General features: G+C 67.6%; 109 protein-coding genes, 1 tRNA gene and 1 pseudogene (2 of these 111 running past the window's edge). 51 read left to right on the top strand and 60 right to left on the bottom strand.

The features are described 5' to 3' along the window. Positions 1-1,267: the 5' portion of a glutamate--cysteine ligase gene (locus tag IEX50_RS01305; RefSeq protein ID WP_157177157.1), read on the bottom strand. It extends 104 nt beyond the left edge of the window; the window shows 1,267 of its 1,371 coding nt (coding positions 1-1,267); it begins with the start codon at positions 1,265-1,267; its stop codon lies off the left edge, out of view. A gap of 55 nt (positions 1,268-1,322) precedes the next feature. Beyond that, positions 1,323-2,060, bottom strand: coding sequence for a 16S rRNA (uracil(1498)-N(3))-methyltransferase (locus tag IEX50_RS01300; RefSeq protein ID WP_157177156.1), 738 nt, complete (start codon positions 2,058-2,060; stop codon positions 1,323-1,325). A gap of 201 nt (positions 2,061-2,261) precedes the next feature. Here IEX50_RS01300 and ubiA point away from each other — a divergent pair, with 201 nt between their 5' ends. Genes ubiA through IEX50_RS01285 form a run of 3 tightly spaced genes read left to right on the top strand, consistent with a single transcriptional unit; the run spans position 2,262 to position 5,336 of the window. Continuing rightward, positions 2,262-3,170, top strand: a complete 909-nt coding sequence (gene ubiA, locus IEX50_RS01295) for a 4-hydroxybenzoate octaprenyltransferase (protein WP_157177651.1) — start codon at positions 2,262-2,264, stop codon at positions 3,168-3,170. Positions 3,171-3,217: 47 nt separating this feature from the next. Further along, positions 3,218-4,564, top strand: a complete 1,347-nt coding sequence (locus tag IEX50_RS01290) for a TldD/PmbA family protein (RefSeq protein ID WP_157177650.1) — start codon at positions 3,218-3,220, stop codon at positions 4,562-4,564. Then, complete coding sequence (locus IEX50_RS01285) at positions 4,557-5,336, top strand: 3'(2'),5'-bisphosphate nucleotidase CysQ (protein ID WP_157177649.1); 780 nt, start codon at positions 4,557-4,559, stop codon at positions 5,334-5,336. Before IEX50_RS01290 ends, IEX50_RS01285 begins: the two co-directional genes overlap by 8 nt. 144 nt (positions 5,337-5,480) lie before the next feature. Here the strand turns inward: IEX50_RS01285 and IEX50_RS01280 are convergent, their stop codons facing one another. The 3 genes from IEX50_RS01280 to IEX50_RS01270 all read right to left on the bottom strand — a co-directional run bounded on the left by IEX50_RS01280 (position 5,481) and on the right by IEX50_RS01270 (position 7,547). Then, positions 5,481-5,969 carry a DUF4142 domain-containing protein gene (locus IEX50_RS01280; protein ID WP_157177648.1) on the bottom strand — a complete coding sequence of 163 codons (489 nt, stop codon included), beginning with the start codon at positions 5,967-5,969 and terminating at the stop codon, positions 5,481-5,483. Between the two features lie 106 nt (positions 5,970-6,075). Beyond that, a complete protein-coding gene (locus IEX50_RS01275; protein ID WP_157177647.1) occupies positions 6,076-6,510 on the bottom strand; it encodes a CoA-binding protein in 435 nt (144 codons plus the stop codon). An 11-nt stretch (positions 6,511-6,521) separates the two neighbouring features. Next, complete coding sequence (locus IEX50_RS01270; RefSeq protein ID WP_157177646.1) at positions 6,522-7,547, bottom strand: Mrp/NBP35 family ATP-binding protein; 1,026 nt, start codon at positions 7,545-7,547, stop codon at positions 6,522-6,524. A gap of 69 nt (positions 7,548-7,616) precedes the next feature. Here IEX50_RS01270 and hflK point away from each other — a divergent pair, with 69 nt between their 5' ends. The 5 genes from hflK (at position 7,617) to IEX50_RS01245 (ending at position 14,134) form a co-directional block, all read left to right on the top strand. After that, positions 7,617-8,828, top strand: coding sequence for an FtsH protease activity modulator HflK (gene hflK, locus IEX50_RS01265; RefSeq protein WP_157177645.1), 1,212 nt, complete (start codon positions 7,617-7,619; stop codon positions 8,826-8,828). A gap of 5 nt (positions 8,829-8,833) precedes the next feature. Then, positions 8,834-9,697 carry a protease modulator HflC gene (hflC, locus tag IEX50_RS01260; protein WP_157177685.1) on the top strand — a complete coding sequence of 288 codons (864 nt, stop codon included), beginning with the start codon at positions 8,834-8,836 and terminating at the stop codon, positions 9,695-9,697. Between the two features lie 122 nt (positions 9,698-9,819). After that, a complete protein-coding gene (locus tag IEX50_RS01255; protein ID WP_157177644.1) occupies positions 9,820-11,397 on the top strand; it encodes a Do family serine endopeptidase in 1,578 nt (525 codons plus the stop codon). A 78-nt stretch (positions 11,398-11,475) separates the two neighbouring features. After that, on the top strand, positions 11,476-13,104 hold the full coding sequence (locus IEX50_RS01250) for a helicase HerA-like domain-containing protein (RefSeq protein WP_157177643.1): 1,629 nt from the start codon (positions 11,476-11,478) through the stop codon (positions 13,102-13,104). A gap of 67 nt (positions 13,105-13,171) precedes the next feature. Further along, a complete protein-coding gene (locus IEX50_RS01245; RefSeq protein WP_229673752.1) occupies positions 13,172-14,134 on the top strand; it encodes an isopenicillin N synthase family dioxygenase in 963 nt (320 codons plus the stop codon). A gap of 15 nt (positions 14,135-14,149) precedes the next feature. On the opposite strand, the gene queF is transcribed toward IEX50_RS01245, so the two are convergent. Then, positions 14,150-14,596, bottom strand: a complete 447-nt coding sequence (gene queF / locus IEX50_RS01240; RefSeq protein WP_157177641.1) for a preQ(1) synthase — start codon at positions 14,594-14,596, stop codon at positions 14,150-14,152. Between the two features lie 107 nt (positions 14,597-14,703). Here queF and sseA point away from each other — a divergent pair, with 107 nt between their 5' ends. From sseA to IEX50_RS01225, 3 genes are all read left to right on the top strand, one after another. Further along, positions 14,704-15,540 carry a 3-mercaptopyruvate sulfurtransferase gene (gene sseA, locus IEX50_RS01235; protein WP_157177640.1) on the top strand — a complete coding sequence of 279 codons (837 nt, stop codon included), beginning with the start codon at positions 14,704-14,706 and terminating at the stop codon, positions 15,538-15,540. Then, positions 15,501-16,745, top strand: a complete 1,245-nt coding sequence (gene metC / locus IEX50_RS01230) for a cystathionine beta-lyase (RefSeq protein WP_157177639.1) — start codon at positions 15,501-15,503, stop codon at positions 16,743-16,745. Before sseA ends, metC begins: the two co-directional genes overlap by 40 nt. 254 nt (positions 16,746-16,999) lie before the next feature. Beyond that, a complete protein-coding gene (locus IEX50_RS01225; protein WP_157177638.1) occupies positions 17,000-17,845 on the top strand; it encodes a TorF family putative porin in 846 nt (281 codons plus the stop codon). Between the two features lie 178 nt (positions 17,846-18,023). Here IEX50_RS01225 and IEX50_RS01220 read toward each other — a convergent pair whose 3' ends face one another. The 5 genes from IEX50_RS01220 to IEX50_RS01200 form a co-directional block, all read right to left on the bottom strand. Beyond that, positions 18,024-18,482: a DUF3035 domain-containing protein gene (locus IEX50_RS01220; RefSeq protein ID WP_157177637.1), complete on the bottom strand. Its 459-nt coding sequence runs from the start codon at positions 18,480-18,482 to the stop codon at positions 18,024-18,026. Further along, positions 18,475-18,978 carry a signal peptidase II gene (gene lspA / locus IEX50_RS01215; RefSeq protein WP_157177636.1) on the bottom strand — a complete coding sequence of 168 codons (504 nt, stop codon included), beginning with the start codon at positions 18,976-18,978 and terminating at the stop codon, positions 18,475-18,477. The genes IEX50_RS01220 and lspA overlap by 8 nt, the downstream gene beginning before the upstream one ends. 151 nt (positions 18,979-19,129) lie before the next feature. Next, on the bottom strand, positions 19,130-21,997 hold the full coding sequence (gene ileS / locus IEX50_RS01210; protein WP_157177635.1) for an isoleucine--tRNA ligase: 2,868 nt from the start codon (positions 21,995-21,997) through the stop codon (positions 19,130-19,132). A 100-nt stretch (positions 21,998-22,097) separates the two neighbouring features. After that, the gene (locus IEX50_RS01205; RefSeq protein WP_157177634.1) at positions 22,098-23,027 is read right to left on the bottom strand and encodes a bifunctional riboflavin kinase/FAD synthetase; all 930 of its coding nucleotides are present in this window, start codon (positions 23,025-23,027) and stop codon (positions 22,098-22,100) included. 55 nt (positions 23,028-23,082) lie between these two features. Continuing rightward, positions 23,083-23,586 carry a dihydrofolate reductase gene (locus IEX50_RS01200; protein WP_157177633.1) on the bottom strand — a complete coding sequence of 168 codons (504 nt, stop codon included), beginning with the start codon at positions 23,584-23,586 and terminating at the stop codon, positions 23,083-23,085. Between the two features lie 77 nt (positions 23,587-23,663). Here IEX50_RS01200 and IEX50_RS01195 point away from each other — a divergent pair, with 77 nt between their 5' ends. From IEX50_RS01195 to IEX50_RS01180, 4 genes are all read left to right on the top strand, one after another. Next, positions 23,664-23,912: an exodeoxyribonuclease VII small subunit gene (locus tag IEX50_RS01195; RefSeq protein WP_157177632.1), complete on the top strand. Its 249-nt coding sequence runs from the start codon at positions 23,664-23,666 to the stop codon at positions 23,910-23,912. After that, complete coding sequence (locus tag IEX50_RS01190; protein ID WP_157177631.1) at positions 23,902-24,819, top strand: polyprenyl synthetase family protein; 918 nt, start codon at positions 23,902-23,904, stop codon at positions 24,817-24,819. Before IEX50_RS01195 ends, IEX50_RS01190 begins: the two co-directional genes overlap by 11 nt. Continuing rightward, on the top strand, positions 24,816-25,325 hold the full coding sequence (coaD, locus tag IEX50_RS01185; protein ID WP_157177630.1) for a pantetheine-phosphate adenylyltransferase: 510 nt from the start codon (positions 24,816-24,818) through the stop codon (positions 25,323-25,325). The genes IEX50_RS01190 and coaD overlap by 4 nt, the downstream gene beginning before the upstream one ends. 67 nt (positions 25,326-25,392) lie before the next feature. Next, complete coding sequence (locus IEX50_RS01180; RefSeq protein ID WP_157177684.1) at positions 25,393-26,136, top strand: peptidylprolyl isomerase; 744 nt, start codon at positions 25,393-25,395, stop codon at positions 26,134-26,136. 72 nt (positions 26,137-26,208) lie between these two features. Here IEX50_RS01180 and IEX50_RS01175 read toward each other — a convergent pair whose 3' ends face one another. The 6 genes from IEX50_RS01175 to IEX50_RS01150 form a co-directional block, all read right to left on the bottom strand. Beyond that, positions 26,209-27,183, bottom strand: coding sequence for an FAD:protein FMN transferase (locus tag IEX50_RS01175; protein WP_229673567.1), 975 nt, complete (start codon positions 27,181-27,183; stop codon positions 26,209-26,211). A 5-nt stretch (positions 27,184-27,188) separates the two neighbouring features. Further along, entirely contained in the window at positions 27,189-28,025 is an 837-nt protein-coding gene (locus tag IEX50_RS01170) for a DUF4198 domain-containing protein (RefSeq protein WP_373285261.1), read from the bottom strand. Positions 28,026-28,036: 11 nt separating this feature from the next. Continuing rightward, positions 28,037-28,513 (bottom strand): DUF2271 domain-containing protein, encoded by a 477-nt coding sequence (locus IEX50_RS01165; protein WP_157177628.1) that lies wholly within the window; start codon positions 28,511-28,513, stop codon positions 28,037-28,039. 14 nt (positions 28,514-28,527) lie between these two features. Beyond that, positions 28,528-29,157 (bottom strand): PepSY-associated TM helix domain-containing protein, encoded by a 630-nt coding sequence (locus tag IEX50_RS01160; protein WP_229673750.1) that lies wholly within the window; start codon positions 29,155-29,157, stop codon positions 28,528-28,530. 74 nt (positions 29,158-29,231) lie between these two features. Continuing rightward, complete coding sequence (locus IEX50_RS01155; RefSeq protein WP_157177627.1) at positions 29,232-30,011, bottom strand: SDR family NAD(P)-dependent oxidoreductase; 780 nt, start codon at positions 30,009-30,011, stop codon at positions 29,232-29,234. A 75-nt stretch (positions 30,012-30,086) separates the two neighbouring features. Further along, complete coding sequence (locus IEX50_RS01150) at positions 30,087-30,944, bottom strand: LysR family transcriptional regulator (RefSeq protein WP_157177626.1); 858 nt, start codon at positions 30,942-30,944, stop codon at positions 30,087-30,089. Positions 30,945-31,038: 94 nt separating this feature from the next. Here IEX50_RS01150 and IEX50_RS01145 point away from each other — a divergent pair, with 94 nt between their 5' ends. From IEX50_RS01145 to IEX50_RS01115, 7 genes are read left to right on the top strand one after another with little or no spacing between them, the layout of a single operon-like run. Beyond that, positions 31,039-32,205 carry an acyl-CoA dehydrogenase family protein gene (locus IEX50_RS01145; protein WP_157177625.1) on the top strand — a complete coding sequence of 389 codons (1,167 nt, stop codon included), beginning with the start codon at positions 31,039-31,041 and terminating at the stop codon, positions 32,203-32,205. Next, a complete protein-coding gene (locus tag IEX50_RS01140; RefSeq protein ID WP_157177624.1) occupies positions 32,202-33,803 on the top strand; it encodes a carboxyl transferase domain-containing protein in 1,602 nt (533 codons plus the stop codon). The genes IEX50_RS01145 and IEX50_RS01140 overlap by 4 nt, the downstream gene beginning before the upstream one ends. A gap of 4 nt (positions 33,804-33,807) precedes the next feature. Next, the gene (locus IEX50_RS01135) at positions 33,808-35,709 is read left to right on the top strand and encodes an acetyl/propionyl/methylcrotonyl-CoA carboxylase subunit alpha (RefSeq protein WP_157177623.1); all 1,902 of its coding nucleotides are present in this window, start codon (positions 33,808-33,810) and stop codon (positions 35,707-35,709) included. Continuing rightward, positions 35,709-36,161, top strand: a complete 453-nt coding sequence (locus IEX50_RS01130; protein WP_157177622.1) for a MaoC family dehydratase — start codon at positions 35,709-35,711, stop codon at positions 36,159-36,161. The genes IEX50_RS01135 and IEX50_RS01130 overlap by 1 nt, the downstream gene beginning before the upstream one ends. After that, positions 36,158-36,997 carry an HpcH/HpaI aldolase/citrate lyase family protein gene (locus IEX50_RS01125; RefSeq protein WP_157177621.1) on the top strand — a complete coding sequence of 280 codons (840 nt, stop codon included), beginning with the start codon at positions 36,158-36,160 and terminating at the stop codon, positions 36,995-36,997. Before IEX50_RS01130 ends, IEX50_RS01125 begins: the two co-directional genes overlap by 4 nt. Before the next feature lie 53 nt (positions 36,998-37,050). After that, positions 37,051-37,422, top strand: a complete 372-nt coding sequence (locus tag IEX50_RS01120) for a hypothetical protein (RefSeq protein ID WP_157177620.1) — start codon at positions 37,051-37,053, stop codon at positions 37,420-37,422. A gap of 38 nt (positions 37,423-37,460) precedes the next feature. Beyond that, on the top strand, positions 37,461-37,832 hold the full coding sequence (locus IEX50_RS01115) for a VOC family protein (RefSeq protein ID WP_229673565.1): 372 nt from the start codon (positions 37,461-37,463) through the stop codon (positions 37,830-37,832). A 9-nt stretch (positions 37,833-37,841) separates the two neighbouring features. Here IEX50_RS01115 and IEX50_RS01110 read toward each other — a convergent pair whose 3' ends face one another. Then, complete coding sequence (locus IEX50_RS01110; RefSeq protein WP_229673563.1) at positions 37,842-38,285, bottom strand: GFA family protein; 444 nt, start codon at positions 38,283-38,285, stop codon at positions 37,842-37,844. 135 nt (positions 38,286-38,420) lie between these two features. Here IEX50_RS01110 and IEX50_RS01105 point away from each other — a divergent pair, with 135 nt between their 5' ends. From IEX50_RS01105 to IEX50_RS01095, 3 genes are read left to right on the top strand one after another with little or no spacing between them, the layout of a single operon-like run. Further along, positions 38,421-38,801 (top strand): hypothetical protein, encoded by a 381-nt coding sequence (locus IEX50_RS01105; RefSeq protein ID WP_157177618.1) that lies wholly within the window; start codon positions 38,421-38,423, stop codon positions 38,799-38,801. Beyond that, a complete protein-coding gene (locus IEX50_RS01100) occupies positions 38,798-38,986 on the top strand; it encodes a helix-turn-helix transcriptional regulator (RefSeq protein ID WP_157177617.1) in 189 nt (62 codons plus the stop codon). Before IEX50_RS01105 ends, IEX50_RS01100 begins: the two co-directional genes overlap by 4 nt. A gap of 22 nt (positions 38,987-39,008) precedes the next feature. Continuing rightward, complete coding sequence (locus IEX50_RS01095; RefSeq protein ID WP_157177616.1) at positions 39,009-39,911, top strand: alpha/beta fold hydrolase; 903 nt, start codon at positions 39,009-39,011, stop codon at positions 39,909-39,911. On the opposite strand, the gene IEX50_RS01090 is transcribed toward IEX50_RS01095, so the two are convergent. The 4 genes from IEX50_RS01090 to IEX50_RS01075 all read right to left on the bottom strand — a co-directional run bounded on the left by IEX50_RS01090 (position 39,908) and on the right by IEX50_RS01075 (position 43,753). After that, positions 39,908-40,297: a lysozyme inhibitor LprI family protein gene (locus tag IEX50_RS01090; protein WP_157177615.1), complete on the bottom strand. Its 390-nt coding sequence runs from the start codon at positions 40,295-40,297 to the stop codon at positions 39,908-39,910. The genes IEX50_RS01095 and IEX50_RS01090 overlap by 4 nt on opposite strands. 102 nt (positions 40,298-40,399) lie before the next feature. Continuing rightward, the gene (locus IEX50_RS01085; RefSeq protein WP_157177614.1) at positions 40,400-41,773 is read right to left on the bottom strand and encodes a class II 3-deoxy-7-phosphoheptulonate synthase; all 1,374 of its coding nucleotides are present in this window, start codon (positions 41,771-41,773) and stop codon (positions 40,400-40,402) included. 73 nt (positions 41,774-41,846) lie between these two features. Beyond that, positions 41,847-43,370, bottom strand: coding sequence for a cysteine--tRNA ligase (cysS, locus tag IEX50_RS01080; protein ID WP_157177613.1), 1,524 nt, complete (start codon positions 43,368-43,370; stop codon positions 41,847-41,849). A gap of 113 nt (positions 43,371-43,483) precedes the next feature. Next, a complete protein-coding gene (locus tag IEX50_RS01075; protein ID WP_157177612.1) occupies positions 43,484-43,753 on the bottom strand; it encodes a hypothetical protein in 270 nt (89 codons plus the stop codon). A 236-nt stretch (positions 43,754-43,989) separates the two neighbouring features. Here IEX50_RS01075 and IEX50_RS01070 point away from each other — a divergent pair, with 236 nt between their 5' ends. Both IEX50_RS01070 and IEX50_RS01065 read left to right on the top strand, forming a co-directional pair. Then, positions 43,990-46,278, top strand: coding sequence for a glycosyltransferase family 4 protein (locus IEX50_RS01070; protein ID WP_157177611.1), 2,289 nt, complete (start codon positions 43,990-43,992; stop codon positions 46,276-46,278). Positions 46,279-46,316: 38 nt separating this feature from the next. Continuing rightward, complete coding sequence (locus IEX50_RS01065) at positions 46,317-47,600, top strand: glycoside hydrolase family 130 protein (RefSeq protein WP_184075086.1); 1,284 nt, start codon at positions 46,317-46,319, stop codon at positions 47,598-47,600. A gap of 15 nt (positions 47,601-47,615) precedes the next feature. Here IEX50_RS01065 and IEX50_RS01060 read toward each other — a convergent pair whose 3' ends face one another. Continuing rightward, positions 47,616-48,125 (bottom strand): GNAT family N-acetyltransferase, encoded by a 510-nt coding sequence (locus tag IEX50_RS01060; protein ID WP_157177610.1) that lies wholly within the window; start codon positions 48,123-48,125, stop codon positions 47,616-47,618. A gap of 8 nt (positions 48,126-48,133) precedes the next feature. Beyond that, on the bottom strand, positions 48,134-49,522 hold the full coding sequence (locus IEX50_RS01055) for a M20/M25/M40 family metallo-hydrolase (protein WP_157177609.1): 1,389 nt from the start codon (positions 49,520-49,522) through the stop codon (positions 48,134-48,136). A 102-nt stretch (positions 49,523-49,624) separates the two neighbouring features. Between IEX50_RS01055 and ettA the strand changes: the two genes are divergently transcribed. Beyond that, positions 49,625-51,304, top strand: a complete 1,680-nt coding sequence (ettA, locus tag IEX50_RS01050; protein WP_157177608.1) for an energy-dependent translational throttle protein EttA — start codon at positions 49,625-49,627, stop codon at positions 51,302-51,304. Between the two features lie 143 nt (positions 51,305-51,447). Here ettA and IEX50_RS01045 read toward each other — a convergent pair whose 3' ends face one another. Then, the gene (locus IEX50_RS01045) at positions 51,448-52,335 is read right to left on the bottom strand and encodes a DMT family transporter (RefSeq protein WP_157177607.1); all 888 of its coding nucleotides are present in this window, start codon (positions 52,333-52,335) and stop codon (positions 51,448-51,450) included. Then, on the bottom strand, positions 52,332-52,970 hold the full coding sequence (locus tag IEX50_RS01040; protein ID WP_157177606.1) for a carbonic anhydrase: 639 nt from the start codon (positions 52,968-52,970) through the stop codon (positions 52,332-52,334). The genes IEX50_RS01045 and IEX50_RS01040 overlap by 4 nt, the downstream gene beginning before the upstream one ends. Positions 52,971-53,034: 64 nt before the next feature. Here IEX50_RS01040 and lipA point away from each other — a divergent pair, with 64 nt between their 5' ends. Then, positions 53,035-53,967: a lipoyl synthase gene (lipA, locus tag IEX50_RS01035; protein ID WP_184075088.1), complete on the top strand. Its 933-nt coding sequence runs from the start codon at positions 53,035-53,037 to the stop codon at positions 53,965-53,967. After that, positions 53,967-54,446 (top strand): type II toxin-antitoxin system RatA family toxin, encoded by a 480-nt coding sequence (locus tag IEX50_RS01030; protein WP_157177605.1) that lies wholly within the window; start codon positions 53,967-53,969, stop codon positions 54,444-54,446. Before lipA ends, IEX50_RS01030 begins: the two co-directional genes overlap by 1 nt. Here the strand turns inward: IEX50_RS01030 and IEX50_RS01025 are convergent. The 3 genes from IEX50_RS01025 to IEX50_RS01015 are packed head-to-tail and all read right to left on the bottom strand — an operon-like array spanning position 54,389 to position 56,576. Further along, the gene (locus IEX50_RS01025; protein WP_157177604.1) at positions 54,389-54,910 is read right to left on the bottom strand and encodes a CinA family protein; all 522 of its coding nucleotides are present in this window, start codon (positions 54,908-54,910) and stop codon (positions 54,389-54,391) included. The genes IEX50_RS01030 and IEX50_RS01025 overlap by 58 nt on opposite strands. A gap of 1 nt (position 54,911) precedes the next feature. Continuing rightward, positions 54,912-55,433 (bottom strand): hypothetical protein, encoded by a 522-nt coding sequence (locus IEX50_RS01020; RefSeq protein ID WP_157177603.1) that lies wholly within the window; start codon positions 55,431-55,433, stop codon positions 54,912-54,914. Next, a complete protein-coding gene (locus IEX50_RS01015; RefSeq protein WP_157177602.1) occupies positions 55,434-56,576 on the bottom strand; it encodes a bifunctional 2-C-methyl-D-erythritol 4-phosphate cytidylyltransferase/2-C-methyl-D-erythritol 2,4-cyclodiphosphate synthase in 1,143 nt (380 codons plus the stop codon). It abuts the gene before it with no gap. Positions 56,577-56,651: 75 nt separating this feature from the next. Here IEX50_RS01015 and dusB point away from each other — a divergent pair, with 75 nt between their 5' ends. The 7 genes from dusB (at position 56,652) to hflX (ending at position 65,811) form a co-directional block, all read left to right on the top strand. Next, a complete protein-coding gene (gene dusB / locus IEX50_RS01010) occupies positions 56,652-57,662 on the top strand; it encodes a tRNA dihydrouridine synthase DusB (RefSeq protein ID WP_157177678.1) in 1,011 nt (336 codons plus the stop codon). After that, positions 57,659-58,705, top strand: coding sequence for a two-component system sensor histidine kinase NtrB (locus IEX50_RS01005; RefSeq protein WP_229673561.1), 1,047 nt, complete (start codon positions 57,659-57,661; stop codon positions 58,703-58,705). The genes dusB and IEX50_RS01005 overlap by 4 nt, the downstream gene beginning before the upstream one ends. Next, positions 58,702-60,159, top strand: a complete 1,458-nt coding sequence (ntrC, locus tag IEX50_RS01000) for a nitrogen regulation protein NR(I) (RefSeq protein WP_157177601.1) — start codon at positions 58,702-58,704, stop codon at positions 60,157-60,159. The genes IEX50_RS01005 and ntrC overlap by 4 nt, the downstream gene beginning before the upstream one ends. Before the next feature lie 59 nt (positions 60,160-60,218). Continuing rightward, entirely contained in the window at positions 60,219-62,501 is a 2,283-nt protein-coding gene (locus IEX50_RS00995) for a sensor histidine kinase (RefSeq protein ID WP_157177600.1), read from the top strand. A 3-nt stretch (positions 62,502-62,504) separates the two neighbouring features. Then, positions 62,505-63,893 (top strand): nitrogen assimilation response regulator NtrX, encoded by a 1,389-nt coding sequence (gene ntrX, locus IEX50_RS00990; protein WP_157177599.1) that lies wholly within the window; start codon positions 62,505-62,507, stop codon positions 63,891-63,893. A gap of 80 nt (positions 63,894-63,973) precedes the next feature. Next, the gene (gene hfq, locus IEX50_RS00985) at positions 63,974-64,516 is read left to right on the top strand and encodes an RNA chaperone Hfq (RefSeq protein WP_260160542.1); all 543 of its coding nucleotides are present in this window, start codon (positions 63,974-63,976) and stop codon (positions 64,514-64,516) included. After that, on the top strand, positions 64,513-65,811 hold the full coding sequence (gene hflX, locus IEX50_RS00980) for a GTPase HflX (RefSeq protein WP_157177597.1): 1,299 nt from the start codon (positions 64,513-64,515) through the stop codon (positions 65,809-65,811). The genes hfq and hflX overlap by 4 nt, the downstream gene beginning before the upstream one ends. Here the strand turns inward: hflX and mazG are convergent. Genes mazG through IEX50_RS00930 form a run of 10 tightly spaced genes read right to left on the bottom strand, consistent with a single transcriptional unit; the run spans position 65,802 to position 74,943 of the window. Continuing rightward, positions 65,802-66,542 carry a nucleoside triphosphate pyrophosphohydrolase gene (gene mazG / locus IEX50_RS00975; RefSeq protein WP_195826163.1) on the bottom strand — a complete coding sequence of 247 codons (741 nt, stop codon included), beginning with the start codon at positions 66,540-66,542 and terminating at the stop codon, positions 65,802-65,804. The two genes, hflX and mazG, sit on opposite strands and share 10 nt — an antisense overlap. 38 nt (positions 66,543-66,580) lie before the next feature. Continuing rightward, positions 66,581-67,186, bottom strand: coding sequence for a retropepsin-like aspartic protease family protein (locus tag IEX50_RS00970; protein ID WP_157177595.1), 606 nt, complete (start codon positions 67,184-67,186; stop codon positions 66,581-66,583). Then, a complete protein-coding gene (locus IEX50_RS00965) occupies positions 67,183-67,950 on the bottom strand; it encodes an MBL fold metallo-hydrolase (protein ID WP_157177594.1) in 768 nt (255 codons plus the stop codon). The genes IEX50_RS00970 and IEX50_RS00965 overlap by 4 nt, the downstream gene beginning before the upstream one ends. After that, a complete protein-coding gene (locus tag IEX50_RS00960; protein ID WP_157177593.1) occupies positions 67,947-68,723 on the bottom strand; it encodes a TatD family hydrolase in 777 nt (258 codons plus the stop codon). The genes IEX50_RS00965 and IEX50_RS00960 overlap by 4 nt, the downstream gene beginning before the upstream one ends. 31 nt (positions 68,724-68,754) lie before the next feature. Further along, a complete protein-coding gene (metG, locus tag IEX50_RS00955; protein ID WP_157177592.1) occupies positions 68,755-70,287 on the bottom strand; it encodes a methionine--tRNA ligase in 1,533 nt (510 codons plus the stop codon). Next, positions 70,284-71,279, bottom strand: coding sequence for a DNA polymerase III delta subunit-related protein (locus IEX50_RS00950; protein WP_157177591.1), 996 nt, complete (start codon positions 71,277-71,279; stop codon positions 70,284-70,286). Before IEX50_RS00950 ends, metG begins: the two co-directional genes overlap by 4 nt. Continuing rightward, on the bottom strand, positions 71,276-71,911 hold the full coding sequence (gene tmk / locus IEX50_RS00945) for a dTMP kinase (protein ID WP_157177590.1): 636 nt from the start codon (positions 71,909-71,911) through the stop codon (positions 71,276-71,278). Before tmk ends, IEX50_RS00950 begins: the two co-directional genes overlap by 4 nt. Further along, positions 71,908-73,071, bottom strand: coding sequence for a D-alanyl-D-alanine carboxypeptidase family protein (locus IEX50_RS00940; protein WP_157177589.1), 1,164 nt, complete (start codon positions 73,069-73,071; stop codon positions 71,908-71,910). The genes tmk and IEX50_RS00940 overlap by 4 nt, the downstream gene beginning before the upstream one ends. After that, complete coding sequence (locus IEX50_RS17715; protein ID WP_157177588.1) at positions 73,068-73,886, bottom strand: septal ring lytic transglycosylase RlpA family protein; 819 nt, start codon at positions 73,884-73,886, stop codon at positions 73,068-73,070. Before IEX50_RS17715 ends, IEX50_RS00940 begins: the two co-directional genes overlap by 4 nt. Beyond that, positions 73,870-74,943 carry a lytic murein transglycosylase gene (locus tag IEX50_RS00930; protein ID WP_157177587.1) on the bottom strand — a complete coding sequence of 358 codons (1,074 nt, stop codon included), beginning with the start codon at positions 74,941-74,943 and terminating at the stop codon, positions 73,870-73,872. The genes IEX50_RS17715 and IEX50_RS00930 overlap by 17 nt, the downstream gene beginning before the upstream one ends. A 131-nt stretch (positions 74,944-75,074) precedes the next feature. Here IEX50_RS00930 and IEX50_RS00925 point away from each other — a divergent pair. Continuing rightward, positions 75,075-75,164 (top strand) — tRNA-Ser (locus IEX50_RS00925). 18 nt (positions 75,165-75,182) lie between these two features. Then, complete coding sequence (locus IEX50_RS00920) at positions 75,183-76,109, top strand: XdhC family protein (RefSeq protein WP_157177586.1); 927 nt, start codon at positions 75,183-75,185, stop codon at positions 76,107-76,109. A 63-nt stretch (positions 76,110-76,172) separates the two neighbouring features. Here the strand turns inward: IEX50_RS00920 and rpmE are convergent, their stop codons facing one another. Beyond that, on the bottom strand, positions 76,173-76,403 hold the full coding sequence (gene rpmE / locus IEX50_RS00915) for a 50S ribosomal protein L31 (protein WP_157177585.1): 231 nt from the start codon (positions 76,401-76,403) through the stop codon (positions 76,173-76,175). A 198-nt stretch (positions 76,404-76,601) separates the two neighbouring features. Here rpmE and mobA point away from each other — a divergent pair, with 198 nt between their 5' ends. Further along, the gene (mobA, locus tag IEX50_RS00910; RefSeq protein ID WP_157177584.1) at positions 76,602-77,150 is read left to right on the top strand and encodes a molybdenum cofactor guanylyltransferase; all 549 of its coding nucleotides are present in this window, start codon (positions 76,602-76,604) and stop codon (positions 77,148-77,150) included. Positions 77,151-77,267: 117 nt separating this feature from the next. Here the strand turns inward: mobA and fabZ are convergent, their stop codons facing one another. The 11 genes from fabZ to rpsB all read right to left on the bottom strand — a co-directional run bounded on the left by fabZ (position 77,268) and on the right by rpsB (position 88,283). Next, positions 77,268-77,738: a 3-hydroxyacyl-ACP dehydratase FabZ gene (gene fabZ, locus IEX50_RS00905; RefSeq protein ID WP_157177676.1), complete on the bottom strand. Its 471-nt coding sequence runs from the start codon at positions 77,736-77,738 to the stop codon at positions 77,268-77,270. Between the two features lie 11 nt (positions 77,739-77,749). Further along, positions 77,750-78,406: an OmpH family outer membrane protein gene (locus tag IEX50_RS00900; RefSeq protein ID WP_157177583.1), complete on the bottom strand. Its 657-nt coding sequence runs from the start codon at positions 78,404-78,406 to the stop codon at positions 77,750-77,752. Then, positions 78,406-81,018, bottom strand: a complete 2,613-nt coding sequence (gene bamA / locus IEX50_RS00895) for an outer membrane protein assembly factor BamA (RefSeq protein WP_157177675.1) — start codon at positions 81,016-81,018, stop codon at positions 78,406-78,408. The genes IEX50_RS00900 and bamA overlap by 1 nt, the downstream gene beginning before the upstream one ends. A 158-nt stretch (positions 81,019-81,176) precedes the next feature. After that, positions 81,177-82,310: an RIP metalloprotease RseP gene (gene rseP, locus IEX50_RS00890; protein WP_157177582.1), complete on the bottom strand. Its 1,134-nt coding sequence runs from the start codon at positions 82,308-82,310 to the stop codon at positions 81,177-81,179. Continuing rightward, on the bottom strand, positions 82,307-83,470 hold the full coding sequence (locus IEX50_RS00885) for a 1-deoxy-D-xylulose-5-phosphate reductoisomerase (protein WP_157177581.1): 1,164 nt from the start codon (positions 83,468-83,470) through the stop codon (positions 82,307-82,309). The genes rseP and IEX50_RS00885 overlap by 4 nt, the downstream gene beginning before the upstream one ends. Continuing rightward, a complete protein-coding gene (locus tag IEX50_RS00880; protein ID WP_229673559.1) occupies positions 83,467-84,264 on the bottom strand; it encodes a phosphatidate cytidylyltransferase in 798 nt (265 codons plus the stop codon). Before IEX50_RS00880 ends, IEX50_RS00885 begins: the two co-directional genes overlap by 4 nt. Beyond that, complete coding sequence (locus IEX50_RS00875) at positions 84,261-85,001, bottom strand: isoprenyl transferase (RefSeq protein ID WP_268237734.1); 741 nt, start codon at positions 84,999-85,001, stop codon at positions 84,261-84,263. Before IEX50_RS00875 ends, IEX50_RS00880 begins: the two co-directional genes overlap by 4 nt. Next, on the bottom strand, positions 84,998-85,555 hold the full coding sequence (gene frr, locus IEX50_RS00870) for a ribosome recycling factor (RefSeq protein WP_157177579.1): 558 nt from the start codon (positions 85,553-85,555) through the stop codon (positions 84,998-85,000). Before frr ends, IEX50_RS00875 begins: the two co-directional genes overlap by 4 nt. Next, positions 85,542-86,279: a UMP kinase gene (pyrH, locus tag IEX50_RS00865; RefSeq protein WP_157177578.1), complete on the bottom strand. Its 738-nt coding sequence runs from the start codon at positions 86,277-86,279 to the stop codon at positions 85,542-85,544. The genes frr and pyrH overlap by 14 nt, the downstream gene beginning before the upstream one ends. Before the next feature lie 171 nt (positions 86,280-86,450). Then, positions 86,451-87,386, bottom strand: a complete 936-nt coding sequence (tsf, locus tag IEX50_RS00860; protein WP_157177577.1) for a translation elongation factor Ts — start codon at positions 87,384-87,386, stop codon at positions 86,451-86,453. 138 nt (positions 87,387-87,524) lie between these two features. Beyond that, positions 87,525-88,283, bottom strand: coding sequence for a 30S ribosomal protein S2 (gene rpsB, locus IEX50_RS00855; RefSeq protein WP_157177576.1), 759 nt, complete (start codon positions 88,281-88,283; stop codon positions 87,525-87,527). A 237-nt stretch (positions 88,284-88,520) separates the two neighbouring features. Between rpsB and IEX50_RS00850 the strand changes: the two genes are divergently transcribed. Continuing rightward, positions 88,521-88,745: a hypothetical protein gene (locus IEX50_RS00850; RefSeq protein WP_157177575.1), complete on the top strand. Its 225-nt coding sequence runs from the start codon at positions 88,521-88,523 to the stop codon at positions 88,743-88,745. Here the strand turns inward: IEX50_RS00850 and IEX50_RS00845 are convergent. Further along, entirely contained in the window at positions 88,717-89,514 is a 798-nt protein-coding gene (locus IEX50_RS00845) for a CDP-alcohol phosphatidyltransferase family protein (RefSeq protein ID WP_229673557.1), read from the bottom strand. The two genes, IEX50_RS00850 and IEX50_RS00845, sit on opposite strands and share 29 nt — an antisense overlap. Continuing rightward, positions 89,511-90,245, bottom strand: coding sequence for a phosphatidylserine decarboxylase (locus tag IEX50_RS00840; protein ID WP_157177574.1), 735 nt, complete (start codon positions 90,243-90,245; stop codon positions 89,511-89,513). The genes IEX50_RS00845 and IEX50_RS00840 overlap by 4 nt, the downstream gene beginning before the upstream one ends. A 157-nt stretch (positions 90,246-90,402) precedes the next feature. Between IEX50_RS00840 and IEX50_RS00835 the strand changes: the two genes are divergently transcribed. The 3 genes from IEX50_RS00835 to IEX50_RS00825 are packed head-to-tail and all read left to right on the top strand — an operon-like array spanning position 90,403 to position 95,125. After that, positions 90,403-91,623: an NADP-dependent isocitrate dehydrogenase gene (locus IEX50_RS00835; protein WP_157177573.1), complete on the top strand. Its 1,221-nt coding sequence runs from the start codon at positions 90,403-90,405 to the stop codon at positions 91,621-91,623. A gap of 50 nt (positions 91,624-91,673) precedes the next feature. After that, positions 91,674-93,281, top strand: a complete 1,608-nt coding sequence (locus IEX50_RS00830) for a bifunctional GNAT family N-acetyltransferase/carbon-nitrogen hydrolase family protein (protein WP_157177572.1) — start codon at positions 91,674-91,676, stop codon at positions 93,279-93,281. A 56-nt stretch (positions 93,282-93,337) separates the two neighbouring features. After that, entirely contained in the window at positions 93,338-95,125 is a 1,788-nt protein-coding gene (locus IEX50_RS00825; protein WP_157177571.1) for a cation:proton antiporter domain-containing protein, read from the top strand. 127 nt (positions 95,126-95,252) lie between these two features. Here IEX50_RS00825 and IEX50_RS00820 read toward each other — a convergent pair whose 3' ends face one another. From IEX50_RS00820 to IEX50_RS00805, 4 genes are read right to left on the bottom strand one after another with little or no spacing between them, the layout of a single operon-like run. Next, positions 95,253-96,746, bottom strand: a complete 1,494-nt coding sequence (locus tag IEX50_RS00820; protein ID WP_157177570.1) for a Ppx/GppA family phosphatase — start codon at positions 96,744-96,746, stop codon at positions 95,253-95,255. A gap of 46 nt (positions 96,747-96,792) precedes the next feature. Beyond that, positions 96,793-98,982, bottom strand: a complete 2,190-nt coding sequence (locus IEX50_RS00815) for an RNA degradosome polyphosphate kinase (protein ID WP_157177569.1) — start codon at positions 98,980-98,982, stop codon at positions 96,793-96,795. Positions 98,983-98,992: 10 nt separating this feature from the next. Next, positions 98,993-99,613, bottom strand: a complete 621-nt coding sequence (locus IEX50_RS00810; protein ID WP_157177568.1) for an HdaA/DnaA family protein — start codon at positions 99,611-99,613, stop codon at positions 98,993-98,995. Then, positions 99,610-100,878 carry a heavy-metal-associated domain-containing protein gene (locus IEX50_RS00805; RefSeq protein ID WP_184075090.1) on the bottom strand — a complete coding sequence of 423 codons (1,269 nt, stop codon included), beginning with the start codon at positions 100,876-100,878 and terminating at the stop codon, positions 99,610-99,612. Before IEX50_RS00805 ends, IEX50_RS00810 begins: the two co-directional genes overlap by 4 nt. A gap of 61 nt (positions 100,879-100,939) precedes the next feature. Here IEX50_RS00805 and purM point away from each other — a divergent pair, with 61 nt between their 5' ends. The 3 genes and pseudogenes from purM to IEX50_RS00790 all read left to right on the top strand — a co-directional run bounded on the left by purM (position 100,940) and on the right by IEX50_RS00790 (position 103,222). After that, on the top strand, positions 100,940-102,037 hold the full coding sequence (purM, locus tag IEX50_RS00800) for a phosphoribosylformylglycinamidine cyclo-ligase (RefSeq protein ID WP_157177567.1): 1,098 nt from the start codon (positions 100,940-100,942) through the stop codon (positions 102,035-102,037). Further along, a pseudogene (purN, locus tag IEX50_RS00795) lies at positions 102,030-102,602 on the top strand (phosphoribosylglycinamide formyltransferase); the annotation flags it as partial. The gene purM and the pseudogene purN, both read left to right, overlap by 8 nt. Next, on the top strand, positions 102,602-103,222 hold the full coding sequence (locus IEX50_RS00790) for a hypothetical protein (protein ID WP_157177565.1): 621 nt from the start codon (positions 102,602-102,604) through the stop codon (positions 103,220-103,222). The pseudogene purN and the gene IEX50_RS00790, both read left to right, overlap by 1 nt. Positions 103,223-103,404: 182 nt before the next feature. Here IEX50_RS00790 and ndk read toward each other — a convergent pair whose 3' ends face one another. The 3 genes from ndk to IEX50_RS00775 all read right to left on the bottom strand — a co-directional run bounded on the left by ndk (position 103,405) and on the right by IEX50_RS00775 (position 105,906). Continuing rightward, positions 103,405-103,827, bottom strand: a complete 423-nt coding sequence (gene ndk / locus IEX50_RS00785; RefSeq protein ID WP_157177564.1) for a nucleoside-diphosphate kinase — start codon at positions 103,825-103,827, stop codon at positions 103,405-103,407. A gap of 87 nt (positions 103,828-103,914) precedes the next feature. Continuing rightward, on the bottom strand, positions 103,915-104,355 hold the full coding sequence (locus tag IEX50_RS00780) for a DNA polymerase III subunit chi (protein WP_157177563.1): 441 nt from the start codon (positions 104,353-104,355) through the stop codon (positions 103,915-103,917). An 81-nt stretch (positions 104,356-104,436) separates the two neighbouring features. Continuing rightward, positions 104,437-105,906, bottom strand: coding sequence for a leucyl aminopeptidase (locus IEX50_RS00775; RefSeq protein ID WP_157177562.1), 1,470 nt, complete (start codon positions 105,904-105,906; stop codon positions 104,437-104,439). Between the two features lie 241 nt (positions 105,907-106,147). On the opposite strand from IEX50_RS00775, the gene IEX50_RS00770 reads away from it, so the two are divergent. From IEX50_RS00770 to rsmA, 4 genes are all read left to right on the top strand, one after another. Beyond that, positions 106,148-108,430 (top strand): LPS-assembly protein LptD, encoded by a 2,283-nt coding sequence (locus tag IEX50_RS00770; RefSeq protein WP_157177671.1) that lies wholly within the window; start codon positions 106,148-106,150, stop codon positions 108,428-108,430. Between the two features lie 63 nt (positions 108,431-108,493). Beyond that, positions 108,494-109,858, top strand: coding sequence for a peptidylprolyl isomerase (locus tag IEX50_RS00765; RefSeq protein ID WP_373285258.1), 1,365 nt, complete (start codon positions 108,494-108,496; stop codon positions 109,856-109,858). Next, positions 109,851-110,855 carry a 4-hydroxythreonine-4-phosphate dehydrogenase PdxA gene (pdxA, locus tag IEX50_RS00760; RefSeq protein WP_157177669.1) on the top strand — a complete coding sequence of 335 codons (1,005 nt, stop codon included), beginning with the start codon at positions 109,851-109,853 and terminating at the stop codon, positions 110,853-110,855. Before IEX50_RS00765 ends, pdxA begins: the two co-directional genes overlap by 8 nt. Then, on the top strand, positions 110,852-111,509 hold the 5' portion of the coding sequence (gene rsmA, locus IEX50_RS00755; RefSeq protein WP_157177561.1) for a 16S rRNA (adenine(1518)-N(6)/adenine(1519)-N(6))-dimethyltransferase RsmA. The gene runs 191 nt beyond the window's last position; the window shows 658 of its 849 coding nt (coding positions 1-658); it begins with the start codon at positions 110,852-110,854; its stop codon lies beyond the right edge, outside the window. The genes pdxA and rsmA overlap by 4 nt, the downstream gene beginning before the upstream one ends.

Below are 111,509 nucleotides of genomic sequence, written 5' to 3'. Positions count from 1 at the left end.
CGCGGAGCGGGCTGAGATAGCCGGTTTCGTCATCGCCGATCGCGTTCAGCCGGGCGCGGGCCTTGAGGCCGGCATGGGCGATGTCGAGCACCTGCGCGCCGAGCTGCTGGAACGTGCGGCCGCGCGGGCCGACCGTTTTCAGGCCGAGCCGCGGCACGTCGGCGCGGATGCGGGTGTGGTCGGCGATCGTCCAGTGCTTGACGAGGTCCCACGCCGCATCGAGCGATGCATCGTCGTAGAGCAGCCCGACCCAGAAGGCGGGGAGCGCGCAGATCGTGCCGTGCGGGCCGCCGTCCGCGCCGCGCATTTCGAGGAAGCTCTTCAGTCGCACTTCGGGGAAGGCGGTGGAGAGGTGATCCGACCAGTCGGTGCGGGTCGGCTTGTGCCCCGGATAGACCGGCAGTTCGCCGCGCAGGAACGCCTTGAAGTCGTGGCCCGCGGCGTCGATGTACTGGCCGTCGCGGTACACGAAGTACATCGGCACGTTCAGCATGTAGTCGGCGTAGCGTTCGTAGCCGAACCCATCCTCGAACACGAACGGCAGCATGCCGGTGCGCGCCGGATCGGTATCGGTCCAGATGTGGCTGCGGTAGCTCAAGTAACCGTTCGGCTTGCCTTCGGTGAAGGGCGAGTTGGCGAACAGCGCGGTGGCGAGTGGCTGCAACGCGAGGCTGACGCGGAACTTCTTCACCATGTCGGCTTCGCTGCCATAGTCCAGGTTCGTCTGGATCGTGCAGGTGCGGAGCATCATGTCGAGCCCCATGCTGCCGACGCGGGGCATGTGATCGAGCATGATCCGGTAGCGGCCCTTGGGCATGATCGGCAGTTCGGCGCGGGTCTTGTCGGGCCACATGCCCATGCCGAGGAAGCCGAGGCCGAGCTTGTCGCCGATCGCCTTCACCTGTTCCAGGTGGCGGCCGGTTTCGGCGCAGGTCTGGTGCAGATTGTCGAGCGGGGCGCCGGACAGTTCGAACTGGCCCGCTGGTTCCAGGCTGACATTCCCGTCGCTGCCGGCCAGCGCGATGACGTTGCCGCCCTCCTCGATCCCGGTCCAGCCATAGTCGCCCATGCCGGCCAGCAGATCGCGGATGCCGCCCGTCTCGGTGTAGGACGGCGCGCGGCGATCGGCGGTGCGGAACACGAATTTCTCGTGCTCCGTGCCGATCCGCCAGCGGTCCTTCGGTTTTTCACCGTCGGCGAACAGGCCGATCAGGTCGGCGCGATCGGTGATGGCCGCGGTGCTGAGGGTGTCGATCATGCTGCTCATGAACGCGCCCTTACGCGTGGGCGGGGATGCGCGCCAGCGAGCATTTTAATGTCGGTCACCAGTCCCCGGCGTGCGCCATCCAGAGCGCGACTGCGGCCGCCATCGCGGTATCGGCGCGCAGGATTCTGGGGCCGAGCGTAACGCCCGTGGCTTTTGGGATTGCACGGATCGAGTCGCGTTCCTCGGGGGTGAAACCACCCTCCGGTCCGATCAGGATCGCGGCCGGGCCGGGGCGGACGGCCTGCCCGAACGACTGCCCGCCGGTTTCGTCGGCGAACAGCAGCTGGCGGTCGTCGGGCCAGGCCTTGAGCAGCGTGTCGAGCGGAGTGAGGTCGGCGAGATCGGGCAGCGCGGTGCGGCCGCATTGCTCTGCCGCCTCGATCAGGTGGGCGCGGAGCCGGTCGTGGTTGAGGCGGTCGACGATCGTGCGGCGGGTGAGCACGGGCACGATCCGCGCGACGCCGAGTTCACAGGCCTTCTCCATCAGCCAGTCGATGCGGCCCTTCTTGATTGGCGCGGCGAGCAGCCAAAGGTCGGGGACGGGCTCGCGATCGCGCAGGTGGCGGGTGACGGCGAGCGTGACGGCGCGACGTTCGGCGGTAACGATCTCCGCGAGCCATTCGCCGGTGCGGTCGTCGAACAGCTTCACCTGTGCGCCGGGTTTCAGGCGGAGGACGGCGCCGAGATAGTTGGCTGCCGGGCCGTCCAGGGTGAGGTGGGCGTCCTGGGCAAGAGGTTGATCGAGGAAGAGGCGGGGGAGGGTGTTGGGGGGCCAGGCTGGGGTGGCGGGCATTTGCGTGGGGCTTTCGGTTTCTGGCGAGTCGCCTGTGACCATAGAGCCCTCCTCCCACCGGGGGGAGGGTACGGTGGGGGGCTTAGGCTGGACGGGACTTATCCCACATGCGTTTCACCCAGTGACGCCCCCCACCGTACCCTCCCCCCGGTGGGGGGGAGGGGGCTTTGTTCGGCTCTTCCGGACAGGTAAGGCCTCCTAATGACGACAGACATTACCCCCGATAGCGAGCAGCGTGGTTTCGTGCGGTTGCTGCCTGCTGCGATCCGGCCGTTCTGGTTGCTGGCGCGGTTCGATCGGCCGATCGGGGGGTGGTTGCTGTTCTGGCCGGGGGCGTGGGCGATCGCGCTGGCGGGGGCGGGGTGGGCGCGGGTCGACCTGATCCTGTGGTTCCTGCTCGGTGCGTTCGCGATGCGCGGGGCGGGGTGCGTCTATAACGATATCGTCGACCGCGACCTGGATGCGCAGGTCGAGCGGACGCGCAACCGGCCATTGCCGAGCGGGCAGGTTTCGGTGCGGGCGGCGTGGATCTGGCTGGTGCTGCTGTGTGCGGTCGGGCTGGTCGTGCTGATGCAGCTGAACCTAACCGCGGCGATCACCGCGGTGGCGAGCCTGGGGGCGGTGGCAGCCTATCCGTTCATGAAGCGGATTACGTGGTGGCCGCAGGCGTGGCTGGGGATCGTGTTCAGCTGGGCCGCGCTGGTGGGGTGGCCCGCGGCGACGGGGACGTTCGCGCCGGCGCTGGTATGGCTTTATGCCGGGTCGATCGCGTGGGTAATCGGGTACGACACAATCTATGCGTTGCAGGATATCGAGGACGACCAGATTGCAGGCGTAAGGTCCAGCGCGCGGGCGCTCGGCGGCCACGCGCGGGCGGGGATCGCGATCTTCTATGCCGTCGCGGTGGCGGCATGGTGCGTGGCGATCTGGCAGGTCCGGCCGCAGGGGCTGGCGTTGCTCGCGCTGGCGCCGGTCGCGCTGCATCTGATGGCGCAGGTCGTGTCGCTGAAACCCGCGGACGGTGGCGATGCGCTGGCGAAGTTCCGGTCGAACCGCTTTGCCGGGCTGCTGATGTTCCTGGCCTGCCTGGTGGTGGGCAGCGCGCGCTAGCCGGGACGGCCCTTTCGCCGGGGCCGCCGCAGCCCTAGATGTCAATCATGCTGACATCCTCTTCCGCCGCGGCGCGTGCCGCCGATCTCGTTGCCGATGCCGTTGCGGCCGGTGCCGACAGTGCCGACGTCCTCTATGTGCGCGATGCCTCGACGCAGGTGTCGGTGCGGCTCGGCAAACTCGACGATGTGCAGCGGTCGGACGGCGAGGAGATCGGGTTGCGGCTGTTCGTCGGGCGGCGGTCGGCGAGCGTGTCGTCATCCGACCTGTCGGCCGATGCGATGCGTGCGCTGGTCGAGCGGGCGGTTGCGATGGCGCGGGAGGCCCCGGAGGACCCCAACGCTGGGCTGGCGCCGGCCGAGTTGCTCGCAACCGGGACGGTGCCCGATGTCGATATCGACGATGGCGGCGGGGCCGGCCCGGCCGAGCTGAAGGCACGCGCGCTGGAGGCCGAGGAGATCGCGCGGGCGCTGCCGGGCGTCACGAACAGCGAGGGCGCGGGGGCGAGTGCCAGCCGGGCGACGATCGCGCTGGCGACCTCGACCGGGTTCGCGCGCGAATACACTACGACGGCCTATGGCTGTTCGGCCAGCGTGATTGCGGGGGCGGGCGGCGCGATGCAGCGCGACTATGCCAGCCACAGCGCGCGGCATCTGGCGGACCTGGAGGCGGCCGACACGATCGGACGGCGCGCGGGCGAGCGGGCGACGGCGCGGCTGAACCCGGTGCAGCTGCCGTCGGGGCGGATGCCGGTGGTGTTCGATCCGCGGGTCAGCGCCGGGCTGCTCGGTCCGCTGATCGGCGCGATCACCGGGTCGGCGATCGCGCGGCGGACGAGTTTCCTGCTGGACGCGATGGGGACGCAGCTGTTCGCGCCGGGGATCAGCGTGATCGACGATCCGCACCGAGTGCGCGGGCTGCGGTCGCGGCCGTTCGATGGCGAGGGGCTGCCGACTGCGCGGAGCGAGATCGTGGCGGACGGGCGGCTGACCGGGTGGATCGCCGACTCCGCGTCCGCGCGGCAGCTCGGGATCCAGCCGACCGGCCATGCGAGCCGCGGGATCGGCGGGTCGCCGGGGGCGGGGACAACGAATTTGCATCTGGCGGCGGGGACGTTGTCGGTCGAGGAACTGATCGCGGACATCGCGCTGGGTGTGTGGGTGATCGAGCTGATCGGGAGCGGGGTCAACGGGTTGACCGGTGATTACAGCCGGGGTGCGGCGGGCTTCGCGATCCGCGACGGCAAGCTGGCGGAGCCGGTGGCGGAGATCACGATCGCGGGCAATCTCAAGACGATGTACCGCGAACTTGTGCCGGCGTCCGACCTGGTGTTCCGCGGCGGAAGCAACGCGCCGACGGTGCGGATCGAGGGCATGACGGTGGCGGGTGCCTGACCGGCTGATCGACGCGGTCGCCAAGGTCGCGGCGGAGGCCGGGCGGATCGCCATGGCGAGCTTCGGCGGCGGGTACAACCGGTGGGAGAAGGAGCCCGGCCACCCGGTGTGCGACGTCGATCTGGCCGTCGATGCGATGGTGCGCGCGCGACTGCGCGAGATCGACCCGGAGGCGGGCTGGCTTTCCGAGGAAACGGTCGACAATGCCGAGCGGTTGATGGGGGTCCGGACGTGGGTGGTCGATCCGATCGACGGGACGCGCGACTATCTGCGCGGGCGGCCGGGCTGGGCTGTGTCGATCGCGCTGGTCGAGGGCGGGAATGTCGTGTTGGGCGTGCTCGATGCGCCGGTGCGGGGCGAGCGCTGGTCGGCGGTGCGCGGGCACGGGGCGACGCGGAACGGTGTGGCGTTGCGGGCCGGTGGGCGGACAGAGCTGGTGGGTGCGCGGACGCCGGCGGAGGCCTTGCCGCGGGCGGACCGCGAGCTGACGATGGTGGAGCGGCCGAATTCGATCGCGCTCCGGATCGCGATGGTGGCGGCGGACGAGGCGGACCTGGTCGCGACGCTGCGCTGGGGACATGAATGGGACATCGCGGCCGCCGCGCTGATCGCGCAGGAGGCGGGGGCGGTGGTGACCGACGGGTTCGGTGATCCGCTGCGCTATAACTCGACCAAGGGCGAGGCGTTCGGGTGTATCGCGGCGGTGCCGGGGATCCATGCCGCGGCGGTGGCACATCTGGGGCCGCGCGCGACTGCGGCGGTAGCTCGGTAGCTCGGTAGCTCGGTAGGATCAGCGTCCGGCGACGAACTGGTCCGTCGATACGGCCTTCGACTTCGCTCAGTCCCTACTCAGGACCAACGGTCTGTAAGTTGAAACGCCGGGTCGTTGTGCGACCCGGCGTTTCTTGTGGGAAGATCAGCTCGGCTTGATGGCCGAAATCATTTCGATGTGGTGCTGGACGATCGGCACGGCCTTGGTGGCGGCGGCCTTCAGCGCGGGCTGCGTGCCGGACGTGCTGTAACCCTGATGCAGCGCGAGTGCTTCCTGATGCGCGGTCGCCTGCTGCTGCAGATACATTGCATCGCGGGCCGGGCCGGTGGCACCGTTCAGGTCGGCGATTATCTGCGCCTTCGGGGCGTCGAGCTTCGGCGGGGCGGGGCGGATGCCGGCGGTCTTGGCGGCGGCCATGACGGTCGCGGTCGTCTTGCCGTGGTCGGTGATCATCATCTGCGCGAACTTGCGCACACCGGCATTCTTCGTCGATTTCAGGACGATCTGGCTGGACTGCTTTTCGTACAGATCGCCGGCGCCGGCCTTCATGACGAAGGTGGCGGGAGTCTCTGGTGCCTGGGCAAGGGCGGGAGTCGCGACGAGCGCGGCGAGGATCAGTGCGGGCTTGAACATGGTTCGTCTCCATCCGATGCGGCGTTTCACCACAAGAGATGCCCCAACGGGCCATATTGACGAAGTGTTCACCAATATCGCCAAGTAACAACCTATATCAGGACGATTATGTCTCGGACACCGGTGGCAGTCCGAGCCGCGCGATTTCGATCTTCGGGCAGCGATCGACGACGACCTTCAGCCCAGCCGCTTCGGCACGGGCAACGCCGGCATCGTCTTGCACGCCGAGTTGCAGCCAGACCGATTTCGCACCGGCGGCGATCGCCTGGTCGATCGCGGCGCCGGCGTCCGCCGACTTGCGGAAGATGTCGACCATGTCGATCGGCTCGCCGATCTGCGCCAGTTCGCGCCAGACATATTCGCCGTGGACATGTTCGCCGGTGATCTGCGGATTGACGGGGATCACGCGGTAGCCGTGGTGGGTCAGGAACTGCCCCACGCCGTAGCTCGGCCGATCCGGGCGGTCGGATGCGCCGATCATCGCGATGGTGCGGGTTTCGCGCAGGAGAGCCGCGATGTCGTCGTTGGATGTCAGGGGCATGCCGGTCTCCGTCAGATAGTGGGCGCGAGCGCCGCCGGTTGGGTCAGCCAGTCGGCGATGCGGTCCGCGATGGCCAGGAATGCGGCGGCCTCGGGTCCGTCGCCGGCGGCCGGCGGGGTGCCCGCATCGGACGCGGTGCGGATCGCGATGTCGAGCGGCACGCGGCCAAGGAACGGCAGCGCCAATGAGGCGGCGGCCGCCTCCGCACCGCCGCGACCGAACGGGTCGGAACCTTCGCCGCAATGCGGGCAGATGTAGCCGGACATGTTTTCGACGAGACCGATGAGCGGCACCGACGCCTGACGGAACAGGTCGATCGCCCGGGTGGCGTCGATCAGCGCCAGGTCCTGCGGCGTCGAGACGATGACCGCGCCGGCCGGTTTGTGCTTCGAGATCATGCTGAGCTGCACGTCGCCGGTGCCGGGCGGCAGATCGAGGATCAGGACGTCGATATCGCCCCAGTCGGCATCGACGAGCTGGCCGAGCGCACCGCCGACCATCGGCCCGCGCCAGGCGATCGCGCGGCCGGGTTCGACGAGCTGGCCCATCGACAGCATCGGGACGCCGTATTCGGTGGGCACCGGGTTGAGCCACTTGTCGAGTGCGGTGGCCTTCCGGTCTGCGGCGTTCATCAGTTGCGGCTGCGACGGGCCGTAAATGTCCGCATCGACCAGCCCGACCTTCACGCCGCGCCGGGCAAGTGCCACCGCGACGTTGGCGGACAAAGTGGACTTGCCGACGCCGCCCTTGCCGCTGCCGATCGCGATGATGCGGCGGGTCTTCTTCTCCGCGGTCATGGCGACACGGACGGTCGCGACGCCGGGGACCGCGAGCAGGGCAGCGCGGATGTGATCTTCGACGGCGGTGCGGTCCGCGTCGCTGTAGCCGGTGACGTCGAGGATCACGCTGGCGGTCGTGCCGGTCATGCGCGGTGCGGCCGCACGGGCGGCGGCGATGAGGCCGCGGCCGGACGCCGGGTCGACGACCAGATCCAAGGCGTGGGCGAGACGGTCGGTGGGATCGGCGGGAGACTGCATATGATGGACATAAGGCCCATAGGCAGCGTTGCCACTGTTTTTCCCCGGGCGGACACCTATAAAGAATGGATGAGCGACACAGCAGGCGGACAAATACCGGGGCGCAGCCTTTTGAACGAGGCGGGCGGCGGCCCATGGGGCGGTGGAGCCCCGGGTGGCGGCTCCGGCGGCGGCAAGGGCGACGGCGGCAAGGGTGGTGATGGCGGCAAGGGTGGTGATGGCGGCAAGGGCGGCGACGGCGGCCTTGGCCCGCGCAACCCGTGGGACCAGCCACCGCGCAAGCGCCCGTCCGGCGGCGGGAATGGCGGCAAGGGGCCGAACGGGCCGACCGCGCTCGACGAACTGCTCCGTCGCGGACGGCAGGGATTCAACAATGGCCTGCCGACGCCGCAGGGGCGCAAGGTCTGGACTTTGGTGGCGGCGGCCATCGTGCTGCTGTGGATCGTGACGACGTCGTTTCACCAGGTCGGCGCGCAGCAGCGCGGCGTGGTGACGCGGTTCGGCAAATATGTGACGACGATGTCGCCGGGTGTCGGCTTCACGCTGCCCGCGCCGATCGATCGCGTGACGAAGGTTTCGGTCGACGAAATCCGCGAGATCAACATCGACGCGTCGGACACGAGCGGTGCCGCCGCGGGCGGTGCGCAGAACCTGATGGTAACCGGCGACCAGAACATCATTGACCTGGCCTATTCGGTGCGCTGGAACATCCGCGATCCGGAACTTTACCTGTTCGAGCTGGCCGATCCGGACGACACGATCCGCGAAGTTGCCGAGAGCGCGATGCGGGCCGAGATCGCACGCGTGACGCTGAACGACGCGATCGGGCCGCAGCGCAGCCAGATCGAGGGCCGTGTGCAGCAGCGTGTCCAGGCGATCCTCGACGGGTACAAGGCCGGCGTGCTGATCCAGGGCGTCGCGATCAAGCAGGCCGATCCGCCCGCCGCCGTCGTGGCCGCGTTCAAGGACGTGTCGGCTGCCCAGCAGGAGGTGCAGAGCTACCTCAACAATGCGCGCGCCTATGCGCTTCAGCTGACCGCGAAGGCGCAGGGCGAGGCGGGTGCGTTCGACAAGGTGTACGACCAGTATCGCCTGGCTCCTGAAGTGACGCGCAAGCGCATGTATTACGAGACGATGGAGGATGTGTTGGCCAAGACCGACAAGACCGTGGTGGAGACGCCGGGTGTCACGTCCTACCTGCCGCTGAACCAGTTGCCGCGCCCGGCAACGACGCCCACGGCGCCCGCCGCGCCCGCGATTCAGGAAGGGCCTGCGCAGTGAACCCCGTGACCAACCTGTTCCGCAATCCGATCAGCTGGGCGATCGCACTGGTTTTGGCACTGATCGTCGCTGCTTCGGTATTCGCAGTGGTGCCGGAGACACGGCAGGGCCTCGTCGTGCGGCTCGGCAAACCCAACCGGGTGATCAACGGCTATGTGCCGGGCCGTCCGTTCGGGCAGACAGGAGCGGGCCTCGTCGCACGCTGGCCGTTCCTCGAGCAGATCGTCTGGATCGACAAGCGCGTGCTCGATTTCGACATGCCGCGTCAGTCGGTCCTGTCGACTGACCAGTTGCGGTTGGAGGTCGATGCGTTCGCGCGGTACCGGATCGTCGATCCGCTGCGCATGTATCTGCGCGCACGTGGCGACGAGAAGCGAGTTTCGGATGCGTTGCGTCCGATCCTAGCGTCTTCGCTGCGCAACGAGCTCGGGCGGCGGTCGTTCGTGGCGTTGCTCAGCCCGGAGCGTGGCCAGCTGATGGACAATATCCAGGCGCGGCTGAACATCGTCGCGGCGCAATATGGTGCCGAGATCGTCGATGTGCGGATCAAGCGCGCCGACCTGCCCGACGGTACGCCGCTGGAGAGCGCGTATCAGCGGATGCGGTCGGCGCGTGAGCAGGAGGCGCGGTCGATCCGGGCCGAGGGCCAGAAGCAGGCGCAGTTGATTACGGCGCAAGCCGACGCCGATGCGTCTCGGGTCTATGCCAACTCATTCAACCGCGACCCGGATTTTTACGATTTCTACCGCGCCATGCAGTCCTATCGCCACACCTTCGGGACGGACGGCAGCGGCGCGACCGGTGGAACGTCGATGGTGCTGTCGCCCGAAAACGAGTATCTTCGTCAGTTCCGGGGCCGGCGCCCCTGATCCGTCGGGCGGGCCGTCCATCGGCCCGTCGTTCAAACACCGTTCATCCGGGAAACGGCAGCGACACGCTGTCCGCCCGGTGCCACAAGGCGGAAACTGACTCCCTGAGGAGGATTGCGATCGTGCGTTACGCCTATGCCATCACTGCCGCCATGCTTGCCGGCGGTGCGACGGCCACACTCGTCGTAAACCAGCCGCTCGGCGCGCAGGTCGCGCAGAACGCACCGGGCACCGTGCCCGCCGTGGCGCCGCGACCCGGCGCGCCGATGAGCTTCGCTGATCTGGCCGCCAAGTTGCAGCCCGCGGTGGTCAACATCTCCACCACGCAGCAGGTCTCGCTGCGCGGGAACCAGTCGAACCCGTTCGCCGGCAGCCCTTTCGAGGATTTCTTTAAGCAGTTCGGCGGCCAGGGCGGCGCGCCGGGCGACGGTGGCCGTCCGCAGACGCGCGAGGCGACTTCGCTGGGCTCCGGCTTCATCGTATCGGACGACGGTTATATCGTGACCAACAACCATGTAATTTCGGGCGGGCGCGATGCGGCCGGCCAGGGCACGACGTCGGTCGTGTCGTCGATCACCGTCACGCTGCCGGATCGCAAGGAATATGTCGCCAAGGTCGTTGGCCGCGACGTCAATTCCGACCTGGCGGTGCTGAAGATCGAGGCGCGCGGCCTGCCGTTCGTGCAGTTCGGTGATTCGAAGCGGGCGCGGATCGGCGACTGGGTCGTGGCGATCGGCAACCCGTTCGGGCTCGGTTCGACCGTGACCGCGGGCATCGTCTCGGCACTGCACCGCGGGATCGGCACGGGCAGCGCCAATGATCGGTACATCCAGACCGACGCGTCGATCAACCAGGGCAATTCCGGCGGCCCGATGTTCGACCTTAACGGCAACGTGATCGGCATCAACACCGCGATCTATTCACCGACCGGCGGCAATGTCGGCATCGGCTTCGCGATCCCAGCTGAGGAAGCCAAGCCGATCGTCGATGCGCTGCGCGCCGGCAAGCGGGTGCGCCGCGGCTATCTGGGCGTGGGCATCCAGCCGATCGACGACAACATCGCCGAGTCGCTCGGTCTGCCGAAGAATGTCGGCGAGCTGATCCGTTCGGTCGAGCCGGGCTATGCCGCCGCTCGTGCCGGCATCCGTCAGGGTGACGTGGTCGTGAAGATCGGTGGCACCGAGATCACGCCGGACAGCACGCTGAGCTACACCGTCGCGAACCTGCCGATCGGCAGCCGCGTGCCGATCGAACTGATCCGCAATGGCCAGCGCACGACCGTGACCGCGGTGATCGGCGAGCGTCCGCCCGAGGACCAGCTGGCCTCGGCTGGTTCGGGCCAGGGGCTGAACGACGATGATGATTCCGATCCTTCGACGCCGCAGGCCCAGCCGACGCGTGCGTCGCTCGGCCTCAGTCTGCAGGCGCTGACGCCGGAGATCGGGCGCTCGATCGGTCTGCCAACCGGGGTGCGTGGTGTGGTGATCTCCGCGGTCGATCCGTCGAGCAACGCGGCATCGCAGGGTCTTGCCCGCGGCGACGTGATCCTGTCGATCAACCAGAAGCCGACGACGACCATCCAGGAGGTGATCGCTGCGGTAAACGCCGCCAAGGCCGCCGGCCGGCCGAGCGTGTTGATGCTGGTCCAGCGTCAGGCGACGCCGCCGCGCTACCTAGGCGTGGAACTCGCGAAGAAATAAACCGGTCCTAGAACCGGACAAAAGATGAGCACCCCCTTTCCACGCGGAGAGGGGGTGTTTGCATGAGGAGGGCAAGCGATGGCGGACGGCGAGATCCTGATCGGGGCATCGGCAGACGGGGTGCGGCAGGTGATGAACCTCAAGCGCGCGAACCGGCACGGGCTGATCGCCGGTGCGACGGGCACGGGCAAGACCGTGACGCTGCAAACGATCGCGGAGCAATTCTCGCAGGCCGGCGTGCCGGTGTTCGTGTCCGACGTGAAGGGCGACCTGAGCGGGATCGCGATGGCCGGGTCCGCCGCGACGCCGATGCATGCGACGCTGGCAGCGCGGGCGGCCGAGATCGGGCTGACCGACTGGGCCTATGCCCCAAATCCAGTCGTGTTCTGGGACCTGTTCGGGAAGCAGGGGCACCCGATCCGCACCACGGTGTCGGAAATGGGGCCGATCCTGCTCGCGCGGCTGATGGACCTGAATGCGGTGCAGGAGGGTGTGCTGGCGATCGCATTCCGCGTGGCGGATGAGGGCGGGATGCTGCTGCTCGACCTGGCGGACCTGCAGGCGATGCTGGCGCATATCGCCGAGAATGCGGCGGAACTGACCGCGAAATATGGGAATGTCACGCGGCAGAGCGTGGGCGCGATCCAGCGGCAGTTGTTGCAGCTGGAGTCGCAGGGTGGCGACGCGTTCTTCGGCGAGCCCGCGCTCGACATTCACGACTTCATTGCGGTGGACGAGAATGGCCGCGGCAATATCAATGTGCTCGCCGCCGACAGCCTGATGGCGAGCCCGCGGCTGTACGCGACGTTCCTGCTGTGGCTGCTGTCCGAACTGTTCGAGACGCTGCCGGAGATCGGCGATCCGGACAAGCCGGTGCTCGTGTTCTTTTTCGACGAGGCGCATCTGCTGTTCGATGCCGCCCCGCCCGCGCTGATCGATACGATCGAACAGGTCGTGCGACTGGTGCGGTCGAAGGGGGTGGGCGTCTATTTCGTGACGCAGAACCCGATCGACGTGCCGGACGACGTCGCCGGGCAGCTGGGCAACCGTATGCAGCATGCGTTGCGCGCGTTCACGGCGCGGGACCAGAAGGCGGTGCGCGCCGCGGCGGAGACGTTCCGGGCAAGCCCTGGCGTCGATGTCGCGACCGCGATCACCGAGCTGAAGGTCGGCGAGGCACTGGTGTCGATGTTGCTGCCGGACGGATCGCCGAGCCCGGTGGCACGGACGCTGGTCGCGCCGCCGGGGTCGCGGCTTGGGCCGGTGACCGACAAGGAACGCGCGCTGCTGGTGTCGGTGTCGCCCTATGCGGGCAAGTATGACGAGGCGATCGACCGCGAAAGTGCGGCCGAGATGCTGGCGGCCAAGGCGGGCGATGCAGAGGCGGCGGTCGAGCGGGCGGCGGCCGATGCCGCGGCCGCGCGCGAGCAGGCGGCGCAGGCGAAGCTGGATGCGGCGCGCGAGAAGGACGACGCGCGGCTGGCGCAGGTCGCCGATCGGGCGGCGGCCCGTGCGGAGGCGGCACAGGCGAAGGCCGAGGAACGCGCGCGGATTGCGGCGGAACGCGAAGCGGCGCGGCCGACGATGGTGGACAAGATGGTGCAGTCCGCGGCGCGGTCCGCCGCGTCGTCGGTCGGGCGGCAGGTGGCCGGGCGGTTCGGCGCGCAGCTGTTCCGCGGACTGCTGGGCGGATTGTTCAAGGGATGAGGCATCACGCCCGGTTGGTGGTTCGGGCGGGATGGCTTATCTGGAAGGAAAGCAGGACAGGACCGCGATGATTACCGAAATCGAACCGACGACCACCACCGACGCGATCGCATCGCTTTCGCTGACCGACAGCAGCACCGATCCGCAGCGTTTCGCCGATGCGCTGGGGCGGTCGTTCGAGACCTATGGCTTCGCGGTCGTGCGCGATCACGGGATCGATGCGGCGATCATCGCGCGTGCGGAGACGGCGGCGAAGGCGTTCTTTGCGCTGCCCGAGAATGTGAAGCGGCAGTATCATATTCCCGGCACCGGCGGGGCGCGCGGGCTGACGCCGTTCGGGATCGAGACGGCGAAGGATGCGACTGCGGTCGACCTGAAAGAATTCTGGCATGTCGGGCGCGAGCTGGTCGCGGGGCATCCGTTCAGCGCGCAGATGCCGCCGAACGTCTGGCCGGTCGAGGTCAGCGACTTCCGCGACGCGATGCTGGCGATCTTCGCCGCGTTCGATGCGGCCGGGGCGCGGATCCTTTCCGCGATCGCGTTGTATCTGAAGCTCGATCCGGACTTCTTCGTCGATACGGTGCGCGACGGCAATTCGGTGCTGCGCCTGCTGCACTATCCGCCGATCGGCGCGGACAGCCCGAGCATCCGGGCGGGCGCGCATGAGGACATCAACACGATCACGCTGCTGCTGGGCGCCGAGGAGGCCGGGCTGCAGTTGCAGAAGAAGGACGGCGACTGGATGTCGGTTGCGATCGGCGCGGGGGAGTTGGTCGTCAATGTCGGTGACATGCTGCAGCGGCTGACCAACAACGTGCTGCGATCGACGACGCACCGCGTGATGAACCCGCCGCCGGAACGCCGCGGCGTCGCGCGTTACTCGATGCCGTTCTTCCTGCATTTCCGGCCGGACTACATGATCCGCACGCTGCCCGGTACGATCAGTGCGGAGCGGCCGGACCAGTATCCGGAGGGCATCACCGCGCATGATTACCTCATGCAGCGGCTCCGCGAAATCAAGCTGATCTGACCGGCGACAGGGGCGTCAGCCGCGGCCGCGATAGCCCGGGACGCCCTGATCCGGCAGCCAGAGGCCTTCGGGCACGGCACCCGATTGCCAGAACACGTCGATCGGGATGCCGCCGCGCGGGTACCAGTAGCCGCCGATCCGCAGGAAGCGCGGATGCATCTCGTCGAACAGCCGCTGGCCGATGCCGACCGTCACGTCCTCGTGGAAGCCGGCGTGATTGCGGAAGCTGCCGAGGAAGAGCTTGAGCGATTTCGATTCGACGATCGTGTCGCCGGGCGCATAGTCGATGACGAGATGCGCGAAGTCGGGCTGTCCGGTGACCGGGCAGAGCGAGGTGAACTCGGGCACCGCGAACCGGACGAGATAGAGCGATCCGACGCGCGGGTTCGGAACATAGTCGAGAGCGGCCTCCTCCGGCGATGCAGGGAGCGTGCTGGCCTGGCCAAGATGAAGCGGTGTCATGCGTGCGGCCTTAGCGGTTTTCGGAGCCCAACTATACCATTGTCGTCGCGCGATTGAACGGGTGGCGGGCGGGGGTTAGGGTGGCCGCGAACCGAGGGAAGACGCAGATGGACGCGCTGGTATCGACCGAGTGGCTGGCGGACGCGATGGGGGCGGACGATCTGCGGATCGTAGATGCGACCTATTTCGCGACCGATCCTGCGCGTGATCCGGCTGCGGAGTATGCGGCCGGACATATTCCGGGGGCGGTGTTCATGGATCTCGGCGGGCTGGCCGATCCGGACAGCGCGCTGCCGGGCATGGTGCCGCCCGCGGCGATGTTTGCGGAGCGGATGGGGTCGCTTGGGATCGGCGATGGGGTGCGGGTGGTGCTGTACGATGCGGCGCCGCACCGGACGTCGGCGCGGGCGTGGTGGATGCTGCGGATGTTCGGGGTGCGCGACGTGGCGATCCTGGACGGTGGACTGGCGACGTGGGTTGCCGAGGGGCACCCGTTGGCGACCGGGGGCGAGGAGGCGGAGCCGGGGCGGTTGAGCGTCCGGCAAGATGAGACGGCGGTGCGCGATCTCGGGCAGATGAAGGACAATCTGGCGTCGGGAGCGGAGCAGGTGGTCGATGCACGCTCCGCCGCACGGTTCAGCGGGGCGGAGGCGGATCCGCGGCCGAGCGTGGCGTCTGGGCATATTCCGGGGAGCGTCAACATTCCCTACGACCGGCTGTTCGAGGCGGACGGGACGTGGAAGCGCGGTGACGCGCTGAAGGCGGTGTTCGACGAGGCGGGGGTCGATCTGGCGCGGCCGATCGTGACGACCTGCGGGTCGGGCGTGACCGCGGCGGTACTGCTGTTCGGCGCGCATCTGCTCGGCGCGCGGCAGGTGGCGTTGTACGACGGGAGTTGGAGCGAATGGGGCGCGGACTCGACGACGCCGAAGGCCGTGTCCTGAGCGCCCCCGTGGATCCCGCGCGGCCGATCGGCGCGCAGACGCAGCTCGTCGAGGGCGGGCGATGTAAGGAATGGACGCAGGGGATCGTCAACCCGGCGGTGTGGCGCGCGTCGACCGTGCTGTTCGACAGCGTGGCCGATCTGCGCGCGGCGTCTGCGCGGCCGAATGACGGGCTGTATTACGGACGGCGGGGCACGCCGACGCAGTGGGCGCTGGCCGAGGCGCTGACCGCGCTGGAGCCGGGGGCGGAAGGGACGATGCTGTACCCGTCCGGCGTGGCGGCGGTGGCGGGGGCGCTCCTGTCGGTGCTGAAGCCGGGCGACGAGTTGCTGGTGGTGGACAGCGCCTATGAGCCGACGCGGTCGTTCTGCCGGACGGTGCTGGCCCCGATGGGGATCACGACGCGGTTCTACGATCCGATGGTCGGCGCGGGGATCGCGGAGCTGATCGGCGAGCGGACTGCGGCGATTTTGATGGAAAGCCCGGGAAGTCTCACGTTCGAGGTGCAGGACGTGCCGGCGATCTGCGCGGTGGCGCGGGCGCGGGGGGTGGCGACGGTGTTGGACAATACCTGGGCGACGCCTTTGCTGTTCCGGGCGATCGAGCACGGGGTCGACCTGGCCGTGCTGGCCTGTACCAAATATGTCGTCGGGCATTCGGATGCGATGCTGGGGTCGGTGACGGCGGGGCCGGGGCGGTTCAAGCGGTTGCGCGATCTGGTCCATGCGTACGGCATCCATGTCGCGCCGGACGATGCGTTCCTGGGCAGCCGGGGGCTTCGCACACTAGCGGTGCGGATGCGGCAGCATGAGGCGGGCGGGCTGGCGGTCGCACGCTGGTTGGCGGAGCAGCCGCAGGTCGCGCGGGTGATCCATCCGGCGTTGCCGGGGTGTCCGGGCCATGACGTGTGGAAGCGCGATTTCAGCGGGGCGTCGGGGCTGTTCGGGTTCGTGCTGGCGGGCGGCGACGATGCGGCGCGGACAGCGCTGATCGACGGGCTGGTGCATTTCGGGATCGGGTATAGCTGGGGCGGGTATGAGAGCTTGGCGATCCCGGTCGATCCGGTGGGGTTGCGGACCGCGACTGCGTGGAATGCGGCGGGGCCGATGGTGCGGTTGCATATTGGGCTGGAGGATCCGGATGATTTGATTGCGGACCTCGCAGCCGGGCTGCGGCGGTTCGATGCGGTTGTTGGGTCGCGGTAAGGCGAGGGCTTGCCTAAACCCTGTCTGCGCCGGGGAACCGACGGTCTTGGGGAAGCACGATAATATCAAGTGGCGTGATTTATGTGCAACAATCAGCCCCCGAACTTACCCGCTGTCGCAAATTCGTCATTGTGCGGTGCGGCGATATCGCGGACATACATTGCATCGCCGGCCCGTCGCCCCCCGCAAGGAGAGAGGATCGACGCTGCGATACGCAGTGGAACGAGCTATTTTCCGCATAAGGGGCTTTCGCCATGCAACCGTTCCATATCCTGCTGCCGGCCGCGCTTCTGGCCGTTGCCACCCCTGCGTTTGCGCAGGATGCGGCGCCCAGCCCAATCACGATCAGCGGATCGGCAGGTCTGGTGTCCGACTACCGGTTCCGAGGTGTCTCGCAATCCGACGAAGACATCGCGGTGCAGGCCGGCCTGACCGTTACGCATGAGAGCGGCTTCTACGTCGGCACCTGGGGGTCGAACCTGTCCGGCTGGGGCACGTTCGGTGGGTCCAACATGGAACTCGACCTGTATGGCGGTTACAAAGCGAAGGTCGGCTCGGGCACGCTCGACGTCGGGCTGTTGTGGTATATGTACCCGGGCGGCGCGAGCAAGACGGACTTCGCCGAACCCTATGTGAAGCTGTCGGGCGTGGTCGGGCCGGTCACGCTGACCGCGGGCGTCGCCTATGCCCCGAAGCAGGAAGCGCTGGGGCGCTGGTACAGCACCGGCGAACTCTATGTCGCCGGCACGCCGGATCGGCCGGGTAAGAAGAACGACAATCTCTATCTGTCGGGCGACGCGCTGGCCGCGCTGCCCGGCACGCCGGTAAGCCTGAAAACACATATCGGTTATTCCGACGGCAATCCAGGACTTGGGCCGAACGGGACGAGCGTTGCCCCAACCGGGACCTACTGGGATTGGATGATCGGTGCGGACACCACGTACAAGAACCTGACGTTCGGGGTATCCTATGTCGATACCGACATCAGCTTCGGATCGTTTGGGGCGCAGCGGATCCAGCCGAGCTTTTCCGAAGGGCAGGACGGGACCGGGTCGATCGCTAACGGCAAGGTGGTGTTTGCGGTGACCGCTGCGTTCTGAGTGTGATGGCGTCGCCCTCCGGGTTGGGGCGGCGCTTGCGCTTGGTGACTTGAGGGTCCTCGACTGACGGAATATCCCGCTTTCGCCGGGGTAACGTTCGGGGCGTGTCTGCAGCCAACAAACGAAAAACCCCCGCGGCGATAAGCCACGGGGGTTTTTTGTTCGCGATCGACGAGGATCAGTTGGGGGTCGGGGTGGCCGGTGTGGGGGTGGCGGCCGGCGTGCCGCTGGTCGCGGCGGCGTCCGCGCCCGCACCGACGGGGGCGGCGAGGATGTCGCGGGTGACGGCGCCCTTGTCGACGACGGTGGTGTTGCCGTCGGTCTCCGAACGGATGCCGGCTTCGCCCGAGCGACCGGCGGACCCGATCAGGCCGGCTTCACCGGCGCTGCGCGCAGCCTGGCCACCGAACATCGCGGTCAGTGCCTGCGTGCTGCTGTCCGCTTCCTGTGGGCGGGGGGCACCGGGCTTGGGCGGGGTGAGCGCGAAATCGGGCGGAACGACGAGCGGCGCGCGGCGGGCGACGGCGAATTCGTCGGGGCCGGAGCGGCCGGCGAACACGCCGCCCTTGTTGTTGCCACCGCAGGCCGAGAGGGCCAGCAGGGCGAGCGCGGAGCCCGCAACGATCGACTTACGCATGCACATTCTCCGAACGATCGGCCCCGTCGCGCGTCAGGAAGGCGCGGAGCAGCAGCAACAGGACGCCGATGGTAATGGCGGCGTCGGCGACATTGAAGACCAGAAAGGGATGCCAGTCCCCGAAATGCAGGTCCAGAAAATCCGCGACATAGCCCAGCCGCACCCGATCGAGGATGTTGCCGAGCGCGCCACCCAGGACCAGACCAAGCGCCACCATATCCGGCGTCTTGCGTTCGCGCCAGAGCCAGACCGCGACACCGGTGGCGATCACGCCGGTCAGCCCGACAAGGAGCCAACGCGAGGTGTCGGTGCTGGCGGTGAGCAGGCCCATCGACACGCCGAAGTTGCGGACCCAAGTCAGGTCGAAGAACGGCAGGAGACGGATCTGGAGCTGCTCGGGCAGGCGGAGCGTGTCGACGACGTACCATTTCGACAGCTGGTCGATGGCGAACACGGCGATTGCGATCGCGTAGCCGAGCGGGCGGGGGCGGGTCACTGGACCAGCTCCGAACCCATGAATCCGTTTGGTTCGAGCCTGTCGAGAACTTCGCGCAGGGTTCTCGACTCCGCGTCTCGGCTACGCTCGACACTTGCTCGAACCAAGCGGGGTTGGGGGGTTTGGCACCCCCCATAAACGGAAGAAGCCATCACGCGCGGACCACTTCGGTACAGCGATCGCAGAGGTCGCCGTCCGTGGTGACCTCCGGTAGCAGGCGCCAGCAGCGGCCGCATTTGGCGTCTTCGCTGCGGTGGACGATGACCGTCGGGCCGTGGAGCGTATGTTCGAAGCCGACGTCGGACACGATCAGCAGCTCGGCCAGTTCGGCCGTCGTCGCGCGCGGGCGGTCGAGTTCGTCGGGGTAGCCGATCGTGACGCGCGCTTCGTTGCTGGATCCCAGCTCCTTGGCGCGGCGCTTGGGCTCGATCTCGGCGTTGACGACGAGGCGGAGCGCCATGACCTTGTCCCACTCGGCGCGGTCGACGCCTTCACCCCAGACGGGGTCGAGGATCGGCCAGGTGAGCAGATGGACCGACCCACCGTCCGGGTAGCGCGTGCCCCACACCTCCTCCGCCGTGAAGCAGAGGATGGGTGCGGCGTAGCGGACAAGCGCGTGGAACAGGATGTCGAGCACGGTGCGGTAGGCGCGCCGCTTCGGACTGTCGGCGGCGTCGCAGTACAGGCTGTCCTTGCGGATATCGAAGAACAGCTGCGACAGGTCGTTGTTCGCGAAATCGGTCAGCGTGCGGGCGTAGCGATTATATTCGAACGCATCGGTCGCGGCGCGGAGCGTGCGGTCGACGTCGAGCAGCCGGTCGAGGATGTAGCGTTCAAGGTCCGGCATGTCCTCCGGCGCGACGCGTTCCTCCTCGGTGAAGCCTTCGAGCGCACCGAGCAGGTAGCGGAACGTGTTGCGCAGCTTGCGATAGGCGTCGGACGTGCCGGACAGCACTTCCTTGCCGATCCGGACGTCCTCAAAATAGTCGGTGCTGGCGACCCAGAGCCGCAGGATGTCGGCACCGGATTCGCCGATGATCTTGAGCGGATCGACGACGTTGCCGTCCGACTTGGACATCTTGCGCCCCTGTCCGTCGAGCGCGAAACCGTGGGTCAGGACCGCGTCATAGGGCGCGCGGCCACGGGTGCCGCACGATTCGAGCAGCGAGGACTGGAACCAGCCGCGATGCTGGTCGGACCCCTCGACATAGAGGTTGGCGCGTGTGCCGAGCCCGTAGCGCGCCTCGATCACGAAGGCGTGCGTGCTGCCGCTGTCGAACCAGACGTCGAGGATGTCCTTGACCGGTTCATAGTTCGCCGCGTCGTACGCGTCGCCGAGCAGAGCTTGATGGTCGGTGGTGTACCATGCGTCAGCGCCGCGCTCCGTCACGGCGGTGACGATGCGCGCATTGACGGCGGGGTCGCGGAGATAGTCGCCGGTCCTGCGGTCGACATAGAGCGCGATCGGGACGCCCCAGGCACGCTGGCGGCTGATGACCCAGTCGGGCCGGCCGGCGACCATCGCGTGGATGCGGTTGCGCGACTTTTCCGGCACCCAGCGCGTGCGTTCGATCGCGTCGAGCGCGGTTTCGCGGAGGGTGGCGCCGTTGGTCGCGGACGCGCCCTCCTCCCCGGTGGTGGGAGGGCTCTGCTGCGTTCCGGTCGCGGCATCCATCGGGATGAACCACTGGGGGGTGGCGCGGAAGATCAGTTTGGCCTTGCTGCGCCAGCTGTGCGGGTAGCTGTGCTTATAGTCCGCGGAGGCGGCGAGGAGCGCGCCGGCTTCGCGCAGCGCGGTGCAGATCGGGCCGTCGGGGGCGTTGAACTTCGGGTTGATGACCGAGCCTTCGCCGCCCAGCCAGCCCCAGTCGGCGCGATACTTGCCGTCGCCTTCGACCGCGAACACCGGATCAATGCCGTGCGCCTTGCACAGCTCGAAATCGTCCTCGCCGTGATCGGGCGACATGTGGACGAGGCCGGTGCCGGCGTCGGTCGTGACGAAATCGCCGGGCAGCATCGGGCGCGGCTTGGCGAAGAACCCGCCGAGCGCGTGCATCGGGTGGCGGACGGTGGTGCCGGCGAGGTCTGAGCCGTCGCCAGACCAGACAATCGTCCAGCCATCGCCATCTGACAGCCAAGGCGAGCTTGTGATACCAAAACGCCCCATCGACTCTACTAGCAAGTCGCTGGCGAGTAGGAAGATCCGCTTGTTTGTCCTGACAGCGGTGTACTCAACCTCCGGCCCGTAAGCCAAAGCCTGGTTGACCGGGATCGTCCACGGCGTGGTCGTCCAGATGACCGCGTGCGCACCGATCAGTTCCTTGATCGGGCTGTCGACGATCTCGAACGCGACGTCGATCTGGGTGGAGACGATGTCCTCATATTCGACCTCGGCCTCCGCCAGGGCGGTCTTTTCGACGGGGCTCCACATGACCGGTTTGGCGCCGCGGTAAAGCTGACCCGTCTCGGCGAACTTCAGCAGTTCGGCGACGATCGTGGCCTCGGCCTCGTACTTCATGGTGAGGTACGGGTCGGCCCAGTCGCCCATGACGCCGAGCCGCTGGAACTGCGTGCGCTGCACATCGACCCAGGTTTCGGCATAGGCGCGGCATTCGGCGCGGAACAGGACGGGGTCGACCTCGTCCTTGTTCAGCTTCTTCTTGCGATACTGTTCCTCGACCTTCCATTCGATCGGCAGGCCGTGGCAGTCCCAGCCCGGCACGTAAGGCGCGTCCTTGCCGAGCAGCGATTGCGACCGGACGATGATGTCCTTCAGGATCTTGTTCATCGCATGGCCCATGTGGATGTCGCCATTGGCGTAGGGCGGGCCGTCATGCAGGATGAAGCGCTCGGCGCCTTCGCGCGCCTTGCGGAGCTGTCCGTAGAGATCGGCATCGGCCCAGCGTTGCAGGATCGCCGGCTCCTTGGCGGCAAGGCCGGCCTTCATCGGAAAATCGGTCTTCGGCAGGAAGACGGTGGAGCGCCAGTCCTGCGCGGGCGTATCTTGGGTGTCGGTCATCGCCTGCGGCCTTAGCGCAGGGTGGGGCGGGGGGGAACAGGCGTGTTTCGCTGCGCTCGCTCGTTTCGTGCATCGGTATCCCCGCGGGGGCGGGGGTACGTCAGGTGGAGGCGAGGATCGTTTTCGCCTTCGCGCTGTCCCGGTCCATCTGGGCGATCAGCGTGGGGAGGTCGTCGAACTTCGCTTCCGGGCGGAGGTGGGCGATCAGGTCGATCTCGATCGTCTGGCCGTAGAGGTCGCCGTCGAAATCGAAGAAATGCGGTTCGAGCAGTTCCTTGGGCGGCGTGAACTGCGGCCGGATGCCGAGGTTGGCGACGCCGTCGAGCGTGCGACCGTCGGGCAGGTGGCCGCGGACCGCGTAGATGCCGTAGGCGGGGCGGAGATACTTGCCCATGTCGAGATTGGCGGTGGGGTAGCCGATCGTGCGGCCGACCTTGTCGCCGTGCTGGACGACGCCCTGGATCGCGTAGGGGCGGGTGAGCAGTCGCGCGGCCTCTTCCGGACGGCCGGCGCGGAGCGCGTCGCGGATGCGGCTGGACGAGATCGGGCCATCGGCGTCGGCGATCGGGCCGACCGCTTCGCTGCGCAGGCCGGCGGCGGTGGCGCGTTCGGCGAGGATGGTTGCATCGCCCGACCGACCGGCGCCGAAGGTGAAGTCGGCCCCGGTGACGATGCACGCCGCGCCGACGCGGTCGCGCAGCCAGTCGGCGATGAAGTCCTGCGCCGTGACGGCGGCGAGCGCGGCGTCGAACCCGAACACCAACATTGCGTCGGCCCCGGCCGACGCGAACAGGCGCTGGCGCTGATCCAGCGTGGTCAGGCGGAACGGTTCGGCGTCAGGGCGGAAATAGCGGACCGGGTGCGGATCGAAGGTAGCGACGATCAGCGGGCGGCCCTCCGCCGTGGCGATGGCACGCGCCCGGGCGACAACCGCCTGGTGGCCGAGATGGAACCCGTCGAAATTGCCGAGCGCAACGACGCCGCCGCGATAGGGGGCGGGGATAGGTTCGTTGGTGGTCAGCCTCTGCATGACCGCGGGCTATAGGTAGCGCGGGCGGCGGCGACAATGGTGCGGCGCGTGGCGCCTACCCGCGGCGCAGGTAGCGGGCGAAACTGTAGGCGGGGCGGGTGCCGTCCGCGGGGTGGTCGGTTCGCGTCGCTTCGTGCCAAGTGGCGGGGTCTGGGAGCGGCAGGACGGTGTCGCCCGACGGTTCGGCGTGGACGTGGGTCAGCTCGATCCGGTCGGCGAGCGGCTCGAACAGCGTGTAGACCTCTGCGCCGCCGATGACGGAGAGCGTGTCGCCCGCGGTGGCGAGCGCTTCTTCGACGGTCGCGACAGGTTCGGCGCCGGGGGCGGACCAGTTGCGGTCGCGGGTCAGGACGATGTGGCGGCGGCCGGGGAGCAGGCCGGGCAGGCTGTCGAACGTACGGCGGCCCATGATCATCGGTGCGCCGGCGGTGATGGCCTTGAAATGGGCGAGGTCGGCGGGCAGGCGCCAGGGCAACCCGCCGTCGCGACCGATCACGCCGTTGGTGGCGCGCGCGACGACCAGCGTGATGCGGGGGCGGGGGGCGGCGGGATCGGACATGGTCTGCGCCCTATGCCCGGCAGGTTGGCGGAGCAAGCCCGCTTGACCCCGTGCCGCCCATCGCCAATACGACCGGGATGGCGGAACAGACGGACAGCATCGGCGACCTTTCGTTCGAGGACGCATTGAAGCGGCTGGAAGCGATCGTGCAGCGTCTGGAGGGCGGCGAGGCGTCCCTGGACGAATCGATCAAGCTTTACGGCGAAGGCGACGCGTTGAAGCAGCAGTGCGAAGCGCGGCTGCAATCGGCGCAGGCCCGGATCGAGCGGATCGTGGCCGGCGCGGACGGCAAGGCGACGGGGACGGCGCCGTTCGATGGCGACTGAGACCATGAGCGACGGCGCGATCCTGCCGGCCGCGTTCGCGCGGGTCTCGGGTGAGATCGACGCGTTCTTCGATACGCTGCTCGCGGTGCCGGACGACGGGCGGGCGCAGCTGTATCGGGCGATGCGGCATGCGGCGATCGGCGGCGGCAAACGGTTGCGGCCGTTGCTGGTGTCTGCGGCCTGTGCGCTGTTCAATTTCGATCGGGATCGCGCGATCCGGGTCGGCGCGGCGATTGAGTGCATCCACGTCTATTCGCTGATCCACGATGACATGCCGTGCATGGACGATGACGACATGCGGCGTGGCAAGCCCACGGTGCACCGCGCGTTCGACGAGGCGACCGCGGTGCTGGCGGGCGATTCGCTCCATGCGCTGGCGTTCGAGGTGCTGGCCGATCCGGCGACGCATCCCGACCCCTATGTGCAGGTCGAGCTGATCGCCGAACTGGCGCGGGCGAGTGGGCCGGTCGGCATGGCGGGCGGGCAGATGATGGACCTGGCGGCGGAGACCGCGGGCGACACATTCGACCTGGCCGCGGTGACGCGGTTGCAGCAGTTGAAGACCGGCGCGCTGATCGGGTTCTGCCTGGAGGCGGGCGCGATCATGGGGCGGGTGCGGCCGGAGGGTCGGACCGGCCTGCGCGGTTATGCGCACGACATCGGGCTGGCGTTCCAGATCGTCGACGACCTGCTCGATGCGGAAGGCGATGCGGCGGCGGTCGGCAAGGCCGTCGGCAAGGATGCGGGCGCGGGCAAGGCGACGTTCGTGTCGCTGATGGGCGTGTCGCGCGCGCGGGCACAGGCGGCGATGTTGGTCGACCAGGCGGTGCAGCATCTGCATGCGTTCGGGGCGGAGGCGGACCTGCTGCGCGCGATCGCGCGGTTCGTGCTGGAGCGTGACCGGTGAGCGGCCCGCGCATCGGCGTGTATCCGGGGACGTTCGACCCGATCACGCTCGGTCATATGGACATCATCCGGCGTGGTGCGAAGCTGGTCGACCGGTTCGTGGTGGGAGTGACGACCAACCCGTCCAAATCGCCGATGTTCACGGTCGAGGAACGGTTGGCGACGGTCCGGCGCGAAGTGGCATCAATCGGCGGCGACATCGACGTCGTGGCATTCGATTCGCTGCTGATGGATTTCGCGGAATCGATGGGCGCGAGCATCATCGTGCGCGGGCTGCGCGCGGTCGCGGATTTCGAGTATGAGTATCAAATGGCTGGCATGAACCAGCAGCTGAACAACCGCGTCGAAACCGTTTTCCTGATGGCCGACGTGGCGTTGCAGCCGATCGCGTCGCGGCTGGTGAAGGAAATCGCGCTCTACGGCGGCGACGTCACCAAGTTCGTGCCGCGTGCGGTGATCGGCGAGATCCGCGACCGGGTCGAGACGATCGGCCGCAAGGGCAGCTGACATTCAGGCTTTGGACAGCCGCGCGCGGGTAGCGCACGGCCGAATTTTTTCGGGATACGGAATGACGATGCGCAACAGCTTCCTTCTCGCCGCCATGGCCGGCCTGCTGTGTTCGACCGGCGTGCTCGCGCAGGCGCGGCCCGAACCGACCGAGGCGACCGAGCCCAAGCCGTTGCCCAAGACGCTGCAGGCGACGCCGGTCGAGGCGTTCCTGCCGCCGGCGCTGACCGCGGAGAACACGCTGAACTTGGACCTGTCGACCGGCGGGCGCGTCGTGATCCAACTGCGACCGGACAAGGCGCCGGAGAATGTCGCGCGGGTCAAAACGCTAGCGCAGCAGGGTTTCTACAACGGGCTGCCGTTCCACCGCGTGATCGACGGGTTCATGGCGCAGGGCGGCGATCCGAAGGGCGATGGCACGGGCGGTTCGCCGCTGCCGGACCTGAAGGCGGAATTCAACGACATGCCGCACGTCCGCGGCGAAGTGTCGATGGCGCGCAGCCAGCAGCCGAACAGCGCGAACAGCCAGTTCTTCATCATGCTGGCCCCGAACCTGGGCCTCGATGGCAACTATACCGCGATCGGGCGGGTGGTGTCGGGGATGGAGTATGTCGACCGGATCGAAAAGGGCGAGCCGCCGGCGAACCCGTCGAAGATCGTGAGGGCCACGCTGGGCGCGCCGTTCGTGGCGTCGGCGGTGCCGCCGGTTGCGGCGGTGCCTGCTGCTGCGCCTGCCGTGCCCGCGACGGAGCCGGCACCGGCCGCAACGCGCGTGCCCGATGCGGCGCCGGCGCCTACGCCGCCGCAGTAACGGTCGCTAGCCCCCGGGCGTCGCGCAATGAGCGCGGGATCCCGGATCAGATTTGGCATGACGGGGACTGGGTTAGTCCTCCAGCATCGCGATAAGGGCAGGACTAAGGTGCTCGGTGACGATGCCGGCATGTTGTTCGATGATTCGGGTGGCCAGGTCGTGTTTCGTCGCCAGCGCGAGACCGGCTTTCCCCCCGATGACGGTCAGCGCGGTCGCCCATGCGTCGGCGTTGCCGGCGCGGGCGTGGATGACGGTTGTCGAGATGACGCCGTTCTTCACCGGATGCCCGGTGCGCGGGTCGAGGGTGTGGTCGCCGCGGATGGCGTTGCCAGAGGTGGCGACCGCGAGCTCGTGGAGCGCGAGGCGGAGCGGGGCGATCGTTGTGCCGGGCGGGGTTTCGGGGTCGACCCACCAGGGGTCGCCGTCGGGGCGGATGCCGCGGCCGGTAAGTTCCCCGCCGATCTCGACTAGGCAGTCGTGAATGCCTTGCGTGGCGAGGAGGTCGGCGACGGCGTCGACCGCGTCGCCCTTCGCGATCCCAGCCAGGTCTAGCGCGAGGCCGCCGGGTTGGCGGAGGCGGCGGGTGCCGGGTTCGAACTGGAGTTTCTGCCAGCCCGCGGCGGCATGGAGGGTCGCGACGTGCTGGGCGTCGGGAGTGGGCATCGGGCCGGGTGGCCCGTAGCCCCAGAGGTCGACAAGGCGGCCGATCGTGGGGTCGTAGGCGCCATCGCTCGCCTCGGCGATCGTCAGTGCCGTCGCGACGACGCGGGCGAAGTCGGGCGGGAGCGATAGCCAGCGGCCGGCGGGGGCTTGGTTGAATTCCGAGAGCAGCGAGGTGCGGTCCCAGTGGCTCATCTCTCCGACGAGACCCGTAAGGCGGGTGATGATCGCGCGTTCGATCGTGTGTGGGTCGGTCGTGCGGGGGCAGGCGAACAGGACGCGCCAGAGAGTGCCCATTGTCTCGCCATGGAGCGTGACGATGGGCAGCGACGGGTTGCGGCGGGCGAACGCGTACGGCGCAATCCGGGGGGGCAGCGCGATGCGCATGGGGGTCAGGGCGTCAGCACTTCCAGCGTGGTGGTGTAGGAGAGGCGGCGTTCGGTGGCGCGTGGGACGTTCGTCTTCGCGTCGGTCAGGTTGGCGTTAAGCCAGTACATGCCGGCGGTCGGCCACGTCACGGTCAGCACGCCGTCCGCGCCGGTGGTGAGGTCCATGCCGTTCTCGGCGTCGCGGTAGCGCTTGCCGCCGGGGATGACAGTGACCTTCAGGCCCGCCGCAGGCTTGCCGTCGACGAGGAAGCGGAAGCGGGCCGCTTCGCCCGCGACCAGTTCGTCGGGGTGGGTGATGGGGCTGAGTTCGAGGCCCTTGCCCGTCGTGCGGAAGACCGTGGTGGTGGGGGCACCGGCGGTGACGAAGATCTCATTGCGGCCAGACGATTCGGTCAGTTTCACGTCGGTCGCGTTCGCGGGAATGTCGGCGACGGTCAGCGGGGCTGGGGCGCCGGGTTGTGGGGGGCCGCGGCGGCCGATGCGTTTCTCGACGCCGTCGACCTTGAAGCTGCCGCCGACGCCGCCGTTCTCCGAACCGATCTTCCAAGTGCCGGGCTTGTCGAGCTGGACGTCGAAGACGGAGCGGTAGCGGCCGGTGGCGCCGTTCTGGAGCTGGCCTGCGGTGCCGTCGGGTTGCCAGACCTTGATCGATTCGAGCCGACCAGGCTGGTGATCGAAGAAGAACAGGTCGTTGGAGACCGCAGCGTCGACGGTGACCCAGCTGTCGGTGCCGGAGAAGACGGTGGCGGACGGGAGCAGCCACATGCGGTGCGCGGAGCCGGCGGCGGGCAGCGCCAGCAACGCGGCGGCGGCGATCAGGTGGCGGGTGATGTTCTTCATGGTCATGATCCTCAGCGGGCGGCGAGCGTGACGGCGCCGAGTTCGGTCTTGCCGGTGGTGCGGGCGGTTCCGTTCGGGACGGTGAGCGGCACGGTGACCAGTTCGCGCCCGCCGGTTTCGCGCGCGGCCTCGACATTCAGGACGTAGGCGCCGGGGCGGAGGTCCGCGGGCAAGGCGACGCTGTACTGGCCGGGCGCGCGGGTGGCGCCGCTGATGCCGTTGGCGGGCAGCGCGAGGCTGCGGCCGCCCTTGCGCCACCAGGCGCGCAGGTCGGACAGCCATTTGGTGCCGGGTTCCTTGCCGCCCTTCTTCACATCGTACCAGACGGCCAACGTCCGCGCCGCGCCGCCGACCGCCGGTTCGAGCCAGATCGCGACGTAGGGCCGATGATATTCGGCGACCGGCAGGCGCGGGATGGTGACCGTGACGGTGCCGGCGGTGGCCGGTGCGGCGATGACGCCCGCGAGCAGCAGATAGGATGAGCGCATGACGGGACCCCCTTTTAGTGGACGAACAGGACGGCGATGACGATCGGAGTGGCGAGGCCGGCGGCAACGATGGGCCACGTCATGGGCCGGCGGCGCGCGTGGAATTGCAGCAGCAGCAGGCCGGTCAGCGTGAACAGGATGCAAGCCGCGGCGAAGATGTCGATGAACCAGAACCACGCGGCGCCGGCGTTGCGGCCCTTGTGGAGGTCGTTGAGGTAGGAGACCCAGCCGCGGTCGGTGGTCTCCGCGGTGATCCGGCCGGTGGCGCGATCGATGCTGACCCAGGCGTCGCCGCCAGGGCGCGGCATGGCGACATAGACTTCGCCGTCGGACCACTCGGCCGGGCGGGTTGCCGGGTCGAGGCCGACCGCCCGTTCGACCGCGGCGGCGACCGCTGGTGGCAGCGGGGCGTCCGCAACTGGTGTTTTGGGCAGGAGCGATACGGACAGCTGCCCGGTCTTGTTCATGACCACCGGCTCGGCCGCGATCGAACCGGCGTGGTTCAGCGTGATGCCGGTGATCGAGAAGAGCAGCATCGCGACAAGCGACACGGCGGCACTGACCCAGTGCCAGTTGTGGAGCTGTTTCAGCCACCAGCCGCGCCATTTGCGGTTCGGGATGGGGCGGGCGGCGGCGGGTGGAATGACGATGACCCCGATCAGGACGGCGGAAAGTCTTCTAGGCCGCTAATGCGAGGCATTGTCAACTAGCTTCCGTCCTACATCAGCGTGTCGATGACGCCGCCGTCGACGCGGAGTGCCGCACCGGTGGTGGCCGACGCCTGTTCCGACGCGACGTAGACGATCATGTTGGCGACCTCCTCGACCGTCGCGGCGCGCTGGATGATCGAGGTTGGGCGCTGGCTGGTGACGAAATCCGTCGCGATGTCGGCGATGGGGCGGTTGGTGCGGGCGCGTTCGGTTTCCAGCATCGCCTCGACCCCTTCGGACAGCGTCGGGCCGGGCAGGACGGCGTTCACGGTGACGCCGGTGCCGGCCATCCGCTTGGCCAGACCGCGGGCGAGCGCCACGTCAGCGGTTTTGCTGACGCCGTAGTGGATCATGTCGACTGGAATATTGAACGCCGATTCGGAGGCGAGCATGATGAAACGGCCCCAGCCCTTGGCCTCCATACCGGGCAGGTAGGCGCGCGCCAGCCGGACGCCCGCCATGACGTTGACCTGCCAGTGGCGGTCCCACGTGGCATCGTCCGTGTCGAAGAAGTCGGCGGGCTGGAAGATGCCGAGGTTGCTGACGACGATGTCTGCGGCGGGGATCGCCTTTACCAGCCGGTCATGGCCGTCGACGGTGGCGAGGTCGGCCGCGACACCGCGCACGTCGGAGCCGAGCCGTGCGACCGCGGCGTCGACCTTCTGCAGCGTGCGGCCGTTGATGACGACGCTGGCGCCCGCGTCGCGCAGCCCGGCGGCGATGGCGTAGCCGATGCCCTCGGTCGATCCGGTGACGATGGCGGTCTTGCCGGTGAGGTCAATATGCATGGGGCGGTTTCCGATGAGGCGCGAGGTGTGAGCAGCGTCGGGTAACGCGTCGTCGCGCAATTCAGTGCCGTGCGATCAGGCGGCAGCGCGGATCGCCCGCTGAAACAGGTCGTAGCCCATGCTGTCGGCGAGGCGGGCGGCGGAGGCGGGGGCGACGACGAAGCCGATCCGCCGCCGCACGTCGAAGCCGGCGAGTGCGACCATCGCGATCCCGTCATCCGCGAAGCAGCGCGGCATGACAGTCATGCCGAGGCCGGCGCGGACATAGGCGACCGCGCGGTCGTCGCTGGTCGTGCGGGCGGCCATGAACGGCCGGACGCCGCGGCGCGTGAAGAAGCGACTGACGTCGGCCAGCGCCTCGCAGTGGCGGCGGACGATCATCGGTTCGGCGGCGATGTCCTGCGCGTCGATCATGGTCCGGTCGGCAAGCGGGTGGTCCGCGGCCATCGCGACGGCATAGCCTTCGTCGAAGAGTGCCGACGGGCCGTCGCCGACGTCGCACAGGACCGCGTCGAGTGCGCCGCGATCCAGGCGGGGGCGCAGGTCCCGGGCGCGGCCCTCGAGGATTTCGAGGCGGTCGGTGCAGCCGGCGTCGTGGACCGCCCGCAACGCGCGCTCGATCCAGTGTGAGGGCAGGGTCGGGACGATGCCGAGCCGGATGTGCCGCCCGGCCTCCGTTTCGCGGACGGAGCGTTCGGCGGCGGCGAACTCCGCCTCGATCCGCCGGGCGTGAACGGCGAAGCGCGTGCCGGCGGCGGTCACCTCGACCCGGCGGTTGGTGCGGTGGAACAGTGGGCTGCCGAGCAACGCCTCCAGCTTGGCGATGCCGACCGACAATGTGGGTTGCGACACGCGGACATGCTGTGCCGCGCGGGTGAAGTTGCCCTGGTCGATCACCGCCAGGAAATAGCGCAGCAGGTAGCGATCGATCATAGACCGGACCTATGCCATGCATCGCGCGGTTTCAATTTCTGTGCGCGTGCCCGAAGTGGTACGGACCGGAAAACAGATCAACCGGAGAGGCCGAATGGCACCTGATTTCGATTTCGCGCTGGGCGAAACCGCGGACATGATCCGCGAGACGACGCAGCGTTTCGCGGCGGAACAGATCGCGCCACTGGCCGCGCGGATCGACGCGGACGACTGGTTCCCGCGCGAGCTGTGGCCCGCCATGGGCGCGCTCGGACTGCATGGCATCACGGTGGGCGAGGACGATGGCGGGCTGGGGCTCGGTTATCTGGAGCATGTCGTCGCGGTCGAGGAGGTTTCCCGCGCTTCAGCGTCGGTGGGGCTCAGCTATGGTGCGCACAGCAATCTTTGCGTCAACCAGATCAGCCGGTGGGGCAATGCGGCGCAGAAGGCGAAGTATCTGCCCAAGCTGATTTCCGGCGAGCATGTCGGGAGCCTCGCGATGTCCGAGGTTGCGGCCGGATCCGACGTGGTGTCGATGAAACTGTGCGCGCGGAAGACCGACGCGGGATACGTGCTGGACGGGACGAAGTTCTGGATCACCAACGCGGCTTATGCCGACACGCTGGTCGTCTATGCCAAGACGGGCGAGGGGAGCCGCGGGATCACCGCGTTCCTGATCGAACGCGACATGCCGGGGTTCAGCATCGGGCAGAAGATCGACAAGATGGGCATGCGCGGGTCGCCCACCGCGGAGCTGGTGTTCAACGGGTGCGAGGTGCCGGCCGACGCGGTGATGGGGCCGGAGAATGGCGGCGTCGGCGTGCTGATGTCCGGGCTCGATTACGAACGCGCGGTGCTGGCGGGGATCCAGCTGGGCATCATGCAGGCGTGCCTGGACGTGGTGATCCCCTATGTTCGCGAGCGTCAGCAGTTCGGGCAGGCGATCGGCCAGTTCCAGCTGATCCAGGCGAAGGTGGCCGACATGTATGTCGCGTTGAATTCGGCGCGGGCCTATGTTTATGCGGTGGCGCGGAGCTGCGACGCCGGGCGGACGACGCGGTTCGACGCGGCCGGCGCGATCCTGCTGGCGAGCGAGAATGCGGTGAAGGTGTCGCTGGAGTCGATACAGGCGCTGGGCGGGGCGGGCTATACCAAGGACTGGCCGGTCGAACGCTATATGCGCGACGCCAAGCTGCTCGACATCGGGGCGGGGACGAACGAGATCCGGCGGATGCTGATCGGGCGCGAACTGATCGGGGCGCCGCCGAAGGTGATGCAGTGAGCGCACCGGTCCTGACATCCGCGCTGTCGCCCGACGCCGAGGGGTTTCGCGCGAACGCGGCGCATAATCGGGCGTTGGTTGAGCGGCTGCGCGGGGACGTGGCGCGCGCGGCGCTCGGCGGGAGTGCGGCGGCGCGGGAGCGGCATGCGGGGCGGGGCAAGCTGTTGCCGCGCGATCGGGTGGAGCGGTTGCTCGATCCGGGATCGCCGTTTCTGGAGATCGGCCAGCTGGCGGCGAACGGACTATACGACGATGCGGTGCCGGGCGCGGGAGTGATCGCGGGGATCGGGCGCGTCGCGGGGCGGCAGTGCATGATCCTGTGCAACGATGCGACGGTGAAGGGCGGGACTTACTATCCGCTGACCGTGAAGAAGCATCTGCGCGCGCAGGAGATCGCGCAGGAGAACAGGCTGCCGTGCATCTACCTGGTCGATAGCGGCGGGGCGAACCTGCCGCATCAGGCGGAGGTGTTTCCGGACCGTGAGCATTTCGGGCGAATCTTCTTCAACCAAGCGCAGATGTCTGCGCTGGGTATCCCGCAGATCGCTTGCGTGATGGGGAGCTGCACCGCGGGCGGGGCCTATGTGCCGGCGATGTCGGACGAGACGGTGATCGTGCGCGGGCAGGGGACGATCTTTCTGGCCGGGCCGCCGCTCGTGAAGGCAGCGACGGGTGAGGTCATTTCCGCCGAGGAACTGGGCGGGGCCGATACGCATGGCCGGCGGTCGGGCGTGGTCGATCATGTCGCGGAGGACGACGACCATGCGCTGGCGATCGTGCGCGATATTGTGTCGATGCTGCCACCGCAGGTGTCGGCGCCGGTCAACATGGCTGAGCCGCGGCCGCCGGCGTTCGATGCGGAGGAGCTGTACGGCATCGTGCCGGCCGACGTGCGCGCGCCCTACGATGTTCGCGAGGTGATCGCGCGGATCGTCGATGCGTCGGAGTTTCACGAGTTTAAGGCGTTGTACGGGACGAGCCTGGTCTGCGGGTTCGCGCATGTCCATGGGATGCCGGTCGCGATCCTGGCGAACAACGGCGTGCTGTTCAGCGAGAGTGCGCAGAAGGGCGCGCATTTCATCGAACTGGCGTGCCAGCGGCGGATCCCGCTGCTGTTCCTGCAAAATATCTCCGGCTTCATGGTCGGTGGGCGGTACGAGGCGGAGGGGATCGCCAAGCATGGTGCGAAGCTGGTCACCGCCGTCGCCACCGCGACCGTGCCGAAGATCACGATCCTGATCGGCGGGAGCTTCGGCGCCGGCAATTACGGGATGTGCGGGCGGGCGTACGGGCCGCGCTTCCTGTTCAGCTGGCCGAACAGTCGGATCAGCGTGATGGGCGGTGAGCAGGCCGCGTCGGTGCTAGCGACCGTCCACCGCGACGCGGACAGCTGGACCGCGGAGGAGGCGGAAGCGTTCAAGGCGCCGGTCCGCGCGAAGTACGAGGACGAAGGCAACCCGTGGTACGCGACGGCGCGATTGTGGGACGACGGGATCATCGATCCGGCGCAGACCCGCGACGTGCTGGGCCTGGCGCTGGCCGCGACGTTGAATGCCCCGATTCCCGAACGCACCGCGTTCGGCGTGTTCAGGATGTAGCCGCATGATCGCATCGCTTCTGATCGCCAATCGCGGCGAAATCGCCTGTCGCATCATCCGGACCGCGCGGGCACTCGGGATCCGTACGGTCGCGGTGTATTCCGATGCCGATGCGCAGGCGCTGCACGTCGCGCAGGCTGACGAGGCCGTGCATATCGGCGCGTCGCCGGCGCGCGAGAGCTATCTGGTCGGCGAGCGGATTATCGCGGCGGCGCTGGCCACGGGGGTGGAGGCGATCCATCCGGGCTATGGTTTCCTGTCGGAGAATGCCGAGTTCGCGGAAGCCGTGATCGAGGCCGGGCTGGTGTGGGTCGGGCCGCGGCCGGACAGCATCCGCGCGATGGGGCTGAAGGATGCCGCCAAGCAGCGCATGATCGCGGCGGGCGTACCGGTGACGCCGGGCTATCTGGGCGCGGACCAGTCGCCCGAGCGGTTACGCGCGGAGGCCGATGCGATCGGCTATCCGGTGCTGATCAAGGCGGTCGCGGGCGGCGGCGGCAAGGGGATGCGGCGCGTGGAAGAGGCGGCAGCGTTCGACGATGCGCTGCTGTCCTGCCAGCGCGAGGCGGCGGCGGCGTTCGGCAATACCGACGTCCTGATCGAAAAATACATCCTGTCGCCGCGCCATATCGAGGTGCAGGTGTTCGGCGATACGCATGGCGACGTCGTCCATCTGTTCGAGCGCGACTGTTCGTTGCAGCGGCGGCATCAGAAGGTGATCGAGGAAGCGCCCGCGCCCGGCATGGACGCCGAGACGCGTGCCGCGATCTGCGACGCGGCGGTGCGTGCGGCCAAGGCGGTGGACTATGTCGGGGCGGGGACGATCGAGTTCATCGCGGACGCGAGCAAGGGGCTTCGCGCCGACCGGATCTGGTTCATGGAAATGAACACGCGGTTGCAGGTCGAGCATCCGGTGACCGAGGAGATCACCGGCGTCGACCTGATCGAATGGCAGCTGCGCGTCGCGAGCGGGGAGCGGTTGCCGAAGCGGCAGGACGAGCTGGCCATCAATGGCTGGGCGATGGAGGCGCGACTGTATGCGGAGGACCCGGCGACGGGGTTCCTGCCGAGCATCGGGCGGCTGGACTATCTGTGCTTTCCCAAGCCCTATCGTGGGCGGACCGTGCGGATCGAGACGGGGGTCAGGGAGGGCGACGCGGTGTCGGCTTTCTACGATCCAATGATCGCGAAGCTGGTCACGCATGCGCCGACCCGGGCGCTGGCGATCGCGAACCTGGAGCAGATGACGGCGCGGACGCGGTGCTGGCCGGTCAGGACGAATGCCGGGTTCCTGACGCTTGCGCTGCGCAACGCGGGGTTTGCGAGTGGCGAGATCGATACCGGGCTGATCGCGCGGGAGGGTGAGGCGCTGATCCCGGCGGCACAGCCTTCGGATGCGGTGTTGCAGGCGGTGGCGCGGGTTGTCGTCGGGCGGCAGCCGAGGGGTGATCGGCATCGCCGCCGGACGTCCGGCAAGAGTGGTTTCCGGCTGAACGGGGACGCTGCGCCGATCATGGTTCGGCTTGCCGAGGGCGGTCGGTCCTATGACGTTGTCGTCGGCAAAGATGACGCTGACCTGCCGCGCGTGACGCGGATCGATGCGGGCTGGGCGGTGACCGAGGACGGCGTGACGCGGGTGTTCACGCTGTATCGACCGGGCGGGCCTGAAGGGGCTGTCGCGGGCGACGGCGCGATCCTGTCGCCGATGCCCGGGCGGATCATCGCGGTCGATGTGGCCGAGGGCGCGGCGGTGACGAAGGGGCAGAAGCTCGTCACGCTGGAGGCGATGAAGATGGAGCATGGCCTGACCGCGCCGTTCGACGGGGTGGTGGCGGAGCTGCATGCGGTGGTGGAGGGGCAGGTGCGCGAAGGCATGCTGCTCGTCCGGATCGAGAAGGACGCCTGATGGCCGGGCGGCATTATGACGCATGGCGGGTCGGCGACCGGATCGTGCACGAGATCCGCCGGACCGTGACCGAGACGGACAATCTGCTGTTCTCGGTCATGACGCACAATCCGCAGCCGCTGCACATCGATGCGGAGGCGGCGAGGGCGAGCGAGTTCGGGCAGATCCTGGTGAACGGGACCTTCACCTTTGCGCTGATGATCGGGTTGTCGGTAGGTGACACGACGCTGGGGACGCTGGTCGCGAACCTTGGCTATGACGCGCTGGTGATGCCAAAGCCAGTGTTCATCGGCGATACGATGCGGGCGGAGACGGAGGTCACCGCGCTGAAGGACAGCCGGTCGCGACCCAAGGCTGGGATCGTGACCTTCACGCACCGGTTGCTGAACCAGCGTGACGAGGTCGTGTGCCAATGTTTGCGGACCGCGCTGCTGACGCGAGCGCCGGCATGAGGTTGCGGTCGCTGCTGTTCGTGCCGGCCGATCGGCCCGAGCGGTTCGACAAGGCGGCGGCGAGCGGGGCGGATGCGATCATCCTCGACCTGGAGGATTCGGTCGTGCCGGCGCGTAAGGACGCAGGCCGGGCGGCGGTGGCGGCGTATCTCGACACGCCATGCGATGTCATTCGGATGGTGCGGATCAGTCCGTTGGACGCGGGTGCGCTGGACGCGGACCTGAGCGTTGCGCGCCGGGCGGATGCAATCATGCTGCCCAAGGCGGCGGGCGCGGCGGACGTGCGGGCGCTGGTGCGGGCGGCGGGGGCGGACTGCCCGCCGATCCTGCCGATCGCGACGGAGGTGCCGGCGGCGATCTTTACGTTGGGCGAATATGCAGGGGTAGCGGAGCGGCTGTGCGGGCTGACCTGGGGGGCGGAGGACCTGCCCGCCGCGATCGGGGCCGCGACCAGTCGCGAGCCGGACGGGTCCTATACCGCGCCGTATCAGATGGTGCGCGCGCTGCTGCTGTTCGGCGCGCACGCCGCGGGGGTGGCGGCGATCGAGACGGTGTATCCGGCGATCAGCGATCTGGAGGGGCTGGCGGCCTATGCGGCGCGCGGGTGTCGAGACGGGTTCACCGGCATGATGGCGATCCATCCGGCGCAGGTGGCGGTGATCAACGCGGCCTTCACGCCGGATGCCGCGACGGTCGTGCGGGCGCGGGCGATCGTCGCCGCGTTTGCTGCGGAGCCGGAGGCGGGCGCTTTGCAACTCGATGGGCAGATGATCGATGCGCCGCACCTTCGGCAGGCGCTGACGACGATCGAGCGGGCGGGTGACGCCGGGGCGTAGCGCAGGCTGGGGGACGCTGGCATAGTCGGGCCGTTCGGGGTGGGGAGCGGTCTGTGTCTGCGTGGCTGAGCCTCGTCCTGCAAACGGCGGTGCCGTTCGATCTTGCCGCGGTTGCGAAGCCGGTGGACCTGAGCGCGATCCAGCAGTGCGGCGCCGCCTCGTCCGGCGAGATCGTCGTGTGCGGCGGGCGGAGCGAGCAATATCGCCTGCCGCTGCCGAACGAGCGGGTTGCCGGAGCACGGACCCGCGGCGATGCGCCGACCGGCACGGCTGCGCTGACGCCGCCGGCTCCGTGCGGCATCTTTGCGGGGGAGCGACGCTGCGGCAAGCGCGAGGCGGCGGACTATGGCTATAGCGGCGGGCGGGACCCGATCACGGCGCTGACGCGGGTTGTGACGGGTCTCGTCGACCCGGACGCGAACTAGCGATGCGCGCGGACCTGTGCATGATCGGGCGGGGCAGGATGAGGGAGTCGGAAATGGATCACCGGGCGGTTGCGATCATTCCGAGCGGCGATCTGGACGCCAGCACCGCTTTCTATCGTCGACTCGGGTTGGAGGTGCTTGGCGACTATGGCCATTACCGGATCCTGGCCGACGGGCGGGGGTGGCACCTGCACCTGAACCTCATGTCGGGCTGGCCGCGGCAGATCGAGGACAACCCGTTCGGGCTGTACCTGTATGTCGACGATGTCGATGCGGTGGCCGCGGCGGTGCGTGAGTTGATCATCGATCCCGCCACGCCGCATGTCACGCCGTGGGGGACCTATGAGTTCGCGGTGAGCGATCCGACGGGGCTGCTGGTCCGGGTCGGGCGGGTCGTCGATCAGGCGTAGGTCGGCGCGTCAGTCCGGGAGCTTGCCGGTCGTCGCCAGCCAGCGGTCGCGCGTGCTGGCGTGGTCGGCGAGCGTCGTGCCCGGAAGGTGCGAGCAATCGAGCCAGGCGGGCAAGATCGTTTCGATCGAGACATTCTGGTCGGGGACGAAGCGCGCGGGATCGTCGAACGAGCCGATCGTCAGGTCCATCATGTCGCTGTCCGGATATTCGAAGGTGAGCGGCGTTCCACAGGTCCGGCAGAAACCGCGTTGCGCGATCGCGGAGGAACGGTAGCGGTCGGGCTCCTCCGTCGTCCAGGTGACGTCGGCCCTGGCGATGTTGCGGAACGCGATCGAGACACCGCCGGTCGCGCGGCGGCACATGCCGCAATGGCAGAGGTAGGCCGCGTCCGAATCGATCCGCGCAGCGTACCGCACCCGGCCGCATTGGCATCCGCCCGTCATGATCTGCATCGTCGGCCTCCGTTTCGCAGACAGGAAGGTACCGTGCGCGTCGCGTCGATGGCAATCCGGATGACCGTCACCGATGGAAAGGACGCTTGACAGGTATCGGACTGGCTGTAAAAGACGCTTTACAGGAGACGGTCCATGTCTCGAGCCCGGCGCTACATCATCGAACTGAGTGCGGCGATGCTGCTGTACGGTGTCCTGCTGGTCGGGGCGGCTTCGGTGGAGCGGGCGATCAAGCCGGTCAGTGCGCTGAAGCTGGTCATCAACCTTGTGCCGATGATCGGTGCGTTCGCGGCGGCCTTGGCCATCCGGCGCGGGTTGTGGCGGATGGACGAGATGCAGCGCCAGATCCAGTTCGATGCGATCGCCATGTCATTCCTGGGCACCGCGCTGATCACCTTCCGCTGGGGGTTTGCCGAAGGGGCGGGGTTGCCGCAGCTGCGTGCCTTTGCCGTCTGGCCGATCATGGGGACGTTGTGGGGCCTGGGCATGGTCGTCGCGCAGCTCCGCTACCGGTGAACAACCGGATCAAGGAACTGCGGCTGGCCCGCGCGTGGAGCCAGGGGAACCTGGCCGAGGCGCTGGCCGTGTCGCGCCAGACGGTGAATGCCATCGAGAACGGGCGGTACGATCCGAGCCTGCCGCTCGCCTTCACGATCGCCGCGGTCTTCGGGCTGCGGATCGAGGACGTGTTTCAACCTTAGGGCAGCGAAGGGGGACATCATCATGTGGACGCGTATGCTCGCGGCGATCGGGATCGCCATGTCGTTACCAGGAGCCGCCGTTGCAAAACCGGCGCAGGCGGGAAGTGCCGCGCGTGAACGGATCGCGGTGATATCCGAGGGGACCGGGCCGGACGTCGTGCTGATCCCCGGGCTCGCGTCGTCGTCGACAGTCTGGTCCGATCTGGTGCGGCAGCTGAAGCCGAAGCATCGGCTGCACATCGTCCAGATCGCCGGGTTCGCCGGGATGCCGGCGGTCGGGGGAGAGGACGACCGCGTCGCGGCGCCGGCGGCGGAGGCGATCGCGGACTATATCCGGCGGGAGCGGATCGCGGCGCCGGTGGTGATCGGTCATTCGCTGGGCGGCGAGGTCGCGCTGATGCTCGGCGCGCGGCAACCCGAGCTGGTCGGGCGCTTGATGGTCGTCGACGCGCTGCCGTTCTACAGCCTGCTGATGAACCCAGCGGCGACGGTCGCCATGGTCACCCCGCGGGCGGCGGCGTACCGCGATGCAATGCTGACCGCTACTGCGGAACAGCGCGAGGCGGCGCAGGCGGCGACGATCGCGCGGCTGGTGAAGACGGACGGAAAGCGGCGGGGGCTGGTCACTTCGCTCGAGCTGTCGGACCGCAAGACGGTGGCAAATGCGACCTATGAGCTGATGACGACCGACCTGCGGCCCGAACTGCCGCGGATCAGGGTGCCGGTGGCGGTCGTCTATGCCTATGATCCGCTTTACGGCGTACCGGCGGCGGCGATTGATGCGACGTTCCGCAACGCCTATGCCGGGACGCCGGACGTGCGTTTCCGCCGGATCGACGGCAGCTTCCACTTCGTCATGCTGGACCAGCCCGCCGCGCTCGCGCAGGTCGTGACGGACTTCATCGACCGGCCGGTGGCGAACTAGCGTTGCGCCCAGCCGAGCATGGCGCGGAGCTGGGCGGTGCGTTGCCGCGTCACTTCGGCCAGGCACTGGCTGGCGGTGAAGGGCTGCATCGTGCCGCCGCGCCATTCGTAGCTTTCGATGCGGCACTCGGCATTGCGGAAGGCGAGCCACGCGCGTTGCGACGCGAGCAAGGCGGCGGCGTAACCGGGTTCCGAGGTGTTCACGCCCATCGATAGGGTGCGGTCCGCCTGCTGCATGGCGGCGTAGGCCTGTTTCCAGATGCGGTTCAGGTTAGCATCGGCCTGCGCGGCGACCGCCCGCTGGCACATCGTCATCGCGGTCTGGTTCGGCTTGTCGCCGCAGTTGCCCGCGGTTGCGGCGGCGAGCGCCATGAGCAGAACGATCATCGTTTACGCCGTTCCGGATGTTGACGGGCAGCAGGGCTTCGACGGTCGGTCGACCACCCGGAATCGGTCATCGACGCCGGGGCGATCGATGACCGATCATTCTCAGGCGGCGTCGCGTTCGCGCAGGCGCATCTCGTCGTTGAGCATTTCGGCGAGCAGGAAGGCGAGCTCGATCGACTGGCCCGCGTTGAGGCGCGGGTCGCAATGCGTATGGTAGCGATCGCCAAGGCTCTGTTCGGTCACGTCGATCGCGCCGCCGGTGCACTCGGTGACGTTCTGGCCGGTCATTTCGGCATGGATGCCGCCGCCATGCGTCCCCTCCGCACGGTGGACCGCGAAGAAGCCGCGGACCTCCGCCAGGATCCGATCGAACGGGCGCGTCTTGTACCCGCTGGCGGCCTTCACGACGTTGCCGTGCATCGGGTCGCACGACCAGACGACCGGGCGCCCTTCGCGCTGGATCGCGCGAACCAGCGTGGGGAGGTGCTTCTCGATCTTGTCATGGCCGTAGCGCGTGATGAGCGTGATGCGGCCGGGGATGCGCGCCGGATCGAGCGTGTCGAGCATGCGGAGCAACGCGTCCGGTTCGAGCGTCGGCCCGCACTTGATGCCGATCGGGTTGTGGATGCCGCGGAGGAATTCGACATGCGAAGACCCTTCGAACCGCGTGCGATCGCCGATCCAGAGGAAGTGCGCGGACAGGCCGTAATAGTCGCCCGTCAGGCTGTCCTGACGGGTGAGCGCCTGTTCGTAGGGGAGCAGCAGCGCCTCGTGGCTGGTGAAGAACTGCGTGCCCTTCAGCTGCGGCACCGTCTCCGGGTTGATTCCGCAGGCGGCCATGAAATCGAGCGCCTCGCCGATCCGGTTGGCGACGTCCTGATATTGCGCGGCCCACGGGCTGCGGCCCATGAAGTCGAGCGTCCAGGCGTGGACCTGGTGGAGGTTGGCGTAGCCGCCCTGGGCGAACGCGCGGAGCAGGTTGAGCGTCGCGGCCGACTGGCTGTAGGCACGGATCATGCGTTGCGGATCGGGCTCGCGCGCGGTCGCCTCGAACCCGATGTCGTTGATGATGTCGCCGCGGTAGCTGGGCAACGAGACGCCGCCGATCTCCTCCATGTCGGTCGAGCGCGGCTTGGCGAACTGGCCCGCCATGCGGCCGAGCTTCACGATCGGCAACTTGGACGCATAGGTCAGCACGACCGCCATCTGCAGGATGACGCGGAAGGTGTCGCGGATGTAGTTGGGGTGGAATTCCGCGAAGCTTTCCGCGCAGTCGCCGCCCTGGAGCAGGAACGCCTTGCCCGCGGCGACTTCGGCCAGCGAGGACGTCAGATCGCGCGCTTCGCCGGCGAAGACCAGCGGGGGGTAGTGGCCGAGTTCGGCTTCGGCCGCGGCGAGTGCGACGGGGTCGGAATAGGTCGGCAGCTGGCGCGCTTCGGCCTGCTTCCAGCTGTCGGGAGTCCAGTTGTGTGCCATTTACGTTTCCCAGTGTTCGCAATTTCCTTGCGTCGGACATGACCGAAACGCAACCTTCGTCGACGGCAGCCCGTCAGTCGCCGAGCAGCGGACGCCATTCCCAGCCGAGCGGATCGCCGTCCATGACCTCGACCCCGCCGGCCCCCAGTTGGTCGCGAAGCGCGTCCGATGTCGCGAAATCGCGCGCGGCGCGGGCGGCGGCGCGGTCTGCGAGGAGGGTGGCGACGTCGTCTTCCTGAAGCGTCGCCGCGGCGGGCCGGAGCGACAGTGCGCGGCGGTCGAGCGTGACGAGGCCGAGCCCGAGGACGAGGTCCATGCTGCCGACGAGGCGGAGCCGTTCGTCCGCAGGGATGGCCTTGTCGGCGATCGCGTCTTCCAGCACGGGGAGCGCCTGCGGAGTCATCAGGTCGGCGGCGATGGCGGCGTCGAATTTGGCGAGATAGTCGCGTGCCTTCGTGCCGAGCGGCTGTTCGATCTCGTCACGCTGATAGGTGGTGGCGGCACCGCGCGCGTCGGTCGCCTCGGCCAGGACGCGGGTCCAGCCGGTGTCGGTCGCCTTGGCGCGGAGGGCAACGACCGCGGAGACGAGCCGCTTGAGTCGGGTCAGCGCGGCGCCGAGGCCGTCAGCGGAGAAATCCAGTTCCGAGCGGTAGTGCGACGACAGGCACATCATGCGGTAGGCGAGCGGCGACACGCCGCGCTCGACGAGCGAAGCGAGGGTCGCGAACCCGCCCTTCGACTTCGACATCTTGGCGCCGCGATCGACCAGGAAATTGTTGTGCATCCAGACGTTCGCGCCGGTGGCCGACGTGCAGGTGAACGCCTGGTTCTGCGCGATCTCGTTCACATGGTGGATTTCGCGGTGGTCGATACCGCCGGTGTGAATGTCGAACTGCCGCCCGAGATATTTCAGGCTCATTACCGAGCATTCGAGGTGCCAGCCGGGCGCACCGGGGCCCCAGGGGGAGACCCATTCCATCTGGCGGTCGGCCCCCGGCGCGGAGGTGCGCCACAATGCGAAGTCGGCCGCATTGCGCTTGCCCGCGACCGCATCGATCCGTGCGACGACATCGTCCGGGCGCGCGCCGGCGAGCAGGCCGTAGTCGGGGACACGCGAGGTGTCGAAATAGAGGCCGGTGTCGAGCTGGTAGGCAGCACCGTGCCCCTCGATCGTGCGGGCGAAGGCGATCATGTCCTGGACATGCTCGGTCGCGACACTCCACAGCGTTGGCGCGCGCACGCCGAGTGCCGCGAGATCGGCCTTGAACGCGGCGGTGTAGAAAGCGGCGATCTCGTGGATGCTGCGCCCGGTGGCGGTCGCGGCGGCCTCCATCTTGTCGTCGCCGGCATCCGCATCCGACGTCAGGTGGCCAACATCGGTGATGTTGATCACGTGATTGACCGCATAGCCCTTCCAGTTGAGCATGCGGCGGAGCGTATCGGTGAAGACATAGGCGCGCAGATTGCCGAGATGCGCGAAATTATAAACAGTCGGCCCGCAGCTGTAGATCCGGACGAGGTCGGGATCGATCGGCACGAACGGCGCGGTCGCGCGCGTCATGCTGTTGAACAGGGTCAGCGGAGCGGGAGCTGTCATCGGTGGTCCATAGGCGTGGCGGTGTGTCGCGGGCAAAGAAAAAGGCGGGGGTCCGCGATGGACCGCCCGCCTTCAAACCGTCTGCTCCGGCCGCAAGGCCGGGGCAGCCACGATCACATCGCGTTTGCGGCGTTCGCAGCAACGGCACCGTTGTCGACAGCGTCTTCGACGTTGTCGGCAGCTGCGGACATGTTGTCAGCAGCGTTCTCGAGAGCGGCTTCGGTCGACTCGTTCGTCGCGTTGTCGGCAGCGTCTTCGAGGTTGTCGGCGGCGTTGTCCATGGACTCGGCGACGTTCTCGGCGGCGTTTTCGGCCGGGGTATTGTTCGTGCAGGCGGCCAGAGACATCAGGCCGGCGGCGACGACGAAGCTGAGCTTCTTCATATGTGCTGCTCCAAGAAAGGCAAACGGAAGGGCCGGCCCGAATGCCGCCCCCTGTTCGTCTGTAGCGGCGTCATCTCTTCCGTCAACGTAGAAATAGCGTGAACGGTGCGCGGTTCGTCGCATTTGACTGATGTGGTTCATGCAGGCGCAACCTACGTGTGTCGCGAACGTTTGTTCATCAACAGCGCCGGGTTACGCCCGCTGCCGCTAACCCATCATTCCCAAGGTAGACATCCATGGCATCCACCCCGACCGATCCGAAGATCGAAAACCGCATCGAACGGATCGCGATCGTGGGCAATCATCCGCCGCGGCTGTGTGGCATCGCCACGTTCACCCGCGACACGGCAGTCGCGTTGCGCGGCGCGTTCCCGGACTTGGCGATCGACGTCTATGCGATGAACGATGTCGGCGCGGCGCACGACTATGCCGGATCCGTGGTCGCGGAGATCGGGCAGGACGATATTGCCGACTATCGCGCGGCGGCCCGGCTGATCGACGAAAGCGGCGCGCAGGTCGTGATGGTGCAACATGAATATGGTATCTTCGGCGGGCCGGCTGGCGCCAACCTGCTGACGTTGCTCGACCGCGTGACGGTTCCGGTGATCGTGGTGCTACACACGGTGTTGGAAACACCGAATCCCGAACAGCGCGCAGTGATCGAGGCGCTGGCGCGGCGCGCGTCCAAGCTGATCGTCATGGCCGAGAAGGGCCGCGACATCCTCCAGCACGTCCACGGCCTGTCGCGCGATTCGATCGAGGTCGTCGCGCACGGCGTGCCGGATCGGCCGTTCGATCAGGGTGCCGCGAAGAAGACGCGATTCGGGTTCGACGGGCGCAAGGTGCTGATGACGTTCGGACTGCTGTCCCCCAACAAGGGGATCGAGACGATGCTGCGCGCGTTGCCGGCGATCGTCGCGGCGAACCCAACCGCGCTGTACGTGATCCTCGGGGCGACGCACCCGCATCTGGTGGCGCGTGAGGGCGAGGCGTATCGCGACGGCCTACGCGCGCTGGCGGACAAGCTGGGTGTGCTCGACAATATCCGCTTCGTCGACGGGTTCCTAGAGCAGGAACTGCTGCTCGATTATGTCGAGGCGGCGGATATCTACGTGACGCCTTATCTGAACGAGGCGCAGATCACGTCGGGCACGCTGGCTTATGCGGTCAGCCTAGGCAAGCCGGTGGTGTCCACACCTTACTGGCATGCGAGCGAATTGCTGTCGAACGGGACGGGCATTCTAGCCGCGTTCGGCGACAGCGACGCGTTTGCGCGTGAGATCAACGGGTTGTTCGCGGACCCTGAGAAGATGCGTGCGATCGCCGAGCGTGCCTATGCGATCGGCCGTGGCATGACGTGGGAGACCGCCGCACACCGTTACATGGCGATCATGCGCGCCGCCGTCCGTCGGCAGCCGGTGCGGATGGTGCAGCGACCGGTGGCCGAACTGCCGATCGTGGCACCGGACCTGACCGGGGTGGAGCGCATCACCGACGGATGCGGGATGATCCAGCATTCGATCTTCTCCGTGCCCGATCGCGACCATGGGTATTGCGTCGACGACAATTGCCGGGCGCTGATGCTGATGCACCGGATTGAGGGCGACGCATCGGCGCGGGCGGACCAGCTTGCGACGGTCTATGCTTCGTTCGTCCAACATGCCTGGAACGGCGAGACCGGGCGGTTCCGCAACTTCATGGGTTTCGACCGCAGCTGGATGGAAAGCGTCGGATCGGAGGACAGCTTCGGCCGGTCGCTCTGGTCGATCGGCGACACCGCGGCGCGAGCGCGCAAGTCCGACCTGCGGCGCTGGGCGCTGCATCTGTTCGATCAGGTTGCGCCCTATGCGCATGAGCTGGGCAGCCCGCGGACTTGGGCGTTCGCGCTGCTCGGGGCGGATGCGGTTCTCGAAGTGCACCCGAGCCATGCGGTGGCGCAACGGCTGGTAAAATATTTCGGCGAGAAGCTATCGCGCCGGCTGGCCGATGCCCGGCGTGACGACTGGATCTGGTTCGAATCCGTGCTGGGTTACGACAATGCACGTCTGCCGGAAGCACTGATCCGCGCGGCCGCGCGCACCGGGAACTCCGCCTGGATGGCGGATGGCCTCGCCTCGCTGGAATGGTTGGAACACATCCATACGGGGCCGGAGGGCTATTACCGGGCGGTCGGGACCGAGAGCTTTGGGCGGGAATATGTCGGGCCGCTGCGGTTCGACCAGCAGCCGCTGGAGGCGTGGGCCTCGATCGATGCAACGATGACCGCCTACCGCATGACAGGCGCTGAGACGTGGCGCGATGCCGCGATGCGGGCCTATCGCTGGTATCTCGGCGCGAACGACGTCGGCATTCCGCTCGCGTCGATTATCGACGGTGGCTGCTTTGACGGATTGATGAGCGACCGGGTCAACCTTAATCAGGGAGCCGAATCGGTGCTGGCTTTCCAGTTCGCTTGCTGCGCCATGGCGTCGTTGGCGCTGGAACCAGCTCGGTCCGCGGACGATCGGTCGAGCAAAGTTTCCTAGCTCGACAGCGTCCGCGCCGCGAAAGGGTACGGACGCTAGTGATCGATGTCATACACGCCCCGTTGAAGTTGGCGGCCGACCCCGCCCGTGTCGTCGTGCGGCCGTTTCATATTCCCATCGAAGCGGGGAAGGTTCCGGGGCGGCCCGGCCGGGTGCGGCGGATCGTCGATGCGGTGATGGCGCTGAACCCGGAGCAGACCGAGGCGGAACTTGATCTGGTCCTACGCGATTTCGAGGCACGGCACTGGCAGACGCGCAACGTGTTTGACCTGCGTTATGCCGCGATCGAACGCGCGCTAGAACTGGACGGGGCGACCATCCCGCACGCCAAGCGGCAGCTGATCGGTGCCTATTTCTGCCACGAGTATAGCTACGCCGCCGCTGCGCTGATGAACCCCAGCATCATCCCGCATCCCGACCAGACGGGTTTGAGCGGCGGTGCGATCCGGATCGCGATGTCGTTGCGCGCCGTGGGGGAGGGGCACATTTCCTCTGTCGCGTTCCGCGAGGGCATACTCGGGCCTGGCGCAAACTTCGAATTGATGGCGGAACCGCCGTTCGCGACCGCGGCCGATATGGCGCGCGAGCTCGATCGCGGCGCGGTGGAGGTGAACCGCCATCCCGACAGTTCGCTGTCGGGTACAGTGCTGTTCCCGGTGACCGAGGCGCAGCGCAACGGGCTGGAGGATCTGCGGCTCGTCGAATTCACGCATGACGACGGCACGGTCGAGTGGCTCGGGACGTACACCGCCTATTCCGGATCGACGATCCGGTCCGAACTGCTGCGCACCACGAACTTCCGCAGTTTCATCTTCCAGCCGATGAGCGGGCCGGCGGCGCGCAACAAGGGGATGGCGCTGTTCCCGCGCAAGATCGGCGACGAATATATGATGATCGGCCGGCAGGACGGCGAAAACCTCTATCTGCTGCGGTCCAAGACGATCGATTTCTGGGGCGAGGGCGAGCTGCTGCTGACGCCGCATTATCCGTGGGAAATGGTGCAGATCGGCAATTGCGGATCGCCGATCGAGCTGGACGAGGGCTGGCTGCTGCTGACCCACGGCGTCGGCGCGATGCGGAAATACTCGATCGGCGCGGTGCTGCTCGACAAGGATGATCCGTCGAAGGTGCTGGGCCGGACGTCGCAGCCGATCCTGACGCCGAACGAGGACCGCGAAGGCTATGTGCCGAACGTCGTCTACACCTGCGGCGCGCTGAAGCAGGACGACATGCTGTTCGTGCCTTACGGTGTGGCGGACAGTTCGGTGGCGTTTGCGTGGGTGTCGATCCCGCATCTGCTGGCGGGGATGAAGGCGGACTGAGGCGACAGACTGCGTTTAGCGGGACGGGGCATCAAACCCTGTCGGACGACGATCGAGGGCTTTGACAAGCGCGATCGTCTCGACCGGTGACCCGCATTCCATTGCCGTGTAACGCTCCGCCTCCGTCCAGCCATGGTGGCGATAGAAGGCGAGCGCATCACGGTTGAAGACCCTGACCTCGAGCCGGGCGCTGCCATGCGACTGACCGACCTGCTGTTCGGCATGGGCCAGCAGGTCGGTGCCGATGCCGGATCGCAAGGCGCGCGGATCGACCTCGATCGACAGGATGCAGTCGCCGACAACGTGCAGCACACCGACGATCGAGCCAGCACGAGCCGCGACCATAAACTCGGCCCAATGCGTGCTGACGTAGGCGGTGACCGGGTCCTGCTCGACGAAGACCCGGACCGTATCGAACGGAAGCGCGGGCGCCCAGGTTCGCAGCCAAGACCGCCGCAAAAGGTCGATCAGCGCGGGGCGATCATCGCCGACCGCCGGGCGCAGGGCGGTCGGCGGATAGGTCATGATGGCTTCTACTCCCCGCCGCCCTTCTCCACCGGGCCGAGTTCGGTCGGGTCGTTAGCGACCACCGCGAGCAGCGTCGTCCAGGCGGCGACGTTCTGGCGGAGTTGGGCCGGGTCGACCTTGTCGAGCGTGTCGTCGGGGGTGTGGTGGATGTCGAAATAACGCGTGACGTCCTGACGCAGGCTGACAATCGGGATGCCGGTGGCGGCGAGCGGGGTGATGTCGGAGCCGCCGGACGCGCTGTTGTTGCCGCGCGCGATGCCGAGCGGGGCGAGCGCGGTGGCGATGCGGTCCATCACGGGGATAGCGGCGGGGGCGACCTTCGTGTCGAATTTCCATACGCGGTCGGCGCCGGAGTCGGACTCGGCCATCAGTGCATGCTTCTCGTTCGGGTGCGCCTTGGCATATGCAATGCCGCCGAACGCGCCGACCTCCTCCGCGCCGAACCAGACGACGCGGATCGTGCGGAGCGGGCGGCCGGCGTCCATGACGCGCTTGGCCGCGGCGGTGGTGATCGCGAGGCCGGTCGCGTCGTCGATCGTGCCGGTGCCGAGGTCCCAGCTGTCGAGATGACCGCCGACGACGATCACGCCGGCCTTGGGATCGCGCCCCGGAACCTCGCCCACTACATTGCCGGACTGGCGCGTGCCGATCTGCCGCGGGGTGAGCAGCAGGCGCATCCGCACCGGGCGGCCGCGCTTCAGTATGCGGTCGAGCTGCTCGGCGTCGGGGATGCTGAGTGCGGCGGCCGGGATCGGCGCGGCGCCGTCGGCGAACATCTGCACGCCGGTGTGGGGCGCGCGGTGATGGTCGGTGCCGATCGAGCGGATGACGATCGCGGCGGCGCCCATCTGCGACGCGACGGTCGGGCCCTGGCGGCGGACGATGCCGGACGCGCCGTAGCTCGACCCGTCCTGCGTCGGCATCATGGCGTGCGTCAGGTAGACGATCCGGCCGCGGACCGCGGCGGGGGGGGCGGCTTTCAGTGCGGCGATCGAGGGAAAGGCGACGACCTCCGCCTCCAGCCCCGACGCCGGGGTGGCGCCGCTGTTGCCGAGTGCGGTGAGCGACAGGTTCTGCGGGAAGGGGCTCAGGATCTCGCCGCGTTCCTCGCCGCGGACCCAGACGGGCATGTCGTAGGTCTCGATATGGACGTTCCGGAAGCCGAGCGATTTCAGCTTGGCGACGCCCCAGGCGCGGGCGCGGGCCTCGGCATCGGTGCCGGCCAGCCGTTGGCCGACCTCGGTCGTCAGCCCTTCGGTGATGTCGTAGGCGATGTCGTCGGTCAGCGCGGCGTCGCGGAGTGCCGCTACACGGTCCGGCGTAGACGGTCCCTGCGCGAGCACGGCGGCGGGGAGGGCGGCGGCGCACAGCAGCGCGAGGGGGATGGTCTTCATGGGCTCCTGCCTATCGCCCATGTCCTCGTTTGCCAACGGTGCCGCGACCCCTTACATCGCGGACGAAATTCGACAGCCTTACGATATCGGAGACCGCGCCAGATGGCCGTTCAATACAGCTATGTGATGAAGGGTCTGACCAAGACCTTCCCCGGCGCGGCGAAGCCCGTGCTCAACAACATCCACCTGCAGTTCCTGCCGGGCACCAAGATCGCGATCATCGGCGTCAACGGCGCCGGCAAATCCACGCTGATGAAGATCATGGCCGGGTACGACAAGGACTATGTCGGCGAGGCATGGGCCGCGGAGAATTTCCGCGTCGGTTACCTGAGCCAGGAGCCGCAGCTCGACCCCGACAAGGACGTCCGCGGCAACGTGATGGACGGCGTGCGCGCGACGGCCGACCTGGTCGACCGGTTCAACGCGATCAGCGACCTGATGGGCGACCCGCCCGAGGACGCCGATTTCGACGCGCTGCTGGCCGAGATGGGCGAGTTGCAGGAGAAGATCGACGCGGTCGACGGCTGGACGCTCGACAACCAGCTGGAGATCGCGATGGAGGCGCTGCGTTGCCCGCCGGGCGATGCCGACGTCACCACGCTGTCGGGTGGCGAGCGCCGCCGCGTCGCGCTGTGCAAGCTGCTGTTGTGGAAGCCGGAAATCCTGCTGCTCGATGAGCCGACCAACCATCTCGATGCGGAAAGCGTCGGCTGGCTGGAGAACCATTTGAAGGAATATGCGGGGAACGTGATCCTCGTGACCCACGATCGCTACTTCCTCGACAATGTCGTCGGCTGGGTGCTGGAGATCGATCGCGGCCGCGGCCTGCCGTTCGAGGGCAATTATTCTTCGTGGCTCGAAAACAAGGCCACCCGCATGGCGCAGGAGGACCGCGAGGAGGAGGGCCGCCAGAAGGCGATCCAGCAGGAACTCCAGTGGATCCGGCAGAGCCCGAAGGCGCGCCAGACCAAGTCCAAGGCGCGTATCCGCGCGTTCGACGAACTGGTCGAGAAGCAGAATGACCGCCGGCCGGGTGCGGCGCAGATCCTGATCCAGATCCCGCAGCGGCTGGGCGGCAACGTGATCGAGGCGAAGGGGCTGACCAAGAGCTTCGGCGACAAGCTGCTGTTCGAGAATCTCGACTTCAACCTGCCGCCGGGCGGGATCGTGGGGATCATCGGGCCGAACGGCGCGGGCAAGACGACGCTGTTCAAGCTGATCACCGGTCAGGAACAGCCCGACGGCGGCGAGATCAACATCGGGTCGACGGTGAAGCTCGGCTATGTCGACCAGAGCCGCGACCACCTGAACCCCAACAAGAATGTCTGGGAGGAGATTTCCGACGGGCTCGACCGGTTCACGTTCGGCAAGCACGACGTCGCGACACGGGCCTATGTCGGCGCGTTCAACTTCAAGGGCGCGGACCAGCAGAAGAAGGTCGGCCAGCTGTCGGGCGGTGAGCGCAACCGCGTCCACATGGCCAAGATGCTGAAGGAGGGTGGCAACGTCCTGCTGCTCGATGAGCCGACCAACGATCTGGACGTCGAGACGCTGCGCGCGCTGGAGGAGGCGCTCGAGAGCTTCGCAGGTTGCGCGGTGGTGATCAGCCATGACCGCTTCTTCCTCGATCGGCTGGCGACGCACATCCTGGCGTTCGAGGGCGACAGCCATGTCGAATGGTTCGAGGGGAACTTCGAGTCCTATGAAGAAGACAAGAAGCGCCGGCTGGGCGATGCGGCGGATCGGCCGACGCGTCTGGCTTACAAGAAGCTTACGCGCTGAGGGTTGGGGGGCCTCTTTTGAACCCCTCTTCTTCAGGGGAGGGATTTGGGTGGGGGCAACAGCACCACCCCTACGACCTCACCGGCGTGAAGATGTCAGCCCCACCCCAACCCCTCCCCTGAAGGAGAGGGGCTGATGGGCTTTTAGTCGCGCTTTAGCTTCAACTCGCTCACCACCACGCTCGACACGATGAGTACCGCGCCGACCAGCCCGAACTGCGTGAAGCGTTCGCCGGCGATCCAGCCGATCAAGCCGGCATAGACCGGTTCGGCGGCGTAGATCAGCGTCGCGCGCGCCGGGGCGACGTGGGCCTGGCCCCAGTTCATCGCGACCTGGATCACTGCGCTGGCCACGCCGAGCGCAAGCGCGCAGGCGATCAGTGGCGACGTCAGTGCGGGCAGATGCTCGCCCGTCAGAGGCATCAGCGCATAAGAGCCGATCGCGACGGTCGCGAGCTGGACCAGCGCCGCGCGGCGCGGATCAACGACGCCGGCGAAGCGGCCGATGAACAGGATCTGGAACGCGAAGGCGAGCGCCGACAGGATGCTGAGCAGTTCGCCGTAGCCGAGCGTCAGTGTCGCGATCGTGGCCGGCCCGGCGAGCAGGACGAGGCCGAAGAATGCCATGACGATGCCGGCCCAGACCATCGCGCCCGGTACACGCCGGAACAGGACCAGTTGCAACAGCGGTACGAAGGGCACGTAGAGCGCCGTCAGGAACGCCGACATGCTGCTCGGGATCGATTGCAGGCCGGTTGTTTGCAACGCATAGCCGGCGACCATCGTGCATCCGATCAAGGCCGGAGCGAGAATGTCTCGCACGGTCCAGCCGCGCAGCAGGCCGGGTGACAGGACCGCCAGCAGGATCGCGGCGATGGCGAAGCGCGACCCGACGAAGAACAACGGCCCGCTGTCCGCCAGGCCGATCTTGGTGACGAGGAATGTGCCACCCCACAGGATGGTGATCCCGACCAGCACCAGTTCCGGGAGGAAGCGGCGCGGGGCCGCATCCTCCCGTTCCCGTGCGATCATGCGGGGTTGAACGCCCCAGTTTCCGGATCGCGGACGAGCAGGTCGCCCTCGGCAATGCCGAACCATGCGCCGTGCAGCTTCAAGCGGCCGTCGTCGAGCCGGTCCTGCACGAACGGGAAGGTCTTGAGGTTGTCGAGGCTGACCCCGACCGCGCGATGCTCCATCTCGGTCACCGCTTCGGCGCCGGCATCTGGGCCCTTCTCCGCGATGACCTCGTCACGCACGTCGGCGAGCATCGAGATCCAGGAGTCGATGAAGGCGCCGTGGCCGTGATCGGACCCTTCGAAGGTGCGGCTGAGCGCGGCCTTGCAGCCGCCGCAGGAGGCGTGGCCGAGCACGAGCACGTCGGTCACCTCGAGCTGCGTCACCGCGAATTCGATCGCGGAGGAGACGCCGTGGAAGCCGCCGCCGGTTTCGTAGGGCGGCACGAGCGCCGCGACGTTGCGCACCACGAAGGTCTGGCCGGGCGCGACGTCGAAGATGGTCGCGGGATCGACGCGGCTGTCGGAGCAGGCGATGATCATGATCTTGGGGCTCTGCCCCTTGGCCAGCGTCTCCCAACGTTCGCGCTGATCGTCCCAGCCGGTCTTCTTGAAACGACGATAGCCGTCGATGAGCGGGGTGATTCCAGTCATACTATCTCCCTTTGATAACGGGCAGGGGTGGCAAGCCGCTCCCGCTGCCGCTATCTAACGTAGCATGAACCAGATGGTGCCCAACCCCGCTGAAGCCCTCGTCACGGGCCGCGTCCGCAAACCCGACTGGATCCGCGTGAAGGCGCCGACCGGTGCGGTCGTGGCCGCAACGCGCGCGCTGATGCGATCCAAAAGCCTGACCACGGTGTGCGAGGAAGCGGCCTGCCCCAACATCGGCGAATGCTGGAGCAAGAAGCACGCGACCGTCATGATCCTGGGCGACACGTGCACGCGCGCATGCGCATTCTGCAACGTGAAGACGGGCATGCCGCGCGCGGTGGACCGGATGGAGCCGCAGAACGTCGCGGATGCGGCGGCGCAAATGGGGTTGCAGCATATTGTCGTGACGTCGGTCGACCGCGACGACCTGCCGGATGGTGGCGCGAGCCAGTTCGTGAAGGTGATCGAGGCGCTGCGCCGCACGACGCCGGGCACGACGATCGAGATCCTGACCCCCGATTTCCGCAACAAGGCGGACAGCGCGATCGAGGCGATCGTGGCTGCGCGCCCCGACGTCTATAACCACAATCTCGAGACGGTGCCGCGGCTGTACCCGACGATCCGGCCCGGCGCGCGCTACTATGCCTCGCTGCGGCTGCTGGAGCAGGTAAAGCGGCTCGATCCGTCGATCTTCACCAAGTCGGGCGTGATGGTCGGGCTGGGCGAAGAGCGACTGGAGATCCATCAGGTGATGGACGACATGCGCTCCGCCGGGATCGATTTCCTGACGATGGGACAATATCTGCAACCGACGCCGAAACACGCGAAGGTCGCAGAATTCGTGCCACCGGCCGCGTTCAACGCCTATGCGTCGATCGCGCGGGCGAAAGGCTTTGCGCTGGTCGCGGCGAGCCCGCTGACGCGGTCGAGCTATCATGCCGGTGACGACTTCGCGAAACTGCGCGCCGCGCGCGAGGCCAAGCTGGCCAAGCGCTGATGCCGCGGCATAGCGAGACGCGGCACCTGCCGTACAGCCCGGAGCAGATGTTCGACCTGGTGGCCGACGTCGGGCGGTACCGTGAATTCCTGCCCTGGGTAGTCGCGGTGCGGGTGCGTTCGAACAGTGGGACCGAGATGATCGCGGACCTGGTCGTCGGGTTCAAGGCGTTGCGCGAATCGTTCACGTCGAAGGTCACGAAGACGCGTCCTGAGCGGCTCAGCGTGGAATATGTCGACGGGCCGCTGGAGCATCTGATCAACGACTGGACGTTCCGGCCGGACGGTGCCGGCGGGACGCTGATCGATTTCAAGGTCGACTTCGCTTTCCGGTCGCGGATCTTCGAGGCGATTGCGGGGCAGGTGTTCGAACGCGCGCTGCGCAAGATGATTGGCGCGTTCGAGGAACGGGCGGCGGTGCTCTACGGGTCGAGCGATGCGCCCGGCATCAGCAAGTCGAGCGCACACAACGCCGCGTGAAGGCGGATGCCGGCGCGGCCGGTGTCTTCGAACTGGCGCATGTCGGCGGTGACCTCGTCCGGGTCGCTGTCCTTGTCGGCGCGGGCGAACACAACGGTGCCGACCGGCTTCTTGACACTTCCGCCGTCGGGGCCGGCGATGCCGGTAATGGCGACCGCGACGTCCGCCCGGCTGCGGGCGAGCGCACCGCGTGCCATGGCCCAGCCGACCGCGATCGAGACGGCGCCGAACGTTTCGACCACTTCGCTGCTGACGCCGAGCAGGTCGACCTTGGCAGTATCGCCGTAGGTCACGAAGCCGGCCTCGAACACCGCGGACGAGCCGGGGATCTCGGTCAGCGCCGCGGAGACGAGCCCGCCCGTGCAGCTTTCGGCGACGGTGATGCGCCGGCCGAGCGCGAGGTTTGCGGCGACCACGCGGCGCGCGGCCTCGACCAGTTCGGGGGGGAGGAGGGTGTCGGGCATGTCAGCGCGCTCCGGCCGTGGACGTCGGGCAGATCGAAATACCGGTGCGCGACGCGAGGCTGCGGTCGAGCTGGACCAGCCCGACGAGCAGCGCCGCGACGTTGCCGATCGGCAGCGGGCTGATTTGTTCGGCGATCCGGCTGACCGCGGCGCAATCGCGCGTCGCGACGGCGGTCCCGATCCGGTCGGAGATCAGCTTTTCGACGATGTTGGTGACGGTCGACGGGTCGAGCATGTCGGGGACCTGCTGCCCGGACAATTTCTCGAACACCGGCAGTGCTGCGGCCGCGTTGCCGCCGCCGTCGCGCCGGTAGCGTGCCGCGAGGCTGGCGCCGCCGCGGTTGAGCCAAGCGGAGGCGGGCAGGGCCGGACGACATCGTGCCGCCGTCGCCTCGATCGCAGCGGGCAGCGCGTAGGCGACGACGGAGCGGCCCTCCGCCTCGGTCAGGCAATCGCTCTGCGCTAGGGCCGGGCCGGCGAGCGTTGCGGCAAGCAGGAGTGCGATAGGGGTCTTCGACGGCATCTATTCGTCCTCCGGCAATCGCACGGTGGCCACGGCCTGCGCCGCGATCCCTTCGCCCCGGCCGGTGAACCCGAGCCGTTCGGTCGTCGTCGCCTTCACGCTAATCCGCTTCTCGGAAAGCTGCAACAGACGCGCGATGTTGGTGCGGATTGCGGCGCGGTGCGGACCGACCTTCGGCGCCTCGCAAATGATCGTGACGTCGACATGGTCGAGGATGCCGCCGCGTGCGGTAAGGAGCTCTCGCGCGTGGACGAGGAAGCGGTCGGACGCGGCGCCCTTCCACTGTGGATCGCTCGGCGGGAAATGGTCGCCGATGTCGCCGTCGCCGATCGCGCCCAGGATCGCGTCGGTGATGGTATGCAGCACGACGTCGGCATCGCTGTGGCCGAGCAGCTTGAACCCGTGCGGCACCGCGACGCCGCCCAGGATGACATGGTCGCCGGGCGCAAAGGCGTGGACGTCGAACCCGGAGCCGACGCGCACGACGAGCATCCGCGAGCGGGCGTTGGCGAGATCCTGCGGATGGGTCAGCTTGTCGAGCGCGGGGTCGCCCTGAACGGTCGCGACCGTGCCGCCGGCGGCGCGCAGCATCTGAGCGTCGTCGGTAGCCTCGTTCGCAGGGTCCCATGCGGCGTGCGCGGCGACGATCGCGGCGAGCCGGAACGCCTGCGGGGTCTGGACGCGGACGAGGCCCGCACGAGGTGTGACGGGGCCGAGCGTCTCTCCACCAGCCGCCAGCGTGTCCGACACTGGCAGGACGGGGACGGCGCCGTCATTGGAGTCGAGCGCCGTCAGCAGGCGATCGATGACCGCTGCCGGGACGATCGGGCGGGCGGCGTCGTGGATCAGGACGCGATCACCGCTGACCGCGGCGAGGCCCGCCGCAACGGACTCGCGACGCGTGGCGCCACCGACGATGGGCGGGGGTAGCGGGCGGTCGCCGATCGCGACGGCGTAGGCGGCATGCTGGTCCGGGCCGATCACGACACGGATCGCGTCGATCCCCGGGTAGCGCAGGAACGCGTCGATGGCCTGGGCCAGGACGGAAGACGCGCCAAGTGGCTCATATTGCTTCGGACCGCCGCCCATGCGGAGACCGGATCCGGCGGCGACGATCAGGGCGGTGGTACGCGGATGCTCCATGCCGCGTGCCTAGCGGAGCCGGGTGCGGGCCGCCAGCCGGTTATCCATCTGGCGCTCTGCCTCATTTTCGGGCATATGTGCGCGGTGCCTGCCATGCTGTCCCCGATCGACATCGGTCCCGTGCGGATCGAGAACCCCGTCATCCTCGCGCCCATGACGGGCGTCACGGACCTGCCGTTCCGGCGGATCGTACGGCGCTACGGGTCGGGGCTGAACGTGACCGAGATGATCGCCAGCCAGGCGATGATCCGCGAGACGCGCCAGTCGCTGCAGAAGGCGGCGTGGGACCCGGTCGAGGAGCCGGTGTCGATGCAGCTGGCCGGCTGTACTGCGCGGGAGATGGCGGAGGCCGCGAAGCTGAATGAGGATCGTGGGGCGGCGATCATCGACATCAACATGGGCTGCCCGGTCCGCAAGATCGTCAACGGTGATGCGGGGTCGGCGCTGATGCGTGATCTGGTCAATGCAGCCGCGATCATCGATGCGACGGTCAAGGCCGTCAGCGTGCCGGTGACGTTGAAGATGCGGATGGGGTGGGATCACGACAGCCTGAACGCGCCCGAACTGGCGCGGATCGCGGAGGGTCTGGGCGTCGCGATGGTGACCGTCCACGGGCGGACGCGGAATCAGATGTACAAGGGCACCGCGGACTGGAAGTTCATCCGCCGGGTGAAGGATGCCGTCAAGATCCCGGTGATCGCAAACGGCGACATCAACAGCATCGACGATGCGGTCGAGGCGCTGGACCAGTCCGGCGCGGACGGCGTGATGATCGGACGCGGCGCTTACGGGCGGCCGTGGCTGCTGTCACAGGTCATGCGCTATCTGGCGACCGGTGAGCGTCGGGCGGACCCGTCGATTGCGGAACAATATGCGATGATCGTCGGGCATTACCACGCGATGCTCGACCATTATGGCAGCGAGATCGGCGTCAACATGGCGCGCAAGCACATCGGCTGGTACACCAAGGGCCTCGAGGGATCGGCCGAGTTCCGCAACCGCGCGAACCAGGAAGCCGACCCGAAGGTCGTGCTGGCGATGCTCGAACAGTTCTACGAACCCTGGCTGTGCCGCGCGGCGGCGTGAGCGCCGGACCGCTTGCAACCGCGCTGTTCGCCGCCGGGCCGATCCCGAGCCTGGCGATCGACGAGGGCGATTATGTTCGCGAGGCGAACCCGGCCAGCGAGACACTGTTCAACCTGTCGCGCCACATGCTCGTCGGGCGGCGGATCGACGATCTGATCGGTCCGGGGCCGACGGGGGCGCCGGTCGCTGCGCCCTATGCGGCCTATGATCAGGTCCTGACCCTGCCCGGCGGGCGGCGGGTGGTGGCGGACGTGACCGCGGCGCCGCTGGCGATCGAGGCCGGGTGGCGCGTGCTGACGGTGCATCCGCGCTCTGCCGGGCCGATCGGGGCACGCCGCGACGGTGGGCAGCGCAGTGCGACCGCCGCCGCCGCGATGCTGGCGCACGAGATCAAGAACCCGCTGTCCGCGATCCGCGGGGCGGCCCAGTTGCTCGACCGGGCGGACGAGGCGACCGCGTCGCTGACCCGGCTGATCCGCGACGAGGTCGACCGGATCGCGCGGCTGATCGACCGGATGGAGGGGTTCACCGACAGCCGGCCGCTGGTTCGGTCGCCGCAGAATATCCATGCGATCCTGGCGCATGCCCGCGACGTGGCGGAGCAAGGCTTTGCCGGCGCGGTGCGGATCCGCGAATATTACGACCCGTCGCTGCCGCCCGTGCTCGGCGACCGCGACGCGCTGGTCCAGGTGTTTGTCAACTTGATCAAGAATGCGGTCGAGGCGCTCGACGGGCGCGACGGGGAGATCGCTTTGACCACGGGGTATCGTTCTGGGCTGACCAAGCGGACGAGCGCGGATGCGCCGCAAGCGTTGCCGATCGAGGTCTGCGTGATCGACGACGGGCCGGGCGCGCCGGACGATATCGCCGACCATCTGTTCGATCCCTTCGTGACGTCGAAGCGCAGCGGGAGTGGGCTGGGTTTGGCGCTGGTCGACAAGCTGATCGCCGATCATGGCGGCGTGGTGGAGTTCGTGCGCGAGGGGAACCCGCCGAAGACGGTCGTGCGGATGCTGTTGCCCCGGGTCGGGGCGCGGGCATGAGCGGGCGCATATTGGTCGTAGACGACGATGCGGCAATCCGGACCGTGGTGCGGGAAGCGTTGCGGCGGGCGGGGCATAGCGTGGAGCTGGCCCCGACGTTGGCGGCAGCGCGGGCGCGGATTCCCGCGTTCGAACCGGACGTGCTGATCACCGACGTGATCCTGCCGGACGGCAATGGGCTCGATATGCTCGCCGGGCTCATCGCGTTGCGGCCGCAGATGCCCGCGATCGTGATGTCGGCGCAGAACACGCTCGCGACCGCGGTGCGCGCGACCGAAGAAGGCGCCTTCGATTACCTGCCCAAGCCATTCGATTTGGCTGAACTTTGCCGATCGGTCGAGGCGGCGCTGGCGATCGGGCGGCGCGACGCGATGGCCCCGGACACGGATGTCGACACGGACGGGCTGCCGCTGATCGGCCGGTCGCCGGCGATGCAGGATGTGTATCGTACGATCGCGCGGGTGGTGGCGAACGACCTGACCGTGCTGGTGCTGGGCGAAAGCGGGACGGGTAAGGAACTGGTCGCGCAGGCGATCCACGACCTGGGACCGCGCGCGGCGCGGCCGTTCGTGGCGATCAACATGGCGGCGATCCCGCGCGACCTGATCGAGAGCGAGTTGTTCGGGCATGAACGCGGCGCGTTCACCGGGGCGGCGCAACGCAGCGTCGGGCGGTTCGAACAGGCGCAGGGGGGCACGTTGTTCCTCGACGAGATCGGCGACATGCCGATCGACGCGCAGACCCGGCTGCTCCGCGTCTTGCAGGCTGGCGCGTTCACGACGGTCGGCGGCACGCGGCAGATCGTGGCGGACGTGCGGGTGATCGCGGCGACCCACAAGGACCTGACCACGCTGATCGCCGCGGGGCGTTTCCGCGAGGACCTCTATTACCGGCTGAACGTGGTACCGGTGCGCTTGCCACCGCTTCGTCAACGTGGCTCGGACATCATTGATTTGGCAAGACATTTCCTTGACCGTGCAGCGGCGGACGGACTGCCGCGCAAGCATCTGAGCGAGGAGGCCTGCGCGCGGCTGTTGCGGCACGACTGGCCGGGCAATGTCCGCGAGCTGGAGAATGTCATGCGCCGGACCGCGGTGCTGGCGCGCGCGGACGTGATTGCGGCGGCACTGCTCGACCAGGAACTGGGCGGTGGGACGGGCGTGTCGGAGGAGGCCGGCGATCCGGACGGCGCCTTGGCCGACGTGATCGATCGGTGGCTGGCGGGGTGGTTCGGCGGGGGCAACGCCTCGCCCGACGCGGACGATCTGTACGAGCGGTTGTTGCCGGCGTTCGAGGGGCCGCTGCTGCGTCACGTGCTGGTCGCGGCGCGGGGGAACCAGTTGCGCGCCGCGCGGATGCTCGGGATCAACCGCAACACGTTGCGCAAGAAGTTGAGTGCGCTCGGGATCGAGCCGTCCGATCTGCGCCGCGCGGACGCGGGTGGAGACGCGTGATCGGGCCCAGTGCAGGCGGGTGTGGCAAAGGCGCAACAACCTGATATGACTGTGAGTCGATGACGGCTTTACCTATCCGGCAATTGCGACGCGCGCCCCGCTGGCGCCGACTGTTCACGCTGATCCGTCAGCGGCGCATGCTTCGGCTGATCGAGATCCTGGTGGTGATCGCCGCGATCGGTATCGCGCTGGCGAGTTATTTCGCGATCGCCCAGGGCGGCAACCAGGATCGCCTGCTGACCCCGCCGATGGTGGCGCTGCTGCTCGTCGCCAATCTGGTGCCGATCATTTCGCTGATGGTGTTGTGGGCGCGGCGCGTGGCGATGCGGCGCGCAGCGGCCTCGCCGATCGGCGGGGGCGGGCGGTTGCACGTCCGGCTGGTCGCGCTGTTCTCGGTCGTGGCGAGTGTGCCGACGCTGCTGGTGGTGATCTTCGCGTCGCTGCTGTTCCAGTACGGCGTGCAGTTCTGGTTTTCGAACCGCGCGCGCGCGGTGCTGGAGAACAGCGACAAGGTGGCGCAGGCCTATATCAGCGAGAACGGCAAGCGGCTGGCCGAGGATATCGTCGCGTCGCGCACCGATTTCCGGCTCGCGGCCAGCCAGGTGCCGTTGCAGGACCAGCGCATGCAGTTCTTCGTCGCCGAACAGATCGCCTACCGCCAGTTCGGGGAGGTCGCGCTGATCCAGGTCGGGATCGACGGCGTGCCGCGCATGCTGATCGGGTCGCTCGACCAGCGGCCGCTGGAGAAACGGCTGCCCCCATCGGCGTTGCCGAAGCTCCGCAACAATGAGCCGCTGACGTCCTTTGCATCGGGCGACCGGGTCGAGGGGACGATCGCGTTCGATCCGGCCAGCCGGACCTATCTCTACGCGTCGCGCTCCGTGAAGCCGCTGGTGCTGCAGCAATTCTCGCGCGGGCGGGAAGCGTTGACCGAGTACAACACGCTGCTCGACCGGTCGAAGTCATTGCAGTTGCAGTTCAATGCCGCGCTGCTGCTCGTTTCGCTGCTGATCGTCGGTGGGGCGATCTGGGTTGCGCTGGCGGTGGCGGACCGGTTCGTGCGGCCGGTCGGCGAGCTGGTCGGGGCCGCGCGGCGCGTAGCGGGCGGCGACCTGTCCGTGCGGGTGAAGATGCCGCGCGGGCAGGACGAGGTCGGCACGCTCGCGATGGCGTTCAACCGCATGACGCGCCGCCTGTCGGAACAGACCGGCGCACTGGTCGCCGCGAACGAGCAGGCGGAGAGCCGCCGTTCGCTGATCGAGGCGGTGCTGTCCGGTGTGACGGCCGGCGTCGTGTCGGTCGGGGCGGACGGCCATATCCGGATCGTCAACACGACCGCGTCCGAACTCCTCAAGACCGGTGGGCTGAGCCCGGTCGGTCGTCCGCTCGGGGCGGTGTCGCCGGAGCTGGAGTCGTTCCGCCGGTCGGGCGACCGGCAGGCGGTGGTGCGGATGGCCAGTGCCGGCGACGTCCGGACGCTGGCGGTGAAGCGCGTCCGCACGGCGGAGGACGACGTGCTGACGTTCGACGACATCACGCAGCAGCTGCTCGATCAGCGTCGCGCCGCCTGGGCGGATGTCGCGCGGCGGATCGCGCACGAGATCAAGAATCCGCTGACCCCGATCCAGCTGGCGGCCGAGCGGCTGCAACGCCGGTACGGACGCGAGATCCAGTCCGATCCGGCGACGTTCGAACGGCTGACCCAGACGATCGTCCGGCAGGTCGGTGACCTGCGCCGGATGGTGGACGAGTTCAGTTCCTTCGCGCGGATGCCCAAGCCCGTGTTTCGCGACGAGGAGGTCGCCGAGATCGCGCGGCAGGCGATGTTCCTGCACGAGGTTGCACATCCGTCGATCCGGTTCGTCGTCGATGCGGCCGAACCCTCGCCGCACCTTGTCTGCGACCGTCGCCAGATCGGTCAAGCACTGACCAATATCGTCAAGAACGCGGCCGAGGCGATCGAGGCGCGGCCGGCGGGGGCGGAGGAGGGCGAGATCCGGTTGCTGGTCCATCCGATGGCGGACGGGGACGAGCGCTTGCTGATCGATCTGATCGACAACGGGATCGGCCTGCCGCCGGAGCGTGAGCGCATCACGGAACCGTATATGACCACGCGGACGCGCGGCACGGGGCTGGGCCTGGCGATCGTGAAAAAGATCGTCGAGGAACATCACGGAACGATCGGCTTCGAGGATCGCCCGGGCGGCGGAACGGTTGTAAGGCTGTGTTTCGACGCAGCGACACTGGCACCCATGTCCGATGCCGATGTCGACGAAGAAGATACCGACGGGGGCGGACGCGATGCGCCGTTTCCCGAGCTTACTCGAACGAAGGCCGATTGATCGATGGCGTTGGACGTATTGGTAGTCGACGACGAACAGGACATCCGCGAACTCGTCGCGGGTGTGCTGGAGGATGAGGGGTACCAGACGCGGGTCGCCGCCAATAGCGACGCGTGCCTGGCCGCGCTGGACGAACGCCGCCCGTCGCTGGTGCTGCTGGACGTGTGGTTGAAGGATTCGAAGCTCGACGGGCTGGACCTGCTCGACGAGATCAAGCGGCGCGATCCGTCGCTCCCCGTGCTGGTGATTTCCGGCCACGGCAATATCGATACCGCGGTGTCCGCGGTGCGGCGCGGGGCGGCCGATTTCATCGAGAAACCGTTCGAGGCGGCCAAGCTGCTGCTGCTCGTGTCGCGCGCGACCGAGACCGATCGGCTGCGGCGCGAGAACGCCTCGCTGCGCGCGCAGATCGGGCAGGAAGAAGAGCTGACCGGCAGCTCGATCGGGATCAACGCCGTGCGCGCGACGCTGAAGCGCGTGGCGAGCACCGGTAGCCGCGTGCTGATCACCGGCGGGGCCGGCGTCGGCAAGGAGGTCGCCGCCCGGCTGCTGCACATGTGGAGCACGCGCGATTCGGCGCCGTTCATCGTGGTGTCGGCCGCGCGCATGACGCCGGAGCGGGTCGAGGAGGAACTGTTCGGCGTGGAGGACGGGGACGGCACCGTCCGTCCCGGCCTGTTCGAGCAGGCGCACGGTGGCACGTTGTTCCTGGACGAGATCGCCGACATGCCGCTGACCGCGCAGGCCAAGATCCTGCGCGTCCTGACCGACCAGAGCTTCGCCCGCGTCGGTGGGCGGCGGACGGTGAAGGTGGACGTGCGCGTCGTGTCCGCCACCGCGCGCACGCTGCCGACCGAGATCGCCGCCGGGCGGTTCCGCGAGGATCTCTATTATCGGTTGAACGTGGTGCCGGTTCACCTGCCGTCGCTGACCGACCGGCGCGAGGATATTCCGGCGCTGGTCGATCATTTCGTCGCGCGCTACGCCTCCGAACGGCGGGTCGCAACGCCGAAGGTGTCGGACGAGGCCTATGCCGCACTGCAATCCTATGACTGGCCGGGCAATGTCCGCCAGCTGCGCAACATCGTCGAGCGGACGATCATCATGGCGCCGGGCGACCGGATCGGGCGGGTCGACGTCGACATGCTGCCGCCGGAGGTGATGTCCGACCAAGAGAAGTTCGCGCCGACCAGCGCGTCGAAATCGATCATGGGAACGCCGCTGCGGGAGGCGCGCGAGACGTTCGAGCGCGAGTATCTCCGCGTCCAGATCCGGCGCTTTTCCGGCAATATCTCCCGCACCGCGACGTTCATCGGGATGGAGCGGTCGGCGCTCCACCGGAAGCTCAAGACACTCGGTCTCGCCGAGGCGAAGGAGGAGGGCGGCGAGTGATCGCCGCCCGGGCGTTTACGTTTCGGCCCACCCACCCTACATATTAAGCGTCGGGACGTGGTGTCCCGGCGTACCGACACCTGTCAGGGTGCACCCCGCGGGCTTACGGCCCGCCAAGACCGGAGACCGGCACCATGGCCGAAAAGGTCAACAATCTTCAGGACATCTTCCTGAACACCTTACGCAAGACCAAGACACCGGTGACGATGTTCTTGGTGAAGGGTGTGAAGCTGCAAGGCATCATCACCTGGTTCGACAATTTCTCCGTGCTGCTGCGGCGCGACGGGCAGTCCCAGCTGATCTACAAGCATGCGATCTCAACCGTCATGCCCGCGCAGATGGTCGATCTGAGCGAAGTCGAGGCTTCGTTCGAGGAACGCAAGGCGACGTTGCTGCAGGAGATTTTCCTGTCGGCGGTGCGCAAGCAGCGTGAGCCGGTGACGATGTTCCTCGTCAACGGGGTGATGTTGCAGGGTGAAATCGCGGCATTCGACCTGTTCTGCATGATGTTGCGGCGCGATGGGCTGTCGCAGCTCGTCTACAAGCATGCGATCTCGACGGTGCAGCCGGCGAACCCGATCTATCTCGGCGGCGTGGACGATAGCGCGGAGGATGCGGATTGAGCGGCTTCGATCGTGATGCGGACGGCGTAACGCGTGGGGCGAGGGCGATCGTCGCCCTGCCCGAACGCGGTGAGAATGCGCGCACGACCGAGGCGCGGCTGGCCGAGGCCGCGGGGCTGGCGGCGGCGATCGGGATCGAAGTGGTCGACCGGATCGCGGTGAAGTTGCGCGAGCCCAAGGCGGCGACGTTGTTCGGGTCGGGGCAGGTCGAGAATCTGGCGACCGCGGCGCGGATGGCGGAGGCCGAGCTGGTCATCGTCGACGCGGCGCTGTCGCCGATCCAGCAGCGTAACCTCGAAAAGGGGCTGTCCGCGAAGGTCATCGACCGGACGGGACTGATCCTGGAAATCTTCGGCGAGCGTGCCGCGACCGCCGAGGGCCGGTTGCAGGTCGAACTGGCCCATCTTGACTACCAGGCCGGGCGTCTGGTGCGGAGCTGGACCCATCTCGAACGGCAGCGCGGCGGCTTCGGCTTCCTCGGCGGCCCCGGCGAGACGCAGATCGAGGCGGATCGCCGGTTGATCCGCGACCGGATCGCCAAGCTGAAGCGCGAACTGGAGCAGGTCGCGCGGACGCGAACGCTGCACCGCTCGCGTCGCCAGAAGGCGCCGTGGCCGACGATCGCGCTCGTCGGCTACACCAATGCCGGCAAGTCGACGCTGTTCAACCGCATGACGGGTGCCGCCGTGATGGCGGAGGATCTGCTGTTCGCGACGCTCGACCCGACGATGCGGCAGATCGGGTTGCCGGGCATCGACAAGGCGATCCTGTCCGACACGGTGGGGTTCGTCTCGGACCTGCCGACGCAGTTGGTCGCGGCATTCCGCGCGACGCTGGAGGAGGTCGTGGCGGCCGATCTGATCCTGCACGTCCGTGACATGTCGCATCCGGACAGCGAGGCGCAGGCCGCCGATGTGCTGACTGTCCTGGGCGAGATCGGGATCAGCGGGGAGGAGGGGGCTCCGATCTTCGAGGTCTGGAACAAGATCGATCTGCTCGAACCTTCGCTGGTGGACGCGGCGGCGAACGAGGCGGCGTTGCGCGACGATGTCGCGGTCGTGTCGGCGCTGACCGGGGATGGCGTCGCGGCGTTGCGCGATGCGGTGTCCGCGCGGCTGACGCAGGGCGCGCGGTTGCGGCATCTCGATCTGGATGCGGGCGACGGAGCGGATTTGGCCTGGCTTCACGCACATGGCGACGTGGTGTCGAGCGATCCGGAGGGTGACCGGATGCTGGTCGATGTGCGGATGACGGAGACCGAGTGGGACCGGTTCCAGGCGCGGCGTCAGGTCTGAACGGGCAGCTCGGCACGTTTGACCTGAATCCATAAGGCTTCCTGCTCGTCCAGGTTGCGCTCCGCGAAACCCGCGTCGAGCGCCTCCATCGCCGCGAAGCGCCGTTCGAACTTGCCGTTCGCGGTACGGAGGGCGGCCTCGGGGTCGACGCCGAGGTGACGAGCCCAGTTAACCATGGCGAAGAGCAGGTCGCCGACTTCCCCGGCACGATGGTCGGGATCGGTCGCCTGTTCGACCTCGGCCAGTTCCTCGTCGATCTTGGCGCGTGGGCCGACCGCATCGGGCCAGTCGAACCCGACGCGGGCGGCGCGTTTCTGAAGCTTGGCGGCGCGGAGCAGGGCGGGCATGCCGAGCGCGACGCCAGCCAGTGCGCCGGTCACCTGTGCGTCGTCGCGTTCACCAGCCTTGAGCGTTTCCCAGTCAAGGCGCGGGCCGTCGCCGAAGATGTGCGGGTGGCGGCGTTCCATCTTGTCGACGATGCCGGCGAGCACGTCGTCGATCGTGAACGCGCCGCGGTCGGCCGCAATGGCCGCATGGAACACGACCTGAAGCTGCAGGTCACCGAGTTCGTCGCGGAGCGCGGCCATGTCGTCATGCGCGATGGCATCGGCGACCTCATAGGCTTCCTCGATTGTGTACGGCGCGATCGACGCGAAATCCTGCGCACGGTCCCAGTCACAACCGTTTGGACCACGCAGGGTGGCCATGACTTGGACGAGTTTATCGAACAGGTTCATCCATCACCTTAAGTCTGATAATATATATTATGTTAAATCAACGCCTTCGGAGTGAGGATCAGCGTGCGATCCTCGACGCCCCAGCGTTGCAGCCCGGACAGGAAGTTCATGCCGAGCACGTTGATGCCCCCGAACCCCGACGACGTCACTGCGCCCAGATCCTCGACGCGGATCGACCCAACCGTCAGCAGCGGGATCGTCAGCCGGTCCGCGCGGATGTCGCCGTTGGCGGTGCGCAGGATCATCGGCCGGCGATCGTCGGTCTTAATCCCGGCCTTGGCCACCGTCTCCGCCGAGATGGCGGTCATGGTCGCGCCGCTGTCGACGAGGAAGCGGACCTTGTCGCCGCCAATCGTGGCATCGACCCAAAAATGCCCGTCGGGCGACATCGCGATCCGCACAGTCTTGCCGACGATCTGTGGTGTCGCCGGTCGCAGGTCGGTCGTGACCCGGTCGAACATCGGGCGGAACGCATCGCGGTTGACGAACAGCAGATAGGCCCCGGCGATGATCGCCGCCCAGGACAGCAGATAGCCGATCACCCTCCCCAGCGGCAGCCGCCGTGCCGCAAGCGACAGCAGAACGAACACCAGGATCAGCGCGAGATAGCCCGCCTGCACGCCGTCGTCGGCCGTCATACGATCTGTCTCGTGAGGCTATCATGTCCGGGCACAACACCAGCCGGCAGCGTCGCGATCAGGTCGGCATAGTCCATCGACTGGTCCATATGGGTCAGGATCGCCTCCCCCGGTCGGCACGCGGCGATCCAGCCGAGCGTCTGATCGAGCGTCGGGTGGCTCGGATGCGGCGCACGGCGCAGCGCATCGACGACCCAGAGGTCGAGGCCCCGATACAGCGTGGCCATATCGTCCGTCATGTCACTGAAATCGGTGGCATATCCGATTGTACTGCCGGGTTGCGAGAAGCGCAGACCAGCGCTTTGGGTGCGTCCGTGGGGCTGGTCCACCGCATCGATCACGATGTCGCCGATGACGGTTCGGTCGCGCAGTTCCTGGCCGGCGAGCGTGGCCGGATACCCGGATTTGCCGTCGAATGCATAGCCGAACCGCGTGGTGAGCGATGCCATCGTGGCGGGCCGCGCATAGGCCGGGATTCGCGAGCGGCGGTTGTGAAAGACCTGTCGCAGGTCGTCGATCCCGTGGGTGTGGTCGGCGTGGTCGTGGGTCCAGATGATCGCATCGAACGTGCCGACGTCCGCGCGGAGCAGCTGCTCGCGCATGTCGGGGCCGGAATCTATCAAGATGCGGGTCGTGGCGCTTTCGATCAGGATCGCGGCCCGCGTGCGGCGGTTCCGCGGCTCGGCCGGGTCGCATGCGCCCCAGTCGTTGCCGATCCGTGGGACACCGGACGACGTGCCGCAACCGAGGATCGTCAGCTTCACGCGGCGGCCTTGTCGAACAAGGTGAAGAAGTTGGCGCGGGTTTGTGCCGCCAGCTCTTCGACAGGCACGCCGCGCAGGCGTGCCAAGAAAGCGGCCGTGTCGGCGACGAACGCCGGTTCGCCGGGGCGGCCGCGGTGTGGGACCGGTGCAAGGAACGGCGCATCGGTTTCGATCAGAAGCCGGTCCGCTGGCAATGTCGTGGCGATCGCCTGAAGGTCCCTAGCGTTCTTGAACGTCACGATGCCCGAGATTGAGATATAAAGGCCTAACGCCAAGGCCTTGGTGGCGAACTCTGCGGACGCGGTGAAGCAGTGGATGACGCCGGGATAGGCCCCCTTCCCCATCTCGTCCGCCATGATTTCGGCGGTATCGTCCTCCGCATCGCGGGTGTGGACGATGATCGGCAGGCCGGTGTCGCGCGATGCGGCAATGTGCGCGCGGAAACTGCGGCGCTGCTGGTCGCGGTCGCTATGGTCGTAATGATAGTCGAGCCCGGTTTCGCCGATCCCGACCACGCGCGGGTGCGTGGCGGCTTCGATCAGCCGCGCGGTGCCGACGTCGGGATGCGCGTCCGCTTCGTGCGGGTGGATGCCCACCGTGGCCCAGACGCCCGGTTCGCAGTCCGCGGTGGCGATGATCGCGTCCCAGTCGCTTTCACGCGTGGCGATGTTGAGCATCGCGGTGACGCCGCGGGCCTGCGCCCGGTCGATCACCGCGCGCTGGTCCTCGACGAGGCCAGGATAGTTCAGGTGGCAGTGGCTATCGGCAAACATGCCCTGCAGATAGGGACTGCCCCGCGGCGCGTCACCCTGCCTTTTCGTCCTCCAGCCGGGGAAACACGCCCACGGGCGGCGGCAGCGGCGTGCCGGGGGCGATCGCGGTGCCGAGCGCGGCGAAATCTCGAGCCTCCGCGGGTTGGGCGAGCAGGTCGAGCAGGCGATCCGCGCTGGCCGGCACTGCCCAGCGGACGAGGATGGCAAGGCGGCGGACGGCCTCGGCCGTGTAGTAGAGGATCGTGTCGGCAGCGGCCGGGTCGGTCTTGCGCAGGCTCCACGGCGCGTTGTCGGCGAAGTAGCGGTTCGCGTCGCCGACCGCTTCCCATATCGCCTCGAGCGCGCGGTTGGGCGAGAGTTGCGCCATCGCCGCGTCGACCGCGGCGCGCGTGGCCTGTCCGGCCAAGTCGGGATCCTCCGAACCGGCGGCAGGTTCCGGGACCAAGGCATTGCAATTCTTGGCGATGATCGAGAGGCAGCGCTGCGCAAGATTGCCGAGCCCGTTGGCGAGATCGGCGTTCGAGCGCGTCACGATCGCGTCGGCGGCATAGCTGCCGTCCTGGCCGAAGCTGACTTCGCGGAGCAGGAAGTAGCGTACCGGATCGACGCCGTAGCGCTGCGCCAGTTCCTGCGGATCGACGACGTTGCCGAGCGACTTCGACATCTTGACGCCGCGGTCGAGGACGTGGCCGTGGCCGAAGATCTTGGCGGGCAGCGGCAGGTTCGCGGACATCAGGAAGGCGGGCCAGTAGACCGCGTGGAACCGGACGATGTCCTTACCGATCACATGCAAGTCGGCGGGCCACCAGCGCGCCATCCGCTCCTGATCGTCGGGATAGCCCGCGCCGGTCAGGTAGTTGGTCAGTGCGTCGACCCAGACATACATGACCTGGTCCGCGCTGCCCGGCACCGGCACGCCCCAGTCGAAATTGGAGCGTGAAATGGACAGGTCGCGCAGCCCGCCGCGGACGAAGGCGATTACCTCGTTGCGGCGGCTCTCCGGCTGAATGAAGTCCGGGTTGGCTTCGAAATGCGCGAGCAGCCGGTCCTGGAACGCGGACAGGCGGAAGAACCACCCCTCCTCCGCGGTCCACGCGACGGGCGATCCCTCCGGCGACAGGCGACCGCCGCCGTTGGGATCGTCGACCAGTTCCTTCTCGTCGTAGAACGCCTCGTCGCGGACCGAGTACCAGCCTTCGTAGCGGTCGGCGTAGATGTCGCCGGCGTCGGCCATGGCCTGCCACAGCGTCTGGCTGGCATGGTGGTGGGCGGCCTCCGTCGTGCGGATGAACCGATCATAGGAGATGTTAAACGTGTCCGCCATCTCACGGAAATAGCCCGACATTTCGTCCGCCAGCGTGCGTGCGTCGATCCCGCGGGCGCGCGCTGCCTGGTCCATTTTCAGGCCATGTTCGTCGGTGCCGGTCTGGAAATACACGTCGCGCCCGGCAAGCCGGTTGTAGCGCGCGATGGCATCGGTGACGATCGCTTCATAGGCGTGGCCGATGTGCGGACGGCCGTTGGGGTAGCTGATCGCGGTGGTGATATAATAGGGATCGGTCATGCGCGGTCCTTAGCCGAGCCGACGGCGGGGGCAAGGCTTGCCGCGAGCGTCGCGATCTCGAACGCGGTGGTTTGCGGGTCGAGCGACAGGCCGACGGCGGCGGCCGAGACGCCCCTCACCCGTTCCCACGCCTGCAGCGCCTGTTCGAGCGCCGGGCCGGTGCGGCCGCGCGCGGCGGAGGCAAAGCGGCTGGGCGCGCGATCGAGGAACGCCTCGAACCGCGGTTGCGCCGCCTTGGTGGCCATGGTGCGTGCGAAGCGATTGCGAAGCGCGTTGGTCGGGTCGCCGCGCGTGATGAGCTGGTCGAGCGTCTCGTCGATCGAGGCAATGTCGAGCCCGGCGAAACGCAGCGCGCGGCCGGGGGAACCGTCGCCGGCGCGGATCAGCGCAGCCAGCTCCTGCGGCGACAGGTCCGGCGCGGCTTGTGTCAGCGCTGCGGTCATCGCGCTGTCGTCCAGCGGGCCGAAGCGAAGCATGCGGCAGCGCGAGCGAATCGTCGGGAGCAACCGGCCGGGCGCGTGCGTGACGAGCAGGAACAGGCCGTCCGCGGGTGGTTCCTCCAATGATTTCAAAAGAGCGTTGGCGGCCTTTGCCTCCAGGTCGTCGATCGAATCGATGATGACGATCCGGCGTGGCGACATGCTGCCGGTGGTTGCGAACACGCCATTGAGCGAGCGGACCTGCTCGATCGAGATGTTGCGGGCATGGTCGCCGGTCTTCTCGCGGAACAGCCGTTCGGCGATGCGCAGGTCCGGGTGGCTGCCGGCCGCGATCAGTGCCGCGATGCGGTGCGTGGGATCGACGGTGAAGCCCGGTCCCGTGGGTCGCGGCCCGGCGGCGTCCGCAAGCAGCCAGGTCGCGGCGGCGCGGGCGAATAGCCCCTTCCCCACCCCTTCCGGTCCGGCCAGTAGCCAGGCGTGGTGGAGCCGGCCGCTGTTCGCCGCCGTCTGGAGCGCGGCGACGTTCGCGTCATGGCCGATCGGCTGGATCATGCCGGGGCGTCGATCGCGTCGAGCAGCCGCTGGGTGACCGTCGCGGCGGGTCCGCTGGCGTCGACGATACGGAACCGGGCGGGGTCGGCCTTTGCCAGCGCAAGGAACGCGTCCGATACGCGGGCGTGATAGTCCGGGTCGCGCGCCCCGAACCGGTCGGCGGCGCCAGCATCGCGTGCCGCGGCCCTGTCCGTCGCTTCGGCGAGCGGCAGGGTGAGCAGCAGCGTCCGGTCAGGGAGCAGCCCTTCGCTGCCGATCGTGTGCAGCATGCGGATCGCCTCGGCGCCGATGCTGTCCGCGCCGCCCTGATAGGCGAGCGAGCTGTCGAGGAAGCGGTCGGTCAGGACCCACTGCCCCGCCTCCAGCGCCGGGCGGATCGTGCGCGCGACATGGTCCGCACGGGCGGCGGCGAACAGCAGCGCCTCGGTCCGCGCGGTCCAGCGATCCGCGGTGCCTTCGAGCAGCAGCCGGCGGATCGCCTCGGCGCCCGGACTGCCGCCCGGTTCGCGGGTTTCGACGACGGTCAGGCCACGCGCGCGCAGGGCTTGGCCGAGTGCCCGGACCTGCGTCGACTTGCCCGCCCCCTCCCCGCCCTCGAGCGAGATAAAGCGGCCGGGCCCAGCGGGGCTCACGCCAACCCGAACAGTCGACGGAAGCCGGCCATGATCCGCCCGAAGAAGCCTGCCTCTTCCACAGCGGATGCGGTGACCAGCGGCAGGCGCTGCGGCGCCATGTCGGGGCCGGTGACGACGAGGTCGGCGACATGCTGCCCGGCCGCAAAGGGTGCCGCGATCGGCCCCTGGTACACGACGCGGGTGCGCAGGTCAGAGCCCAGGCCGGCGGGCACGGTGACGGCGAGGTCGTTTGGTGCAACGAGGGCGACGGTGCGCGCGTCGCCGCCCTGCACCTCGGCATCCTGGACATGCGCGCCCTTGCGGACGATCGGCTTCGACGACCAGGCGCCGAAGCCCCAGTTCATGAACGCGACCGACTGTTCCTGGCGCTGACCCGACGAGGTCAACCCGGCGATGACCATGACGAGCCGGCGGTTGCCCTGCTTGGCCGAGCCGGTGAAGCCGTAGCCGGCCTCCTCGGTATGGCCGGTCTTGAGGCCGTCCGCGCCCTCGACCCGGCCGAGCAGCGGATCGCGGTTCTGCTGCGTGATCGCCGCACCCGCGCCCATCGTCTTGCCCCAGGTGAACGAGGTGCGGCTGTAGAACTTTTTGTACAGATCGGGATGGTTCTGGATCGTCGCTTCGGCCAGCGTCCCAAGGTCCTTGGCGGTCACATAGGTGCGGCCGGCGTCGGGCCAGCCGTTCGACGTCCCGAACTGCGAATTGCGCATGCCGAGTTCGGCGGCGCGGCGGTTCATCAGCGACACGAACGCGGGTTCGGTGCCGGAGATCGCCTCGGCCAGCACGACGCAGGCATCGTTGCCGGACAGCGTCACGATGCCGTTCAGCAGATTCTCGACGCTGACCTGCTCGTTCGGCGACAGAAACATGGTCGATCCGGCTTCCGGACCGTGCCAGCGGCGCCACGTCTCGGGCCGCACGGTGACCATGCGGTTAAGCTTCAGCTCGCCCTTCTTGATTAGATCGAACGCGACGTAGACCGTCATCATCTTGGCCAGCGACGCCGGTGGCATGCGGCGATCGGCGTCCTTGGCGTACAGGACCGCGCCGGACGACAGGTCCTTCATATAGGCGACCGGGGCCGGCGTATCGAACGGCGGAGCGGCGGCCTGGGCGGCGGTGCCGAGCAGCAGGATCGCGGGAAGAAGACGCTTCATCGTGCAGGTTCCATGTTTGATATCGGAGCGGGATCGCGGACCAGCTTGGCGTCCTGATAGCCCGCCGCCCGGACCCGCGCCAGCGTCGCTTGCGCGTCCGCCTCCGCGATCGGGCCTATCCGGACGCGGACGAGGTTCCCGACGGCAAGCGTCGTGCCGCCGAGGTCGCGCGCCAGTTGTTCGGCGCGGTCGGGGTCGGACAGGGTGGCGACCTGGACGTGTAGCGCGCCGAGTGCCGGATAGGCTGGTGGCGGGGCTGGCAGGGGCGGCGGTGCGGTCGACCCAGCGCGGAGGCCGGTCGAGCGGCCGGCGCGGAGGGCGGCACGGTCACGCTCGCTGGGGAAGACGCGGCGGACGCGGACGCGGAACGTACCGGTCCGCTCGACGCCAAGTTGCCGCGCCGCCCCGCGCGACAGATCTATGATGCGGTCAGACGCGAACGGACCGCGATCGTTGACCCGGACCAGGATCGTGCGGCCGGTCGCCAGCGCGGTCACCTCGACATAGCTCGGCAGCGGCAGCGTGCGATGCGCGGCACCGATCCAGTCCGGGCGGAAGCGTTCGCCGTTCGCAGTCTGGCTGCCCGATTCGGAGCCGTACCACGATGCCATGCCGACCGCGTCGTAGGTCGGGTCCTCCGCCGGAACATAGGTGCGGCCGCGGACGGTGTAGGGCCTGCCGATCCGGACCGGTAGATCGGCGACCGGGCGGTAGCGGCGTGCCCCCCCGCCCCGGTCCGATCCGCCGGCACATCCGGCCAGCATCAACGCCGTGAGCAATGCCGCGCCGGTCGCCCGCTCAACGTTGGACGGCATCGGCCAGCAGACCCACGGACAGTGCGTAGAAATTGGAGCAGTTATAGTCGAGGATCGAGCGGTAGTTGGTGGTGAGTAGATAGGCGGTGACGCCCGGACCGTCCGGTTCGATCAGGCTCGCCTGTTCGCCGTCCGCGGGCACCGGGTAGCCGACGAACTGGACGCCCAGCCGCCGCCACTCGCCGATCGTCTGCCAGCGGCTCTGGCGGTCGTAGACGCGCGGGCAGCGCGGCGATGAGAGTTTCGAACGGAGCGCGGTACGGTCGAGATCGGCCGGCACGCGGACCGCGACGCCCCACGGGACGGACGGTTTCCACCCGGCCTTCGACAGGTAATTGCCGATCGATGCCAGCGCGTCGGGTTCGCTGTTCCAGATATCGACGCGTCCGTTGCTGTCGCCATCGACCGCGAGGCGCAGGTACATGCTCGGCAGGAATTGCGGGTAACCGGTGGCACCGGCCCAGCTGCCCTTCAGCGTGCTGCGCGGGATGCCGCTTTCGAGCAGCTTCAGCGTGGCGATGAATTCGGCGGTGAACAGTTCGCGGCGGCGCCCCTCGAACGCCAGCGTGGCGAGCGAGCGGAGCAGATCGAAATCGCCGACCACGCGGCCATAGCCGGTCTCATGACCGTAGATCGCCATCATGATCGGCCCCGGCACGCCGGTCTGCGCCTCGATCCGCTGCAGCCGCGGGCGGAGTTCGGCATAACGCGTCCGGCCGCGGCCGATGCGGTCGGCATCGACATGCGTGCGCTGATAGGGGGCGAAGGCCGGGATCGACGGCGTGCTGTTCGTGGTCGCCGGGTTGCCGCCGGGCTGGCCGCGATCGAGCGTGATGACGCGCGGGTTGAACGTGAGGGTCGGGAAGACCTGGTCGAGCGTGCGGGCGCTGACCCCGGCGGCCAGTGCGCGCGGCCGCAGGTTGGTCAGGAACGCGCGGAACGCGGCGTCGCGCGGATCAGGTGCGGTCTCGTACTGCCCGGAATCCTGCGCCTGGCACGCGGAGGCGGCGGGGAGCAGAGCCGCCAGCAGCATCGCCGCCACGATCGTCGAACGCATCATCATCCCCTGGTCACCCCGCAAGGCCACCTGATGCCACGTCGCGGGCGGCGCGATAACCCCGGTCGTCGCAGGGACGGCACGTCCGGCCTTCCCACCCCGCGGCAACCGCGCTAATTGGCGATGGCACCGGACGGGTGGTCGAGTGGTTTATGGCTACGGTCTTGAAAACCGTCGTGGGTTCACGCCCACCGTGGGTTCGAATCCCACCCCGTCCGCCAGCATTTCTGGAGTGTCCCATGGTAGCCGAACTCGACCGCATGATCGCGGCACGCGCCGCATGGGGCGACACCCCGATGGCGATCGCAACCGTCGTTTCCACCTGGGGATCCGCGCCGCGACCGAAGGGCAGCCACATGCTGGTCGCCGCGGACGGGCGGTTCGAAGGATCGATTTCCGGTGGGTGCGTCGAGAACGAGGTGCTGCAGGTCGCGAGCGAGGCCATCGTCGACGGGCGCAGCCGGTTGCTCGACTATACGATCGGCGACGAGACGGCGTGGGAAGCGCATCTGCCTTGCGGCGGATCGATCAGCGTGCTGGTCCAGCCTGTTTCGCAGGACGGGTATGTGCCGGAAATCTTCGAGGCGCTGGCCGAGGCACGGGTCGCCGGGCGCAGCCTGTCGGTCACCACCGATATCGAATCCGGGCATAGCCGGATCGGCGCGGAGCCCGCCGAGGGCCAGTTCGTGAACCGGTACCGCCCTGCGCGCACGTTGCTGATCGTTGGCGCGGTGCAGATCGCGCAGTCGCTGGTCGAGTTCGCCGCCCCGCTCGATACCCGCGCGGTGCTGATCGATCCACGCGAACGGTTCCTGACCGCGGCGCGCTTTCCCGGGATCGAACTCGATTCGCGCTGGCCCGACGAGGCGATTGCCGCGCGGATGCCGGGGCCGGAGACGGCGGTCATCACGCTCAGCCATGATCCGAAGATCGACGATCCGGCGCTGATCGCGGCGCTGTCGGCCGACACGGGCTATATCGCGGCTCTGGGCAGCAAGCGGAGCCACGCCGCGCGGCTGGAACGGCTGGCCGCGGCGGGCATGACGCCGGCGCAGCTCGACCGGATCGATGCGCCCGCGGGCCTGCCGATCGGGGCGCTGGGGCCGGCGGAGATCGCCCTGTCGGTTGCCGCGGGCATGGTGCGTGCGTTCCGGACGCACGGCTGACGGGCACAAAAAAGGCCGCGGCGGGATGATCCCACCGCGGCCTTTTTCGGTTTGGAGCTAGGCTTACTTCTTGCCGAGCGTCAGGCCACCGAAGCGCTTGTTGAAGCGTGCGACCTGGCCGCCGGTGTCGAGCATGCTGGACTTGCCGCCGGTCCATGCGGGGTGGACGGTGGGGTCGATGTCGAGCGTCAGCGTGTCGCCTTCCGCGCCGTAGGTCGAGCGGGTTTCGAACACGGTGCCATTGGTCATCTGGACCTTGATGACGTGATAGTCGGGGTGGATGTTCTTCTTCATGTCGCGGCTCCGATGTTGCGCTGGTTTCCGACCAGCCGGGCGAAGGCGCGCTGTTACCGTGCGATAGCCGGAATGACAAGCTATGAGACCGATGGGGTGTGATGCTCGTTCGCTTACTGGTACCGCCGCGCCGAAGGACCCGACCGAAATGAAGGCTGAACTTAGAGGCGAGACCAGTTGCGGGTGGGAAACCGAACGATGAAGACGCTCGGCGCGATTTTTGCGGGCGGTGCGGGCCGGCGGTTCGGTAGCGACAAGGCGCTGGCGTTGCTCGACGGTCGGCCGTTGCTGGACCATGTGGCGGGTGCGTTGCGTGGGCAATGCGATGCGGTCGTGGTGATCGGGCGCGACTGGGTCGGCCTGGACAGCGTGCCGGATCGACCAGCGCCGGGCCTGGGGCCGCTCGGGGCGCTGGCCGGTGCGCTCGGCTATGCGGCGGACAACGGCTATGATCAGGTTCTGACGAGCGGTTGCGATCTGCCGGAGCTACCGTCGGATCTACTGGTGCGGCTGCTGCCGGGGCCGGCGGTGGTTGCGGGTCAACCGTTGCTCGGGCTGTGGGCTGCCGACCTTGCGGCACACGCTGTCGCCTGGCTCGAAGCGACCACCGACCGGTCGATGCGAGCGTGGATCGCCGGGACCGGCGCGCGGGTGGTTCCGTTCGGAGATGCGATCGCGAACATCAATCGTGTGGACGATCTGGAAGCGCTTGTCGCCGTGCGGGGGCGTCTGTTGTCTTCAGAATAAGCTCGATGGTGCCACGGTTTGGGCCGGGTGGACGCGCTCAATATGGGCACATCATGGACGCCGAAATGAAGAAGGGGTTACAACTCTACGTTGCAACCCCTTCTGTACGCTTAGAAATCACGCAGGCGGATCAGCGATCATTGCCATAAAGCTAGCCTGTGCGGCGAGCTTGCCGTCAACCAGGGCGCGACCGGCGAACTTGCTTGCCGACTTGCGCATCTGGGTGAACTCGACCTCCAGCGTCATCAGGACGCCCGGCTCGACGGGCACCCGGAACTTCGCGTCGTCGATCGCCATGAAGTAGACGAGCTTCCCCGTCCCCTCCAGCCCGAGCGACTTGACCGCCAGCACGCCAGCGGCCTGCGCCATCGCTTCGATGATCAGGACGCCGGGCATGATCGGACGGCCGGGAAAATGCCCCTGAAAGAACGGCTCGTTGATCGTCACTGCCTTGATGGCTCGGATCGATTTGCCCGGGACGAGCGATGCGACCCGATCGACCAGCAGCATCGGGTAGCGATGCGGCAACGCCGCCATGACCTGCCGGATGTCCAGCGGGCCCATGGCGCCGTCCTCCCCGTCCGTCATGGACGTGTCGGTCACCGGCCCTGCGGACGGCGTGCAGCGGCGGCCGGTGCAGCGGCGGGGGCTGGTGCGGCACCACCCTGCGCGGATTGGCCGGGCTGCCAGCCGGCGGGCGGCGTGATCGCGACGGTCTTGACCAGCGCGTTCAGCTGCGTCGTGACGTCGGCGGTCAGGTCAGCGGCGGGCTGGATCGCGACGACGGCCTGCGGGTTGACGATGATGCCGATCCGCTTGGCGACCATCGCGGCGCGCAGGGCCTGGTCGAGCTTGGTCGCGACCTGCTCCTGAGCATAGGAGAGCGGGCGCTGGAACGGTGCGGCCAGCGGGGCCAGTTCGCGCTGGGCCGAGGCTTCGCGCGTGCGATAGGCCGTGACCTTTGCCTGCAACGTCGCGGGCGGCGTCGCAGGATTGGCCTGCAGCGTCTGAATCTCACGCGCCATCGGCTCGAGTTCCGTGCTGATCGCGGTGCGGCGCGCATTGAACGCGTCGATCTGCGTCTTGTACTGTGTCTGGATCTGCGTTTCGGCAGCCTTCAGCGCGGCCGAGTTGCCGAGTGCGCCTTCGAGATTGGCCGAGGCGACGCCCAGACCCTGGGCGGATGCCTGCGTTGCGATGAGCGGGGTCGCCGCCAGCGCCACGCCAAGCGCGATGGTCTTGATATGGTTGGTCATCAGAACTGCGTCCCTACGTTGAAAGTGAAGAGTTTCGTGTCGTCGCCCGGCTCCTTCAGGAGCGCCTTGGCGACATCGATCCGGAACGGACCGAATGGCGAGTTCCAGTTGACGCCGACACCGACCGACAAACGCGGCTTCGGCGAATTGCCAGAGTAGACCTCCTGGAAGGCACCGCTCTGGTCGGCCGCGAGCGTGGAACCACTCGGGCAGCCGTTGTTGTCGTCGGCCTTCTGCACGACGCGCGACGTCGCAGACGATGTACCGCTCGCCGGGAAGTCGCAGACGCGGGTATCGAGCGTGACCGGCCTGGTCAGCGAGAAGACTGCGCCAGCGTCCATGAACAGCGACGGACGCAAGCCTAGGTCGCGCGCACCGGCGCCAAGCGGAATCTCAAGCTCCGCACGGCCCAGATAATAAGCCCGGCCGCCGATCGCGTCGTCCTGGATCTGGCTGCGATCGACGCCGGTGTTGAGGGTCCCGTCTGCGTTATACGGAATACGCTGGATCCGCGGACCGACGCCGCGGATATCGAACCCGCGCAACTGCGGCTGACCGAGGAACCAGCGATCGACCAGGCGGACCTTGTCGACCCCCTCGCCGCGGCTCTTGTCGTAGGAGAAGATGTAGCCGCCCTCGATACCCACCGAGAAGACGAAGCCGGAGCCGAGGCCCCAATATTTGTCGGCGTCGATCTTGGTCTTGATATACCTCACGCTGCCGCCAAGGCCGGCGAAATCCTGCGAGAAGACGACGCGCTGACCCCCAGTGGGGCGGATCGAGTTGTTGAGCGTGCTGTAGACCAAAGAATAGCCGACCGACGAGGTGATCCGCCTGCCGATCGCATCGCAGAGATAACGGCCGGCCTGCAATGGATCGCAGGTGTCGCCCGCCGCATCGCCACGGACGCCGTTATTGTCGATATCGGTGTAGAAGCTGCTGCGGTCGAGCGTGACGTTGTCCTGGCTCAGGCCGTAGCGGAGCGCCAACTGCACGAACTCGGTCAACGGCACGCCGGCGCGAACCTGGAACCCGGTGGTCGTCTGACGGTACGTCGTGTTGCGGTCGTTGTTGACGTAGTTGAACGAGTTGTAGTCGCGCCGGAAGATATCAACGCCGACCGCAATGTTTTGGTCGAACAGATAAGGCTCGGTGAAACCCAGTTCGACGGACTTCGAATAGGTCGAGTAGCTGCCGCTTGCCCTCAGGACCTGGCCCTTGCCGCGGAAATTGCGCTGCGTGATCGAGAGGTCGACGATGAACTTCTCGAGGCTCGAATAGCCGGCCGACAGCTGGAGCTCGCCGGTCGACTTCTCCTGGACATTCGCTTCGAGCACGACGCGATCGGGGGCCGACCCCTGCTTGCGCTCGATCTCGAACTTGTCCTGGAAGAAGCCCAGCGACTGGATACGGTCGCGCGAACGCTTCACGCGGAACGAGTTGAACGCGTCGCCCTCTGCCAAGCGGAATTCGCGGCGGACGACCTTGTCCTGCGTCAGCGTGTTGCCGTTGACGTCGATCCGTTCGACATAGACGCGCGGCGCGTCGTTGATCTTGAAGGTGACGTCCATCGTGAGCGCCTCCTTGTCGGCCCGGAAATCAGGGCGGACATCGGGCGTGAAGCCCAGGAGGCCGGTCGTCTCGGTGATCGAATCGACGGTGTCTTCGATCTGCTTGGCGTTGTACCAGTCGCCCTTCTTCATCGGCAGCAGGTAGCGGAACGTCTCCGCCTTCACGTCACGGATGTCGCTTTCAAGGTTCACGTCGCCGAACTTGTAGCGATCGCCCTCCTCCACCACGTAGGTGACAATGAAGTCGCGCTTGTCCGGGGTCAGTTCCGCCACCGCCGACACCACGCGGAAATCCGCATAGCCGTTGGTCAGGTAGAACTGCCGCATCTTCTGCTGATCATAGGACAGCTTGTCGGGATCATAGCTGTCGCCCGACGAGAAGAAGCGGTAGAAACGCGACTGCTTGGTCGCCATTTCACCACGCAGCTGGCCGTCGGAAAACTTCTCGTTGCCGATGATGTTGATCTGGCGAACCTTGGACTTCGCGCCCTCCGTGATCTCGAACACCACGTCAACGCGGTTCTGGTCGAGCTGGACCATCTTCGGTTCGACCGTCGCGGCGAAGCGCCCCTGGCGGCGGTAGAGTTCGATGATGCGCGCAACGTCGGCACGGGCGGCTTCACGCGTAAAGATCTGGCGCGGGGCAAGCTTCACCTCCGGCCGGATCTTGTCTTCCTTGAGCCGCTTGTTCCCTTCGAACACGATCCGGTTGATCACCGGGTTCTCGCGGACCTGCAGGACGATGTTGCCGGTCTCGGCACCCACGATCGTCGCGTCGGCGAACAGTTGCGTCGCGTAGAGGTCCTTGATTGCCTGATCGAGCTGCTCGGTCGTGTAGGTCTCCCCGACGCGCAACTTGACGTAGGAGCGGACGGTTTCGGGCTCGAGACGCTGTGCACCGGTCACCGACAGCGAGCGGATGATCCGCGTCTGCGCCAGGCTGGGCGCGGCGGCCGCGGGCGTGCCGGCTGCCCCGGGGGTGGGCTGCACGGTGGGGGGAACGCGCGGGCCGGCCGGTGCCGGGGTCTGGGCTCCCGCCATCGATGCCGTTCCGCCAAGGATGGTGCCAAGCAGGAATACGGACGTCGAACGCCGCCCGAAATGATTGTTAATGACCGTCACGCAATCCCGCCCTCGATAAGGAAGTGTCGCCCCTGCCCCCGCGGGTGACGCCATAGTGCTGCCCTGCCCTATCAGGATCAACCGATCAACCCGGCAAGCTGCCGCCACAAGCCGAAAGAGCCCAGGTCGTTGACGGTCACGAAGACCATGAACGTCAGTAACAGGGCCAATCCGGATCGAAACGCCCATTCCTGCGCCACCGGAGCCAGCGGTTTCCGCCGCACGGCCTCGATCAGGTAGAAGAACAGGTGCCCGCCATCGAGCATCGGAATTGGAAGAAGGTTCATGAATCCCAGATTAATGGAGATCGCCGCCATGAAGTAGACGAAGTCCAGCCAACCGAGCGTGGCTACCTGGCCAGATAGCCGCGCGATCTGCAACGGCCCGCCCAGTTCGCGGACCGAGCGGCGGCCGGACACGATCTGCCATAGCGTATCGACCATCGTTCGGGTGATCAGCACGGTCTGCCGCGCGGCGGCGCCGGGAAGCTCGCTGAACCGCAACGGCACCTTCACCTGCTTGCCGGCCGCAATGCCAAGCATCCCGATCCGGAATTCATTGCCGAACCGGTCGCGTTGCAAGTCGGTTTCAGGCGTCACCAGCAGATGGATCTGCTGCTGCCCGCGATACACGTCCATCTTCAGCGTCTCGCCCGCGCGGTGGCGGACAAGGTCGCCGATATCCTCGAACCGGTACACGCCCTGCGACGCGATCATCGTGATGCGGTCGCCTGCGCGCACGCCCGCTTGCGCCGCCGCCGACCCGGGCAGGACCGCGGCGACCGTGGACGGCGTGCGCCCCTCCCCGACCACCGCGAAGATCGTCATGAAGATCAGCACCGCCAGCGCGAAATTGATCGCCGGGCCGGCCGCCACGATCAGGAAACGCTGCCAGACGGGTTTTGCCTGGAACGTCATGGCGCGTTCGGCAGGCGGGAGTGCCAGCCACGCCGGGGTCGGGACGCTGGCCGGGTTCATGTCGCCCGCGAACTTCACATAGCCGCCGAGCGGCAGCAAGGCCACGCGCCACCGCGTGCCGCGCCGGTCGGTCCAGCCGAACAATTCCCGTCCGAACCCGATCGAGAAGGTGTCGGCCTTCACCCCGAACGCGCGTCCGGCAAGATAATGGCCCATTTCGTGAATGAAGATCAGCGGGCCAATGAGCAGGAAGAAGCTCAGCACGGTCAGCGCGATCCCGGGGCTCTGCATCATGCGGCCATGTCCTTCATCACTCCGTCGGCGATCCGTCGCGCCTGCCGATCGATCGACAGGACGTCGTCGATCGTAGCGGGCACTGGCGGATCATAGCGATCCAGCACGGTCGCGACGATCCCCGCAATATCCAGGAAACCGATGCGCGAGGCCAGAAAGGCCGCGACCGCTATCTCGTTCGCCGCATTTAGGATCGCCGGGCGTCCGCCGCCCGCGACCGCTGCCTCGCGTGCGAGACGGAGCGCGGGAAAGCGCTGGGGGTCGGGGGCCTCGAAGTCTAGCCGGCCGAGCGTGGTAAAATCGAGTGGCGCCGACGGTCCGTCCATCCGGTCCGGCCAGGCGAGCGCATGCGCAATCGGCGTCCGCATGTCGGGCGTGCCCATCTGCGCCAGCGTCGAGCCGTCGATATAGTCCACCATCGAGTGGATGACCGACTGCGGATGCACAACGATCTCGATCCGTTCGGAGCCGATCGGAAAAAGGTGATCCGCCTCGATCAGTTCGAGGCCCTTGTTCATCATGGTGGCCGAGTCGATCGAGATTTTGGCGCCCATCGACCAGTTCGGATGACACACCGCCTCCGCCGGGGTGACGGTGCGCATCCGCTCGATCGTCGCGGTGCGGAACGGGCCGCCGCTGGCGGTCAGCAGGATGCGGCGGACGCGCTCGATCCGGCTGCCGGCGAGGCACTGGAAGATCGCATTATGTTCGGAGTCGACGGGCAGCAGCGTGGCGCCGGTGCGCGTGGTGGCGCGAATCATTAGGTCGCCGGCCGAAACGAGCGCTTCCTTGTTGGCGAGCGCAACGGTCTTGCCCGTCTCGATCGCCGCCATCACGGGCACGAGCCCGGCGCATCCGACGATCGCGGCCATCGTCCAGTCGGCACCGAGCCCGGCGGCATCGCGTACGGCGTCGGCCCCGGCGGCGTGACCTATCCCGGTGCCGGCTAGGGCTGTGGCAAGCGCCGGTCCTTGGTCGGGGTCGGCGATGACGGCAAGCTCGGCGTTTGTCCGGATCGCGGCAGCGGCGAGGCCCGCGACGTCGCGGTGGGCAGTCAGCGCCTTTACCTGAAACGCGTCCGGGGTGCGCTCGATCAGGTCGAGCGTCGAGCGGCCGACCGATCCAGTCGCACCCAGCACGGTGACGGTCCGGCGCGTCACAGCACACCACCCGCGACGAGACCGGACACGAGCACCGCAACCGGCACGACGCCGTCGAGCCGGTCGAGCGCGCCGCCATGGCCAGGGAGCAGCCGCCCGCTGTCCTTCACGCCGGCGCGACGCTTGAGCCAGCTTTCGAACAGGTCGCCGATCTGCGCCAGCACCGCGAGCGGGGGGCCGAGCCAGAGGCAGGCGGTCGGGAGCCCGGCGATCCAGGCGATCAGGCCGCCCACGATGAGCGCACCGGCCATCCCGCCGAACAGTCCGGCCCAGGTCTTGTTGGGGCTGAGCCGCGGTGCGAGCTTCCGCCCGCCGATCGCGCGGCCCGAGAAATAGGCGCCGATGTCGGTCGCCCAGACGATCGCGAGCGTCCAGAGCGTCCAGCCGATGCCAGCCGGCTGACCGCGCAGGAACAGCAGTCCCGCGGTCGGCAACCCGACGTAGAGCAGCCCCATACCCAGACGGCCCGAGTTGCCGACGACCATCACGAGCAGCGCGCAGGCGACAAGGATGGCAATCGTATCGCGGTTCGCCCCGCCGACCGCCGGCATCAGAAACAGCATCGGCACGCTGAAGAGGACAAGGGCGAGCACGATCCGCCGCGACGACGACCGCATGAGCCCCGCCCATTCGGCGAGCATCAGTCCGGCCGCCGCGACCGCCAGCAGCCAGAACGCCGTCCCGCCAAGTGCAAGCGCCCCGACCGCGACGAAGATCATCGCCGCACCCGCGAGGGCCCGGGTCGCAAGATCGGAACGACGCCGCGCGGGCGTCTGGCCGGGAACGACGGTCACAGGCCCCCGTATCGCCGTTCGCGCGTCGCGAAGTCCTGCACCGCGGTCGCCAGTGTCGCGGCATCGAAATCGGGCCACAACGTGTCGACGAACAGCAGTTCGGCATAGGCCGCCTGCCACAGCAGGAAGTTCGACAGCCGCCGTTCGCCCGACGTGCGGATCAGCAGGTCGAGCGGCGGCAGGTCCGACGTATCAAGCCGCGCGCCGATCGCGGCGGTATCGATGTCGGCCGGCGCGAGGCCGTCGGCGACGATCCCGCGTACGGCCCGAACGATCTCGTCCTGCGCGCCGTAGTTGAGCGCGATGACCAAAGTCGTGCCAGTGTTGCCCGCGGTCTTTGCGACGGCATCGTCGATCAGCGTGACCACGTCCGGTTCGAACCGGCGATAGTCGCCGATGATCCGCAACCGGATGCCGGCCGCCGCGATCTCCGCGATCTCGGCGCGGATATAGTGGCGCAGCAGACCCATCAGGTCGGCGATCTCGGACGCCGGGCGACGCCAGTTCTCGGACGAGAAGGCGTAGAGCGTCAGAACCTCGATCCCGAGCTGCCCCGCGCCGCGGATCGTGCGACGCAGCGCCTCCGCCCCGGCACGATGCCCGGCGATGCGCGGCAGCAGGCGCTTCTTCGCCCAGCGGCCGTTGCCGTCCATGATGATCGCAACATGCCGTGGCCCGCCGGACCGGCCGGTCGCCGGCCCGGGAACGGGCTCCGATACGGCCGGGACTCCGGTCACTTCCCGAGGATTTCCTTTTCCTTCGACGACGCCAGGCTGTCGATGTCCGCGATCGTCTTGTCGGTCAGTTTCTGGACGTCGGTTTCGTGACGCTTGCGCTCATCCTCGCTGATTTCGCCCTTCTTCTCGTCGGCCTTCAGCGTGTCCATCCCGTCGCGGCGCACATTGCGCGCGGCAATGCGGGCGCCCTCGGCATATTTGCTGGCGAGCTTGGCCAGTTCCTTGCGGCGCTCCTCGGTCAGTTCCGGGATCGGCAGGCGCAGCGTCTGGCCGTCGACGATCGGGTTGAGGCCGAGACCGGCGGCGCGGATCGCCTTGTCGACCGGGCCGACATTGGTCTTGTCCCACACCTGGACGGAGATCATGCGCGGTTCGGGCACGGACACGGTTGCGATCTGGTTGATCGGCATGCGCGCGCCGTAGACCTCGATCTGCACCGGATCGAGCAGCGAGACGGAGGCACGGCCGGTGCGCAGGCCCTGCAGATCGTGATGCAGCGCGTCGATGCTGCCGGCCATGCGCCGTTCGAGATCGGTCTTGTTATACGCCGCCATGCGGGGTCTCCTCGTTGCGGACGATCGTCGCGATCCCCTCACCCGCCAGAACGCGGGCAAGATTGCCACGCTCGCGGATGTTGAAGACGACGATCGGAATATTGTTGTCGCGGCACAGGGCAACGGCACTGGCGTCCATGACGCGCAGGTCGTCGCTCAGCACGCGATTGAAACTGACGGTGTCGTAGCGTTGCGCGGTCGGCACCTTCTTCGGGTCGGCATCGTAGACGCCGTCGACCGACGTGCCCTTCAGCAGCGCGTCGCACCCCATTTCCGCCGCGCGCAGTGCCGCAGCGCTGTCGGTGGTGAAGAACGGGTTCCCGGTGCCCCCGGCGAAGATCACGATCCGGCCCTTTTCCATATGCCGTTCCGCGCGACGCCGGATGAACGGCTCGCACACGGTGGGCATCGGGATGGCGGACTGGACGCGCGTATCGACACCGATCCGTTCGAGCGCGCTCTGTACCGCGAGCGCGTTCATGACGGTGGCGAGCATGCCCATATAGTCGGCGCTCGTCCGGTCCATGCCGCGCGCGGAGCCGGCCAGGCCGCGGAAGATGTTGCCGCCGCCGACGACGATGCACAGCTCATGTTCGCGCGCGACGCCGGCGATCTCCTCGGCGACGCGACCGACGGTGTCGGGGTCGATCCCGAACTGGCCGCTCCCCATCAGGACCTCGCCGGACAGCTTCAGCAGGATACGGTTGAAGCGTGGGCGTGTCATTACGGGCAGGGTATCCGATTCATGGGCGGGGCGGGCGTGGCGCACCTTAGGCAGTGGAACCCGCGGTGCCAAGGGATGCGATCGGTCTGGCGGCGATCGATCGACGGGCACGGGACATGAAAAAGGGGCGGATGGTCGCCCACCCGCCCCTTCTCCGTTCCTGATCGAGGATCAGGCCTTCGGGCCGACGCCCGATGCGGCGGCGACTTCGGCGGCGAAATCGCTCGTCTCGCGCTCGATGCCCTCGCCCAGCTGCAACCGGACATAGTTGGTCAGCGCGATGCTGCCGCCCGCATCCTTGGCCGCCGCCGCGACGACGTCCGCGATCTTGGTCTTGTTGTCCATGACGAACAGCTGGTTCAGCAGGCTGTTCTCCTTGCGGAACTTGGCGATCGCGCCCTCGACCATCTTCTCGATGATGTTGGCCGGCTTGCCGCTCTCGTTCGCCTTTTCCATCGCGATCGCGCGCTCACGCTCGACCAGGGCGGCGTCGAGGCCTTCCTCGGTCAGCGCCTGCGGGCTGGCGGCGGCGATGTGCATCGCGAGCTGCTTGCCGAGCGCTTCGATCTTGGCGACGTCTGCGTCACCCTCGAGTGCGACGAGCACGCCGATCTTGCCGAGGCCGGGGGAGGCCGCGTTGTGGACATAGGCGACGACCGCGCCCTGCTGGACCGAGACGGTGCGCGCGCGGCGCAGAGCCTGGTTCTCGCCGATCGTGGCGATGTTCGCGGTCAGCTTCTCCTCGACCGTGCCACCCGTCGGGTATGCGGTCGCCTTCAGCGCGGCGATGTCGTCACCGGTGGTCAGCGCAAGGCCGGTCACGGTGCGGACGAAATCCTGGAACTGCTCGTTCTTGGACACGAAATCGGTCTCGGAGTTGACCTCGACCGCGGCGCCCTTCTTGCCTTCGACCACGACGCCGATCAGGCCCTCTGCCGCGGTGCGGCCGGACTTCTTGGCGGCGGTGGCGAGGCCCTTGGTGCGCAGCCAGTCGACCGCGGCTTCCATGTCGCCGCCGGTTTCGGTCAGCGCCTTCTTGCAATCCATCATGCCCGCGCCCGAGCGTTCGCGCAGGTCCTTTACGGCCGCAGCGGTAATGTCCGCCATGTCATGTTCCTTATCGAGAGGGTCCAGGCGCGCCTTATGTGGCAGCGCCATGTTGCACATATGCGTACCCCCGCGCAGGCGGGGGTCCAGTTCGACAGGTCGGGACTGGACCCCCCGCGCGGGGGCACGAACGAGCGATCAGGCGGTCGCGAGCGCTTCTTCGACCGGCGGCTCCATCATGGCGCCGAGGTCTTCACCGCGGGCGGCACGGCCACCCTGGTTGCCCTGCGTCGCGGCCGTCGCAACGGCATCGCAGTACAGGCGCAGCGCGCGTGCGGCGTCGTCGTTCGCCGGGATCGGGAACGCGATGCCGTCGGGGCTGACGTTCGAATCGAGGATCGCCACGACGGGAATACCCAGCGTGTTGGCTTCCTTGATCGCCAGCTCTTCCTTGTTCGCGTCGATGACGAACATCACGTCCGGGATGCCGCCCATGTCGCGGATGCCGCCCAGCGAAAGCTCGAACTTGTCGCGCTCGCGCGTCAGCTGGAGCACTTCCTTCTTGGTCAGGCCGTGCGTGTCGCCCGACAGCTGCTCCTCAAGCGACTTGAAGCGCTTGATCGAACCGGAAATGGTCTTCCAGTTGGTGAGCATGCCGCCCAGCCAGCGATGGTTGACATAGTGCTGGCCCGAACGGCGAGCGGCCTCTGCAATCGGCTCCTGTGCCTGGCGCTTGGTGCCGACGAACAGGACCTTGCCGCCGTGCGACACGGTCTGGCCGATGAAGTCGAGCGCGCGCGCCATGAGCGGCACGGTCTGCGACAGATCGAGGATGTGGATGCCGTTGCGATCGCCGAAGATGTAGGGCTTCATCTTGGGGTTCCAGCGGTGCGTCTGGTGGCCAAAATGTGCGCCTGCGTCGAGCAGGTCATGCATCGAGACGGTGGGTACCGCCATGGGATAGTCTCCTTCCGGTTATACCTCTGCAGGGCAGTGACCGGGACGTATCACACGTCCGCAGCACCGGTTTATGACGCCCTGCATGGGGAATATGGCGCAACTAGCCGCGTTCGCAGCACAAATCAAGGCTTGATCAGGGAACAGAAAGGGAACATACGGAACCGTCAATGATCGCGGCGGTTAACCACTTCACGGCTGGCGGGATCACCGGATGCTTCGGCCAAGGAGAGTTTCGTGCTTCATTCCCTCACGTTCGCATTCTTTACGGTCATCCTGTTCGCTTCCGTCGCCGGTTGCATCGCGCAGTTGATGGCGTCGAAGACCTTGATCCTGTCCGCCTTGCAGCTGCCCCCCGCTGCCGTCTCCGTCGCGCCGGTGTCGGCCGGTGTAGCCCGTGTCCGGGTCCGTTATGTGGCAAGCGCGCGCCGCGTCACGCCGTCGCTTCGCGTAGCCGCCTGACCTTTCGATAGGCGGTCATTCCGAACGGGATGGCCGCGATATACGCGATGCTGGCTACAGTCAGCGTCGCCCACGGCGCGCTGATGAGTGCACCAGTCACCACCGCAAGTCCCACCAGGGCGCCAAACCGGACACCGTGGCGAAGGCGCAGCGCACCCCAGCTGAACGTCGCGATGTCCGAAACCATCAGGAATGCGACCGCGGCGATCCACGGTGCCACGACATACCATTCGCGGAAGATGCCGAGCCCGGTCCAGAGCCAGAGGTAGATCGGCAGGAACGCAAGACCCGCCGCCGCCGGTGCCGGGATGCCGGTGAGGAAGCCGGCCGACTTGTGCGGCTGTTCCTTCGTATCGATCGCGGCATTGAAGCGTGCGAGCCGAAGTGCGCAGCAGACCGCATGCGCGAGTGCGAACGTCCAGCCGAACTGCGGCATCATCTGTAGCGACCAGAGATAGATGACGATCGCGGGCGACACGCCGAACGCGATGACGTCCGACAGCGAATCGAGTTCGGCACCGAACCGGCTTTCGCCCTTCAGCATCCTCGCGATGCGGCCGTCGAGCCCATCCAGCACGCCGGCGAACAGGATCGACAGCAGGGCCTTTTCCCAGTCCCCCGCCACGCCGCCGGCCGCAGAGATCGCGAATCGCACGCCGGACAGGCCGAAACACAGCGCCAGCGCGGTGACGGCGTTCGGTGCGACCGCCCGCAGCGGGATACCGCGTCGCGGCCGATCCTTCAGCCCCACTCGGCGGACCGGCCTCACTGGGCCACCCCGGTGACGGTGATCGACTCGCCAACCTTCGCCAGCACCGTCTCGCCCGCCAGCGTCCGCTGCCCCAGCGTCACGCGCGGCAATGTTCCGGCCGGCAGATAGACGTCGACCCGGCTGCCGAAGCGGATCAACCCGACGCGCTGCGCCTGCGCGACGATGTCGCCCGGCTTCACGAACGGCACGATGCGGCGCGCGACCAGCCCGGCGATCTGCGTAAAGCCGATCCGCGTGCCATCGGTGCCTTCGACCAGGATGTGTTGACGCTCATTGTCCTCGCTCGCCTTGTCGAGGTCGGCATTGAGGAACGCGCCGGAGATATAGACGACCCGCCGGATCGTGCCGGCAATCGGCGACCGGTTGATGTGCACGTCGAACACACTCATGAAGATCGACACGCGCGTCATCGGCAGGTTGCCGAGCCCGTCCGGGCCCTCGAGCTCGCGCGGTGGCGCGACGGTGGCGATCATGGTGATCAACCCGTCGGCCGGCGCGATGATCAGCCCCTCCCCGCGCGGCGTGGTGCGGATCGGATCGCGGAAGAAGGCGGCGACCCACGCCGTGATGCCGATGAAGACGAAACCCAGCTCGTCCCAGATAAAGAACAGCAGCAGAACGGTGATCGCCGCGGAGATGAGGACGAACTTCCGACCGTCCGGATGGACGGAGGGAAAGCGCCATTTGATCGTAGTGGTGCCGACGTCCGGCTTTTCGAGCGATGTCATCGTGCTATCGTAGCAGCCCCGGGCCGTGAGACAATGACGGCGGTGCACCCGCGACGCACCGGGGACACCACCCTTCCCGCCCCGCGCCGGTTGATCCCGGCGGCACTGTCCCGTAAGCGAGCCGGGACTTTCCTCCCCCGGAACAAGGCGTAGCAACATGGCCAAGATCAAGGTGAAAACCCCCGTCGTCGAAATGGACGGCGATGAGATGACCCGCATCATCTGGGCCTGGATCCGTGAGCGGCTGATCCTCCCCTATCTCGATATCGACCTGCAATATTACGATCTGGGCATGGAGAATCGCGACGCCACCGACGACCGCGTCACGGTGGAGAGCGCGCATGCGATCCAGAAGTACGGCGTCGGCGTGAAGTGCGCGACGATCACCCCGGACGAGCAGCGGGTCGAGGAATTCGGCCTGAAGAAGATGTGGAAGTCGCCCAACGGCACGATCCGCAACATCCTGGGCGGCGTCGTCTTCCGCGAACCGATCGTCATCAAGAACGTCCCCCGGCTGATCCCGGGCTGGACCGACCCGATCGTCGTCGGCCGCCACGCGTTCGGCGACCAGTACCGCGCGACCGATTTCAAGGTGCCCGGCCCCGGCAAGCTCAAGATGATCTGGGAAGGCGAAGACGGCCAGCGGATCGAGGAGGAAGTGTTCAACTACCCGTCCGCCGGTGTCGCGATGGGCATGTACAACCTCGACGATTCGATCCGCGATTTCGCGCGCGCATCGATGAACTACGCGCTGCAGCGTGGCTGGCCGCTGTACCTGTCGACCAAGAACACGATCCTGAAGGCCTATGACGGCCGCTTCAAGGATCTGTTCGCCGAAGTGTTCGCCGCGGAATTCGCCGACAAGTTCCGCGACGCCAACATCGTCTACGAACATCGCCTGATCGACGACATGGTCGCATCGGCGCTGAAGTGGAGCGGCAAGTTCGTCTGGGCCTGCAAGAACTATGACGGTGACGTGCAGTCGGATCAGGTCGCACAGGGCTTCGGCTCGCTCGGCCTGATGACGTCCGTCCTGCTGTCGCCCGACGGCAAGACGGTCGAGGCCGAGGCGGCGCACGGCACCGTCACGCGCCACTTCCGCATGCACGAGAAGGGCAAGGCGACGTCGACCAATCCGATCGCGTCGATCTTCGCCTGGACCGGCGGCTTGAAGTTCCGCGGCCAGTTCGACGGCACGCCGGAAGTGACCAAGTTCGCCGAGACGCTGGAGCGGGTCTGCATCGAGACCGTCGAGCAGGGCGCGATGACCAAGGATCTGGCGATCCTGATCGGGCCGCAGCAGCCCTGGATGACGACCGAGCAGTTCTTCGAGGCGATCGTCCAGAATCTCGAGAAGGCGATGAACGTTCCCGCCTGACGGAACGCGTAACGGAATCCCCCGTTCTGGTGGGACGAACGGGGGATTACATGGCTAAAAGTACACGTGCTCGGCTGGAGGTGCGCAACGCACTTCCGGCCGATTCTGTCGCGATCATCGAGCTTATCAAGCGCGTCTATCCGCGCATGGGCAACTATGCCGAGGGCCAGATCCGCGGCCAGATCAACAACTTTCCCGATGGCCAGTTCGTCGCGGTCTATGACGACGATGTCGTCGGTTACTGCGCCTCGTCGCGGCTGGACGAGACGGTCGTCATGTCGCCGCACGACTGGGAACAGATTTCGGGCAACGGGTTCGGTTCGCGTCACGATCCGACCGGCGACTGGCTCTACGGGTTCGAGATGTGCGTCGACCCGGACCGCCGCGGTCTGCGGATCGGCAAGCGGCTGTACGAGGCGCGGCGCGCACTGGCGGAGCGGCTTGAGCTGCGCGGGATCGCGTTCGGTGGGCGGCTTCCGGGCTATCGCCGCGTGCGCGACCGGGTCGACGGGCCCGAGGGCTATCTCGCCGGGATCAAGGAGGGGACGCTGCGCGATCCGGTGATCGGGTTCCAGCTGGCGAACGGGTTCGAGCCGGCCGGAATTCTGCCGCGCTACCTGCCGGAGGACAAGCAGTCCGGCGGTGCGGCTGCGCTGATGATCTGGCGCAACCCCTATGTCGATCCGAACGAGGCGCCCGAATTCCGCGTGCCGCGCGGCATTGAGAGCGTGCGTTTGGCGACGGTCCAGTTCCAGACGAAGCCGGTCAAGGATTTCGCGGAGTTCATCAAGAACGTCGAATATTTCGTTGATATCGCGTCGGATTATAAAGCCGACTTCGTGGTGTTCCCGGAGCTGTTCACGCTGGCCCTGCTGTCATTCGAAAAGCAGGAGTTGTCGCCGATGGAGGCGATCGACCGGCTGACCGAGCATACCCAGCCGCTGATTACGGAACTCAGCCGGATGGCGCTGGAGTATAACGTCAACATCATCGGCGGGTCGCACCCGACGCGGACCGACGACGGCGATATCCAGAACATCACCTATGTCTGCCTTCGCGACGGGTCGGTCCACGGTCAGGAGAAGATCCACCCGACGCCGAACGAGCGTTACTGGTGGAAGATCAAGGGCGGCGACTCGCTGGACACGATCCAGACCGACTGCGGCCCGATCGGCGTGTTGATATGTTATGACAGCGAGTTTCCGGAACTGGCCCGGCGGTTGGCGGACGGTGGCGCGCGGATCATCTTCGTGCCGTTCTGCACGGACAGCCGGCAGGGTTATCTCCGCGTCCGCTACTGCGCGCAGGCCCGGGCGATCGAGAACCAGTGTTATGTCGTGATGTCGGGCAATGTCGGCAACCTGCCGAACGTCGACAATATGGACATCCAATATGCCCAGTCGGCGATCCTGACGCCGTGCGACTTCCCGTTCGCGCGCGACGGCATCGCGGCGGAATCGACCGAGAATGTCGAGACGCTGACGATTGCCGACGTGAACCTGGCCGACCTGACCTGGGCTCGCGCCGAGGGCACGGTGCGCAACCTGGCCGATCGCCGGTTTGACCTGTACGCGATCGACTGGAGCAACCGGCCGCACGGCGAACAGCCGCAGGTCGACAGCCGGCCGATGGGGAGCCGCGCACCCGGCGGCGGCTGACGCCTTACGTAACAGGAAGGGGTGACACGGCGCGTCGGATGTCGAATGGTCGCGCGATGGCGCTACCGATCAACTCCGACGCATTCAGCGATGCCCTCGTCATCCTCGGCGCGGCCGGTCTGGTCATTCCCGCCTTTGCGCGCGCCCGGGTCAACCCGGTCATCGGGTTCATCCTGGTCGGCATGCTGGTGGGGCCGGCCGGGCTCGGCGCGTTGTCCGGGCGGTTCCCGTGGCTCTACCACATCACGATATCGAGCCCGCACGCGATCGAGCCGTTCGCGGAATTCGGCATCATCCTGCTGCTCTTCTCGATCGGGCTGGAGCTGTCGTTCCGGCGGCTCTGGTCGATGCGGACCGACGTGTTCGGGCTCGGGGCGGCCGAACTCGTGGTGTCGGCTGGGTTGATTGGCGGCGCGCTGTTCCTGCTTGGGCAGGAACCGGCGGGCGCGATGGGGCTCGGGCTCGCGCTCGCGCTGTCATCGACCGCACTGGTGCTGCCGATCGCCGGGATGCGGAGCGCGGTGGGCAAGGCGGCGTTCGCAATGCTGCTGTTCGAGGATCTGGCGCTGGTGCCGATCATCTTCCTGCTCGGCGCGCTTGCACCGATGTCGGCCGATGCAGGGTGGGACGGGCTGGTCCGGACATTGCTGATCGGCGTGGCGACGGTCGCGGGCATGATGGTGCTCGGTCGGCTACTGCTGCCCCGGCTGTTCGCGCAGGCGGCGCGCACCAAGAGCCCGGAGCTGTTCCTGGCGGCCAGCCTGCTCGTCGTGATCCTGGCGAGCGTCGCGACGACGGCGGCCGGACTGTCGCCGATCGTCGGCGCGCTGCTGGCGGGCATCCTGATTGCCGAGACGGATTATCATACCGAGGTGGAGGCGATGACCGCGCCGTTCCGCGGGCTCGCGCTGGGCGTGTTCCTGATTACGGTCGGCATGTCCCTCGACCTGCGGTTGATCGCGGGCAGCTGGGTTCCGCTGGCGACTGCGGTTGTAGGTGTCGTGATCGCCAAGACGGTCGTCACTGCGGTGCTGCTCCGGCTGCGCGGGGCCACGCGCGGGCTGGCGGCGGAGGTTGGCCTGCTGATGGCGTCGCCGTCCGAGACGACGCTGATCGTGCTGGCCGCCGCGGCGCAGGCGCAGCTGATCCAGGCGTCGACCGCGTCCTTCTGGCAGATCGTGACCGCGCTGGGGCTGACCATCACGCCGCTGCTCGCACGCGTCGGCAGCGATTTGTCGAAGCGGGCGGAGCGCAACGTCAAGACGGAGCTGCCGGAGGCGAGCACCGACACCGAGCGGACGGTCATCATCGGCTGTGGGCGGGTCGGTCGGCTGGTCGCGCAGATGCTCGACGCACACAAGCAGCCCTATGTGGCGATCGAGGCGGATGTCGACGCGGTCGCTCACGCCCGGATGCGCGGCTATAATGCGCAATATGGCGACATCGTGCGGCCCGGCATGCTCGAGCGGTTGCAGCTGGAGACGGCGAAGGCGCTGGTGCTGACGATGGACGATCCGGTCCAGCTGGTGCGGATCACACGCAAGGTGCGGCTGATGCATCCGGCGCTCACGATCGTTGCGCGGGCGCGCGATCCGAACCATGCGGCCGAACTTTACCGCGCCGGCGTGACCGATGCGGTGCCGGAGACGCTGGAAAGCTCGTTGCAGCTATCGGAGGCGGTGCTGGTCGATCTGGGCGTCGCGATGGGCCCGGTGATCGCGTCGATCCATACGAAGCGCGCCGAACTGCGCAGCAAGATCATGGAGATGGGGGCGGTCGATCACGAGCCGCCGATCCAACGGCGGCGGCTGAGCGATCTGGCGGCTGATCCCGTGGTGGAGTGATCTCCGGGCGGAAATCAGGGTAAATTGCTCAATTGACCAACCCATCCATGCCGAACGCATTCTAGGCACAATCCCACTAGCGAAGCGGTTGGCTTCGCGTGGCATGGACGGGTTAGAAAAGTAGTGCCTAACCGACGATCGTTTCCGGCCTACGGCCGAGCGCGGTTGCGAGAATCTTGAGCCGACGTTCGACCGATTCGCCCGCCAGATCGCGGTGGTCCGCGGGCAAGGTCAGCGTGATCGCGTCGCCGGCGAGTGCGACGCTGCTGCCCGCCAGCGGACCGGCCACGCCGCCCGACAGGCGCTGACCGAGGCGCATCGCGTGGCCCCAGCGGTCGGCCATGGCCTTGTCCTCGGCCGTGAACAGGCGGTCGAGCAGCGGCACCGGCAGCGTCCCGCCGAAGCTGGTGTAGAGCGCGCGGGCGACGATCGCCCGGCCACGTGCGTCGATGCCGACCCAGTTGCCGTGCAATGCGGTGTCGAGGCCGCGGGCGGCGCGGAACTCGGGGTGCGCACGCCAGCCGACGTCGCCCAGCAGGCAGGCAGCATGGCGCAGGCGGGCGTCCTCTGCGCCTTCGTCCGGGAACAGCGGGGCAATCCAGTTATGGAGCAGGTCGCCATGCTCGGCGAAGCGGCCCTGACGCCCCCCCTCCTCCCGCGTTGCGGTAATGAGCGGATCCTGCCGCCGTTCCGCGACCGGCAAGGTGTCGTGCAACAACCCTTCGCGCAGGCCGTAGGCGGAGGCGACGAGGGAGCTGGTCTGCAGCTGGCGCACCACGACGCTGAGCAGGGCGGCGGCATCGGGCAATGTCGGCAAGCGCGATGCGGACAGGCCGATAACCTCGCGCAGCCGCTTGCGGTCGATCTGCGCCAGCACGCGGACAAGCCGTGCGGCACGGTCGGATGGCATGCGGTAATGATGGATGATCGGCAGCGGCCAATCCTCCAGATACATGTCGAGCCGGGCCAGCGCGCGCCACGATCCGCCGACGAGATAGAGCGGCAGCCCCGCAGGGATGTCGGTCCAGCCGGCTGCGTCCAGCCCGGCGGCGACGGTGCGTTGCAACGCGCCGGGCCCACGCGCGCGAATCGCAGCGAGCCGCAGGACGCCGAGCGGCAGCGACAGCTTCTCGTGCACCGTGCCGCTATGGACGCGGATCAGTTCGAGGCTGCCGCCGCCGAGGTCGCCGACGATGCCGTCCGCCCCCGGAATGCCGGCGAGCACGCCCATGCCGGCCATCGTGGCTTCCTGATCGCCGGACAGCAGTTCGACCTGCAGGCCAAGCGCCTTGATCTGTTCGAGGAACAGCGCGCCATTGCGGGCGTCGCGGACCGCGGCGGTGGCGACGGTGCGGAGGCTCGATACCTCCATTTGGCGGGCCAGCGTCGCGAACCGTTTCAGCGCGGTCATGCCGCGTGCGATTCCGTCCTGCGCGAGCGCGCCGTCCTTGGCCAGCCCCTTGCCGAGGCCGGCCATCACCTTTTCATTGAACAGGATGACCGGGGTGCGGGTCGGCGCGTCGTAGACGACGAGGCGGATCGAGTTCGATCCGATGTCGATGATGCCGATGCGGCCCGACGGGGCGGCCTCATCCCGGCGGCGAAAGATCGGTAAGGCCATGGCCGGGGAAGTAGCCGAGAAGGTCTGGTACTTCTACCCCTTGCGGCTATGTCCCGCGCTTCAAACTGAGCTTCGGCACCGCGCCGCTGCGCGCCTCGCCGCGGCCGGACAGCGACGGGTTGGTCATGAAATAACGGTGCAGGTTGAAGTGGCGGCGGCCGGTGTGGACCCGGTCGTAACTGCCGTCGGGCAACAGCTGCCACGTCTGCTCGTCGTCGATCAGGTTGGCGACCATCACCTGTTCCAGGATCTGCGCGTGGACGGTCGGATTCTCGATCGGCAGCAGATATTCAACGCGCCGGTCGAAGTTGCGCGGCATCCAGTCGGCGGACGAGATGTAGACCTTCGCCTGCTTGTTGGGGAGCGCTGCACCGTTGCCGAAGCACATGATGCGGCTATGTTCCAGGAACCGCCCGACGATGGAGCGCACGCGGATATTGTCGCTAAGCCCCGGTACGCCGGGACGCAGGCAGCAGATGCCGCGAATGATGCAGTCGATCTGCACGCCGGCCGCCGAAGCGCGGTACAGTTTCTCGATGATCGCCGGATCGACGAGCGAGTTCATCTTGATCCAGATCGACCCCTCGCCCCCTGCCCGCGCCGTGTCGATCTCCGCGTCGATCAGTTCGGCCAGCCGTTCGCGCATGCCCATCGGCGAGATGGTGAGCAGTTCCATGTCGTGCGGTTCGACATAACCGGTGATGTAGTTGAACAGCCGCGCCGCATCGCGCCCAGCGCGCGGATCGGCGGTGAAGAAGCTGAGGTCCGTGTAGATTCTGGCGGTGACCGGGTGGTAATTGCCCGTGCCGAAGTGGCAGTAGGTCCGGTAGGTGCCGTTTTCGCGGCGCACGACCATCGACACCTTGGCGTGCGTTTTCCAGTCGATGAAGCCGTAGACCACCTGCACGCCGGCGCGCTCCAGCTGGCTGGCCCACATGAGGTTCTGTTCCTCGTCGAAGCGCGCCTTCAGCTCGACCACCGCGGTGACGGACTTGCCCGCCTCCGCCGCGTCGACCAGCGCGCGGATGACGGCTGACTGCTTGCCCGCGCGGTACAGCGTCTGCTTGATCGCGACCACGTCGGGGTCCTGTGCCGCCTGTTTGAGGAAGGCGAGCACCACGTCGAACGATTCGTACGGGTGATGGACGACGATGTCCTTCGACCGGATCGCCGCGAAGCAATCGCCACCATGTTCGCGGATGCGCTCCGGAAAGCGCGGGTTGAACAGCGGGAATTTGAGGTCGGGGCGGTCTTCCTCGACCAGTTGCTCCAGATCGGCGATGCCCAGGAAACGGCCGGTGTCGGTGATGATCGCGTCGGCGCCGCCAATCTCTTCCTTGATCAGCTTTTCCAGATTTTCCGGCATGCCGACTTCCATCACCAGCAGGATCACGCGACCCTTGCGGCGGCGCTTGATGGCCGAGCGGAAGTAGCGGACGAGATCTTCGGCCTCCTCCTCCAGCTCGATATCGCTATCGCGGATGATGCGGAACGCGCCATCGCCCTTCACTTCGTAACCGGGGAACAGGATGTTGGTGAAGCGGCGGATGACGGTTTCGATCGCCACATAGCGCGCGCGCGGGACGATGCCGTCCTGCGTCGGCAGGTCGGGGAGCCGCACGAAACTGGGCAGACGCGCGGGGACCATCAGCAGTTCGCGGATCGGCTCGTCGTCGGACAGCCGGCGCAGGTCGAAAATCAGGCTGAAGCCCTTGTTCGGGATGAACGGGAAGGGGTGCGCGGGGTCGAGCGCCTGCGGGGTCAGCACGGCGAACACCTGTTCCCGGAAGAACGCCTCCAGCCACGGTGCCTCGTCGTCGCGGATGTCGGCGAGGTCGAGAACGTCGATGCCGGATGTCGCCAGCGCGCGACGGATCGCGGACCAGACACGCTGCTGCGCATCCATCAGCCGGTCGGCTTCCTCGGTGATCGCGCTCAACTGCTGCGCCACGGTCAGCCCGTCGGGCGAGCGAGTGTCGACGTCCTGGAGCAGCTGCCCCTTCAGCCCCGCCACGCGGACCATGAAGAACTCGTCGAGGTTGTTGCCGGAGATCGACAGGAAGCGCAGCCGTTCGAGCAGCGGGTGGGCTTCGTTGCACGCCTCGTCCAGCACGCGCTGGTTGAACGCGAGCCAGCTGAGTTCGCGGTTGAAATAGCGTTCGCGCAGCGCGATCGGTGCGGCGGGATCGGACGCCGCGGTCAGCGTTGCGTTGTCGGTGGGATCGGTCGTTTCCATGGCGCGGACTCTAGCCGATATCGGATGACTCGTCGATGAATCCGCAGGCGGCCAGCGCATCGCGAGCGAGCGGTACGGTCAGTCCGCGTTGCCGGACAAGTGCCGCGGTATCGAGCGCATCGACGATCCGCGCGATCGCGACATGCGTCCGGTCGATCCGGGCGAGGACATAGGTCGCGACCGCGGGCGGCAGCGCAAGGCCGCGCGCGCCGAGTTCCTTGTGAAGCAGCGCGGTCGCCAGCGCATCGTCCGGGTGGCCGAGCGTGACGACGGGGGTCGCGGCGAGCCGAGATTTGAGGTCCGGCAGCGTTGGCGACCAGAGCGGGGTCGGCTGGTCCGCGATCATCAGCAGCGGGCGGCGATCGGACTGCGCCCGGTTCCAGGCATGGAACAGATCCTCTTCGGACTGGCGATCCGCCGCGTCGATCAGGGTGCCCCCGCTCTGCGCGGCAAAGATCCGGCCGAGCAGGCTGCGGCCAGACTTGCGCGGCCCGACCAGGACAGTGGCCATGACGGGCCAGAGCGCGAGGTGATCGAGGTGGCGGACGGCGTCCGTGTTGGTGGGGGAGAGGATGAAGTCGTGCGCCGCCGCGTCCGCCGGCCAGAGGAGCGGCAGCGCGATCTGGTTCACGGCGTTGGGCCGGGTTCTGCCGCTGGTGGTGCCGCCGCCGCGGGCGCTGCGTCGCGGGTGGTGCGGCGCAGCCGGAAGCTGTTGTTGCCGGTCTCCTCCGCCCGGATGCCGCGCGCGCCGAGCGCGATCGACAGCGCGGCGGCGTCACCCTGGAACAGCACGCGGCCGATCGACAGGCCGCCGATCGCCAGGCTGGATGTGCTGAACGAGCGGACGCCGGGGATGGAGCGAATCGTCTGCTCCGTGGCGGTCAGAGCGGCAGCGTCGGGCGTGTCGATCTCGAGCGAAAAACTGGTGCCGGCGGTGTCCGCTGCGTCGCTGGCAGCGGTTTCGGCCGCGGCAGTGTCGAGCGCGTCCTCGATCGCCGGTTCCTCGACCAGCATTGAATCGGGATACAGCCCGCCCGTCCGCAGCGCATCGGCATAGGCGACATCGATCCGCCGGACGCCCTCGTCCAACAGGCGCGGGATGCTGGCGGATGTTTCGGTGCGCAGGACGAAGCGGTCGATCACCGTCCCGTCGGGACCGTGCCGCGCAGTGAAGGTGGCGACGACCGGCCCACCGGGGAAGCTGCGCTTGATCGACACCTCCGGCACCAGCACGTCGGATGCTCCATATTGATCGAGCAGCATGCGCCACCACGCACGGCCCGGCCGACGCGATTGCGCGACGTTCAGGAGGAGCGGGTCAGCCCCCGTCCCCACCGGCCGGACATAGTCGATCGGACTGCCGCCGGTGCGGAACCGCGCCCAGGCCTGCTGCCACTGAGTGCGCAGTTCGAAACTCTGCGGCGCGCCGCCGGACCACATGACCGGGATGGTCAGCATCGGCGCGGACCGCCGCACCTGCCCGCCGACGCCGAGCAGCGCCCCTGCCCGCCCGCGATCGAACAGCACACCGAGCCGGCCGATATAGCGCCGTGCGCTGATCTGTTCGTCCTCGACCACGATGCCCGCGACGATCGAATCGAGCGTCGAATCGGGCAGCCGGGGCGCGGCGGCGAACGGTACGCCGTGGACGCGGGCGTAGAGCATGCGCCAGCCCTTGCGCTGCGCCTCGCGCCAGCCGCCGGCGCGTGCGGTGTCGGCGTCCTTGCCCGAAACGTCGACCGTGACGCCGCCGATCTCGTAGCTGGACGTGCTATCGATGGGCGCCACGCCGCGGTCGCCCTGTTCGATCTGGCTGACGGCGATGCCGCCGGCGACGAGCGATGCCGCGCCGGCGAGCGCGATCAGGATGCGCGGAGGGGTCAGAAGTCGGGCCACGAACGCGCTTGTGGCGAGTTGGTCGTGGAAATCCAAGCGCGTTATGTCTAATCGCGCGGACATGGCCACAGACGACACACCTTATACCTATGCCCAGGCGGGCGTTTCGATCGCGGCGGGCAATGCGCTCGTCCGGGCGATCGGCCCCCTGGCGCGGTCCACGCGGCGGCCGGGGGCGAATGCGGAACTCGGCGGTTTCGGTGGGTTCTTCGACCTGAAGGCGGCGGGTTACACCGATCCGCTGCTGGTCGCCGCGAACGACGGGGTCGGTACCAAGCTGAAGCTGGCGATCGACAGCGGGCAGCACGACACGGTCGGGATCGACCTCGTCGCGATGTGCGTCAACGACCTGATCGTTCAGGGTGCGGAGCCGCTGTTCTTCCTCGACTATCTGGCGTGCAACAGCCTGGACGTGGGCCAGGCCGAGACGGTGGTCGCGGGAATCGCCGAGGGGTGCCGCATCGCGGGCTGCGCGCTGATCGGTGGCGAGACGGCGGAGATGCCGGGCATGTACGCGCCGGGCGACTATGACTTGGCCGGCTTCTGCGTCGGCGCGGTGGAGCGGTCCGACGTGCTGGACGGCGACCGGGTTCGCGCCGGCGACGTGGTGCTGGGGCTCGCGTCGTCAGGGATCCACAGCAATGGTTATTCGCTCGTCCGGCGGCTGGCGGCGGACAAAGGGTGGAAGCTCGATCGTCCGGCGCTGTTCGACCAGGACGTGATGCTGATCGATGCACTGATGGCACCGACGCGGATCTATGTGAAATCGCTGCTGCCGGTCGTGCGGTCCGGGCGGGTCCATGCGCTGGCGCATATCACCGGCGGCGGGTTGCTCGAGAATATCCCGCGCGTGTTGCCGGACGGGCTGCACGCCACGATCGATGCAGACGCCTGGGTGCAGCCGCGGTTGATGGCGTATCTGCAGGCACAGGGGAATATCGAACCGGGCGAGATGGCGCGGACGTTCAACTGCGGCATCGGCATGGCGGTCGTGGTGGCGGCGGACGATGTCGACGCGGTGACTGCCGAACTTGAGGCTGCAGGCGAGACGGTTTTCCGGATCGGCGCGATCGACGCGGGTGAGAAGGGCTGCACCGTGCGTGGTTCGGCCGAGAGCTGGAGCGGGCGCGGCGACTGGTCGGCCACGTTCCATGGCTGATCCGCGTGTGCCGGTCGCGATCCTGATTTCGGGTCGCGGGTCGAACATGGCGGCGCTGATCGCGGCGGCGGAGGCGGACGATTGCCCCTACCGTGTCGTGCTGGTCGCGGCAAACGATCCGGCCGCGGGTGGGCTGGCGATCGCCGAGGCTGCCGGGATCGCGACCTTTGCACTCAGCCACAAGGGCATGCCGCGCGCCGCGTTCGATGCGTTGCTCGATGCGGAGATCCGCCGCGCCGGGGCGGAGTGGATCGCGCTCGCCGGTTATATGCGCGTGCTGTCGGCGGAGTTCATTTTGGGTTGGGCCGGGCGGATCGTCAACATCCATCCCTCGCTGCTGCCGCTGTACAAGGGGCTCGACACGCATGCCCGCGCAATCGCGGCGGGCGATGCGGAGGGCGGCTGTTCGGTGCATATCGTGACGGCCGAACTGGACGACGGGCCCGTCGTCGCCCAGGCCCGCGTGCCGATCCTGCCCGGCGACGATGCTGATACACTGGCGGCGCGCGTGCTGCCGGAGGAGCACCGGCTCTATCCCGCAACTCTGGCCGAACTGGTGCGCCGATGACCGATCGTCAGGACAAGGCCGAGGCCGCACGGGTCCGCCGCCGCTGGGTGACGATGGGCGAGGTGTTGGCGGTGGCGGCCGTCACCATTTCCGGGCTGACGTTGTGGAACAGCTATACCGAGCGGCAGGACGTTCGCGTGGAGAAGGCGGGCGAGGTCGCGAAGGCGAGCGTCGCGAACCGGACGTTGCTGTTGAAGGCGACCGCGGACCGCTCCGCAGCGACGCTCGACATGACGCCGCTGAACGCGGAGCAGAGCATCCAGAGCCAGACGATCGCGTTCCCGTCCGCCCTGGGCGTGGCAGCGGTCGATACGACGGGCGATGCGCGGATCGAGGCCGGCTGGTTCGACGATGCGCTGGTCCGGGCGCGCAAGTCGGCCGGGTTGCAGGCCGAGACGCGTGGGGACGAGCGGCTGCCGGTGCTGCTGACGACGCGGTACCTGGCGGAGGGTGTCGCGATGACGGATCGGGCGATCTACGACATCGGCTATGCGACCGACACGGCGTTCCTGCAGGGCACGGATGTGCGGTTGCGGGGATTGTCGCTGGTGGCGCGGGTGAAGGGTGACGATGGGGTGAAGCGGGTGGATGCGCTTTGGGCGCGGAAGGCGCGTTGATCGTCTGAGCGTTGCTTGGAAGCTTGGTTAGCCCAAGCCACTCCCCCTCTCCCAACCCTCTCCCCGTTGGGGAGAGGGCTTTGATGGTGGGGAGGTAGCGCTTCACTGACGCGACGGGCTCCCTCTCCCGGCCGGGGAGAGAGGCTTTGGCTGGACCGAAGTCCGAACCAAAGCCCAACTCATCACCCAACGATTTCTTCTGGCTTAAAGAAGTACGCGATCTCGATCGCGGCGTTCTCGGCGCTGTCCGAACCGTGGACGGTGTTGGCTTCGATCGATTCGGCGTGGACCTTGCGGATCGTGCCCTCGTCGGCGTTGGCCGGGTTGGTGGCGCCCATCACTTCGCGGTTGCGAGCGACGGCGTTCTCACCTTCCAGAACCTGGATCACGACCGGGCCGGAGACCATGAAACCGACCAAGTCGGCGAAGAACGGGCGTTCGGCGTGGACGGCGTAGAAGCCTTCGGCCTGTTCGCGGGTCATCTGGATGCGGCGCGATGCGACGACGCGCAGGCCGGCTTCTTCCAGCATCGCGGTGACGGCACCGGTCAGGTTGCGACGCGTGGCGTCGGGCTTGATGATCGAAAAGGTACGCTCGGTCGCCATGGCCGGACGGGCTCCTGTATTAGCGATTGGGGATGGCGCCGCTCTAGTCGGGCGTTGCGTCCCCGGCAAGCGCGGTCGCGCGGCCTTTCAGGCGACGCGCGTCCAGCGGCCGTCCTCGTCCTGCCGCCAGAAACGCCGTTCCAGCCCCTCGACGTCGTTCAGCGATCGCCACGCCGCGCGCGCCGCCTCGATCGAGTCGTCGTCGAAGAAGTGGAAGCTGCGGTCATAGTCGAGCGCCTCGGCCCGCCAGCGCCCGTCGACCAGTGCGACATTACGCGCGGCGTTGAGCGGATCGAGCGTGGTGGAAAGCAGGACGGGCTGGTGCGCCTCGCCCCCCTGCCCCGCACGGCCGTGCGGCAGGAAGGCGTCGGCGGCATAGTCCCACAGCTCGCGGTCGAGCCTTTCGAGCATGTCCGGGTCGTCCGCGACCACGAGCAGGCGGGCGCCGGACCCGGTCACGCGTTCGGCGATACGCGGCAGTACCGCGGCGATGGGGGCGTGTCCGAGATGGTAGAAGTCGACCTGCATGACGCGGCGTCTAACCCGTCCGGCAGGCCGTGGTAAGAGCGCCCGGGCGACGGCCGCGCCGCCCGGACCTGATGACGCGGATCAGCCTTCGAAATTGTCGCGGACGAACCGGTCGAGCAGCCGCACGCCGTAACCGGTCGCACCCTTGTCGTGCAGCGTGCCGGGCTTGGCGGCCCACACCATGCCGGCGATGTCGAGATGCGCCCAGCGGACATCCTTGTCGACGAACCGCCGGATGAACTGCGCGGCGGTGATCGAACCGCCCGGCCGCGGCCCGACGTTCTTCATGTCGGCGATCGGGCTGTCGATCAGCTTGTCGTAGGCATCGCCAAGCGGGAAGCGCCACAGCGGGTCGCCCGACGCGGTGCCGGCGGCGAGCAATTGTTCGGCCAGCGCATCGTCGTTCGCGAACAGCCCGCCATATTCATGGCCGAGCGCGACGATCATCGCGCCAGTCAGCGTGGCGAGATCGACGATCGTTTTGGGCGCGTAGTTCTGCTGCACCCAGGAGATCGCGTCGCACAGGACCATGCGCCCCTCCGCGTCGGTGTTGATGACCTCGATCGTTTGGCCGGACATCGACGTCACGACATCGCCCGGCCGCGTCGCGGTGCTGGACGGCATGTTCTCGACGAGGCCGCAGATGCCGACGACGTTCACGCGCGCCTTGCGGCCGGCCAGCGTCGCCATCGCGCCGACGACCGCGCCCGCGCCGCCCATGTCCCACTTCATGTCTTCCATGCCGGCGGCCGGCTTGATCGAGATGCCGCCGGTGTCGAACGTCACGCCCTTGCCGACCAGCGCCAGCGCAGGGTCGCCCGCATCGTCGGTGCCGTTCCAGTGCAGGACGAGCAGCTGGGCCGCCCGCGCGCTGCCCTGGCTGACGGCCAGGATCGCGCCCATGCCGGCGGCTTCCATCTCCGCCTCGCCCAGCACGCTGACCTTGATGCCGAGATCGGCGAGCGAGCGGCAACGTTCGACGAAGCTTTCCGGGTAGATGATGTTGGCCGGTTCGGTGACCAGTTCGCGGGTCAGCGACAGCCCTTCCGCCAGTGCGGCGAGCGGGGCGTAGAGGTTTGCCGCCTCGTCCCCGCCGCCGACGATCACGATCTCGGTCAGCGTCGGCTTCGACTTGTCGGCCAGCTTCGTGCGGTACTTGTCGTACCGCCAGCTACGCATGAGCGCGCCGAACGCGATGTGCGCGGCCGCCGTTGCGGTGTCGCCGATGCTGCTCCCGGTCAGGTCGACGACCAGGCTCGTCTCGCCCGACGTCAGCAGGCGCGCGGCGAGTGCGGAACCGGCCTTTTCAAGATTGTCGGTCGTCGGTGCAGCCTTGCCGATCCCGGCGAACAGGACACGGGTGGCGGTTTCGCCGCCGGGCACGAACAGGTCGAGCAGCGCGCCTGCGTCGCCGTCGAATCGCTGCGCGTCGGCAGATGCGGCTGCCAGATCGGCAGCATCAGCGTTGGTCTGTGGAAAGGCTTTGCCGTTGACGGGGTAGGCGACGGTCCGGGTATCGGCGGGACGGCTGGCTTCAAAACGGACCTGCATGTGCGTGTCATTCCTTGTTCTGGATCGTCGCCGGGCGTCACCCAGCCGTTGTTGCCTCCCGGAAATGGGAAGTGTGCGAAGGGTTTGCCACCATTCTCCACGGTAAAGCGGTCTCGGGTGCCTTCGATACGGCCTGCCGCATCGACGATTGCAGCCGTCCGGAGTCGATGCGATAGGCGGATACCGGCCATAGCGGCCGAAAAGGGTTGCTGGCTTGCAAGTGAAGACGACCGGCGGGGCAATGGTCTCGCTTGCGATCCTGTTGTCGGGAACGGCCGCGGCGGCCCAGTCGGGGTCGGCGACGCCGCCTGTCGCGACCGGCCAGGCCGCGACGCCCGAATCGACCGCGACGCCCAGCCTGCTGCCGCCCATCGTGGCGCCCCCCGCCGACGTCGGCATCACGGCACCGCTGTCCGACGAGGAAGTGGGCTTCAGCTCCGATACGCTCGATTACGACAGTAACGGTGATATCGTGACCGCGTCCGGGGACGTGCGCATGGTGCGCGCGGGCAACCGGATGCGCGCGGACCGCATCGTCTGGAACCGCAAGACCGGCGCGGTCCGGGCGGAAGGCAATGTTGCGGTCGTCAATCCGGGCGGCGACACAGTCTACGGCGACAGCGTGGACCTGACCGATACGCTGAAGGACGGCGTGATCGAGAATCTGCTGCTGGTGCTGGAGGATGGCGGGCGGCTCGCCGCGGTGCGCGGGACCCGCGTCAACGGCGTCAGCACGCTGGAACGCGCCGCCTACACGCCGTGCGCGGTGACCGATGCGGCAGGATGCCCGCGCACGCCGGTGTGGACGATCAGCGCGGTTCGCGTGGTCCACGACCCCGTCAAGCACCGGATCAGCTACCGCGACGCGCGGTTCAAGCTACTCGGCGTCACCGTGCTATGGCTTCCCGGCTTCTCGCACCCCGACGGGCAGCAGGGCGGCGGGCCCGGGCTGCTTGTGCCCGACTTCCAGATCTCGCGCCTGAACGGCGTCGAGTTCTCGGTCCCATATTATATCAAGATGGCGCCCGGCCGCGACCTGACCATCACGCCGCACGTCTATTCCCAGGTCCTGCCGGCGGTCGAAGGCCAGTATCGCGAACTGACGTCGAACGGCGCTTATCAGATTGGCGGCATGCTGACCTACGGTTCGCGCTCCCCCGCGTCATTAGTGCCGACCGACGTCGATACCGACCGCGGCGTCCGCGGCTACATCGATGCGAACGGCAAGTTCCAGCTCGATCCGAACTGGTCGGTCACCGGGTCGCTGCGGCTGACCAGCGACCGTACGTTCCTGCGGCGGTACGACATCACGAACGACGACCGGCTGCGTTCGGTGCTGAACGTCGAGCGGATTGACCAGGACAGCTATCTGTCGATCGCGGGCTATGCCGTGCAGACGTTGCGCGCCGGCGCCGTTCAGGGGCAGCAGCCGATCGCCATCCCGGCGATCGATTATCGCCGCCGTATCGACGATCCGTTGCTTGGCGGAAAGGTCGAGCTGCAGCTTAACAGCCTGTCACTGATCCGCACCGCGGGGCAGGACACGCAGCGCGCCTTTGCAGGAGCCCGCTGGGATCTGCGCCGGCTGACGACGCTAGGCCAGGAAGTGACGCTGACCGCCTATGCGCGCGGCGACGTTTATCATACTGACAACGGCATCTCGACGCCGACGGTCAGCTACCGCGGTGAAGATGGGTGGCAGGGCCGCGCGATCGTCGCAGGCGCGGTCGACATGCGCTGGCCGTTCGCAGGCACCTTGTTCGGGGGAACGCAGACCATCACGCCGCGCGTCCAGCTGGTGGCGACGCCGCCGCTCAAGAACTCGGATATTCCGAACGAGGACAGCCGCGCTATCGACCTTGAGACGCTCAACCTGTTCGCGATCAACCGGTTCAGCGGATATGACCGGTTCGAGGACGGATCGCGTGCGGTCTACGGCTTGGAATGGGCGTTCGATCGGCCACGGCTGTCGGTGCGGTCAGTGATCGGGCAAAGCTACCGCCTGAGCAAGGAGCCGACGCTGTTTCCGCAGGGGACTGGCCTGACCGACCGGTTCTCCGATATCGTGGCGCAGACGACCATCCGATACGGTCGGTTTGCGGCACTGACGCAGCGTATCCGGCTCGACAAGGACGCCTTCACCGTTCGGCGCAACGAAATCGACGCGACCCTGGGCGGGCGGCGCACCTATGCGACGGTCGGCTATTTCCGCCTGAACCGGAATGTCGACACGGCAATCGAGGATCTGCGCGATCGCGAGGAGATCCGAGTGGGGGGCCGGGTCCAGATCACCCGCACCGTGTCCGTGTTCGGATCGACCGTGGTCGATCTGACCGGGCCGCGTGAGGACCCCGCCGTCATTTCGGACGGGTATCAGCCTGTGCGGCAGCGGATCGGCATCCTGTATGCCGACGAATGCCTGGAGGTCGGCGCGACCTATCGCCGCGACTACGACATCATCGGATCGACCCGGCGCGGCAGCACCGTCGCCGTCAGGCTGGCGCTCAAGAACCTCGGGCGCTAAGCTGAGGTTCAGGCGGGGGCCGATAGGGAACCTTTTCCCTGTTGCGGCGTGGGACTTTGTGAATTGGAGCATATCTTGGGTGCATTACGAAGGCATCGGGTCGGGCGTGCCGCGCTGTTGGCGGCGGGTCTCGGCTTCGGGGCGGTCGCACTGGCGCAGACAGTGGACGACAGCGTCGGGCCTGCGGTCCAATCGATGAACCTGCCCAACGACCTGACCGTGTTCGGCAAGGTCGACCCGAACGTCCGCAAGGCGACCGCAATCGTCAACGGGACGATCATCACCCAGACCGACATCGAACAGCGCCTGGCGCTGGTGCTGGCGGCGAACGGCGGCAAGGTCGAGGGTGAGGAGCGCGAGCGGCTGAAGCTGCAGGTGCTGCGCAACCTGATCGACGAAACGCTGCAGATCCAGGAAGCCAAGGCGCGCGACATCGTCATTACCCCGCCCGAGATTCAGCAGACATACACGCGCGTTGCCGGCAACTTCAAACGGACGCCCGCGACGTTCGGCGCGTTCCTGCGCGAACAGGGATCGTCGGAAGCATCGATCAAGCGGCAGATCGAGGGCGAGCTCGCCTGGCGTCGGCTGCTCAGCCGCCGCATCGAACCGTTCGTCAATGTAGGCGACGACGAGGTTGCCGCCGTGATGGCGCGAATCAACGCTAACAAGGGCGCGGAGGAATTCCGGATCGGCGAGATCTTCCTGTCCTCCACCCCCGAAACGTCGGCGGCGACACTCGCCAATGCAAACCGCATCGTCGAACAGGTCCGCAAGGGCGGGTCGTTCCTCGCCTATGCCCGCCAGTTCTCGGAAGCCTCGACCGCAGCGGTCGGTGGCGATCTCGGCTGGGTGCGCGCCGAACAGCTGCCGCCTGAACTGGCGACGGTAGCGCAGACGATGCAGCCGGGTTCGGTCAGCGTACCAATCGCGGTGCCCGGTGGTTATTCGATCATCGCAGTCGTCGATCGTCGCACCGGTGGCGGCGTTGATGCGCGCGATGCGGTGCTCGCGCTGAAGCAGGTCAGCATCAAGTTCCCGGCCGGCGTGACACGCGAACAGGTGGCGCCCGACGTCGCTAAGTTCGGTGCGGCAATGAAGACGGTGCGCGGTTGCGGTTCGGTCGAGGCGATTGCCAAGACGCTGGGCGCCGAGGTCGTCGACAACGACCAGATTCCGGTCCGCGGCCTGCCCGCCGCACTCCAGCAGATGATGCTCGACCTCCAAATCGGCCAGGCGAGCCCGCCATTCGGTTCGGTCGAGGACGGCGTTCGGTCACTGGTGCTTTGCGGCCGTGACGAAGCCAAGGCGGCGGCCGGCCCAGACGCCGCGACGATCCAGTCCCAGTTGGAAGAGGAACGCGTCAACCGCAGCGCGCGGCGTTACCTGCGCGATCTGCGACGCGACGCGGTGGTCGACTATCGCTGACGATCCCGCCACGCCGCTGGCCGTCGCGCTGGGCGATCCCGCCGGGATCGGTCCCGAGATCGTGGCGAAAGCCTGGGCGCTGCGCCAGGTCCACCGCCTGCCGCCGTTCTTCGCGGTGGGCGATTGCCGCGCAATCCGCGCGGTGTGGGACGGTCCCGTCATGCGCATCGCCGATCCGTCGGAGGCCGCCGGGGTGTTCGACGAGGCACTGCCGGTGGTACAGGTCGAGGACGCGGCCGACATCGTGCCGGGCAAGCCCAACATGGCGGGCGCGCGCTGCTCGCTTGATGCGCTGGAACTCGCCGCCGGGCTGACGCGGTCGGGGGTCGCCTCCGGCTTGGTCACCGCGCCGGTGTCGAAGGCGCAGCTCTATGCGATCGGGTTTGTCCATCCGGGGCAGACCGAGTTCATCGCCGAACGCTGCGGCGTGGCCGCGGACAATGTCGTCATGCTGCTGGCCGGACCGACGTTGCGCACGGTGCCGATCACGACGCATCTTGCAGTCCGCGACGTACCGGATGCGCTGTCGATCGAACTGATCGTCGCCAAGGCGCGGGTCGCGGAACGCGGGCTGGTCCGCAATTTCGGCATCCTGCATCCGCGGCTGGCGATCGCCGGGCTCAACCCGCATGCGGGCGAGGAAGGGGCGCTCGGGCGCGAGGAGATCGACCTGATCGCCCCCGCGGTTGAGATCCTGCGTGACGAAGGGATCGACATCGTTGGTCCGCTGGCGGCGGACACCATGTTCCACGAACGCGCTCGCGCGCAGTATGATGTGGCGCTCTGCCTTTATCACGACCAGGCGCTGATCCCGATCAAGACGCTGCATTTCGACGAGGGCGTCAACATGACGCTCGGCCTGCCGATCGTCCGGACCGCACCGGATCATGGCACAGCGTTCGGTATCGCCGGGCAGAACCAGGCGCATCCTGGCGCGATGATCGCGGCGATCGCGCTCGCCGGTAAGGCGGTGCGGTACCGGGCGACGTCGGCATGACCACCCCGTCGGCGGCGGTCGTCCTGCCGCCGCTGCGTGAGGTGATCGCCCGCCACGGGTTGGCGGCATCGAAGGCGCTCGGGCAGAACTTCCTGCTCGACGGTCAGCTGCTCGACCGGATCGCGCGTGTGCCGGGTTTGCTCGACGAGCAGCGCGTGTACGAGGTCGGGCCCGGCCCGGGTGGCCTGACGCGCGCGCTTTTGAAGGCGGGGGCGACCGTCACCGCGGTGGAGCGCGACCGCCGTTGTCTGCCCGCGCTGGCGGAACTGGGCGATGCCTATCCCGGACGGCTGACCGTCATCGACGACGACGCGCTGGCGATCGACGAGGCGGCGCTGATGGGACCCGGCGCGCATATCGCGTCCAACCTGCCGTACAATGTTGGCACAGCTTTGCTCGTTCGCTGGCTGACAATAGAGCCGTGGCCGCCCTTCTGGGCGTCGCTAACCTTGATGTTCCAGAAGGAAGTGGCCGAGCGGATCGTCGCGGCGCCGGACACGTCCGCTTATGGCCGGCTGTCGGTGCTGGCGCAGTTCCGCTCGACCGCGACGCTGGCGTTTGCCGTGCATCGCTCCGCATTCGTGCCGCCGCCGAAGGTAACCTCGGCGATTGTCCATCTGGTGCCGGCCGCGCAGCCTGCGGGCGTTTCAATGC

The organism is Sphingomonas prati (assembly GCF_014643515.1).
GTDB lineage: Bacteria > Pseudomonadota > Alphaproteobacteria > Sphingomonadales > Sphingomonadaceae > Sphingomonas_R > Sphingomonas_R prati.
This window is presented reverse-complemented; position numbering and strand designations above follow the sequence as displayed.

Bases quoted from the DNA above. Each gene is read 5' to 3' on its own strand.
- IEX50_RS01300 (WP_157177156.1), bottom strand. From the start codon at position 2,060: ATGCCCGCCACCCCAGCCTGGCCCCCCAACACCCTCCCCCGCCTCTTC.
- ubiA (WP_157177651.1), top strand. From the start codon at position 2,262: ATGACGACAGACATTACCCCCGATAGCGAGCAGCGTGGTTTCGTGCGG.
- IEX50_RS01290 (WP_157177650.1), top strand. From the start codon at position 3,218: ATGCTGACATCCTCTTCCGCCGCGGCGCGTGCCGCCGATCTCGTTGCC.
- IEX50_RS01280 (WP_157177648.1), bottom strand. From the start codon at position 5,969: ATGTTCAAGCCCGCACTGATCCTCGCCGCGCTCGTCGCGACTCCCGCC.
- IEX50_RS01275 (WP_157177647.1), bottom strand. From the start codon at position 6,510: ATGCCCCTGACATCCAACGACGACATCGCGGCTCTCCTGCGCGAAACC.
- IEX50_RS01270 (WP_157177646.1), bottom strand. From the start codon at position 7,547: ATGCAGTCTCCCGCCGATCCCACCGACCGTCTCGCCCACGCCTTGGAT.
- hflK (WP_157177645.1), top strand. From the start codon at position 7,617: ATGAGCGACACAGCAGGCGGACAAATACCGGGGCGCAGCCTTTTGAAC.
- IEX50_RS01250 (WP_157177643.1), top strand. From the start codon at position 11,476: ATGGCGGACGGCGAGATCCTGATCGGGGCATCGGCAGACGGGGTGCGG.
- IEX50_RS01245 (WP_229673752.1), top strand. From the start codon at position 13,172: ATGATTACCGAAATCGAACCGACGACCACCACCGACGCGATCGCATCG.
- queF (WP_157177641.1), bottom strand. From the start codon at position 14,596: ATGACACCGCTTCATCTTGGCCAGGCCAGCACGCTCCCTGCATCGCCG.
- sseA (WP_157177640.1), top strand. From the start codon at position 14,704: ATGGACGCGCTGGTATCGACCGAGTGGCTGGCGGACGCGATGGGGGCG.
- metC (WP_157177639.1), top strand. From the start codon at position 15,501: ATGGGGCGCGGACTCGACGACGCCGAAGGCCGTGTCCTGAGCGCCCCC.
- IEX50_RS01225 (WP_157177638.1), top strand. From the start codon at position 17,000: ATGCAACCGTTCCATATCCTGCTGCCGGCCGCGCTTCTGGCCGTTGCC.
- IEX50_RS01220 (WP_157177637.1), bottom strand. From the start codon at position 18,482: ATGCGTAAGTCGATCGTTGCGGGCTCCGCGCTCGCCCTGCTGGCCCTC.
- ileS (WP_157177635.1), bottom strand. From the start codon at position 21,997: ATGACCGACACCCAAGATACGCCCGCGCAGGACTGGCGCTCCACCGTC.
- IEX50_RS01205 (WP_157177634.1), bottom strand. From the start codon at position 23,027: ATGCAGAGGCTGACCACCAACGAACCTATCCCCGCCCCCTATCGCGGC.
- IEX50_RS01200 (WP_157177633.1), bottom strand. From the start codon at position 23,586: ATGTCCGATCCCGCCGCCCCCCGCCCCCGCATCACGCTGGTCGTCGCG.
- IEX50_RS01195 (WP_157177632.1), top strand. From the start codon at position 23,664: ATGGCGGAACAGACGGACAGCATCGGCGACCTTTCGTTCGAGGACGCA.
- IEX50_RS01190 (WP_157177631.1), top strand. From the start codon at position 23,902: ATGGCGACTGAGACCATGAGCGACGGCGCGATCCTGCCGGCCGCGTTC.
- IEX50_RS01180 (WP_157177684.1), top strand. From the start codon at position 25,393: ATGCGCAACAGCTTCCTTCTCGCCGCCATGGCCGGCCTGCTGTGTTCG.
- IEX50_RS01175 (WP_229673567.1), bottom strand. From the start codon at position 27,183: ATGCGCATCGCGCTGCCCCCCCGGATTGCGCCGTACGCGTTCGCCCGC.
- IEX50_RS01170 (WP_373285261.1), bottom strand. From the start codon at position 28,025: ATGAAGAACATCACCCGCCACCTGATCGCCGCCGCCGCGTTGCTGGCG.
- IEX50_RS01165 (WP_157177628.1), bottom strand. From the start codon at position 28,513: ATGCGCTCATCCTATCTGCTGCTCGCGGGCGTCATCGCCGCACCGGCC.
- IEX50_RS01155 (WP_157177627.1), bottom strand. From the start codon at position 30,011: ATGCATATTGACCTCACCGGCAAGACCGCCATCGTCACCGGATCGACC.
- IEX50_RS01150 (WP_157177626.1), bottom strand. From the start codon at position 30,944: ATGATCGATCGCTACCTGCTGCGCTATTTCCTGGCGGTGATCGACCAG.
- IEX50_RS01145 (WP_157177625.1), top strand. From the start codon at position 31,039: ATGGCACCTGATTTCGATTTCGCGCTGGGCGAAACCGCGGACATGATC.
- IEX50_RS01135 (WP_157177623.1), top strand. From the start codon at position 33,808: ATGATCGCATCGCTTCTGATCGCCAATCGCGGCGAAATCGCCTGTCGC.
- IEX50_RS01130 (WP_157177622.1), top strand. From the start codon at position 35,709: ATGGCCGGGCGGCATTATGACGCATGGCGGGTCGGCGACCGGATCGTG.
- IEX50_RS01125 (WP_157177621.1), top strand. From the start codon at position 36,158: ATGAGGTTGCGGTCGCTGCTGTTCGTGCCGGCCGATCGGCCCGAGCGG.
- IEX50_RS01115 (WP_229673565.1), top strand. From the start codon at position 37,461: ATGAGGGAGTCGGAAATGGATCACCGGGCGGTTGCGATCATTCCGAGC.
- IEX50_RS01110 (WP_229673563.1), bottom strand. From the start codon at position 38,285: ATGCAGATCATGACGGGCGGATGCCAATGCGGCCGGGTGCGGTACGCT.
- IEX50_RS01105 (WP_157177618.1), top strand. From the start codon at position 38,421: ATGTCTCGAGCCCGGCGCTACATCATCGAACTGAGTGCGGCGATGCTG.
- IEX50_RS01095 (WP_157177616.1), top strand. From the start codon at position 39,009: ATGTGGACGCGTATGCTCGCGGCGATCGGGATCGCCATGTCGTTACCA.
- IEX50_RS01090 (WP_157177615.1), bottom strand. From the start codon at position 40,297: ATGATCGTTCTGCTCATGGCGCTCGCCGCCGCAACCGCGGGCAACTGC.
- IEX50_RS01085 (WP_157177614.1), bottom strand. From the start codon at position 41,773: ATGGCACACAACTGGACTCCCGACAGCTGGAAGCAGGCCGAAGCGCGC.
- cysS (WP_157177613.1), bottom strand. From the start codon at position 43,370: ATGACAGCTCCCGCTCCGCTGACCCTGTTCAACAGCATGACGCGCGCG.
- IEX50_RS01075 (WP_157177612.1), bottom strand. From the start codon at position 43,753: ATGAAGAAGCTCAGCTTCGTCGTCGCCGCCGGCCTGATGTCTCTGGCC.
- IEX50_RS01070 (WP_157177611.1), top strand. From the start codon at position 43,990: ATGGCATCCACCCCGACCGATCCGAAGATCGAAAACCGCATCGAACGG.
- IEX50_RS01060 (WP_157177610.1), bottom strand. From the start codon at position 48,125: ATGACCTATCCGCCGACCGCCCTGCGCCCGGCGGTCGGCGATGATCGC.
- IEX50_RS01055 (WP_157177609.1), bottom strand. From the start codon at position 49,522: ATGAAGACCATCCCCCTCGCGCTGCTGTGCGCCGCCGCCCTCCCCGCC.
- ettA (WP_157177608.1), top strand. From the start codon at position 49,625: ATGGCCGTTCAATACAGCTATGTGATGAAGGGTCTGACCAAGACCTTC.
- IEX50_RS01045 (WP_157177607.1), bottom strand. From the start codon at position 52,335: ATGATCGCACGGGAACGGGAGGATGCGGCCCCGCGCCGCTTCCTCCCG.
- IEX50_RS01040 (WP_157177606.1), bottom strand. From the start codon at position 52,970: ATGACTGGAATCACCCCGCTCATCGACGGCTATCGTCGTTTCAAGAAG.
- lipA (WP_184075088.1), top strand. From the start codon at position 53,035: ATGAACCAGATGGTGCCCAACCCCGCTGAAGCCCTCGTCACGGGCCGC.
- IEX50_RS01030 (WP_157177605.1), top strand. From the start codon at position 53,967: ATGCCGCGGCATAGCGAGACGCGGCACCTGCCGTACAGCCCGGAGCAG.
- IEX50_RS01025 (WP_157177604.1), bottom strand. From the start codon at position 54,910: ATGCCCGACACCCTCCTCCCCCCCGAACTGGTCGAGGCCGCGCGCCGC.
- IEX50_RS01020 (WP_157177603.1), bottom strand. From the start codon at position 55,433: ATGCCGTCGAAGACCCCTATCGCACTCCTGCTTGCCGCAACGCTCGCC.
- IEX50_RS01015 (WP_157177602.1), bottom strand. From the start codon at position 56,576: ATGGAGCATCCGCGTACCACCGCCCTGATCGTCGCCGCCGGATCCGGT.
- dusB (WP_157177678.1), top strand. From the start codon at position 56,652: ATGTGCGCGGTGCCTGCCATGCTGTCCCCGATCGACATCGGTCCCGTG.
- ntrC (WP_157177601.1), top strand. From the start codon at position 58,702: ATGAGCGGGCGCATATTGGTCGTAGACGACGATGCGGCAATCCGGACC.
- IEX50_RS00995 (WP_157177600.1), top strand. From the start codon at position 60,219: ATGACGGCTTTACCTATCCGGCAATTGCGACGCGCGCCCCGCTGGCGC.
- ntrX (WP_157177599.1), top strand. From the start codon at position 62,505: ATGGCGTTGGACGTATTGGTAGTCGACGACGAACAGGACATCCGCGAA.
- IEX50_RS00970 (WP_157177595.1), bottom strand. From the start codon at position 67,186: ATGACGGCCGACGACGGCGTGCAGGCGGGCTATCTCGCGCTGATCCTG.
- IEX50_RS00960 (WP_157177593.1), bottom strand. From the start codon at position 68,723: ATGTTTGCCGATAGCCACTGCCACCTGAACTATCCTGGCCTCGTCGAG.
- metG (WP_157177592.1), bottom strand. From the start codon at position 70,287: ATGACCGATCCCTATTATATCACCACCGCGATCAGCTACCCCAACGGC.
- IEX50_RS00950 (WP_157177591.1), bottom strand. From the start codon at position 71,279: ATGATCCAGCCGATCGGCCATGACGCGAACGTCGCCGCGCTCCAGACG.
- IEX50_RS00940 (WP_157177589.1), bottom strand. From the start codon at position 73,071: ATGAAGCGTCTTCTTCCCGCGATCCTGCTGCTCGGCACCGCCGCCCAG.
- IEX50_RS17715 (WP_157177588.1), bottom strand. From the start codon at position 73,886: ATGCCGTCCAACGTTGAGCGGGCGACCGGCGCGGCATTGCTCACGGCG.
- IEX50_RS00930 (WP_157177587.1), bottom strand. From the start codon at position 74,943: ATGCGTTCGACGATCGTGGCGGCGATGCTGCTGGCGGCTCTGCTCCCC.
- IEX50_RS00920 (WP_157177586.1), top strand. From the start codon at position 75,183: ATGGTAGCCGAACTCGACCGCATGATCGCGGCACGCGCCGCATGGGGC.
- rpmE (WP_157177585.1), bottom strand. From the start codon at position 76,403: ATGAAGAAGAACATCCACCCCGACTATCACGTCATCAAGGTCCAGATG.
- mobA (WP_157177584.1), top strand. From the start codon at position 76,602: ATGAAGACGCTCGGCGCGATTTTTGCGGGCGGTGCGGGCCGGCGGTTC.
- fabZ (WP_157177676.1), bottom strand. From the start codon at position 77,738: ATGACGGACGGGGAGGACGGCGCCATGGGCCCGCTGGACATCCGGCAG.
- IEX50_RS00900 (WP_157177583.1), bottom strand. From the start codon at position 78,406: ATGACCAACCATATCAAGACCATCGCGCTTGGCGTGGCGCTGGCGGCG.
- bamA (WP_157177675.1), bottom strand. From the start codon at position 81,018: ATGGCGGGAGCCCAGACCCCGGCACCGGCCGGCCCGCGCGTTCCCCCC.
- rseP (WP_157177582.1), bottom strand. From the start codon at position 82,310: ATGATGCAGAGCCCCGGGATCGCGCTGACCGTGCTGAGCTTCTTCCTG.
- frr (WP_157177579.1), bottom strand. From the start codon at position 85,555: ATGGCGGCGTATAACAAGACCGATCTCGAACGGCGCATGGCCGGCAGC.
- pyrH (WP_157177578.1), bottom strand. From the start codon at position 86,279: ATGACACGCCCACGCTTCAACCGTATCCTGCTGAAGCTGTCCGGCGAG.
- tsf (WP_157177577.1), bottom strand. From the start codon at position 87,386: ATGGCGGACATTACCGCTGCGGCCGTAAAGGACCTGCGCGAACGCTCG.
- rpsB (WP_157177576.1), bottom strand. From the start codon at position 88,283: ATGGCGGTACCCACCGTCTCGATGCATGACCTGCTCGACGCAGGCGCA.
- IEX50_RS00840 (WP_157177574.1), bottom strand. From the start codon at position 90,245: ATGACATCGCTCGAAAAGCCGGACGTCGGCACCACTACGATCAAATGG.
- IEX50_RS00835 (WP_157177573.1), top strand. From the start codon at position 90,403: ATGGCCAAGATCAAGGTGAAAACCCCCGTCGTCGAAATGGACGGCGAT.
- IEX50_RS00830 (WP_157177572.1), top strand. From the start codon at position 91,674: ATGGCTAAAAGTACACGTGCTCGGCTGGAGGTGCGCAACGCACTTCCG.
- IEX50_RS00825 (WP_157177571.1), top strand. From the start codon at position 93,338: ATGGCGCTACCGATCAACTCCGACGCATTCAGCGATGCCCTCGTCATC.
- IEX50_RS00820 (WP_157177570.1), bottom strand. From the start codon at position 96,746: ATGGCCTTACCGATCTTTCGCCGCCGGGATGAGGCCGCCCCGTCGGGC.
- IEX50_RS00815 (WP_157177569.1), bottom strand. From the start codon at position 98,982: ATGGAAACGACCGATCCCACCGACAACGCAACGCTGACCGCGGCGTCC.
- purM (WP_157177567.1), top strand. From the start codon at position 100,940: ATGGCCACAGACGACACACCTTATACCTATGCCCAGGCGGGCGTTTCG.
- IEX50_RS00790 (WP_157177565.1), top strand. From the start codon at position 102,602: ATGACCGATCGTCAGGACAAGGCCGAGGCCGCACGGGTCCGCCGCCGC.
- ndk (WP_157177564.1), bottom strand. From the start codon at position 103,827: ATGGCGACCGAGCGTACCTTTTCGATCATCAAGCCCGACGCCACGCGT.
- IEX50_RS00780 (WP_157177563.1), bottom strand. From the start codon at position 104,355: ATGCAGGTCGACTTCTACCATCTCGGACACGCCCCCATCGCCGCGGTA.
- IEX50_RS00775 (WP_157177562.1), bottom strand. From the start codon at position 105,906: ATGCAGGTCCGTTTTGAAGCCAGCCGTCCCGCCGATACCCGGACCGTC.
- IEX50_RS00770 (WP_157177671.1), top strand. From the start codon at position 106,148: ATGGTCTCGCTTGCGATCCTGTTGTCGGGAACGGCCGCGGCGGCCCAG.